Raw genomic sequence first — 114343 nt, 5'->3', positions numbered from 1 at the left:
TCCCGAACCCGGAAGCTAAGCCCCACAGCGCCGATGGTACTGCAACCGGGAGGTTGTGGGAGAGTAGGACACCGCCGAACACACTATAGAAAGGATGTTGGTCCCGAAGCTCCCAACCCCCCCACAAGGGGTTCGGTCGCAGCATCGGGACCAACACCTGTATAAAACACAAACACAACACACATCGATCTTCGATTTCACAGTGTCGTGTGTCTTAACGGTAAGTGCGGCCCCTGCTTACAACAAGGCCGCACTTACCGTTTGCGCCGCGTCCTATATCAGCTGCAACGTAGATGATTCATTAGAACGGGAACTGGTCCGTTCCTTCCGAGACGCTGACCCAGTGATCGGTAGTGAACTCTTCGATGGCCCACTCGCCGTTGAAACGCCCAAGGCCCGAGTTCTTCTCCCCGCCAAACATCACGTGTGCTTCATCGTTGACGGTGATGTCATTGACGTGGGTCATACCGGCCTTCACTTCGCGGGCAAAACGCAGACCGCGACTCAGGTCTTGTGTGTACACAGCCGAAGAAAGGCCGAACTCGGTGTCGTTCGCGAGTTCGAGCGCGTGGGCCTCATCGTTGGCCTTGATGATCCCGACAACCGGGCCGAAGATTTCTTCACGGAACAGCTCCATCTCCGGGGTCACATCAGCGAATACGTGCGGAGCGATCAAACGCCCCTCAATAGGCCCAGCCAGAACCTCACGCGCGCCTTCTTCGCGAGCCTGTTCGATCTTGGCAGTCACAGACTTCAGCTGACTGTCGTTGATCACCGGGCCAACGATGGTGTTGTCATCCATCTGGTCGCCATAAGCGATGGATGCGGCGCGCTTAGCGTATGCATCAACGAAGTCGTCATAGAGCGGGGCCTGGACAATGATGCGGTTGACTGACATGCAGATCTGTCCCTGGTGAAGGAACTTACCCATGATCGCAGCGCCAACAGCCTTATCCAGGTCCGCATCGTCGAGGACAACGAACGGAGCGTTACCGCCCAGCTCGAGCGCGACCTTCTTGATATGTTCACCGCCAACCGCCGTACGGCCCACGCCCTTACCTACCGGGGTGGAACCCGTGAAAGAGATCAGACGCGGGGTAGGGTGCTCCACGAAGTAATCGCCAATCTCCGAACCAGCACCAACAACAACATTGAGCACGCCTGCTGGCAATCCAGCCGCCTCGAAAATCTTGGCCAGCAGGAGACCGCCGGTCAGCGGTGTGTCAGATGCCGGCTTGAGAACCACCGCGTTACCGCAACCCAATGCTGGCGCGACCGAACGCATCGACAGCGTGAACGGGAAGTTCCACGGGCTAATGACACCCACCACACCCAGCGGTTCACGGAAAACGTAGTTAGTTTTGCCAGGGGTGTTGGACGGCAGGATCTGCCCAGTGATGCGGGTCGGGAAAGTAGCGGCCTCGCGCAGCGAGCCGACAGCCAAGCCGGCCTCGACCGTCGCCTTGAGCGCACTCGAGCCGGACTCCGCGCGGATCAATTCGATGATCGCGCCCTGATTCTCCTCGATCCAATCCGCGGCCCTGTTGAGGACCGCGCCGCGTTCCTTGGGCGGGAGAGCGGCCCACTCGCGTTGGGCATCTGCCGCTGCCTCGTAGGCGGCATCGACGTCTTCTTGGGAAGCCTGACGGATGGTCGCGATCGGTTCGTCATTGAACGGGTTCACGGTAGTGGCAGAACCCTGGGATGTTCCAGCGCGCCAACCACCGATGTAGAGGTCTTCAGAGATCAGATCAGCGTATGAGGACTGAGCTGCAGACATGTCTATTCCTTTCGTTTGGAAGTACTAAGAGACTACTGGTCAGCGGTCGAGACCTTCAGGACAGCCTTGATGGTGCCGCCCTCATGGGCATCGGCGATCGCCTGGTCGAGCACGTCGAAACCATAGAAAGACACGAGCCGGTCGAACGGGAAGCGCCCTTGACGGTAGAGGTCGATCAGCGCAGGGATCAGCGTGCGGCTGTTGGACGAGCCGCCGAGCGTGCCCACCACTGTCTTACCGAACAAGGTGCGCATGTGGTCCATGGAGAACCGTGCCTCTGCAGGCGCACCGCCCACCAGGATGAACGTGCCCATCTGGCCCACCGCATCGGCGGCTTGTTCTATGACTTTGATGCTGCCGGTCAAAAGGACATGGGACACATGTGTTGAAACGGGCGGTATCAACAGACTATTTGGATAGAAAGAAAAGTGTGATTGGCGGGCTTTCCCTCGAAGTCGTCGCTAAAATGGTCAGAGGCGCTTGAGGCACGAGCGCGGCACAATCACAAAGAGGGAAACGTGGCAGACGAGCAGAAACGTCGCTCCCCACGCGGAGCAGGCCAAGAACATGGCAAGAACCACCACAACCGTGGCGGGCACAAACGTGGACACGGTGCCTCACCACGTGGAGAACGTAGTCGTGACGACTGGAAGCGCGGCGAGCGTGGTGGCCGCGACGAGCGTGGCGGGCGTCCTGACCGGCGACGCGGTGAGCGCCGTAACGATCGGCAGCGTAACGACCGCCAGCATAATGAGCGCAACCGCCCGCAGGGACGCCGTGGCGGCGACATTCGTGCGGCGAACCGTCCAGACCGCGAACGCTCACCAGAAATCGATCCGAGCGTAACCGGTAACGAACTCGATAAAGAAACGCTCCGCGAACTCCGTTTCCTCGACGAAAAGCACCGTCCATGGGTAGCGAAGCACCTCGTTATGGCCGGCGCACTGATCGATGTTGACCCTGAACTCGCCTTCGCGCACGCAGAAGCGGCATCGCGTCGTGGTGGCCGAGTTGCCCTCGTTCGCGAAGCTGTAGGGCTGACCGCGTATGCGGCCGGCAAGTACAGCGAAGCACTCCGTGAACTGCGTACCCACCGCCGCATTTCTGGCGTCCACGACCACATCGCCACGATTGCTGACTGCGAGCGTGCCGTAGGTCGCGTTGAGAAAGCCCTTGAAACGCTACGCTCCGAAGAAGCTAAGGCGCTCAAGGGCCAGCCGCGTGCCGAAGCAGCGATGGTCGAAGCTGGGATCCTCCTCGACGCCAACAAGAACGAAGAAGCCGTCAAGGCTCTGCAGATTCCAACGCTCGACAGGAACCGTGCGTTCATCTTCAGCCCACGCCTCTTTGAGCTGTACGCAGACGCACTCGAAGCCACCGGGCAAGCCGAAGAAGCGGCTACTTGGCGTGCGCGCATCCCCGTTGCGATGGAGGCGCTGGGACTCAACGATGTTGAACCAGAGATCGTAGACCTCGTGGAAGACGATGAAGACTCGGACGAGGACGAGGCCAAAGAGACCGAGGCCAAGGATGGCGCCACCAACGATGCGGAACCTAATCCATCGGGCGAAGGCGCAGCTGACGTCGAAACCAGCGGCGAGGCCAGCGCGGAATGACCGGCGCCACGCATCAGGACGCGTCCCTGCTAGACATGCATGACGCCTTGCTGTGCGACCTTGACGGGGTTGTATATGCAGGCCCGGACGCAGTTTCGCACGCGGTCGAAGCGCTGGTCGCGGCGCAGGAGGCCGGTGTTCGCGTTGCCTACTGCACCAATAACGCATCCCGCACCCCGGAAGAGGTCGCCGAACACATCAGCTCGCTGGGCATCCCGACCATGCCCGAGCAGGTCTTCGGTTCCTCGCGAGCCGCTGCGGAACATGCACGGCAGACCGCAGCGGATGCACAGCTTCAAGAGCCGACCGCTTACATCGTCGGGACCGAAGCTCTACGCCGCGAAGCCGAAAACGCGGGCTTCAAACTTGTTGATTCAGCCACCGAGCAACCCGACTTTGTGTTGCAGGGCTTCAACCCCGACGTCACGTGGCGGCACCTCGCGGAAGCCGGCTACGCGATCACCGCAGGCGCGCGATGGATCGCAACAAATACGGACACGACGATCCCTCGGGCGGAAGGTATCGCTCCGGGCAACGGGACGCTCGTCGCCGCGGTGGCGGCCGCGACCGGGCAGGAACCTCTCGTGACCGGTAAGCCCGCCCCGACGCTGATGCAGATGGCGGCGCGAGCCGTGGGAGCACAAAATCCGCTCGTGATCGGCGACAGGCTTGACACCGATGTTGCAGGCGGGAACGCTGCCGGCTTCGCTACCGCGCTAGTCCTGACCGGGGTCGATACGCTCGCATCCGCCCGCAAGGCGGAGCCTGGGCTGAAACCGCGTTACGTACTCAATGATTTACGCGACTTGCGGGCACCAGCCAACTCCTGTGTACTCGAAGACAGCGGAACTCAAGAGAGCCTGAATGACTAGCGAGAACTCACCAGAACACGACGCGGCAACGGAACAGCCGGCACAAGAGTTGCCTGGGCAGGAACAGCCTGCGCAGGAGCTGCCGGAAGTACTGCAGCCGCTAGCTGACCTCGATTCGCTACCGGTCAGCGAACATCCCGAACGGTTCAGCCGTGTTCTTGACGACCTCACCAATGTCCTGGAGAGCGATCTTCCGTGAGCGCCCCTCAACGCCTTGACGCCGCACTTGCCGACCTCGGCTATGCGCCGTCCCGCACCCGCGCAGCCGTACTGATCCACGAAGGCCGCGTCTTCGTCGAAGGCAAGCCAGCGACCAAGCCTTCGGTCAAGATTAAGCCGGGCGCGAGCATCGTGATCCAAGAGCATGCCGAGGACCGTTGGGTGGGGCGGGCCGCCGGTAAGTTGCACGCCGCGTTGGAACGCTTGAGCACGCACGGGATCAGGTTGCCGATCAACGGGGCAACCTGCATGGACGCCGGCGCTTCGACCGGCGGGTTCACCCAGGTTCTGTTGGATCATGGGGCCGAACGTGTCTATGCGGTCGATGTGGGCCACGGGCAGCTGCACCCAAGCCTCGCTTCAGATGCCCGCGTTGTGAACCGTGAAGGCGTCAATGTTCGTCACCTTGAACCGGGCTTCATCCCTGGTGGGGTTGATGTTGTCGTGGGGGATCTTTCGTTCATCTCGCTCACGCTCGTGCTCGAGCCGCTAGCTGCTCAGCTGAAAGAGGGCGGCCGGATGATGATGCTGGTCAAGCCTCAGTTCGAGGTGGGCCGTTCCGGGCTGAATAAGGCCGGGGTTGTGGTTCAGCCAGCCTTGCGGCGCCACGCCGTGACGAAGGTTGTGGACTTCGCTGAACAGGCCGGGCTGGGTTTGAAACCCGTGGCTGTGCTGCGCTCTGCAGTGCCGGGGCAAGACGGAAACGTCGAGTTCTTCGTGATGTGGATAAAAGAAAACACCACGGAGACGGATTCATCCACAAGAGAGCGCAACCTCACTGCTTTGCTGGACGCCGTTGACTATTCTTGAAGATCGGTAACAACAAGGAGCGTCAGTGCGTCGGATCTTGGTCATGACCCACACGGGTCGAGAAGAAGCTGTAGCGATCGCAATGCGAGCCGCGAGAGCTTTATCGGCCCACGGGCTTTCGCCTGTCATGATGCGTGATGAAGTCGATGTGATCGGCCAGATTCACGTTGACGGCGCGATGGTGGATGTGGACACCAAGGTCGAGGTCCTCGGCGAAGGTGTGGGGCTGGATGAGCTCGAACTCGTGATGGTGTTAGGTGGGGACGGCACGATGCTACGTTCTGCCGAGCTCGCGCGCGGCAGCAACGTTCCGCTGTTGGGCGTGAACTTGGGGCACGTCGGCTTCCTGGCCGAGAGTGAAAAATCAGATATCGATGCGGTGGTTGAGGCGATCGTCAACCGCGCTTACACCGTGGATGAACGCATGGCGATCGATGTGCAGGTGTGGCACGAAGGCCGCCGCGGTGCGCACACGTGGGCGCTGAATGAGGCCGCCGTTGAGAAATCGAACCGTGAACGCATGCTTGAGGTAGCACTCGATGTTGATGGTTCCCCGATCTCCACATTCGGTTGCGACGGCGTAGTGTTTGCGACTCCTACGGGCTCGACCGCGTATGCGTTCTCTGCTGGCGGGCCGGTCGTGTGGCCTGAGGTTGAGGCCCTGGTGGTCGCCCCGATCTCCGCGCACGCACTGTTCGCTAAGCCGCTGGTGATCGCGCCCTCCTCCACAACCGCTGCTGAAGTGCTGACCCGCACGGACGCCACGGGTGTCTTATGGTGCGATGGGCGCCGCATGGTTGAACTGGCTCCGGGCTCCCGTGTTGAGGTGACCCGCTCCAAGACCCCGGTGCGGCTCGTGCGACTCACGAACACCCCGTTCGCTGAGCGGCTTGTGGCTAAATTCAAGCTCCCCACCATCGGGTGGCGCGGGCCTGTTGAAGACCCGGGTGTGCACCCTAAGACCTCCGAACTGCCCGCGGTGCGCCGCATCAGCGTGGTGGAACCTCCACATAATTCCGAACGCCTGCCACCGCATCGGGCAACAGAGCTTTATCACGGAGAACCTTCGGCAACCCTGTTTGAAGAGCATCCGCGGCGAGGTGAGCCACGATGATCGAGTCAGTCAACATCCGCGGCTTAGGCGTTATCGAAGAGGCCTCGCTACCATTCGGTCCGGGCTTGACGGTGGTCACAGGTGAAACCGGCGCGGGTAAAACCATGGTTGTGACCGCGCTCGGCCTGATCTCTGGGGCGCGAGCCGATTCCGGTGTGGTTCGGCGCGGCGAAGACTCAGCAGTGGTTGAAGCCACCGTGGTTGGGTCCCAGCAGGATGCCGCGTTCCAGATCGCCGCTGAGGCCGGCGCTGAAACTGATACCGAAGACGGCGCGGACGAGGCTGTTCTCTATCTTTCTCGCACGATCGCGGCGAAAGGCCGCAGCCGTGCCCATGCAGGCGGGCGGGCCGTCCCTGTAGCGGTGCTCGGCCGCATCGGTGAATCCCTTCTGACGGTTCACGGGCAGACAGACCAACTGCGGCTTCGCGGAGCTGCCGAACAGCGAGCCGCACTCGATGCCTTCGCAGGGGCCGAGCTCGAGGCTGCCCTGGTGCAGTACAAGGCTGTCTACCAGGACCTGAAGGCCGCCCGTGAAGAGCTCGCTGACGTTGAGCAGAACCGCTACGAACGTCAGATGGAAGAACAAACCCTGCAAGCCGCGCTCGAAGAGATCGATGCGGTAGACCCGCAAAAAGGCGAAGCGCAAGAACTCGATGCGCGCGCCGACAGACTCAGTCATATCGAGGAGCTACGCGAGGCCGCGGTGAGCGCGCACTCCGCGCTGGTATCGGAAGAGATCGGCGAAGCCGTGGACGTGGTCTCCCTCTTGGATGCCGCCCAGCGTGCCTTGGAAGCAGTCGATAGCCAGGACCCGGCTTTGGCTGAGCAGACTCAGCGTCTGCGCGAGGTCGGGTATGTGATCTCCGATATCGCAACCGAGCTTGCAAGCTATCAGCAAGGCCTTGACGCGGACGGGCCAGCGGAGCTTGCCGCAGTCGAGGAGCGGCGGGCAGTGCTGAACTCCTTGACACGTAAATATGCTCCCGATGTGGACGCGGTCATCGACTGGGCCGCCCAGGCTCGCGTCCGTCACCTCGAGCTATCAGATGATCCGGCGCGCGTTGAAGAGCTCGCAGAAAAGGTCGAAGCACTTACCTCCCAACTCGCCGAGCACGCCGAGCGCGTTCATACCCTACGCGCAGATGCTGCCCAACGGTTGTCCGAACGCGTGGATGAGGAACTTGCGGCCCTCGCGATGCCGAACGCCCACCTTGCGATCGAGGTCACCGAAGCCGAACCAGGCCCGCACGGCGCTGATGAGATCGCTTTCCTCCTAGCGCCGCACTCCGGCGCTGACCCGCGCCCACTCGGTAAGGGAGCATCCGGCGGTGAACTCTCACGCGTCATGCTCGCCCTCGAAGTTGTGCTCGCGGCCACTGACCCGGTCCCGACGTTCATCTTCGACGAAGTCGACGCCGGAGTCGGCGGGGAAGCGGCCGTGGAAATCGGCCGCCGCCTGGCCCGGCTGGCCCGCCACGTCCAGGTGATCGTGGTGACCCACCTGCCGCAGGTTGCAGCGTTCGGTGACCAGCACCTCACCATCAACAAGACCAGCCACAGCGAAGGCGCTGACGGGTTCACCGCATCGGACATCAAGGCACTCGAAGCGGATGAACGCGTCAAAGAACTCGCCCGGATGCTCGCGGGCCAATCGGAATCCGAAGCGGCCCGAGCCCACGCGCAAGAACTACTCACAGACGCATCCCGCGAACGCAACGAAGCCACCTGAAACTCAACGTCAGCGACTCAAGAACGGTCACGAGGAGCCCATGTCCACGCATCAGTCAGAACACCAGCCCAACACCGGGGCACACGAACTCGGTGACATCCAGGTTCCTGCTGCCGTGACTGACGCGCAAACCGTGTTCAGCGGGGCGATCTTCGACATCACGCGTGAAACGTTCACAATGCCCGGGGGTGATAAGCCCATCACGCGCGAGTTCATGACCCACCCCGGCGCAGTGGGGATCCTCGCACTCGATCGAGACAACCGGGTCCTGCTGCAAAAACAGCGCCGCCAACCCGTGCGGGCTGAACTGTGGGAAGTCCCGGCAGGTCTACTGGATCTGGAAGGCGAGGCAGCATTGGATGCCGCGCGGCGCGAACTCGCAGAAGAAGCTGACCTGCGCGCAGACACCTGGCATGTTCTGGCAGACCACTACATGTCTCCGGGTTGCTCCTCGGAAGCGATGCGTATCTACCTCGCACAAGATCTGCACGAGATCCCTGAAGGTCAACGCCACGAACGCACCGAAGAAGAAGCGTTCCTGGAACCCCAATGGGTCCCACTCGAAGAAGCTATCACCGCGGTATTAGAGGGCAGGATCGGCAACCCGACCACGGTCGTCGGAATCCTCGCGCTCGCCGCCCACAACATGCACGGGAACCGGACCCTACGGCCAGCCGATGCGCCATGGACGGCACGCCCGCAACATGCCTGAGGCAGCACTGAGCGCGCTTGAGAGCAGCGCGGATGTCTATCTGCAACACCTGGTTGTTGAACGGGGTCTTTCCGCCAACACCGTGGCCGCATACCGCCGCGACCTGCGGCGCTACACCGACTACCTCGCCAGCCAAGGCATCACGCACCCCGGCGATGTCACCCCGCAGAACATCAGCGCGTTCCAACAGTCACTCAGGGACGGCGCGGATGGGAAGAAGCCGCTCGCGGCGCGTTCAGCTGCGCGCACGGTTGTTGCGGTGCGCGGGATGCACTCATTCTGGGCGCTTGAAGGGATCACCGCCGACAACGCGGCAGCAGACATCCACCCCAACGCGGTGCCGCAACAGCTACCTAAAGCCTTGAGCGTTCCCGAGGTCGCTCGCCTCATCGAAGCGCCTGACACCTCGACACCGGCGGGACTACGGGACCGTGCCCTCATCGAGTTCCTGTACGCGACCGGGGCTCGCGCATCAGAAGCGGTGAGCCTCGATGTGGACGACCTGAGCCTAGCGCTAGACACAACCGAGGCTGGAACGGACCGCGACGCGGAAGGTCAGAAGCTACCCTCGGTGGTCCGGGTCCGGGGTAAAGGCGATAAGGAACGATACGTCCCGCTGGGCAGCTACGCAGTCGAAGCGCTCAACGCATACCTCGTACGGGGACGGCCCGCCCTGGCTGTCAAAGGGAAAGGTAGCCCGGCGCTGTTCCTCAACCAGCGAGGCGGCAGGCTCTCACGCCAGTCGGTCTTCAATAGCGTTACGGCCGCCGGGCATAAAGCGAACCTCACTCAAGAGATCAGCCCGCACACGCTACGGCACTCGTTCGCAACGCACCTCATCAGCGGCGGGGCGGATGTCCGTGTGGTTCAAGAGCTGTTGGGGCACGCATCGGTGACCACAACGCAGGTCTACACGATGGTTACCGCTGACACGCTGCGTGAAGTCTTCGCGACATCGCACCCGCGTGCCCGCTGAGCCGAACGGCTTAAATACCAAGAATCGCAGACGCGATGCCGAAGTAAATGAGCAGGCCGGTCGCGTCGCAGAACGTGGAGATAAACGGGTTGGAAAATACTGCCGGGTCCGCGCCGACCTTCTTGGCAATGATCGGCATCATGCCGCCCACCACGGCCGCCTGAACACACACCGCAAGCAGAGTCAGGCCTATCACGGCGCCGAACGTGAAGCCGTAGATGAACCCAGTGATCACAAATGCGAGCGAACCCAGGATCAAACCGAGCACGAAACCGACCCGCAGCTCACGCCAAATCACTTTAGGCAAGTCACGAATACGCACTTCGCCCACGGCGAGCGCGCGCGTGACGGTGGTTGCGGCTTGGTTGCCGGTGTTACCGCCGGTACCGGTCAGTAGCGGGATGAAGAGCGCGAGGATCACGACTGTGGAGAGTTTGTCTTCGAAGAGGTCGAGGACTTTGACGGTCAGCGCGGCTGAGAGCGCGAGCATCACGAGCCATACGACGCGGGAACGGACGATCCGCATGATCGAGGAGGAGAGGTAGGACTTCTCGAGCGGTTCGGAACCGCCGGAGCGTGCGGCGTCTTCGGCGTCCTCTTCGCTGATGATGTCGACTGCGTCGTCGTAGGTGAGGACACCGAGTAGTCGGTGTTCGGCGTCCACGATCGGCATGGCGAGTAGTTTGCCTCCGAGGAAGCGGCGGGCGGTTTCTTCACGGGGGTCGGTTGCGTGCGCCGATTCGGCTTCGCGCATGATCTCGCGGACGCTCAGCTCATCGTTGGAGGACAGCAGGCGGCGTAGCCCGGTCACGCCGAGGAGGATGCGGGAATCGTCCAGGACCGGGAGCATGTAAATAGTTTCGGGTTCGTCGATGTGCGCTTTGACGTGGTCGATGGCCTGCTTGACGCTCCAGTCGGGGCGTAGCCACAGCACTTCCGGGGACATGTAGCGCCCGATCGCGTCTTCCGGATAGCCAAGCACCGTGGTGGTCATGGCGCGCTGCTCTGAGTCCAGCCCGGACATGAGACGGTCAGCGACCTTGGCGGGCAGCTCGTCGAAGAGGGACGCGCGGTCATCGGGGTCGAGCTCGTTGAAGATCTCTGAAATTTCGCCGTGCCGCAGCTCAGCGATCAGTTCCGCCTGAGTTGCGGGGGTGAGGCTTTCAAACACCGCGAGTGCCGTGTCTTTATCCAGAACCCGGTACACGATCGCCGCCTGTTCGGTCGGCAGCGTTTTCATGAGGTAGGCCATGTCGTGGATGGGGACCTTGCGGGCAAGATGGCCCAGCTTGATGAGGTCTGCCTCTTTTCGAGGGTGTTCCCTCAGCGAATCAATCAGGTGATCCATCGTCATAGTGACTCCTCAACCCGGGGCGGGGAACGTTGTAATATGCTGTGGCCGCTCTTACATTACCCGGCAGGCGCTTCAATCAGCTGCGAAATGAACGATGCGGGCCGCGACTCGCGCTTGCCCGGCAGGTCGCGTGCGCTTGTCTGGTGGCTCGCGTTCGGCTGAAGGCAGGTCACTTGCCAAAGTTTCGAGTTTCACTTGAGGGTCAAGGCTCGCCGATACAGAGGCGAAAATCCGGATAAACAGCTAATTCACCACTAGCCTTAAAGCACAGCACACAATTGATGCGGTGCACGGTGAAACTCAAAACAGAGTAGAACTCAGCACGGAGTACAACTCGGTACAGAGCGGAACTCGGTACAGAGTGGAACTCAGCACAGAAGGGCGGTCTGCACACGTGAGCGATCCAAACTCCTTTGGCCGAGTACCTGCGCCTGGTGGTATGCAGGAGCTCAACGCTCTAGGACGCCCCTTGACTCAACTGCCTGAACCGCCGGTTCTCACCGAACATGGACCAGCCCGCATCATTGCGATGGTCAACCAGAAAGGTGGGGTCGGGAAGACGACCTCATCGATCAACCTCGCCGCGTCCCTGGCCGAACTTGGCCGCCGCGTACTCATCGTCGACTTCGACCCACAAGGTGCAGCCTCCGCAGGCTTCGGGGTCAACCCGCACGAACTCGACCTGACCGTCTACAACGTGCTCATGGAACGCCACGTCGACATCCGCGACGCGATCCTGCACACCGACGTAGACAACATCGACCTGCTGCCAGCCAACATCGACCTCTCCGCGGCAGAAGTGCAGCTTGTCAACGAAGTCGCCCGCGAACAAGTCCTCGCCTCACAGCTACGCAACGTCTCCGATGACTACGACGTCATCATCATCGACTGCCAGCCATCCCTCGGCCTGCTAACGGTCAACGCGCTCGCCGCATCCCACGGCGTCATCATCCCGCTCACCGCCGAGTTCTTCGCGCTACGCGCCGTAGCGCTACTGATCGACACCATCGAGAAAGTGCAGGACCGCATCAACCCAGACCTACAGATCGACGGCGTGCTCGCGACCATGTACGACCAACGAACCCTGCACTCGCGTGAAGTCCTCGGCCGGCTCGACGAAGCATTCGGGGACAAACTGTTCGAAACCGTGATCCGCCGCACCGTGAAATTCCCGGACGCCACGGTCGCGATGGAACCGATCACCGAGTTCGCGCCATCCCACGCCGGAGCGCAAGGCTACCGCCGGCTGGCTAAAGAACTCATCGCACGCGGCGGAGCTCCGTGACACTCAACCCCGCCACGGGGACACAACAGTCAGCGCCGGCAATACACACGCCCGCCGCTGAGGCTCAGCCACCAGGCGCCGGGCACGAGAGCACCGCCCCTAAAGCCCCCGGTCCGGCCGCGAGCGCGAACTTCCAAGTAACGCTTGAGAACTTCAACGGCCCCTTCGAAGTTCTGGTCGAAATGCTCAGCCGACGCGACCTCGACATCACCGAAGTCGCGCTCGCCGAAGTCACGGATGAGTTTGTGGCTTATCTGCGAACACTGGCTGACGAGGTCGGAGCGACTGTCCTGGACGAGACAACAGAGTTCCTGGTTGTCGCCTCAACGCTGTTAGATATGAAGGCCGCGCGCCTGCTCCCACAAGGTGAGGTCGAAGACGCCGAGGATATTGAACGCCTCGAAGCACGCGACCTTCTGTTCGCCCGGCTGCTGCAGTACAAGGCGTATAAAGAGGCCGCGAACGTCCTGGAACACTTACTGGAGGCCGGAAGCCGTTTTGTTCCACGGCAAGTCAGGGCCGATGATCCCGATGTTCGCGAGCACCTCCCGGAACTCGAATGGACACACACCCCGCAACAGTTCGCACAGATCGCCGCGAAAGCACTGAGCCGTAAACACACCACCGAACCGGAGGCGGTCGGTACCGACCACATCCACAACGCACCTGTCTCAGTCGCGGAACAGGCCCAACACATCGCCGCCAGGCTACGGGCCGCGAAAGCGCTCACCTTCAGCGAGCTCACCGCCGATGCCGAAGCCTCGCTGGTTGTGGTCGCCCGATTCCTGGCCCTATTGGAGATGTATAGGGACCGCGCAGTGGAGCTTGATCAAGAGTCCCCGTTGACCGAGATCATGGTCGAATGGATCGCTACCGGAGCCGGAGAGTTCCGCGTCGCTGAATACGATGGCGACGAGGAAAACGCTAACGACGTCAGCATCAACGACGCCAGCGACGGCAACGACGCAGGAGGAACACCATGAGTCCAGAGACGGACACCACCGGTGACGCGGAAGTTCGTGAAGGGCTTGAAGCTGTTCTGATGGTCGCTGACCGGCCGCTCACCGAGGACGAACTTTCCCAGCTGCTTGAGGTCGATGCGGCATTCGTGAGCCGCGTACTGCACGGGTTGGCCGCCGAATACGATGGCGAACCGGACCCAGCAGCCGCCGGCTTCGGTGCCCGCCGTGGCTTCCAGCTCCGACGGGTGGGTGGCGGCTGGCGTATTGGGGCGCGGCAGGAGCATCGTGAGCTTGTTTCTCGTTTTGTTCTTGAGGGGCAAACAGCCAAGCTGTCTGCGGCAGCGATGGAAACGCTGGCGATCATCGCCTATCGGCAGCCGGTGTCCCGCGCCCGCATCGCGAGCATCCGCGGCGTGAACGCCGATGGCGTGGTGCGTACGTTGATGACGCGCGGTTTGATCGAGCAAGTCGATACCGATGAGGTCACGGGTGCGGGTCTCTTTGGGACCACGCCGGTACTTCTGGAAAGATTAGGCGTAGACAGTCTTGATGAACTTCCTGATCTGTCGCCACTTTTGCCAGGTGTTGAAAACTTGGATGATGTACTGCCCTCGTTGTGATAATGACGGCGAAGGCGGATTAGTCATTCGCTAATCATAAGGACGTTGAGACGTATGACTCGCCAGACTGGATCGAATCCGCGTGGGGGTTCGTACCGCCGCGGGCACGGTAAGCCGAAACAGCAGCCGAAGGGGCATCAGGCGGGGCAGGTTCGTCGTGGCCGCGCTCCCAAACAGGACGAGGTTGAGCAGCACCTGGGCGGCCAAAAGACACAGCGCGGTAGTCAGAAAGGCGGCGGACACAAAGGCGGCGCGAACGGGCGTGACCAGAAGCCGCGTGGTCCGCGGGCTTTCGCTCAAGAGCGGTTCAATGATCTAGGTCCGGTGCGTCGGCGCCGTCGCGGCCCGTCGACCCCGGTGAATGCGGGGCCGCGGAAGGAACACAGCGAAGGCGAGCGTCTGCAGAAGGTCATGGCGAACGCGGGTGTCGCATCGCGCCGTGCAAGTGAGGAGATCATCCTCGCGGGCCGTGTTGAGGTCAACCATCAGATTGTGACTGAGCTGGGTACGCGTGTGGATCCTGAGGTGGACGTGATCCACGTGGATGGGATCCGTCTTCAACTGGACACGGAGAAGACCTACCTGGTGTTCAATAAGCCGGCAGGTGTCGTGACCTCGATGAACGACCCGGAGGGCAGGAAAGACATTTCAGATTTCTTGCGTGAAGGTCAGGCTGAGCGCTTGTATCACGTGGGCCGTCTGGATTATGAGACGGAAGGGCTGCTGTTGTTGACCAACGATGGCGAGCTGGCCCACCGTTTGACGCATCCGTCTTTCGAGGTGGCTAAGACGTATCTGGTTCAGATCCGTGGCCCGTTGCCTGAGGGCGTGGGCGCGCAGATGCGTGAGGGGATCGAGCTTGAGGACGGTTTGGCGAAGGTTGATTCGTTCCGTCTGGTTGATGGCGCGGGTAAGGACCTGGTGGCCGAGGTGGTTTTGCACGAGGGTCGCAACCGGATTGTGCGTCGCCTTTTTGATGCGGTGGGTTTCCCGGTACGTCGCTTGGTGCGTACCCAGATTGGCCCAATCACGTTGGGGCAGCAGCGGCAAGGTTCGGTGCGTCGCCTGAATAAGACTGAGGTGGGGCATTTATTGGCGGAAGTGGGTTTATAGGCTGTGGCTGAGGGGTACCTTCAGGGGCCCGTTCTGGTGATTGGGACGGGGCTTTTGGGAACGTCGGCGGCTTTGGGTCTGCGTTCTGCAGGCCTTGAGGTTGGTTTGCGGGATGCGTCTCCGACCGCGCAGCGTATTGCCGTGGATATGGGGGCCGGGTTTGTGGCGCCGCGGGGCACGGATTTCGCGCCGGCTTTGGTGGTTGTTGCCACGCCGCCGGATGTGACTCCGGGTATTGTGGCTGAGGCTTTGGCGGAGTTCCCTGAAGCTGTTGTGATCGACCTTGCCTCGGTTAAGGGCTCGGTCATTGACGTGTTGAAGGCCAACGACGATGTGGCTGAGGCTGATCTGGCTCGTTACGTTGGCTGCCACCCGATGGCTGGGCGTGAGAAATCTGGGCCTGCCGCTGCCCGGGGTGCGTTGTTTACGGCCTCGCCGTGGGTTGTTGTCCCGCATGAGGGATCCACCTCGCATGCGGTGAAGACGGCGAAATCGGTGGGTTTGGATTTGGGTGCCTCGATCACGGTGATGGATGCGAAGACCCATGATGCCGCGGTCGCGTTGGTTTCGCATTTCCCGCAGATCGCGTCTTCACTTTTGGCTTCGAGGCTTTTGAACGCTTCGGCGTCCTCGTTGGCGTTGGCGGGTAATGGTTTGCGGGATACAACCCGGATTGCGGCGAGTGACCCGAAGTTGTGGATTCAGATTCTGGCGCATAACGCTACCGAGTTGATTCCGATTTTGGAGGGTTTGCAGTCGGATTTGGATCGGTTGTTGGCCACGTTGCGTGACCCTTTCGCATCTGGTGCTGCGTTGGATCTTGCGGAGTTGATGACGGAAGGTAATCAGGGGCAGGCGCGTATTCCTGGTAAGCACGGCGCGCCGCCGCAGTCTTTCGCTACGGTTTCTGTGATTGTGAATGATGAGCCTGGCCAGGTGGCCCAGTTGTTGACTGATATGGGTGAGGCCGGCATCAATATGGAGGACCTGCGGATGGAGCATTCGGCGGGTTATGAGGTTGGTTTGGTTGAGATCCAGGTTTTGCCTGGGCGTCGCGATGAGCTCGTGTCTGTTTTGACGGGCTTGGATTGGAAGGTTGTGCAGTGAGTATGGATGCGCAGGATGCTTTTGGTTCTCTGATTGTTGCTATTGATGGCCCGGCGGGTTCGGGGAAGTCGTCGGTGTCTAAAGAGGTGGCCCGGACGTTGGGTTTGGGCTACCTGGATACTGGCGCGATGTATCGTGCGGTGACGTTCGCGGCGTTGGAGTCCGGTATTGATCTCTCGGATCAGGATGCTGTTGCCCAGGCTGTGATCGAGGCTGATATCCAGTTGTCTACTGACCCTGATGATCAGCGGGTTGTTGTCAACGGCCGGGATGTGACTAAGGAGATTCGTGAGCCGCGGATCTCTGAGCGGGTTTCTGATGTTTCCACGAATCTGAAGGTGCGCGAGAACCTTGTGGAGCGGCAGCGTAACGCGATTGAGGACGCGGGCCGGATTGTTGCTGAGGGCCGCGATATTACGACGGTGGTGGCGCCTTTCGCTGATGCGCGCGTCTTGCTCACGGCCTCTGAGGAGGTGCGGATGAAGCGCCGTGGCTTGCAGTTGAATAACACGCAGTCCGCGCAAGCCTTGGCGCAGCAGGTGGGGGAGCGCGATAAGAAGGACTCCTCGGTTGTGAACTTCATGGAGGCTGCTGAGGGCGTGACGCTGGTGGACACGTCCGAGTTGAATTTTGAACAGTCTGTTGAGGCGGTTTTGACGGTTGTTGAGCATGAGGTCAGCAAGCAGGCCAGCGCGATTGTCGATGGTGATGATGAATCGGATGAGCAGCGGGCTGAGGCGTTGCTGGCTGGCTTGCAGGACTATGAGCTCGATGACGAGGATGCCGCGCTTCTAGCTGGTGAGGGTTGGGAAGCCGATGAGGCTGGTGAGAACCCTCCGGTGGTCGCGATTGTGGGCCGCCCGAATGTGGGCAAGTCCACGCTGGTGAACCGTATTCTGGGGCGCCGTGAGGCGGTTGTTGAGGACCTTCCGGGGGTCACTCGTGACCGTGTGACCTATGACGCGGAGTGGAACCTGAAGCGTTTCCGTGTTGTGGATACGGGCGGTTGGGAAGCTGATGCGAAGGGCATGGACCGCTTGGTCGCTGAGCAGGCTGAGCGTGCCGTGGACGTGGCTGACGTTGTGGTTCTTGTGGTCGATGCGGTGGTGGGCGCTACCGCGGCCGATGAAGCGATCGTGAAGATGCTACGCCGCAAGGGCCGACCGGTCTTGTTGGTTGCGAATAAGGTTGATGGCCCCTCACTTGAGGCTGATGCGATGGCACTGTGGAACCTTGGTTTCGGTGAGCCACATCCGGTCTCGTCTTTGCATGGCCGTGGCACCGCGGACGTTTTGGACGAGCTGATCAAGATGCTGCCGGAGGAATCAGCTTTCGGCGAGGCCGAGCCGGAAGGCGGGCCGCGCCGCGTGGCGCTGCTAGGCCGGCCGAACGTGGGTAAGTCTTCGCTTCTGAATAAGCTGGCAGGCCATGAGCGTGCAGTGGTTTCCGATGAGTCCGGCACTACACGTGACCCGATCGATGAGTTCGTGGAACTGGATGGCCGGATCTGGAAGTTCGTTGACACGGCGGGCTTGCGCCGCAAGCAACACATGGCATCGGGTGCTGACTATTACGCATCCCTACGCACGGCCTCGGCTCTAGACAAGGCTGAGGCGGTCGTCGTGCTGTTGGCTGTGGATGAGGAGTTGGCCGAGCAGGACCAGCGGATCCTGCAGCAAGTGATTGACGCGGGCCGTTGCCTGGTTTTGGCGTTCAATAAGTGGGACACACTTGATGATGAGCGCCGCTACTATCTGGAGCGGGAGATCGAGCAAGACCTCAAGCATGTCTCGTGGGCTCCACGGGTCAACATCTCGGCGAAGACCGGCTGGCATAAAGACAAGCTCGCCCCGGCCCTGGATGTTGCCCTGGAGTCTTGGGACCGCCGTATCCCTACAGGCAAGCTCAACTCTTTCTTAGGTGAGCTGGTCGCTGAGCATCCGCACCCGCTGCGCGGCGGTAAGCAGCCTCGTATTCTGTTCGCGACGCAGGCGAGCGCGCGGCCACCTAAGTTCGTGCTGTTCACCACAGGCTTCCTGGACCCGGGCTACCGGCGCTTTATCGAACGCCGCCTGCGTGAGACGTTCGACTTCCGCGGGACCCCGATCGATATTCAGATGCGGGTGCGTGAGCGCCGCGGAAATAAGCGCAAAAAGTAACACTGGGTGCGCGGTTTCTCACGTTGAGACCGTGGATGCCGCACGAGTGCGCGGGCGCATGATGGTGCGCCCGCTGGAACTGTGACGCCTAGGATGCGGAAGTGACGTCTCGGATTCGGGGGCGTAAATTGTCCAACGTTAGAATGGCGAATATGTCTAAGGTTCTTTCCAATCTGCCCGTCGGCGAGCGAGTCGGCATTGCTTTCTCAGGTGGCCTCGATACGTCTGTGGCTGTCGCGTGGATGCGTGAAAATGGCGCGATCCCGTGCACCTATACCGCGCACATCGGTCAGCCTGATGAACCGGACATCGAGGGAGTGCCTGGCCGCGCGAAAGAGTACGGCGCTGAGATCGCACGCCTGGTTGATGTTCAGGACATGCTGATTCAGGAAGGTATCGCCGCGCTACAGACGGGTGCTTTCCATATTCGTTCTGGCGGTAAGACGTACTTCAACACCACGCCTATCGGGCGCGCAGTGACCGGCATGATGCTGGTGCGCGCCATGAAGGAAGACGGCGTGAACATCTGGGGTGACGGCTCTACATACAAGGGCAACGACATCGAGCGTTTCTACCGTTACGGCCTCATGGCTAACCCGAACCTGAAGATTTACAAGCCGTGGCTTGATTCGAAGTTCGTTGACGAGCTAGGTGGCCGCCAGGAGATGTCTGAATGGCTCACCGAACGTGGCTTCCCATACCGTGATTCCGCCGAGAAGGCGTACTCGACGGATGCGAATATTTGGGGTGCAACGCACGAGGCGAAGGATCTCGAGTTCCTCAACAACGGCGTGAACTTGGTTGAGCCGATTATGGGTGTGGCTCCGTGGGATGAATCGGTTGAGATCAAGACCGAGGACGTCACGGTGACTTTCCATGAGGGCATGCCGGTTGCGATCAACGGCGTCGAATATGAAGACAAGGTCGAGCTGGTTAAGGAAGCCAACCGTATTGGTGGCCGCCACGGCTTGGGCATCTCTGACCAGATCGAGAACCGCATCATCGAGGCTAAGTCCCGCGGTATCTATGAGGCCCCGGGAATGGCGCTTCTGCACATCACGTATGAGCGCCTGGTCAACGCGATCCACAACGAAGACACGATCGCGACCTACCACAACGAGGGCCGCCGCCTGGGCCGGCTCATGTATGAAGGCCGCTGGCTGGATCCGCAGGCACTCATGCAGCGCGAAGCCCTGATCCGTTGGGTTGCGTCCGCTGTGACCGGTTCGGTGACGCTGCGTCTGCGCCGCGGTGATGATTACTCAATCATGAACACCGAAGGCCCGAACTTGTCGTACCATCCAGAGAAGCTTTCGATGGAGCGCGTGGGTAACGCCGCGTTCGGCCCGGATGAGCGGATCGGCCAGCTCACAATGCGTAACCTGGATATCGCTGACTCGCGTTCCCGCCTGGAGCAGTACGCGACCCAGGGCATTGTTGGTGGCGTGACCGCCCAGCTTGTAGGTGAGCTTGAGGCTGGTGGCGCTGACGCGATTGTTGCCGGCGCCGAGCAGGCTGATGAAGAGCTTGATGAGGCATCGAACCGTGCAGCATTCGACATGGGCACCGACTAACCCAGGGGTATCTCACTCAGCAATACAGCGCACGGCGTGCTGAGTCTCTCACTAACTCAATACATAGCGATGGGGCTGCGGTTCAGACGTTCAGACTGAACCGCAGCCCCATCGCTGTTTTGGATCGTAGTTCTAAAGGTTTTTACTCCTTGTTCGGTTCTGGGCTTACTTCCTGGCGTGGATCGTATTCGCCGGGTTGCAAGCCGGAGACATCGATCTGATCGAGTGGGATGAGGCGGCCTTGTTTGGTGATGAGGGCGTGGATGCCCCAGATCGCGAGGAAGATCGGCAGGCCGATGTATGAGGAGAGCACGGCTATGAGGTTCCCGTTTTGGATGGCTTCGAAGTTTTGGCCGATGATGACCACGAAGATCACGCTCAAGCCGACGATGGGCCCGAACGGGTAGAGCGGGGCCTTATACGGAAGCTCGGAGAGGCTGTGGCCTTGTTTGACGAAGGCTCTACGGAAGCGCAGGTGGCTCCAGGAGATGCCCGCCCAGACCGTGAAACCGCACAGCGCGGAGATGTTGAGTAGCCATGTGTAGGCCTGGCCTTCGCCCATGAGATGGGTAGTGAACGCGAACCCGCCGATCGCGGCAGTGGTGAGTAGCGCTGGGACAGGGACGCGCCGCTTGGACAGCCACGTGAAGATCTTGGGTGCACGGCCGGATTCGGCGAGTGCGTAGAGCATGCGGGTTGAGGAGTACAGGCCCGAGTTACCTGCGGAGAGGATCGCGGTGAGGATCACGGCGTTCATCACGCCTGCGGCGAGTGCGATGCCGGCGCGGTCGAACACGAGAGTGAACGGGGATGCGGTGATGTCTTCGTCGTTGGCGGCCGCGAGCAGGCTCGGGTCCGTGTAGGGGAGCAGGAAGCCGATCACGGCGATCGCTGCGATGTAGAAGATCATGATGCGCCAGAACACGCCGCGGATGGCTTTCGGCATGTCGCGGCGCGGGTTCTTCGATTCTCCTGCCGCGACGCCTACGAGTTCGGTGCCTTGGAAAGAGAAACCAGCAACCATGAACACGGCGATGGTGGACCAGGGGCCGCCCACGAACGGGGCTTCGCCTGTGGTCCAGTTGTGGAAGCCGGGGGATGGGCCGCCGATGATGCCGATGATCATGAGCACGCCGAGCACGAGGAAGACTAGGACCGTCACGACTTTGATGAGGGCGAACCAGAACTCGGATTCGCCGAAAGCGCGGGCTGAAAGTGCGTTGATAGTAGTTAGGAGAATGAGGAAGACGGCCGCCCAAACCCATCCGGGTACGTCGGGGAACCAGAAACGCATCACAAGCCCTGCTGCTACGAGTTCCGCGGCGAGGGTGATGGCCCAGTTGAACCAGTAGTTCCAGCCGGTCGCGAACCCGAATGAGGGGGATACATAGCGGGAGGCGTAGACCTCGAAGGAGCCTGCCACGGGTAGGTGGGTGGACATCTCACCCAGTGACTGCATAACCATGAGCACTACGAAGCCGATGAGTGCATAGGCCAGTAGCGCGCCGCCCGGGCCTGCTTGGGAGATGGTTGCACCAGATGCGAGGAATAGTCCGGTGCCGATCGCGCCTCCGATCGCGATCATGCGCATGTGGCGTGCGTGCAGGCTTCGGTTGAGCCTGTCTGCCGCATCGTTATGTGTGTGAGACGTGTGTTTGGTTGTGCCCATGGGGTGCCCTTCGCTTGTGTAGAGAACGCGTGAGGAGCTCACATCATGAGCGAAGACCTTACTCCTTTCTGGCCGCTTATGGGGGATAAAGTCACGAAGTGACGCAAGCAGGAACAGGCGGCAATAGCTTCTGCTGTGTTTACTGGTCTACGTAGGTGCAGAGGGCGCGGCCGGGTTTGACGTTGTCTTGGTGTTCAGCCACGACTTCACCGTTGATGAGGATGGTGCATTTTGCTGCCAGGTGCGCGGCTTGTGGCACGTCGAAGCTCACGCGCACGTCGGAGAGGTCGTTGCTTTCACGTTTCACAACGATCGGTTCGGTGGTTGCGGTGTCGAGTGTGCCGTGTTCACCGCCGATTGCTGGGCCGAGCTTCCAATCCATTGAGGTGAGGTCGGCCGGGTTGGTTGTGGTGGTTTGGGGTTGGGTTCCGGTTTCCACGGCGATGACGCGGAACTCGACTTCCACGGTTTCGGCGCCACAACCGGTGAGGCCCGCCCCGATCAACGTTGTAGCAAGACCGGCCCCGAGCATCTTGGGCAAGCGATGAGCAGGTGTTGAGGCGTGGCGGGTGAACATACGGGCCTTTCAGTGTTTTGCGATCCATAATCGAAGCGTCAGTGATCTGTGATTGATCCGCGATTGTTCTGAGTTGTTGATCGTCATCATTGTCTCATCTGCTGATGAGCCGCGCGGGACTGCCATCGATTGGTCGCGTCATCGCGGCATAGTGTACGGTTGATCCGAGTCCGTCCCACCTTGTTTGGGTAGAGCCTATACAGTGCTGGATGGGTTGCGGGCTATGGCGCAGCTTGGTAGCGCGCTTGTCTGGGGGACAAGAGGTCGTCGGTTCAAATCCGGCTAGCCCGACCACGTTATATCGCTGGCGGGGTCACAACAGTTGTTGTTGTGACCCCGCCAGTGTTCTATCTAGGTTTTATCTAGCTGTGCGTCCTAGAACTGGTAGTCGGTGGCGTCGCTCGCGGGCCTCGGATTTAGCGTCTTTGATGGCCGCAAGAACAAGGGTGGCCAGGCGAATCATCATGCGCTGAGACTACGGGTCAATGCTTCTCTCGCGTACTCGCTTGTTGACATTCCGCGTCGTTTTGCCTCGGTCTCAACAAGCTTCCAAAGCTGTGCTGGGACGCGCACGCTGTGAACTTCCATCGGGTCAGTGCGAATCCAAGCGGGAGTTTCTTTAGTCAGGGTCGAGTCAGGGAATCCGGCTTCGGCTTCGTCCGCCCAGCGCTGCACGTCTGCGTCGGTAAATGCGACGCCGTTGACATCGGTGTATTTCGTCATCAGTCGTTCTGGCGTCAACCACCTCGTATCGACCTACGTGACGGGGTGGTGAAGTTGAAGCTATGAAATATATGCCCTGTGAAGTAATTCTGTGAGATCTATACAGATCCCCAGATATTCGGCGCGAAATCGGCGAAAAGTACTCGAAACAAATCAACAATCAAGGCGTAACAGGTACTTGATGGTAGTCACATATAGATTCGGCGCATGCATGATCATCAAACTTCCTGTATTCTGTAAGGTTGTAAGCGGTAACAAGACTAGCCACCACTCGCGTGAGCCGCTTGTTGCGCTTAGTCCATGAAGTTCATGCAGTCTTTCTTAGCAGTTGAGCAAACCGCTAAAGCTCGGTCTAAGGAAGGCGTTCACCTCAGGAAGGAAAATTGCATGAAAACAAAGAAAAGTAGGCTAGGTGGCCTGCTTTTGGCGATGCTCCTGGGTGCGGCATCCCTGGTTGGAATCACCCCAGCCCAGGCAGCACCTGATTTCACTTACCCAGGCGCCATGTCCGACGTCAACGTGACGTTCAAGGATAAAGATGGCGGCCAGGCACGTGTCGATGACGAAGTAAAGGTCACGGCAAAGTGGAACGTTCCAAACGGAGCACAGGCTGGCGAAACCTTCGGCATGACCCTGCCGAAGGAATTCTCTAACTACGGTAACGGTGAGTTTTCGGTTCCAGATAAGGAAACAGGCGAAACCGTTGCTAACTGTAAGGTTACGAACGAGCCAGCGCCAACTGTCACCTGCACCCTGACTGACTTCGTCAACGGCAAGGAAGACGTAGGCGGCGAACTGTGGTTCCTCGCAACCCTCGACGAGCAGAGCGACAACAACACCGCTGATTTCATCATCGACGGCAAGACCGTCCCTGTTCCAATCCCAGGTGACGGCGGCATCGGCCCTGTAGGCCCAGGCCACGCAGCTGATGACCCATACAAGTACAGCGCACGCACCAAGCATGGTGCCGACGTGATCGCTTGGGGTATCCAGTTCCCTAACACCGTCGCCGAAGACGGTACTGTGACCGTTACTGACGCGATCGTTGATAACACCGAGTTCGAGCGTCACAAGGCCAACAACTTCGATATTGAGGTCGAATACCGCAACGTTGCCGAGGACGGCACCTTCGTTGAAGGTGAAGACTGGGCACCTGTTGACCCAGCTGACTTCGAGACCAACATTGCTGAAGGCAGCACCAACTTCACTGTCACGGTGAGGAACGTTCCAACCGATAAGCGCGTTCAGTACCGCATCCTTTACTGGACCAAGATGGACGGCAAGGCCTTCGAAGGCGACGTTTTCAAGAACACCGCAAAGGTCAACGGCAAGGACGCTGAGGCGACTTTCACCTACACCGCAATCGGTGGCGGTACTGGTTCCGGTAAGGAATACACCCGCTTCTCCATCGCCAAGGCAGTTGAAGGTAACGGTGCAGACCAGGTTCCAGCAGGCACCAAGTACACCGTGAAGTACACCGCTGCAGGTGAAGAGGACACCCTCGAACTCGAAGCCGGTGAAGAGAACCGCGTGAACTCCAAGCGCTACAAGATCGGCACCGAGTTCAAGATCACCGAAGTCAACCTTCCAGAGGTTGACGGTATCGAGTGGGGCGACTACGAGATCACCGGTGACGGCGTAACCAAGAACGAAGACGGTTCGTTCAGCGTTACCCCAGCAACCAACGAGCCAGCCAAGCTGACCTTGGTCAACAAGGCTGAGAAGAAGGTCCAGAACGGCAACCTGTCCGTTACCAAGGCGGTAACCGGCGACGGTGCTGACCTCGTTCCTGCAGACACCGAGTACAACGTCAAGTACTCCTACGAGCTCGATGGCGAAGAGAAGTCTGGCACTCTCACCGTCAAGAACGGCGAGACCGTGTCCCTTCCTGAGGACGTTCCTGCAGGCACCAAGGTCCGCCTGACCGAAGAGAAGCCAGCTGACTTCGAAACCGAAGACGGCAAGAAGGTCATCTACGGTGAGCCGAAGTTCTTCATCGGCGATGAACTGTGCGACGACATCCTCGTAACGGTTGAGGGCGATAAGACCAAGGAGATCAAGCTCGAAAACCCAACCACGGTTGAAGAGCCAGAGCCAGAGCCATCTGATGAGCCAACCCCGGAACCTTCTGAGGAGCCAGAGCCATCTGATGAGCCAACCCCGGAACCTTCTGAGGAGCCAGAGCCATCTGATGAGCCAACCCCGGAACCTTCTGAGGAGCCAGAGCCATCTGATGAGCCAACCCCGGAGCCATCTGAGGAGCCAACCCCAGAACCTTCTGAGGAGCCAACCCCGGAGCCATCTGAGGAGCCAACCCCAGAACCTTCTGAGGAGCCAACCCCAGAACCTTCTGAGGAGCCAACCCCAGAACCTTCTGAGGAGCCAACCCCAGAGCCTTCTGAGGAGCCAACCCCAGAACCTTCTGAGGAGCCAACCCCAGAGCCATCTGAGTCTGAGACTCCAGCTCCAGAGCCAACCGAAACCGATACTCCGGAAGAGCCAGGCAAGAAGCCAGGTCTCGCATCAACCGGTGTCGAGAATGTCGCTGTAGGCCTCGGCGTAGCACTTCTGCTCGCTGCTGGTGGCGCAACGCTTCTCGTAGTACGTAAGCGGAAGAACGGCTAATGATGCTGTAACTGCTTGAGCATAATGTTCAAGCACAGCGAAGTGCCCTCGCAGGTCAAACCGACCGGCGGGGGCACTTCCTCTTAACGTGTCCCACTTCACTGGGGTGAAAGGATAGGCTCGGAGTAGGAAGTACAGAATGTGTTCAACCTGATCCAAGGAAGGTGATGACATGGAGATTGGTCGCTTTATCGAAGGGCAACCATGCTGGCTCGAACTCCGGACATCTGTTAGGCGCGAAGCCCTCGACTTCTACACGGGCCTACTCGAATGGCAATACGAAGACCGTGAGGGACTCACCACCGCGTTGATCCGCGGCCGCGCCGTCGCCTCAATCGTCGACAAAGTGGATGAGTCCCGTCCGGACGAATGGATCACCTACATCGCTGTAGCCTCCGTCGATGACGCAATCGAACGCGTCAAAGAAGCCGGCGGCGTCGTCCTCGAAGAAGCCCAGAACCGTCCAGGCCTCGGCCGGGTCGCACTGGTGGCTGACAGCCCAGGTGAGCTCGCCGCAGTCATGGGCCTCTTGGAGATCGGCGAGCACCAAGGCTACGAGGTCTACTACAAGGCAGGCGCCCCGTACTGGCACGAACTCTACTCACGGAACTTCCCAGGCACCGTCAAATTCTTCCAAGACGTCTATAGCTGGAAAGTCCAAAACGTATCTGATGTCGTCGGCCACGAATACGTGACCCTGCAGGGCGAAGAGTCAGGCCCGGTAGCCGGCATCATGAACGCCTCGAAAGTCCTCAAAGACAACATCCCGGCAACCTGGCGTATCTACTGGGGTGTCGCTAACGCTGCAGCACAAATCGATGTAGTCGCCCACCTCGGCGGACGCGCCGCAAGCTTCCCAACCGAAACGAACATCGGCGCAGTCGCATCCGTGATCGACCCAGGCGGTGCACGCTTCCTGATCGGCTCCGGATACCCCGTGCTCTAGACAGACTGGAGACAAGCGGTTGTTGGTGCACACCCTCGTTGAGGATGTGCACCAACTGTTTTAACAGCACAGCCAGCAGGGCCTGCGCAGTGACGCCGTGTTTGCTGTAGCTGGTGGGTGTCTGCGCAGATTTAGCGGCCTGTGAGGCCCACGCTTTCCATCTGCAGCAGATGCTTCTTAGCTTGCTCGCCACCTAGGTATGCGCCGAGACGACCATCTGATCGGACCACACGATGACAAGGCAACAGTATCGGCAACGGATTGCTGGCACACGCGGTACCCGCGGCGCGTACCGCAGAGGCGTTACCGGCCGCCTCAGCTAGCTGCGCATACGTGAGCGTAGACCCGTAAGGAATCTGGGAGAGCGCCCGCTGGGCTCTAACCCGGAACCCATCGCCGTGCGGTCCATCCAGCGGGACATCGAACCCCTCCCGTTTGAGCATGAAATACTCATCGAGCTGCTTCACAGCCTCATCCGCCCACGCTTGAGCCTGCTCACGGTGCCCAGGCTCGGCCTCTAAAAGTAGGCTTTCTATCCCATCTTCTGCACACGAGGTAACGCGGTGCTTGAACTCGAGGCGAGCAATCCCTAAAGGCGTCGCTGAGACCACGAGCGTCCCGATGGCAGATGGAAGTTCAGCTACCGCGGCCACACCAAGCAACGGTTGAGACATGTTCATACTCCCGGGCTTTGTGATGCAGATGACGCCGTGCGTCGTCACATCAAGGACCAAATAAGTGTGTGGTTTTAGAATAGTTCGTCAGGTGAACCGCCATATGGCTTCACACAACATACGGAGGGCACTCAAAATGACTACAGAAACGCAACGAACTATCCGCACCGGCATCGTCGGCTACGGCAACCTCGGCCGCAGTGTTGAAAAGCTTATCCAGCAGCAACCCGACATGGAATTGGTCGGCATTTTCTCCCGCCGTGATTCCCTCGAAACCGAAACTCCAGTCTTCCCGGCAGCGCAAGCCTCCGAATACTCGGACCAGATCGATGTCCTGTTCTTGTGCCTCGGCTCCGCAACTGACATCCCGGAGCAAGCGCCCGGATTCGCCGAGAACTTCACCACGGTTGATACCTACGACAACCACACGTTGATCCCACAGCACCGCAAAGCCATGGATGAAGCCGCCAAGAAGGGCGGCAACGTCGCATTGATCAGCACAGGATGGGATCCGGGAATGTTCTCCCTCAACCGTACGATGGGGGAGGCATTCTTCCCGAAAGCCCAGCAGAACAGCTTCTGGGGAACCGGTTTATCGCAGGGGCACTCGGATGCGGTCCGCCGTGTAGAAGGCGTGAAGTATGGCGTCCAGTACACCGTTCCAGCAACGGACGCGATCGAAGCCGCCCGTGCAGGCGAAGGCGAGAACATCAACAAGTATGAGGCGCATGAGCGCCGCTGCTACATCGTCGCGGAGGAATCCGAGCATGAGCGGATCCGCGAGACCATCGTGACCATGCCGGATTACTTCGAGCCATACAAGACCGAAGTGAACTTCATCTCTGAAGAAGAGTTCCTACGTGACCACCAAGGAATGCCGCACGGCGGCCGCGTGATCACAACCGGTGACCTCGAAGGTAGCCGAGCCACCATCGAATATTCACTGGACCTGGAAGCCAATCCGGATTTCACCGCAGCAGTACAGGTCGCTTACGGCCGCGCGGCGGCACGCTTGGCTGCTGAAGGTCGCAAAGGAGCGGTCACGGTTCTTGAAGTTCCGCCATATCTGCTTTCGCCGACCTCCCTCGATGAGCTCGTAGAGCGAGACATCTAATGCCGCATCAACCTGAATCCGGCGGGGTGGACGTCACCACGCCGGAGACCCTGAACCGTGTTGCCCGCTCCCTGCCCGTGTGGGATCCACTACCGCCGGATAGCGCGTATGTTGAGTTGACCCACCCGGACGGTGCCCGCGTCCGTATCACAGCTGACGCGCTCATCGGCCGGCAACCCGGGGAGCACGCCGGGGAAGAAGGCGTGATCGGTGTGCCAGTTCAAGACCCGCACAAAAGTGTCTCCCGCGTGCACGCGAAGCTGTGGGTGACACCGTCCGCCCCGCCTTCAGTGAGCGATGCCGGGTCAGGAAACGGTACCCTTGTTCAACGCGGCGAGGACTATATTTCTGTTGAAGAGAACCCCGAACCGCTTGAAGATGGCGACATCATCTGGTTAGGTGACGTTGGATTGCGGACAACACTCCAGCATTAAACCTGCACGGTAGGAGCGGCACGGTAGAGAAACTCTACGGTAGAAAAACTATGGACCAGTACGAAACTGCCCACGGCGCCCGGCTCTGTGCCCACTACTTGCAGCGCGCCGTATCCGCGTGGCTCGCAGAGCCAGCTCCACACCAATGGATGGGGTTGCTTTCGGAGTTCTACGGGGCCTATGTGGCCGTGCCGGTCAACGAGTTCGGGCAACCGGTGACCTATGTTCATGAGGGTCAGCTCGCGGTTCCGGCGCACACCAGGCGCGAGGCAGTACCTGCGTGGTGTGCCAGAATCGGGTTGCAAGAAATCCCGGGTGTGAACATCATGCTCGGGGATGAACTACTGGAATACCTTGCTGCGCGGCATCCTGATCATTGCGTTGTATTAGACCCGCAAGAAGCGGGTATCGCTATCTACCCTGTTGATGAATACGTGGCAGGATATTCGCGTTTCGGCCGTCTCAAAGCGGCGCTACGTCGGGGCGAGGAAGGCTATCAACACCCGGCGGGGGAAGTGATCCAGGAGCTTCTCAAGCCTGGCGCCGAGATCGTGTATATGCTCAGTCCCGGCAGCGGGCTTCGGCCGGGGGAGCAGCCGTATCCGCAGTTGGTTAACAAACCAGCTGATGGCGTCGGTGTGGGCAACGGTGCCTCGGCGGGTGATGCCGCCGTGGCAGGCTATGCCGGCGCGCCACCCGGCGGTGTTGTGGCTTGCCCCTTGTTCACATCAGCGCTTGAAGTGTTCCGTTTTCAGCCGCAAGCTGGAGCCGCTCAAACCAGTGTTGAATGGTTCCGCCGATACCTGCCAGCAGGCCTAGCGATCTGTATTGATCCGGCCGCTGACGGTAAGGTTATAGAACTTAGCGCCCAAGAATTGAACACAGCTGGTTTCTGGTTGTGACGCTGTGAAAGATAGTTGGGTCAAAGCAAACGCTCAGCATGCGATAAGGTTGTGACAGTTGTTAACACGAGTGAAGGAGTGGTCATGACTCAGGGCCAAGCGGATGGCCGCGGATATGGCGTGGAACCCTCCACCCAGACAACCTCAGTCGCCCTGCCACCAGTCAGCGACGAGGTCATTGCAAAATACCGTTTGTCTGAAGAAGAACGCCGTGCAGTAACGGCTCTTCCACAGGATTCAGCGCTACTGCTCTCCAACGAGGGTGAAGTCAAAGGCGCACGCTTCCTGCTGGATAAGGACGTGACCACGGTAGGACGCCGTCCGGATTCAGACATTTTCCTCGACGATGTCACCGTGTCCCGCAAGCACGCCGAATTCCGCCGGGAAGGCCGCGTGTTCCGTGTGGTTGACTCCTCGAGCCTCAACGGCACCTACGTCAACGGCGACCGCGTTGACGAAGTAGAGCTGCGTTCCGGTAGCGAGGTGCGCATCGGTAAGTATGTCTTGAAGTTCTACCAGCCACTTCCAGAGCAGTGACAAGACACAGAAGCCTTGACGTAGTTTTGGGTCGAAGCTCGGCTGCCGCGGCAGCGGCGCCGGCTACCGGCCCGAGCCGAGAACCTGCGTGCGCACCGCGTAAAGGCGTCAAGAACATCGGCGATGTCCTAGCCATCCTGCAAGATGATTTCCCGGCAGTGACGGCCTCGAAGATTCGCTTCCTCGAAGAAAAAGGCCTCATCACCCCGGCCCGCACCGCAGCCGGGTACCGCAAGTACACCTCCTCGGATGTTGAACGTCTGCGGTTTATCCTCGCGCTACAGAGGGATCAGTACCTTCCGTTGAAGGTCATCAAAGAACACCTCGATGCGGTCGATGCGGGGGAGAACCCGCAAGCTCTGCCTGGCGGAACTACGATCGCTCCACGCGTACTTGATGAGGTGGAAGCCGAACAGATCGCAGGCCACGTGCGCCCGCTCACGCGCGCCGAGTTGGCTGGCCGTGCAGGAGCATCGGTCGCTTTCGTCGATGAGCTGGTTGAGCTTGGCATGATCGCCGCCGGTGAGGATGAACTCTTCGGCTCGAACGCCTTACAGAGCGTCATTGCCGCGTTGCGTCTAGCCGAGTACGGTGTTCAGCCGCGCCACCTGCGCCTGGTCCGTACCGCCGCGGAACGAGAAGCCGCACTCATCGAATCAGTCGTGACTTCATCGCATCCGCGCCGCGACTCGACCTCCTCCGCGCGCGCCGCTGACCAAGCCGAGACGATGGCCGAGGCGCTATCAGTGCTTCACCGCGCGATGCTGCACAGCCGCATCGACCATTTCGACCGCTAGAGAACGCCCAACCAGGGAGTGTTTCTGTGACGTTAGAAGGTTATCGAGCCGTTTCTGTAGAGAACGCGTTGATCGAGTTGCCTTCGCAGCAACCCGTTGTGGTGATGCATGAAATCACTGGGGACCGGGTGTTTCCGTTGTGGATCGGCTCAGCTGAATTCGCGGTGATCTCCAACTTATTGGATGGAAGCCCCGCCAAACGCCCCCTCACGCACGACCTCCTGCTGGACATAGTCGATGCCCTGGATGCCAACATCTTGCGTGTGCGGATAGTGGACGTGGACGACATGACCTTCCACGCCCGGATCGACCTCGACAACGGCCGTGAAGTGGACTCCCGCGCATCCGACGCCGTGATACTAGGGTTGCAGCTGGACGTGCCGATCCTGATCACGAGCGAGCTTCTGGATCATGTAGGCGTAGTGCGCCCTGTGGACGAAGACCCCGGCGCAACTGAGGCTCAAGTTGAGGAATTCAAAGAATTCTTGGAAGGCCTCGACCCTTCGGATTTCAAGGATTGACCCGTCAGCTTTTAGAGATTGAACGCGACACGCCTTCAAGTTAAACATGAAGGTCTTTGACCACGGGGCTTATTCGGCCTAGTTTCTTAACTAGAAGAGTCTCCTCTTTACGACCTTGTTGTCTCACATCACTCGCATCCGAGAACTGCAAGGTTTAGAGCCGACCCAGTTCTCGAAGATTTGAACGCAAGGAGAGCGTACGTGACTCGCGACGTAGACCACCCGGATGTAGGCCATGTGGCGCCCGGAAGCCAGGGAATGCTGTTCGATGACGACCTCCCTGTGTTAGATGAAGCTGCGGGGTACCGCGGACCTACCGCATGCAAAGCTGCTGGAATCACGTACCGCCAGCTGGACTATTGGGCTCGCACCGGGCTTGTTGAACCAACCGTGCAGACCGCCGCAGGATCCGGCTCGCAACGGCTCTACAGCTTCCGCGATGTGCTCGTTCTCAAGGTTGTGAAGCGCCTGCTGGATACCGGCGTGTCCCTCCAACAGATCCGCACTGCAGTCGCGACCCTGCGTGAACGCGGGGTAGACGACCTCGCGCAGATCACCCTTATGTCCGATGGCGCATCGGTTTATGAATGCACCTCGGCTGACGAAGTGATCGACTTGGTCCAGGGCGGCCAAGGCGTCTTCGGTATCGCTGTGGGGCGAGTGTGGCGCGAAGTTGAATCCTCGATCTCCGAGCTACCGGTTGATTATGCGCGCAACGAAGACAACCCAACACCCGTTGCACACCCAGAGGACGAACTCGCACGCCACCGGGCACGCAAGTCTGCCTCCTGAACAGATACCCCAGCGGACTAGCCACGTAGCCTAACTGGCCTACCCTGCCACAGGTAAGGCAGAAACAGAACTTAAACGGATGTGGGGCTGAGACGAATTGTCGTCTCAGCCCCACAGCCGTTTAATGCACGTTTCTAAGTCAAGAGATCCTATGTGCGGGAGAGAACCCTCCAGCGGAGAAGGTGTTGGCGGAAGCTATGTGGCGGGAACTGTATGGCAGGAGTGATAAGGGTGGCAGCCGCGCGGCCGAGTATCTTAGCGGCGGCTGCGGCGTCCACTACCGCGGCGGCTAGCGTTCCTTTTCTTCTTCTCTTCCTTCAGCTGCGGCAAATCCGGTGCGATAGTGCGCAACGCTTCCTCGAAGGCCCCGGCCGTGTCACGTGCAGCACTTCCCGGCCAATGATGAACCGCATAAGCGGCCCCCTGAATCTGCTGCCAGTTCGGGGTCTCCGGGATCGGAGGCTGAACCAAGCCTTCGCCGAACATCACGGAAAGCTCGTTCAAGCGGAACGCATGCTCCGAGGAGTCACGACGGTAACGGTTCGCGATCACGCCGTAGGTGTCGATCGTGGTATGGAACTCGTCACGGAACAGCTTCAGTGCACGTAGTGCGCGCTCGGTGCCCGCAACAGAGAACAGCGCCGGTTCGGCCACCAAGAGCACACCATCGGAGGTGTACCACGCCATCCGGGTCAACCCGGACAGTGAAGGTGGGCAGTCAATCAACACGAGGTCATAATGCTTTTCCGCGCCCTCGAGTACACGCTGAAGACGCTTCAGATCGCGCGTGCGGATGTCTGGGCGGTCATAGTAGCCGGTCATCGCAGACCCTGGCAGAACATCCAAAACCGCGTTCGGGTTGCCGTTGGCTTGCTCGCGCGCGGTCCACGCGGAAGGTGCGGGATCCGAATCGATCGAAGCCTTCCTCGGGGACTTCAACAGCTCACCGATCGGTTCCGTCGCGTTGGGCGAAACACCCAAACCAGTCGATGCGTCCGCGTGAGGATCAAGATCAACAACCAGGGTACGAACTCCAGCGGCGAGAGCGGCAGAAGCCAAACCCAAGGTGACGGAGGTCTTACCGACGCCTCCCTTCAGCGAAGACACGCTGATGATCTGCACAAGCAAACACATCCTTGATGAGACGGAACCATGAAGCACGCAGTTATGTTGCGCTCACTAGGCTACCGCCACGATGTATTCGAGCCGGGCAACCGCAGGGAAACCCTGCAGATCCACGCCAGCCTGTATGCGCAACACACTGTTCACATCATATCTAATAGGGTTCTAAGCCTCGGGTTGATTCCCGCTGTGTTCCGGAAGGTTTTTTCGATCCGTTGTGTTCGGTGGCGAAGCTCGTTGCATCGCCGGTGTCCGCACCCCGTGGCAGGGCCCGGGATAAGGCACGGGGTAGGGCCCCGGGATAGGGCACGGAACCGAGGCTGGCCCCGTAACATCGAGCGCTTATGTGAACCCGAGCCAGGATATTTCAGGAATCTATATAAGATGTTGCCATCTGGATATATGTCCACGGACGCTACCTCTCCAGCAGAGATACGTTTTCTTCGAGCAAGACGGCTGCACCAGTGTGGCCTAGATACAAGGAGGCTTGGCTGTGAAGCAGAAAAGCAAAGTGTTGGTCGCTAATCGTGGTGAGATCGCGATCCGCGCGTTCCGAGCCGTCGTTGAACTAGGGATGGACACCGTAGCCGTATATCCGTGGGAAGACCGTAAATCCATTCACCGGCAGAAAGCCGATGAGGCCTACCGCATCGGCGAAGAAGGCCGCCCGTTGCGTGCCTACCTCGATGTTGAAGAGATCATCCGAGTAGCGAAGTCCTCCGGAGCGGACTTTATTTACCCAGGTTACGGGTTCTTGTCCGAGAACCCGGACCTTGCTCGCCGCGCTGCCGAAGAAGGTTTGACCTTCGTAGGGCCGCCAGCCGAAGTTCTTGAACTTGCCGGCAACAAAGTCGCTGCGATCAACGCCGCCAAGCAAGCCGGCATCCCAACGCTCGCCTCGACCGACCCGTCAGAAGACATCGACCACCTACTCAGCCAGGCCGAGACAATCGGCTTCCCGATCTTCGTCAAAGCCGTCGCGGGCGGCGGTGGCCGCGGCATGCGTCGCGTTGAGAAAATCGAAGACCTCCGTGACGCCCTCGAAGCCGCATCGAACGAAGCCGCAACCGCGTTTGGTGACGGCAACGTCTACCTCGAACAGGCTGTGCTGAAGCCCCGCCACATCGAAGTCCAAATCCTTGCCGACGGTGAAGGCAACACGATTCACCTCTACGAACGTGACTGCTCGGTTCAGCGCCGCCACCAAAAGGTTGTTGAAGTAGCTCCGGCGCGAGACCTCGACCCAAAGGTGCGCGAATCGATCCTCAAAGACGCCGTGAAGTTCGCGAAGGCCGTGGGCTACCGCAACGCGGGAACCGTCGAATTCCTGCTCGACACCGAAGGCGAACGCGCCAACGAATACGTGTTCATCGAGATGAACCCACGCATCCAGGTTGAACACACCATCACCGAAGAAATCACCGACGTCGACCTCGTCGCAGCTCAGCTGCGCATCGCGATGGGTCAGACCCTCGCCGACCTCGGCCTGAGCCAAGACACGATCCAGCCGCGGGGAGCCGCGGTGCAGTGCCGCATCACCACCGAAGACCCAGCCCAAGGCTTCCGCCCCGACGTAGGAACCATCGCCGCATACCGTTCCGCAGGCGGCACCGGTGTACGCCTCGATGGCGGCACCATCTATGCGGGCGCCGAAATCTCGCCACACTTCGACTCACTGCTCGTGAAACTATCGACCCGCGGGGCGACCTACGACATCGCGATCCGTCGCGCCCTCCGCGCACTCGACGAATTCCGCATCCGCGGCGTGGCGACCAACATCCCGTTCATCAAAAACGTGCTGAGCCACCCCGAATTCCAGGCCGGGCCTGTCGCAACCGACTTCCTCGACAGCCACCCAGACCTGACCGACATTCAGCCAAGCCGCGACCGCGGAACCAAAGCACTGGCCTACCTCGCAGACGTCACCGTGAACCAGCCCCACGGTCCACGCCCCGACATCATCAACCCCGCACTCAAACTACCCGCCTACCCGGGCCACACCCTCAACGACCCGGAAGCATCCCCATTCGACACCGCCAGCGGTCCAGCACCAGCCGACGGTTGGAAACAAGTGCTCGATGAGCAAGGCCCTGAAGGTTTCGCTCAGGCCCTACGCGCGCGCACAGGCCTAGCCGTAACAGACACGACCTTCCGCGACGCACACCAATCGCTGTTGGCAACCCGCGTACGCACCCGCGACCTGCTCGCCGCAGCACCCGCGGTAGCCCACACCCTCCCACAACTACTCTCGATCGAAGCGTGGGGCGGGGCAACCTACGACGTCGCGTTGCGCTTCCTGGGTGAAGATCCCTGGAAACGCCTCGAACTCCTCCGCGCCGCAGTACCGAACATTCCAATCCAGATGCTGCTGCGCGGCCGCAACACGGTCGGCTACACCCCATACCCGCAAGAAGTCACTGAAGCGTTCGTCGAACAAGCCGCGAAAGCCGGCGTGGACATCTTCCGTATCTTCGACGCCCTCAACGACATCGACCAAATCACCCCGGCCATCGCCGCTGTACGCAAAACCGGGACCGCCGTGGCAGAAGCCGCACTCTGCTACACCGGCAACCTGCTCGACCCTGAAGAGAAGCTCTACACGCTCGAGTACTACCTCGAACTCGCCCAAAAAATGGTCGACGCCGGCGCGCACATCCTCGCAATCAAAGACATGGCAGGCCTGCTGCGCCCAGCCGCAGCAACCCGACTCGTGACAGCACTACGGGAACGCTTCGACCTACCAGTCCACCTCCACACCCACGACACCGCAGGCGGCCAACTAGCAACCCTGCTCGCTGCCGCACAAGCTGGCGTCGACGCCGTGGACGTCGCATCCGCGGCGATGGCAGGCACCACATCCCAGCCATCCATGTCCGCGCTCATCGCCGCAACCGACAACACCGACCACGAAACCGGGCTGTCCATGACCGCGGCATCCGACCTTGAACCATACTGGGAGGCACTACGCCAGGTCTATGCACCATTCGAATCCGGACTCAGCTCACCAACCGGGCGAGTCTACCGCCACGAAATCCCCGGCGGACAACTCTCCAACCTCAGGCAACAAGCGATCTCACTGGGGCTGGCTGACCGGTTCGAAAAAATCGAAGAAGCCTACGCGGCAGTTGACAAGATCCTCGGCCACCTCATCAAGGTCACCCCATCCTCCAAGGTTGTGGGCGATCTCGCGCTCGCGCTCGTAGGCGCCAACGTCGACCCAGCCGATTTCGAGCAAGACCCAACACTGATCGACCTGCCAGCATCCGTGGTCGGATTCCTCTCCGGAGAACTCGGGACACCAGCAGGAGGCTGGCCAGAACCATTCCGCAGCAAAGCGCTCGCCGCGGGTGCGAAAGACGTCTCCGTGGTGCCGCTGGATGCTGAGGATGCCGAAGCCCTCAAAGGCGAGGATGAGACCGTTCGGGAGACCCTCAACCGTTTGCTCTTCCCCGCGCCAACCAAGGAATTCAAGCAGAAGCAAGAAGAGTTCGGCGACCTCTCCGTGCTCGAAACCCGCGACTGGCTCTATGGCCCGGAACGCGGCGAAGAATCACTCATCCCGCTTGAAGAAGGTGTGCGCCTGCTGGCAAGCATCGAAGCGATCTCGCCAGCCGATGAACACGGCATGCGGACCGTTCACTGCCGACTCAACGGCCAATCACGCAACATTCAAGTTCGTGACCGCTCGGTTGAGGCTCGGGCCGAACAAGCCGAAAAGGCCGACCCCGACAACCCGGCGCACGTGGCCGCACCATTCGCAGGTGCAGTCACCGTTCGCGTCAAACCAGGCGATACCGTGGACCGCGGCGGCCGCGTAGCAACCATCGAAGCAATGAAGATGGAAGCTGCGATCACCTCACCGACCGGTGGGGTAGTCCGCCGCGTACTGATCGACGGGACCGGGCAAGTCAACGGCGGCGACCTCATCGTCGAATTCGAACGCGACTAAACACCCAACGCTGTGGCGCAGCCTCGGCCCTAGGAAAGGGACCGAGGCTGCGCCACAGTAGCGGCCCGCATGCGAACATGACTGGCCCTCCATGCGAAGATGAAGGCATGACTCATTACGATTTGGTGATCGTCGGTTCCGGCTCAGGTAACTCGCTTGTGACCCCGTTCTGGGACAACAAGAAAGTTGCCATCATCGACGGCGGGGTCTTCGGGGGAACCTGCCTCAACAAAGGATGCATCCCCACGAAAATGTTCGTGGTGCCCTCAACACTGGCCGCCGAAACCGAACACCTCCGTAAGCTCGGCATCGACATGCACGTCGACGCCGTGCACTGGGCGAAAATCCGTGACCGGATCTTCGGCCGCATCGACCCGATCTCAGAAGCCGGTCGTAAATACCGTGCCGAAGAGCTTGAGAACGTGGACCTCTACGAGGAGAACGCTCGCCTCGTGAACCCGCACAAACTCGTGACCGATTCCGGCAAAAAGATCAGCGCAGACCACGTGGTGCTCGCCAACGGCTCCCGCCCCTCACTACCATCGGTGCGCGGCATGGACCTCAAAGGTGTACACACCTCGGATACGATCATGCGCATCGAACGCCTCCCACGCACCATGGTGATCGTCGGAGGCGGGGTCATTGCCGCGGAGTTCGCCGCGATCTTCCACGGGCTGGGCGTTGAAGTCACCCAAGTGGTGCGCGGCGAACAACTACTCAAACACTTCGATGACGAAATCGCCGATGCCTTCACACAGGCCGCCCTACGGCGCTGGGACATCCACCGCGGCTGGGACATCAAACGCATCGGCGTGGGCGGAGATGCCGAACTCGCCGCAGAATTCACCCGCGGCGATGAAAAACTCACCCTCAACGCAGACATCGTGCTCATGGCCACCGGCCGCGTCCCGAACTCTGACACGATTGACGCTCACGCCGCAGGACTCGACACCGATGAATCAGGGTTCATCCAAACCGACGAATACATGCGGGTGCTCTCTAACGGTAAACCGCTAGAAGGCGTGTGGGCGCTTGGCGACGTCACCAACCACGCCATGCTCAAACACGTCGCTAACCGCGAAGCCCGCGTGGTCTCCCACAACATGGAAAACCCGAAACAGCTGCGTGCAGTAGACCACAGCGTCATCGCCTCCGCAGTGTTTTCCAACCCGCAGGTTGCCTCCGCAGGTCTCACTGAGGCTCAAGCGATCCGTGCCGCGGAAGACCAAGGCCGCGACGCCAACGACGTCATCGCCTACACCCAGCGTTACGGGGACGTCGCCTACGGGTGGGCACTCGAAGATGAGGAAGGCCTCGTGAAACTCATCGCCGAGAAATCAACGGGCAAGATCCTCGGTGCTTTCATCATGGGGGAGCAGGCCCCAACACTGATCCAGCCGCTCATCCAAGCGATGACGCTGGGAACCGACGCATACACGATGGCGCGGGCACCCTATTGGATCCACCCGGCACTGACCGAAGTAGTCGAAAACGCGCTCCTAGGGTTGGAAACCCAGCCGCCAAAGAACCCGCCGCTATAAGACGCAGAGGCCTTAGTGGGGCCCTGCCCAGGCCTTCACTAAGGTTTGTAGAGTTTCTCGACCTCATCCTGGAAGTCCTTCAACACAATCTGCCGGCGGATCTTCAGGCTCGGCGTCAAATGCCCTGTCTCTTCGGTCAGGTCAGTCGTCAAAACCCGGAACTTACGGATCGACTCAGCACGCGAAACCGTGTCGTTCGCCGAATCGATACCTTCCTGGATGTCCGCGAGAAGATCCTTATTCTCTACAAGGTCCTCAATCTTGGTGTCGGCAGGGAGGTTATGGCGTTCGAGCCAGCCTGGCAGCGCTTCCTCATCAACCGTGACTAGCGCGCCAACATACGGGCGGCCCTCACCAACCACAACACACTGCGAAACGATCGGCACACTACGGACGCGGTCCTCCATGAGGCCCGGAGCTACGTTCTTACCGGAGGCCGTCACCAGGATCTCTTTCTTACGGCCCGTGATGGTGAGGAAGCCGTCCTCATCGATCGTGCCCAGGTCACCCGTGGCGTACCAACCATCAACGAAAGCGTCCTCCGTAAGGTCTTCACGGTTGTAGTAGCCCTTGAAAACACACACGCCCTTGACGAGGATCTCGCCGTCCTCGCCGAGTTTGATCTCATTGCCCGGGACCGGGCGGCCGACAGTGCCGATCTTGATCTTCTCGGGAGTGTTCACCGTGACAGGCGCCGCCGTCTCAGTAGCTCCGAAGCCCTCCAGCACGGTGAGGCCAATACCGTTGAAGAAGTGGCCCAAACGTTCACCCAGTGCACTACCGCCAGAGACCGCATGAGTCACCTTGCCGCCCATCGCGGCACGCAGCTTCTTATAGACCAGCACATCGAAAATCTTGTGCTTCACGCGGGTGCTCAGCGAAACCTTACCCTCAAGGGACTGACGCGAATACTCTTCAGCGACTTTCGCGGCACGCGCGAAAATTTTGCCCTTGCCGCCATCTTCAGCCTTTTGTTGCGCCCCGTTGAAAACTTTCTCAAACACGCGAGGAACAACAAGCAAGAACGTCGGCTTGAACGAATCCAGCGCCGGCAGAAGGTTCTTCAAATCCGAGGTATGGCCGGTGCGTGCGCCACCGCCGACCGCCATCAACGCGATGAAGCGGGCGAAAACGTGTGCCAACGGCAAGAACAGGATCGTGGACGCGTCCGGGGCGATAACGCCGGGAACCGCTGCCGCCGCGTTGTCTGAAAGGTCCACAAAGTTCGCGTGCGTGAGTTCGCAACCCTTCGGTTTCCCCGTTGTGCCCGAGGTGTAGATGATCGTGGCGATGTCCGTCTTCTTCCGCGGAGCTTCCTGCTGAGCGCGCTGCTCCTCTGAGACGTTCTCGCCGGCAGCGCGCAGCTTATCCAACCCGTCCTCGTCGATCACCAACGTCTCTGAGATCTCAGAAAGCGACTCGGAATCCTTAGCGCGCTTAACAGCCTGGGCATGCCTGGAATTCTCAACGATAACGATCCGCGAGCCAGAATCCTTCAAAATCCAGGCGACCTGGCTAGGGGAGGAGGTCTCATAGATAGGAACCGAAATACCGCCGGCATACGCGATAGCGAAATCGACCAGGCTCCACTCATAACGCGTTGCTGACATCAACGCGACCCGGTCTCCAGGCTTCACACCGTAATGCATCAGTCCGCGTGCGATGAGCTTGGCATCCGCAGCGAAATCTCTAGCGGAAACATCAACCCAACCGTCGCTACCGTCCGGTTTAGAGAACAATGCAATATCGCCATTCTTCTCTAAATGACGGTCGACCAGGTGAACCAACGTAGCGTTTTCTGGGTTCACAACCTCGGCCGGAACAGAAACGGTTTCCACAAGCAAACTCCTGACTATCGCGTGCGGGACGAGCCACACCACCTCAAATGTGATGTGCATCACTTTGGCTACCTACTACTTTATGCCATTGCCCCTACCGATGCGTAACCAGGTGTCTCTTAGATCGCTAAACACGCGCCCCGTCATCCCATGGATCACGAGGATGCCGCGGTAACGTCCAGCCCAAATACAACAAGGCACCCAGCTCACCGGCGATGAAAACCCACCACATGAAAGGCGCGATACTCACCTTGAACATGACCAGCAGGAGTATTACAAGCGGCAAGGCCACCACAACGGACCACGCCAAAACCCTGTCTGGACGTCCAGAGAAAATCGACGGCGGATCTTCAGGAACATAATCAGTGTCCTCACCCCACCCAGCGGCATCCTCTATCGGAGACCAATCCCGCGGACCTGCAAGGTGAGCACCGGAGCCGGCAGAATGAACAGCGGAGCTAGGTTCGGAGGGAGGCTCAGCCGTGGAATCAGTGTCAGCCTTTGTGGTGGGATAGAACGGCTGAGAGGCGAAGAATTCCTCGAGCTCCTCGGCTTTCCGCTGTGCCTGCGCTTCAGCATCTGTTACGCCCGGGTCCATGGCCTCGAGGCGAGCTACAAGATCAGCCCACTCCGCATCGTCATCACGGCGTTCCTTCACCGCAACTCACACACCCTTCGCGGTGTTCGTTACTGCATCATGCTTGCCGCCAGAATTGTGCTTGCCGCCAGAAGCACGCAAACGCTGAGCGATCTCATCAACCTCATCTCGGGACGTCGAGAAGATCAGCGGGGCATCCTCATCCAACGTAGCTACGTGATAGCTGCTGCGGAGTTCAACGTAACGCACCTGATCACGCACACGAGACTGAAGGGCACGGTAGAAAACCCTCACCGACGAATCCGGAATAATATGATCCACGGTGGAACGGAACAACGTGATCGGGGCATCCACCCCAGGCAACATGCGACGGGTGCGGGCCACTAAACGCGTCATCTGATCCACCGCGGTAACAGGCACCCGTTCATAAGCGGTCTCAGAAACGCCCTCTTTGCGGACGTCACCCCCGATTGAGCCAACCGTAGGCAAAAACCTCTTCATGACGCCCGCAAACGAAGCCATAGGTGGATATGTGAACGCAGGGTTCACAAAAAACAAGTGATCCGGGCGGCGCACCGCACCCAGATAAGCCGTCAACGTCCCACCCATCGACAAGCCGCCCACCGCAACGGAATCGCACTCAGCGGCCAAAGCATCGTAAGCGTTCTCCACCGCCTGGCACCAATCATCCACGGTCACCGACTCAAGATCCTGCCAGCGCGTACCGTGGCCGGGAAGGAGGGGCATAGAAACAGTGTGCCCAGCATCATGAAGGGTCTTGCCCCAATCGCCCAAGCATGCCGGATTAGACGTGAACCCATGAATCAACAGAACACCCACACCGCTCGTACCGGCAACGAACTGCCCCCGCGCAACGCCGTTGTGCCCCTGCGCAACGCCGCGGCTCTGGGTGGCATCGTGACCGTGGACAGCGCCGTGGTCGTGCGTGGCATCGTGACCCTGGACAGCGCCGTGATTCTGAGTCCCCATCAATGGCCCTTTCTGGAAAATGCATCGGACATGAGTGGCTAGTGGACACACTACCGGCGTGCCCTAGGCGTTGACTGTATTACGCCTAGAACGCAAGACTTTATGCCCGCACCACTCGGCTCCGTAGACTAGAGAAATGCAGACAAACGCCACATTCCCTGACGCTGGATCCCAAACAGGCCCGGCCGCTAACCCGGCCCTGGACCGGTGGCGTTCGCTACCGATCAAACAGCAACCAGACTGGGCGGGCACCGAAACCCACGCACGTGCCGTTGCTGAACTCGGAAATAAGCCGCCGCTGGTCTTCGCAGGCGAAGTCGATGCGCTACGCGACCAACTGGCGCGAGCAACCCGCGGCGAAATGTTCGTGTTGCAAGGCGGGGACTGTGCCGAAACATTCGCCGGCGCAACCGCAGACAAAATCCAAGCCCGCGTCAAAACCATCCTGCAGATGGCCGTGGTCCTCACCTATGGTGCGCAAATGCCGGTACTGAAGATGGGGCGCATGGCAGGCCAATTCGCTAAACCACGCTCATCTTCGACCGAAACCCGCGACGGGGTGACCCTGCCAACCTTTCGGGGCGAGATCGTCAACGGTTTCGAATTCACTGAAGAAGCACGCAAACCAGACCCGATGCGCATGGTGACGGCCTACAACACTGCAGCCGCTACCCTCAACCTGATCCGCGCGTTCACACAAGGCGGTTTCGCTGACCTACGTTCAGTGCATTCCTGGAACCGTGGCTTCATGACCAACCCCGCCTACCAGGAATACGAAGAACTCGCCGCAGAAATCGACCGTGCCGTGCGTTTCATGGATGCATGCGGAGCCGATTTCGAAGCGCTACGGCGCACAGACTTCTACGCGGCACACGAAGCGCTCCTACTGGACTACGAACGCGCGCTGACCCGCACCGATTCCCGTACCGGCAACCCATACGCGACCAGCGCCCACTTCCTGTGGATCGGTGAACGCACCCGCGAGATCGACGGCGCGCACGTCGATTTCCTCTCACACGTTGAAAACCCGCTCGGGATCAAACTTGGCCCCACCTCCACAGGGGAGGACGCGCTACGTTTGATCGAGAAACTCAACCCCAAGCGCATCCCAGGCCGCTTGACGTTCATCACCCGCATGGGGGCCACCAACATCCGCGAAAAGCTCCCACCCATCGTGGAAGCGGTCAAGAACGCTGGCGAAGACGTTTTGTGGATCACCGACCCGATGCACGGCAACACCGTGACCAGCTCCAACGGCTACAAGACCCGCCGCGTGGAAGACGTTATGGACGAAGTCAAGGGTTTCTTCGAAGTGCACCAGTCGCTCGGGACCGTGCCAGGCGGTCTCCACATCGAAATGACTGGCGATGACGTAGCTGAATGCCTCGGCGGGGCAGACCCGATCCGGGAAGACCAGTTCGATGACCTCTACGAAACCGTATGTGATCCACGCTTGAACCATTCGCAATCCCTTGAACTAGCGTTCCAGGTAGCCAATGGCCTAGCGCACCGTTAACCCGTAGCCGTAGAACCGAACAACACGAGCCGAACACGCAAGCTGGGCTCACAAGAGGGGCAGAGGAAGGGAACCATGAGCGAGAAGAACACCGAGACCGGTCTCACAACCGGCCCGTACGCCCTGTTTGATCGCGATGAGGACCGTAACGACCTCATCAGCGGGTTCTGGCGGGCTGACTACGCCCCCAACACGCTACCGGAGAGACTCGTGCTTGCTTTCCTGGGGCCCACCGTGGACGAGTTCGCGCACGAACGCGGCTGGGAATGCCGGGTTGAGCTGGATTCGATCACCCGCGACTACCCGTACTGGGTCACCGAACACAACGGGGTAGAAGTCGGCGTAGTGTTAGCTCCGCTGGGGGCATCCGCGGCAACACAGAACCTCGAATTCGGTGTAGCGCTAGGCGCTAACAAAATCATTGCAGTGGGTAGCTGCGGGGCGCTCGACACTCAAGAAGAGAACGTGTTCTTCATCCCGGAGCGTGCGCTGCGCGACGAGGGAACGAGCTTCAAATACTTGCCAGCTGAAGACTGGATTGAGCTCGATGCCGCCGGCATTGAAGCTGTTGAGGCAGCACTTGCGGCTCAGAACCGTGCCGGGGAACGGGTCACCGTATGGACCACCGACGGGTTCCTGCGTGAAACTCCGGCGATCATCGAACGCCGCCGAGCAGCCGGATGCGACGTCGTGGACATGGAATGCTCAGCGCTCGCGGCAGTATCCCGCTTCCGCGGCGCAACCTACGGGCAACTTCTCTACACGGCTGACTCGCTCGCCGACCTCGACCAGCACGACCCACGCGGCTGGGGGAAAGCCTCCCGCGGCATCGCACTCGACCTCGCCATCGAGGCCGCAACCCGGCTGTAAGTCAGTAGCCGGCGCCGGTCTTCAACGGCTGAGGGGCAAGACAGCTGAGGACAAAACGGCTGAGGAGAGCTACACGGCGTGAGGGCTAGACGACGCCGATCACAACGGTTGAGCCGCGCTTGAGCATCTCACCGGCCCGCGGACGTTGTTGCACCACGTTATCGAGGACTGTACCGAAGGAACCTTCCTCAACGGACACTTCGAATCCGGCGTCTTCGAGGATCTGCCGGGCTTCGTCCGTGCTCTTGAACCTCACATTCGGGACCTCTACCAGGTCAGGGCCCTTCGAGACGACCATCTCGATTTCGCTACCACGTTCCACTTTCTCGCCACCATTAGGGGAGGTGCGGATTACCGCACCTTCCTCGTAGGTGTCAGAGAACTCCGCTTCACCGACCACCACAGTGAAACCTGCGGCTTCGAGGAGATCTTTCGCATCGGACTCGTTGCGGCCCTGCACACGCGGGATCTCGACAGGGGCAGGGCCGGACGACACCACCACATCGATCTTTGAGGCTTCCGCGATGCTTGAGCCGAACTCCTCAGATTGTTCAATGATCTTGCCGGCTTTGGCTTCGTTGTGGCGTTCGGTCACCTTACCGAGCTTGAGATTGGCTTCCTCCAGCTGAGCTTGTGCAGCTTTACGGTCCAGACCGTTGAGGTTCGGGACGCTCACCATCCTCGGTCCGCGCGAAATCACCAGGTTCACTCCCTGGTACCGGCGGACCGACTCACCGGCTTTTGGGTCAGTAGCTATGACCTTGCCTTTCGCGACCGTGGCCGAGTAGTCCTCGCTCGTGTTCGCGTGGGTCCCGACTTCGTCAAGCTGGGATACCGCACTGGCTTCCGTCTGGTTCCTCAGATCAGGCACCACTACTTCAGCGCCCGGTCCGGAACCGAACCACCACGCACCCAGGCCGGCACCCAAGACCAAAATGAAGACGATGAGCGCGATGAACCAAGCCTTCCGTTTGGTTCCCGGCCGGGACACGGATTCAGATGGTTTGCGTGCCGCGCGCCCCGTGCGTGGTCCCGTCTTAACCGCGGAAGCACCCGCACCTGCTACGGAACCGGATTCGTTACTTTCGAAGGAACCCGGCCTGATCTCGTGCGATTGGGTGTCATCAGGCAAACTCAGCTGATGATGCGGGATCCCGCCCTCCGGAACCACAGTCGTATCCGAATCTGGCGGAGGTGGCGTGACAACCGATGTTCCTTCATCGTGCGGAAGCGGAACGTAGGTTGTCGGCGCATCGTTATCCGCCGCATCGTCGTCACTGCTCTGCGCTTGGTGACTGTTCTGCGCTAGGTGCTTAGCTCCAGCGGCGTCCCCGGCGTCAGTCAGTTCGTCTTCGCTCGGGCGGGTGCGGGCCAACAGGTTCTGTGTAGCGACCACCAGATCATGCAGGGTGACCGGTTCATCACCTAAGTCGAGGTCCTCTTCTGAAAGGTGACGCTCCACGTGGCGCAACGCGTTGAGGAAATCCCCGGCGTGGGTCGGGCGTTTATCTGGTTGCTGCTCGGTGGCCCACGCAACCAGATAATCGAAGTCCTCGTTCAGTTCCGGCACTGTGACCGATGGCGCGGGAACCGTCTCGTTGACGTGGCGCATCGCTACATCCCACGCCGTCTCCCCGGTGTAGGGTTGCCGTCCCGTCAAAAGCTCATACAGCAGAATGCCGCACGCATAAATGTCGGTGCGTTCATCTGCGCCGCGCCCGGTCACCAACTCGGGGGAGACATAAGCGACAGTGCCGACCAGCCCGCCGGTAGCGGTGTGTTCGCTTGCGGCCCGGGAAAGACCGAAATCTGCGAGTTTGATGCGGCCATCCGCTGAGATAAGAACGTTCTCAGGCTTGATGTCACGGTGCACCATGTTCGCTTCATGCGCGGCAGCGAGGCCGGAGAGGATCGCTTCCATGACTTCAAGCGCTGCTCGCGGAGCCATCGCGCCCTGGGTCCGCATGACATCACGCAACGTCACGCCCGGAACATACTCCATGACGAGGTAGGCTTCGGAACCGTCAACCCCTTGGTCATAGACATTGACAACGTTGGGGTCACTCAACCGCGCTGCCGAGATCGCTTCCGCCTCGAAGCGTTCAACGGATTCCTTGGTTTCGGCAAGGTGCGGATGCAAAACCTTCAACGCGACCTGGCGGCGCAGCTTCAAATCCGTACCCAAATACACCGTGGACATGCCTCCGCGCGCAACTCGGCGCTCGATGCGATAACGATCATCGAGCACTTCGCCAACTAATACGTCGCGGCGTCCTGGCATAGTCACACCTCGATCTTAGGGGAAAGCAGAGCAGAAACCATTCAAGCGCACCCTCATGGGGAGTCACACCTCGAACTATACGAGCCGTATTACCCCGGGGTATACGACCAAGGGATGAGCCGCGCAGAGATAGTCGCAACTCTTGATTGGTTGCGGCGCTGGGCTGGAAGCGGTGGGCGGGATGCGCTGGGCTGGATGCGGTGGCGGGTTTGAAGTTGGGGTGCTTGAAATTGCGATGCGTTAAACATGAGGGCGTCCGGTGTTTAGTCCGGACGCCCACATGGGTATGAATATTGAGTGTTTAGGATGCGCGGCGGGCGCGTGCGGCGCGGCGCTTCATTGCGCGGCGTTCGTCTTCGCTGAGCCCGCCCCACACACCGGCGTCCTGGCCGGTCTCCATTGCCCACGAGAGGCATTGTTCGATGACCGAGCAGGTGCGGCACACGCTCTTCGCTTCTTCGATCTGCAGGAGTGCAGGACCTGTGTTGCCGACTGGGAAAAAGAGGTCAGGGTCTTTTTCCAGGCAAGCGGCTTTATCGCGCCAACTCATGCGGTGAATGCTCCTTGGTTGCTGTGGCGACAGCCCACGATGCTCCGTGGGATCGCCGTGTTGTTGCGTCAGTGTCGCAACATGTTCGTTGTGCCTGCGGTCTTCATATCGGTAGTGCAGGCTGTTCGTTTTGTTTACATCGATGCTGGAGAAACAAGACGGCCCACATGACGTGGGCCGGTGCGTCTACAACATCAGGTACTGACATCAATTTTCCCACGGGGTTGGTAGCTAGACAAGGGTGAATGCTACTTGAAAGTCACTAATTGGTATGGCGTTGATCACCGTTTGTGCACTAAGAGCTGAGATTCTGTTGGCCTTCGTTATCCATCCGTACACGTTCGAAATGTATATGTGGAAGACGGTTTCCCGTGCGAGGTTCGATGGGTGCACGTTCTCAGACCTAGAATGTTGGGCATGATGACTCAGCCTTCCCAGCCCGCCAAACGCTCCAAGCAGGCAGATTCTTCTCAGCAGGCGCACTCTTCCAACCAGGCGGAGCCTCGTGAGGTTCGCATGGTTGCTCCTGCATCTGTCAAAGTGACTGTGGCGATGCTTGGGTTGGAGGTCTTGGGGGTCGCGGCCGCTTTGATCATGTCGATCGTCAACCTCAATCAGCCGGGCCCGTTGAATATGCCGGGTCGCATCTTCATGTTGGTTCTGATTGCCGCGGCCGGTGCGGGTTTGTTAGTGACAGCGGTTCAGCATTACTTAGGTAAAGCGTTCACCCGCGCGATCATCGTGGTGTGGCAGCTGTTCCAGATCATCATTGGTGCCCAAGCGCTCGCCGGTGGCGGAGCGATGTTCGGCGGCGGTATCTGGTTGGGGCTTGCGATGGTGGTCACGGCCGCGGTTGCGTTGGTCATGGTTTTCTCCCCGGCCACGCGTTTGTACCTTTCGATCGACGACGTCCCACGCTGAAACCTGCGAACACGGTTGGTGGGCGTCCGCTGTGTTCTAGCTGGTTCCTGCTCATCTTTTACGGCACAGGTGAGCCCGTTACGGCACGTGTGAGGCGATGGCCCTGTAGGTTGCTTGATTGATGTTGACCAGCACGTGGCCGGGCTGCGTTGTGCTGGCCAGGGGTGGATTCCACCCGAGAGGCTCGTAGTCGCTGCCGTTCAACGGTGGGATAGCGATGGTGTGGGTACCTAGTGCTGTGTTGCGCCACCAGGGCATGAGGTAGGGCAAACGTGCGGGGGCGCTAGCGCCGAAGATGATGGGTTTGCCGTCCTTGATGCGGCGTTGGCATAGCGAGATGAGGCTGGGGCTGAGCGCTTCAGCGTTGTCGATGACCCAGATTGTTTTTTCTTCCTGATCTTCTTCGGGCTCGTGAGAGGTTGCTTCAGGGTCGATGCGCTCGACCGTATAGCCGCTGCACCATGCATTGATGAGCGTGTTGCGTGCACGGTCATCAGCGCCGATCACTAGCCCGGCTGGTCTGGCTTGCACGAGCACGGGAGTCTGCGAGGGAATTAGGGTGATATGCAGCGATGGGGCTGATCTTTCTAGGGTGGGCTGGGTAAGACCGCCGAGCGTGACGGTGTGCGGGGTGCGGTTCTCATCCCAGCGGTGGGGGTTATCCGCCAGTTGTGGTTCTGTGTCAGCGGTTGGTAGTTGAATTGCCAGCCCGTCGGCCGGCAGCGAGGCAGAACTGAGCACTCCGCGGCCTGGTAAGGAGGGGACGGGTCGGATGCGGGGCCATATGTGGCGGGCTTCAGCGGGGACTGCGAACGGCAGGTAGATCCGGTGGGTGAGCGTGGTGAAGATCCGTGAGGTCGCGAGATCTCGCCCGCCGTTGATGATGATCCCGATTTCGCCTTTGAGCGCGAGCTCCCGTACCGCGTGCTCCCTGTAGTTTGCTGCGCGCTCGGATGGGTCTGACCACCAGCTGTGTGGCGAGATGATCCAAAGCGTTGGTGGGACACCCGCGTGAGCATCGGCGGTTGCGTTCGGGAAGCGGCCGTTTTTCAGTTCTCGGAGCACCTCTGTTGCGAGGCTGGTCTGGTCGGGACCGACGTAACAGCCCCACGCGTGCTTGGTTGAGCGCAGTAGTCCGAGGCCGTCGAGCACGATGACCGAAGAGGCAGAAGGGCCGCGCCCATTGGTGTTGCCATCAAGAGCAGCGTTAGTAGCAAGGTCAGTCTTGGCAGCAAGATCAGCGTTGGTAGCAAGATCAGTTGCGTTGCCTCCAAGAATGTGGGCGAGGCCTCGGATGACGGTGGCGTCTTCATTGCCATCGGCTCCGCACATCCCGATCGAATACGGCATCGGCGGCGCGAACTCCGTGATTCTCACCTGGGGCGTGTTCATGAGCCCCAGCGGAAGCTCTGCATCCGGCGAGGATCTGGCTGTGAAGAGCTCGTGCGGGCAGACTGTCTCAGGTAAAGGTGGCGGAATGAGGGCGTCGGACAGTTGCTGCGGTGCCCGGGCAAGGATCCGTTCCAGGCGTTGAGCAAGCGTAGGTATCCCTCCGCCGCACACCTCGCGAGCTGAAATATCAGTGACCCGCGGGCCAAGGACGCCGACCCGTAGCGTGGGTGGCGCGTCGCTGGTGGGCTCCACGAGCCCATGAATCAACGGGCTACCGGAGGAAGAAATAATGACGCTTCCAGGCTCCGAAGCCGGTATCTGCGCGGCGGCGGGAGAATTGATGAGTGACATCGAATCAGCGGCGTCCACAAGCCTGAGGCACATCACGAGCGAAATGTTCGCCTTGATCTCAGGAGTCACGATTCCCTGCGGCCGCTGGGTGGCCAAGACTAAATGCAGACCTAATGCACGCCCGAGCGTGGCTAGACGCATGATGTCGGTCAAGATGCTCGGGTGGTCTTGGGCGAGAATCCTGAACTCGTCAATCATCAGGATCAGCCGGGGCGGGGCATGCTCAAGCTCGGAAATGTCTGCGACTGAGGCCTCGTTCAACAGTTCTTCACGGCGGGTCAGCTCGACCCGCAGAGCCTCCACGATCCGGTAGATCTCACTTCCGTCAAGGTCAGTGACGCACGTTTCGATGTGCGGCAGCGCTTCAAGATCGCTGAAGGTTGCTCCACCTTTGAAGTCGACGAGCGCAAGCCGTAGCTCTTCGGGGGAGTAACGGTCAGCCAGCCCGAGCACCCACGAACGTAGAAGTTCTGACTTGCCCGAGCCCGTGGTTCCTGCGATGAGGGCATGCGGCCCGTCCTTGACGATATCAATAACGAGCGGCGCACCGGCTGAGGTCACCCCCAAATCGGTGGCCACACCGTACCTGGCATCAGCGGTTTCGACGGGTGCGTCGGTACTGTGAGGCTCATCGGTACTGTGAGGCTCGCCGCTGCTGTGGGGTGACCCACCGATATCAGGCGTGCCGCCCAGCTGTGCAGCATCACCCTGCTGTGAAGCATCGCTCTGCTGCGAACCACTGTTGTGTTGATAGGTCAGTGCCGCGTGGTCAAGCGCATCAAAGCTGATGGTGTCAGGGCAGAAATCCTGCCGTGTCCCCTCGCTCAGCACCACAGCTTGTGGCCCAGCCGCACTGGACTCAGCGCACGAAATAACCCAATCACCAGGCAACGCGACACCCTCAGAGGCCAGAGAGCTACGCGTTTCAAGCTTCACCGTAACCGCCGACTGCACCGCGCCTGAACCCTGCGCTGCCCCTGAAGGCTGCGCTGCGCTAGGAGAGTGCGTTGCGCTAGGAGAATGCGTGGCGGATGAGGGGAACGCACTGCCTGGCGGGATGAGCAGGCATTCATAAGAGTTCACTGCGCTATCGAAGCGCACGCCATTTATACCCAGTAGACGGGCAGGTAAACGCGAAGAAGCCGGCAACACCATGCCCCACCCCGCAGGTATTCCACGCTCCAAGAAAGACACAACGACCGCGCTCAACACCCCAAGGCAACGCGCAGGCGGCCCGCAGATCGTCACCGTCGCGCCGGGTTGTACATGCACAACCGCCGGCCACACAACAGGCTTGCGCCGCAACCTAGAGGACAGCGCAACACTGCTTGGCTCACCGTTGACCGTCAGCCGAATACGTCGCTCGCGCACACTCCCGATACGTAGGCTAAGTGTCTGCGCGCTCGCCGAAGCCCCTCCGCTCCACGCTGCCGCACCCCTCGCGCCCTGCTGTTGTGAACCGAGATGAGAAGACCTCTGATGCCACGACGCGACAATTCGTGCGGGAGTAGGCGCGTGACGGCGCAGAGTCTCGATGTGCTGCCAGGCTCGCTGCCGTAGCGTGCGGCGATAGCGCCGCCGGTCCGCGATGTTCTGCCCGACCATAAATGATCCGGTCAAAACCCCCAAAGCACCGAAAACCATCATGAACCACGATCCCAACGCGACCCAAAGAACAATCCCAATCCCCAAAGGCGCGATAGCCATCACCAAACCCAGCCACGGGAACCGCGGCGGAGCCTGCATCGAAACATCAAGCCCCTGCGGCAACGGCCCAGAACCACGCTGCCGCCGCACAGCAACCACCAGCCGCAACGTCGTGTCACCAACCGTCACCGTATCCGCATCAGTAACACCGCGAGCACTGCTACCTGAGGAAACGCGCTCGCCGTTGATGGTGACCTCGCCATCGAGTGCTGTGACGGTGATGCCGGTCGGGTCCACTCGTAGCAGTGCGTGTTCGCGGGAGGTAGTGGGGTCGTTGAGCTGGATTCTTCCTGGTCCTCGGCCGATGAGGGATTCGCCGCGGGGTAGTGGGAACACGGTTCCGCTGTCGGGGCCTGAGTCCACGATGAGGTGGAGTGTGTCTCGGTGCCGGTGTGAGGCATTCTTGCTGCGCCCGGTGGTGGTGTTTGTGTCTTCTAGGAGCAAATGTTTCAGATATTGCGCGGCGTCTTTCCGAAGACCCGGAAGCTGAAATACGCGTGGGTTTCGTGGATCGAGCAGCAACATGGTGGGGAACTCCTGGGTGAAATCATTGAATTTCCGTGGTTGAAGACAACGTACTGAAGAACCGGCTGTGGGCTCCCTGTGAGTTGCTCTGGTGTGGATAAGCTCCGTTATCCACATCTTTCTATTTAGTGCTTGCAACCGGTGCGTGTGTGCTTTTAGGGTCAAGATCAAACACTGAGAAAAATTCGCCACAAGAATTCGCTATGAAACTCAGCGAGACAGGATTCGCTGAAAAGAATTCCCTGATTCACATCACATGAGACAACACGCGTGAGGGGTGGAACATGAGTGAGATCGCTTCGATGATCGAACGTGATGTTCGCCAGCAGATGCGCCGGGATGGGGTAGACCCGGTGACTGCTCCAGCACACGTGCGCGCGCTGGTGGCGCAGGCACTTGAAGACTATGACCTGCGCACGCTCACGGAATCGCTGACCCCGTTGAAGCGTCGTGATGATGTTGAGCGCCGCATCGTTGATTCGCTCATCGGGCTTGGCCCGTTGCAAGTGTTTATGGACGATCCTGAGGTTGAGGAGATCTGGCTTAACGGCCCGGATAGGGTGTTCGTTGCCCGTTCCGGGGTTGCGTCGCTGACCCCGGTCAGGATGACCCAGGACGAGCTACGTTCGCTGGTGGACCGCATGCTGGCTGGAACCAACCGCCGCGTCGATTTGTCCTCCCCGTTCGTTGACGCCGCATTGCCGGACGGCTCCCGGCTTCACATCGCGATCCCTGACATCACGCGTTCAGCATGGATGGTCAACATCCGTAAATTCGTGGCTCAGGCCCATCGTTTGAGCGACATGGTGCGGCTCGGCTCGCTCAGCAACAGCGCGGCAGCGTTTCTGGACGCGTGCGTGCAAGCCGGGCTCAACATCGTGGTGTCCGGGGCAACCGGCGCGGGAAAGACCACGATGCTGAACGCGCTGTCCGCCTCGATCGGGGCGCGGGAACGCGTCATCACTGTAGAGGAAGTCTTCGAACTCAAGGTCCCGTTGCGTGACGTGGTCGGAATGCAGTGCCGCCCAGCCAACCTCGATGGAGTCGGAGAGATCACGCTACGGCGGCTCGTAAAGGAAGCGTTGCGGATGCGGCCAGACCGGATCATGGTCGGGGAAGTGCGAGAGGCTGAGAGTTTCGACTTATTGCTTGCCCTCAATGCAGGCCTGCCTGGGATGGCTACGATCCACGCGAACTCGGCGCGAGAAGCAATCAGCAAAATGTGTTCCCTGCCTTTGCTTGCCGGTGCAAATATCTCCCAAGAGTTCGTGGTTCCGACCGTGGCATCGACAATGCACGTGGTGGTGCACTGCTACCGCACCCCAGCCGGCGAGCGCGGGGTCGAGGAGATCGTGATGCTCAAAGGTTCGGACGGGCAGGGAGTTATCGAGACTTCCACGATTTTCAAGCGTTCCCGCGGTGAGCTGCTTCCCAACCGTGATGCTGACCCGGCGCACGCTCGTTTCGCGGCCCGCGGGGTCGATCCACGCATGTTTTTGGTGGAGCGGCTATGAGCGCGATTCTTGGGTTGACGCTTGGGCTGGGCCTGTTGCTGATTTGGCAGTCCGGTTTTCCAACGCGTGGTGGGAAGAAGTCCTTAACCTCGGTGAGTAGGTTGCGCCGGACTATGGACCGGGCCGGGTTGCAGCAAGTGACCACGGTGACGTTTCTGCTCATTAGTAGTTGCATCGTGGTGGTAGCCACGGGCATCTATCTGTTGGTGACCTCAACTCTCACGGTGTCGCTGGTGCTCGCGGGGATCACCGCGGTCTTGCCTTCGTGGTGGTTGCGGCACAAAGCCGATCAACGCAGTAAGGCTTTGCGGGAGACATGGCCTGATGTCGTGGACCATCTGCGTTCGGCGGTGCGTGCCGGGTTACCGTTGAATGAAGCGCTGGCACAATTGAGTTTCGAGGGGCCGAAAGAGCTTCAGCCAGCGTTTAGGGCCTATGCGGCGGACCTCAAGGTCACCGCCAACATGGAAGAAACGCTCGACCGGCTCGCGCAGCGACTAGCTGACCCTGTGGCTGACCGCATCATCAGCGCAGTCAAACTCACCCGCGAGGTGGGTGGGGCCGATGTCAGCGTCATGCTCACCACGCTATCGGGTTTCTTGCGCACTGATGCGCGCACGCGAGGGGAACTCGAAGCTCGGCAGTCGTGGACAGTCAACGCTGCACGGCTGGCGATCTGCGCGCCGTGGGTCATCCTGTTGGTTCTCTGCCTCGAACCACGCGTAGCGCAGGCGTACTCGACACCAGTCGGGCTCATGGTTCTGCTTGGCGGAGCGCTCGTGGCTGTGGTGAGCTACCGCATTATGATGCGGATTGCGCGCCTACCTGAACCTCAGCGGGTGATCGCTTGAACCTGTTCATTGCTTGCGCCCTGCTCACACTCACCGGCCTAGCCGGCATCGGATTCATCATCGATTTCATATTGCGAGGTAGAACCCTTCCGATCAGCGACAGGATCGCGGCCCAGTTCGGCGCCCGTACGCCCCGGCCATGGAGCTGGGGCGTGCTCAACCCACTGAGATACCTCTCGTCATCAGCCGCACGGGCGGCCCGATACAACAGCGCAACCCGCAACAGCACGTACCCCGCTGGCCCACACATCGCGATGCGGGATCGGAAAATCGCGGCCATGCTCACCGCCGCCGGCCTCGACATCAGCGTGGCCGAACACAAACAACACAGGCTCATTGCCTCACTCGTCATGGCAGGGGCCGCCGGAACCATCTTCATAGCGCTCAGCACCCGGCAAAGCATCCAGCCCATCGCCGCGATCATTGCAGTCATCGCAAGCGCAATCGCCGGCGCCTGGATCGTAGACACCCGCGTCAACCAACGCATCAAACAACGCCGACGAGCCGCGATCGAGCAATGGCCAGAGTTCATTGAACTCGTAGCGCTCGCCGTTGCGGCAGGCGATGGCATGCGTTCAGCAATCGCCCGGGTAGGGAATCAGTTCCCTGGCGTATTGGGGGAGCGGATCCGCGACATGCTGATCCAGATGCGCGTGAACGGAAACGTTGGTGAAGCACTCGTTGAATTCGCGGCAGAACTTGAGAGCACCACGGTCCAACGGTGCGCATCCACCGTGAGTGTTGCGGCGGAGCGCGGAACCCCTCTGGCCGCGGTTTTACGGGATCAAGCCGCAGATGCCCGGGAATCAGCTCGGCGAGACCTTATGGAAACAGCGGGCAAACGTGAGCTCGGGATGCTGTTGCCCGTGGTGTTTGGTGTCTTGCCGCTCTCCGTGGTTTTCGCAGTGTTCCCGGGGCTGAGCCTGCTCACGATGTCTGTATAGAAACGTTGTATTCAGAAGTGAAAGGAATCAATCATGAACAACAAATTCGCTCGTTCACGGGTGGGTTCAGCCGTCACGGCCGCGTTGGTGAAGTTCTCGGCACTCATTGCCGGGGCAGCACCCGATGAGGACCGTGAACGCGGTGACGTTCCAGGCTGGGTTCTGGTGACTCTCATGTCGGCTCTGCTGGTTGCAGCGATCTACGCGGTCGCAGGCCCAGCTTTGATCAAGCTGTTCAACGATGCGATCGGTAAGGTCGGCGGCATGTGATGGTGATGTGTGAGAGCCAAGAGGCGGGCGCTGGAGGCGGCCAAGAGCATCCGGAGCGGGGTTCCTCTGTAGCAGAGACAGCGATGATCATGGGACTCGTCGCGCTCTTATTCGTCGGAATGATCCAGCTCGCGGTGTTCCTGCATTGGCGCAACATGGCGGCAGACGCAGCAACCCACGGGGCGCGCTTTGGCGCGTTCCCGGACCAATCAGCGGGCGCAGGAGCGCAACGAGCTCAAGAACTGCTGGACTCATCACTGCAGCCAGGTATGGGACAAGCCAATGCCGAACTCATCAGCCGAGACTACGGGCCAGCAGTCAAAGTCACCGTTACCGTTCGCGTACCGATCCTAGGGTTCCTGCCCGCGCCGTTCGAATACTCGACCAACGCGGTTGTAACCAAAGCGACGTTCTAATGCCCGCCACAACGCAGAACACAGCGCTTGAATGCAACGAACCCAACGAGACGGCGGCGGGGCAGGATCGGGGTAGCGCGATCATCGAATTCGTTGGTCTAGCGATCTTGCTTGCGATCCCGCTGATGTATCTGATGATCGCAGTCGCGATGGTTCAGGCGGGCAACCTCGCCGCGGTCGCGGCATCCGATCAAGCCGCCCGCATCATGACCAACAACGGTTCCACGCAGGACCAAGATGCTCCTGGGGCGCGTCCGCCTGGAACACGTGCCCAAGCCGAACACGCGATCGCGGATGTCATGCACGGCTACGGCATCAACCCGGACAATGCGCGGCTCACCCTTACATGCTCGGGGCAATGCCCCGGACCAGGCTCACTCATCACTGCACGCGTGGACGTTGACGTTCCGCTACCTTTCCTGCCCGAAGGCGTCCGGGGGATAGTGAAGGCACAGTCTGAGACCTCGATGCTGATAGGAGGAGCCGAATGACCGCCTCGAAAACAGAGGAGGAAGGTCGCATCACCGTCATGGTCGCGGGACTGCTCGGGCTCCTCATCGCGGTGCTCGCGGTGACCTCAGCTTTGAATCACGTCGCGATCTCTCAACGGAAACTCACCTCGATCGCTGACTCGGTCACAAGCTCCGCAGTCTTGAGCAAATCCCAAGCCAAAGCGATTCAAGAAACCGGGCACCCGGACGTTGCCGCCGCACGCGCCGACATCGAAGCGCAGCTACGGCGCATCCCACTGCCAGACCAACTGGATAACCTGCGGATCGACAACATCGAATTCAAAGGAGAATCGCTCACACTCCACGTGAACATGTCCGCAACCACCAGGATCCCGATTCTTGGCGGCCTGCTGCCCGGCACCACCCACGTACACACCCACTCCTTCAGCCGGGTGGAAATGCGTTAACTCAGCCACCGGGGCGATCCGAGGCCGGACGGGCCTGAACCCGATGCCGTGCCGGCCTGAACTTTAGGTGGGCATAGTTGCATGCCGGGTAGACTTGAAAACACTATGTCTTCAACTGATTTTGCCGCCGAGATCCGCGACCTCCGACATACTCTTCACGAGATTGAAGAGGTCTCGGACATAGAGCAGCTTCAAACCGAGATCGAGAGACTCGAAAAAGAAGCCGCTGCACCCGACTTGTGGGATAACCCCGAAGAAGCCCAGAAAGTGACTTCCGCTCTATCCCATAAGCAGGCTGAACTCGGCCGCATCACCGGCATGGGGTCCCGCATCGATGACTTCGAAACCCTCATCGAACTCGCGGAAGAAGAAGGCGAACCGGAGCTGTTAGAAGACGCAGACTCCGAGCTAGCCAAGATCAAAGAAAAACTCTCCGAACTGGAGATCATGACCCTGCTTAACGGGGACTACGATGCCCGCGAAGCAGTCGTCACAATCCGCGCTGGAGCAGGAGGCGTGGATGCGGCTGACTTCGCCGAGATGCTGTTGCGCATGTACCTACGGTATGCGGAACGCCGCGGGTGGAAAACCAAAGTCACCGACACCTCCTATGCTGAGGAAGCCGGCTTGAAATCCGCGACCTTCGAAGTCAACGAACCCTACGCGTTCGGAACCTTGTCAGTCGAAGCCGGAACCCACCGGCTCGTACGCATCTCACCATTCGATAACCAAGGCCGCCGCCAAACCTCGTTCGCGGCAGTCGAGGTGATCCCGCTCATCGAAACCACCGACCACATCGAAATCCCGGATAACGAACTCAAAATCGATGTGTTCCGTTCCTCCGGCCCGGGCGGACAGTCCGTCAACACGACCGACTCCGCAGTGCGCATGACCCACATCCCAACCGGGATTGTGGTCTCAATGCAGAACGAAAAATCCCAGATTCAGAACCGTGCCGCCGCACTACGGGTTATGCAATCCCGGTTGCTTCTGCTGAAACAGGAAGAAGAAGCCGCAGAGAAGAAAGCACTCGCGGGCGACGTCAAGGCATCCTGGGGCGACCAGATGCGTTCCTATGTTCTGCACCCGTACCAGATGGTCAAAGACTTACGCACCAACCACGAGGTCGGCAATACCGGTTCGGTTCTGGACGGCGACATCGATGGGTTCATCGACGCCGGCATCCGTTGGCGTGCAGGCCAACGCAACCAAGACGAGGACTAACCCAGACGACGACTAGCCCAGACGAGGACTAGCCCCGACGGAGGCTGTGCCCGCTACGCGAACTGGGCTTGGCCGACTGTGATCTGCGAGGTTTCCTTGGTGTGCTCGGTGATCCGACCATCGACCAGGGTCACCATTTCATCGAAGCGGTGGGCGTGCTGTAGGTCGTGGGTCACCAGGAGAGTGGTGACATCGAGTTGCTTGGTCATGCGGATCAACAGGTTGATGATGGTCGCACCTGAACGTGAATCCAGCGCGGAGGTCGGTTCGTCCACGAGCAGCACCGACGGATTGGATACCAGCGCGCGGGCGATGTTGACGCGTTGACGCTGCCCACCGGAGAGCTGGGATGGCCGTAGGTTCGCTTGCTCGCTGAGCCCTACTGCTTCGAGTAGCTCACCGGCACGGATACGCGCGGCACGTTTCTGTACTCGCGTTCCCGCGAGCTCAACCACCGCGCGCACCTGTTCGTGCGCGGTTAGTGACGGCAGAAGATTGGACTGCTGGAACACGATCCCGATTTTCTCGCGACGCAGACGCGCGGCTTGTGCCGCGCTTAAGCGGCTGGCCTCAACATCGTCGATCATGACGGACCCCGAATCCGGTTGTGTCAGTGTCGCCGCGACCGTGAGCAGCGAGGACTTACCTGACCCGGATGGCCCCGTGATTCCGACGAGCGTGCCAGGTTCAGGACTCAGCGTCACGTTATCGAGCGCGGTCACGGTGTCGTTGCCGTCCGGGTAGGTCAGGGTCAGGTTGGTGAGGGAAAGCATGATGAACCTTTCAGAAGGATAGCGGCGGTGCGAGAAGCAGAACGGGATGGATGCGTAAGTGCGGGCTCGCGGTTTAGCTGAGGGCTTGCATCGGATCAGCTTTGGTCACTGAACGGAGGGCGAACGCTGCACCGATGAGCCCCAAGAGCGTCATGAGTAGTCCAGGGACGAGCGTTGTGAGCCAGTTGCTGACGAACGGTACGTTCGCAGAGACCGCTGGCCCAGCCAGCATGATGATCCCGATTCCCGCACCAACACCAACCGCTAGAACGAGCAAGGATTGGCCGATCGCGTCGCGCAGAAGGGCGCTCACGGGGGAGCCGAGTGCGCGCATCACGGCGATGTCCCGGGTGCGTTGCAGCGTCCACACGGTGAAGAACGCTCCGACAACGAGCGCGGAGATCGCCATGAGCATCCCGATCATGAGCCCGAGCGAGCCGACCTCGGAACGGAAAGAACCAACGGCCAAGAGCTGATCGAACCCGGCAGGGGAGACCGTGTTCGCGGCCTTGTTGATGGCTTGGGCGTCGTCATCGGAAACATCTGCATGCACTAACAAAGCGTTCGGTTGGCCGCTGCCTCCGGTGCGTTCGGAGAGTTCTTGCCACGCGGTCCACGACATCCCTACGACGGGCACGTGAGAATAGTGACCGGTTCCAGTGACCTCAGAGACCGTGAACTCGTGGCCTGCGACCGTGATCGTGGAACCAGCCTGAACACCGAGTTCTTCCGCGGCGTCTTCACTCACTGTGACGTCGCTGCCGGTCGGTGCTGCCGCGTCGTCGGCCTGGTTCGGGCCTGTGCCGGCGCCAAGGTCAGCGCCAGGGCCGTGCGCCATGATCGCAACGCCGGTGGTGTTCTCCTCGTGGCTTGCCGAGATTTGTGTGACGCCGATGGCGGTCACGTTGGTCTGGCCAATGTGCTCTTCCCACTCGCGCTGGGCTTCAGGGGAGATGGACGAGGTGGACATACTTGCGCTCTGAGCGCCGGTGGGGGCCGACATCACGAGGCGGTCTGCCTTCCAAGACCGCACGGTGTCGACGTTGGCGCCGGCGAGCCCGCCGGTCAAGCCGGTCAGAAACCCCACGAGCAAAGTCATGAGCATCACTACCACCGTGATGATCGCGAAGCGTCCCTTCGCGTGTAACACATCACGCCAAGCCAGGAACATTTCAACCTCTTTCGTTCGTACTTGCCCCACGCTGCGATGCAACACTGCCTGCGGTGCAGCCTGGTTTTCGTTATCTCCATTCCATCGATTTCCGCCCATGAATAGATCCCGCGGAGGACTGATCTTGGTTGCCAACATGGTTGAGGCCGAGGATCAACCTTTCGGTTGATGTATGAGCGTCAAGGCGTGCGGTTGAGCGCAGTATTCTCATACATATGGTTGAGCTCACGCCTTCTTCTGCCCGTGCAGTGCCGGAGCCGGAGCATGTTGTTTCAGCGATGGCCCCGGCCTTCCGCATGTTGCGGGCTGGCCTGCACATTGTGATGCTCGTGTGCGCTGGTATTGCTTTCGCGGCCGGTGTGGGGCTGAGTAAGACGCCGGGGCAGACGCATCACGGTTGGCTAGGCATGGCAGGCGTTGTGCTCTTCGTTGCCGGGTGGGCCGGTGGCGCGATTCAGGTTGAGCGAGGCAAGGTTCACGAAAACACCGCGGCAACCGTGGCCGGGCTGAGCCTCATGGGGGCGGCGTGGATGCTGGCGGCGAGCCAGATCCTGGAAGCCTCGTATTTGGTGTTTCCGTTCTTTTTCGCGTTGCTGTTCCTCTTGGGGATGAAGCTCGGCACGGTCGCTGTTGCGGCCGCCACGGCCTGCGCTATTTTCTTTGTTTCCCTTCACATCGGGTTTTCTTTCGCGGTTGTGATCGGCCCTGTCCTGGGGGCATCGGTCAGCATCATGATTGGTTGGGCGTTGCGCGCGGTCGCGTATCAGGCGGCAATGCGTGAATCTCTGCTACAGAGACTCTTGGACACGGAGCGGGAACTGACCGTGAGTCAACGGGAGGCCGGGGTGCAGGCTGAACGTGCCCGCTTAGCTGGAGAGATTCACGATGGTGTCTCCCAGTCCTTGTCCTCGATCCAGATGCTGTTGCACGCCGCGGAACGTGGCCTGCCAACCGATGATGAGCATCGTAAGACGAAGGAATACATCGTCATGGCCCGTTCGGCAGCCGAAGACGCGCAGTCAGAGACGCGAGGGATGCTGCGCAGGATGGCACCGGCGGCGCTGTCTGATGAAACGCTCACCGGTGCCCTGGAGCGGCTCGCCGATGTGGGGGCAGGCCCGGCCGTGGTCGTGATGAGTGATGACCCACCGTTGACGATGAGCCAACAGTCTGCGCTGCTGCGGATCGCTCAAGGGGCGGTAGGTAATGCCCGCCAGCATTCCCAGGCCCACCGGGTTTTGGTTTCACTTGAGCACGATGACGCCACGGCGACACTCACGATCAGCGATGACGGGGTTGGTTTTAGTCCGTCGAAAGCGCCGGAAGGCACACCGGGCAGAGGCCACTTTGGTTTGGCTTTGATGCGTGAGCGGGCCCAACAGCTGGGCGGGGAACTCGTGGTGGATGCCCGGCCCGGTCAGGGCACAAGGATTTCTGTACGGATCCCGCTTGAAGCCGACGCGTCACAAGGCGGAGGCCAGAACGGAGCGGGGCAAGCTAGTAACACCGGCGAGGAGGAGCTATGAGCGAAGCACGTGATCGCATCCGCATTGTTGTGGTGGATGATCATCCCGTGGTCCGGGCTGGTTTGCGCGCCCTGCTGGAGATGGAAGATGACCTCACGGTAGTGGGGGAGGCAGGAAGCGAAGACGATGCTGTTGCCGAGGTTGAGCGGGAGCGCCCTGACCTGGTTTTGATGGACCTGCGGCTAGACCATGAAGGCTCCGGCGCGGTAGCTATTCAGCGTCTGCGTGCAGCGGGGCTCACGATGCCGGTTTTGGTTTTGACCAACCACGATACGGACGCCGATATTCTCGCGGCAGTCGAGGCCGGAGCCTCAGGCTACCTGCTCAAGGACGCCCCACCGGAAGAGCTGTTGCCGGCAGTGCGCGCGGCAGCCGCTGGCCAGTCAGCGCTCGCCCCGGCGATAGCGAGCCGTCTCATGGAACGGCTCGTCTCACCCTTGCCGAGCCTGACGCTGCGCGAGCTGGAAGTGTTGCAGTGCGTCTCAGACGGGCTCACGAACGCCGAGATCGCCCAGAAACTCTTTGTTTCGCAAGCAACAGTGAAGACCCACCTGGTTCACGTATTCGAAAAACTTGGGGTGACCTCCCGCACCCAGGCCGTCGCCGAAGCCCGAGAACGCGGACTGTTCTAGACCGCGCTGCTATGCCGCGCTTCTAGACAACACTGCTGTGCCTGCCGGAATCACCATGAAAAACGGCAGGCCCCGGACAACGGGTGTTGTCCGGGGCCTGAAACCGTAGTGGCTTGCTAACTACTAGATGTAAACGAGGATGTCCTCGCCTTTGATCTCGCATGCAAACCGCGGTAGCGGCGCATTCGCTGGACCGGAAATGACGGTGCCGTCCTCGGCTTTGAACCAGGACTCGTGGCATGGGCAGTGGAAACGGTTCTCTGAACCCGGGCTGACTTCACACCCTGCGTGAGTGCAGACCGCCGAAAACGCCAGCACCTCCTTCTCGGAGGGGCGGAACAATACGAGCTTGGTCTGCCCTGCCGCCGCGCTCGCCTGAGACCCCACAGCAAGATCGCTGACCTTCATAACCGCCTCAGGCTTACCCGTGGCTTCAGGGATTTCTGCGGGGCCGCTTGGTCCGCATGCGGCAAGCCCCAGGGCGGCGGCACCCATGACCGCGCCACCTAGGACAGCGCGACGCGAGGCACAACAACCCTGATGCGCCGCATCGTGCTCAGCTGGCGAGGCAACCTCTGCCGCCGCTGCGTTATTTACCGGAGTTTTGTTTTCCATACTGCCCATTGTGTCACTTCGTGGATGCCGGTAAGCTCCACGCGCCGAACGCTTCACCGTTGGCGCGGGTGCTCGCACCAGACTGGTCAAGGAACGGGGTGATGCCGCCGAGGTGCTGCGGCCAGCCGGCACCTAGGATCATGCACAAGTCGATGTCTTGCGGGCCAGCTACAACACCTTCATCGAGCATGATGCGGATTTCAGTTGCCAGCGCATCGAGCACCGTTGTGAGCAGTTGATCCTTGGTGATCGTGGCGTCCCCGCGTTCAAGCAAGGCCAGGTGCTCTTCCGGGATGAACTTCCGGCCCTTCTCGTCCTTCGACCAGATTGAGGTGATCTTGTTATCGATGAGCGTCTGTAGGTTCTTCGAAAGCGGGAAACGCTCAGGGAAGCTCGTGTTCAGCGTCTCAGCTACGTGCTGAGCAACCGGCAAACCGACCATCGCGAGCAGATCAAACGGGGACATCGGAAGGCCCAACGGATCCAACGCCGAATCCGCTTCGTGCGGGTCCATGCCCTGATCGAATGCGTCCATAACCAGACCGAGCAGCAACAACAGCAGACGGTTGACCACGAAAGCCGGTGCGTCCTTGACCAGCACTGCAGTCTTGCCGAGGCCCTTCGCGGCGGCGAACGCGGTAGCAAGAACCTGGTCCGAGGTCTCAGGCCCGCGCACAATCTCGATCAACGGCATCTGCGCTACAGGGTTGAAGAAATGGAAACCCACCAGACGTTCAGGATGCTCCAGGACCTCGGCCATCTCTTTGACCGAAAGCGAAGACGTGTTGGTTGCGAGGATCGCATCCGGGCGCACAATCTTCTCAACCTCACGGAAAACCTGCTGCTTGACGCCGATCTCCTCAAACACGGCCTCAATCACGAAATCAGCATCCGCGTAAACACCTTTATCGGTGCCAGCCGTGATGAGCTGCTGGATCGCGCGAGCGTCCTCTTCCTTCATCCGGCCACGTTCAACGTTCTTAGCGAGGTAACCGGCAACATGATCCAAGCCAGCCTGGGCGCGCTGCTCATCCATGTCCGTCATCACGACAGGCACCTGCAGCTTCTGAGCGAACACGAGTGCAAGCTGCGCGGCCATCAGCCCCGCACCGACCACGCCGACCTTCGAAATCTTCTGAGGCTCAACAGCCGGCACGCCAGCCGGACGCTTAGCGCGCGCCTGGAATAGCTCCAAGAACGAATAGATGGTGTTTTGGAATGCCGGAGTGAACATCAAGCGCGCAAGCGTATCCACCTCAAGCTCAGCAGATTGCTTCTGCGTCATCGAACGGTTCGCATCCAGCGCATCAAGCAGAGCGGTCGGCGCAGGCCGGGTTTCGGCGTGCGTAGCTTTCTCAACAAGACCGCGCGAATACTTCAGTGCTGCATCCCAACGGGCAGAAACCTCAGGATCAGAGGGATCCTCGAGTTCGCGCTGAGCCTCAGGCGCTGTGCCATCCAGAACGGATGCCGCCCAATCCAGGGAGTCCTGCAGGAAATTCTCCGGCCCAAAACCAACATGAGCCCCGCCCATCTCAACAAGTTCGTTACCGGTAAGGAAACGGTTGCCCTTCAGCGGGTTCTCGAGCATGACCTTCAGACCGTTTTCGATACCCACGATGCGCGGGAAGCGATAGACGCCACCCCAACCAGGAATCAAACCGAGGCCAGCCTCCGGAAGCCCCAGCGCGCGTGTGGCTGTGTTGACGGTGCGGTACTTGAAAGCCAGAGCGGTCTCGAAACCGCCGCCCAGGGACTGACCGTTGATGAACGCGAAACTTGGAACATCGGCATCAGCGATGACGTCGTAGGCCACGTGGCCGAGTTCTGCTAACCGGCGTCCGTCATCAGGATCCGAAAGGGTGCGGATGGTGCTGAGATCCGCGCCAGCAGCGAACGTGCGGCCAGTACCTGTGATAGCGATCGCGTCGATCTCACCGGCTTCGGCACGCTTGACTTGAGCTTCGGCCGCGCGGCCGATCTTCGCTAGGCCGGCAGGCCCCAAGGTTGCAGGATGTCCCTCTTTCTCTGCGACCATCGTCATGAGGGCGATGGTGTGGCCGCCAACCTCATGATCCTCAACCTCAACGTGGGTTACGATTTCGTTCGGGGCCGCCGAACGCAAGTCATCGAAACGTGCGAATCGGTCTGCGGTAGCTGAAGCGGAGTCGTTGGATGCAGCAGGGTTTTCGGTGGGGTTGACTGAATCGGTCACGTGAGTTCCTCCTAGGAAGCGGTTCAACCTCTCAACAGGAGGTTACCGCATAGTAGTGAGGTGGATCACATGCGGGGGAGGCTCGTGCTCAGCAGCGGGCCCGCTATGGAGTTTATGACGCGTCCGCAAGCGGTTCAGGTTCCAAGAACGCAACCGTGATCACGGCGGCTGTGCGGCGGATCTGCCATTCGCGGGCGTGCAGCTCACGCAATCGTTCGCTCACCGAATCAAGGGTGAGCTCCTCGGGCGGCTGCCACGAGATTTCTTTCAAAGTAGCGGGTGCCAGCAGGTTCTCGAGCGGCATCCCTAGCGCATCGGCGTCGCGTTCCAAACGCCAGCGCGCGGTCTGGTAGCGCTCGGCGGCATCAGGGAAGCGGTCATTCCAGGAGCGTGGGGGAGGCATCGTTGAGCGTCGCGCAGTCCGGGGAGGGAAACGGGTTGCGTTCCGAGCACGAGCAATAGCTGTGACCCAGCGGCGGGCTTCCTTTGAGGCTAGCCGGCCGCGGAAACCCTCAGTGCGCAACAGTGCCGGAACGGTCGCCGGGAGGTTCCGCGCCGCAGCGATAATCGCAGAATCCGGTAACAGACGGCCAGGCGCGCGGTCCTTATTTTGCGCAACCTTCTCGCGTTCTTCCCACAGTTCCTTAACCGCTAGGATCTGGTGCTTATCTTTCAGCTGATGCAAACCGTGGGTGCGCCGCCACGGGTCCTTCTTTGGTTGAGGCCCGGGTTTGAGACGTTCATACTCGAACTCCTCGAGCGCCATCTCCCACTTCTTTTGACCCCGAAGAAGCATTTCAAGCTGGTCCCGCAACTCGATCAAAACCTCAACATCGAGGGTTGCGTAATTCAGCCAATCTTGAGGCAAAGGCCGCACCGACCAGTCCGCCGCTGAATGCTCTTTAGCTAAACGCACACCCAGCATCGTCTCAGTGACATACGCCAGACCAACCCGAGGCAGGCCGGCCAAACGGGCCGCCAGCTCGGTATCGAATAACTTATTCGGCTGTAATTCAAGCTCACGCAAGCACGGCAGATCCTGATGTGCCGCATGCAAAATCCACTCGGCATCAGCCAGCGCTTCATTCACGTCCAGAAGATCATCGAACGCTTCAGGATCAATCAAAAACGTCCCGGCACCGACCCTACGCAACTGCACCAAGAATGCACGCTGACCGTAACGAAAACCGGACGCCCGCTCCGCATCGACCGCTACAGGGCCGTGCCCCTCACGTAAACTCGCTACCGCGTTATCTAATGCGGCGCGCGTGGAAATCACCGGCGGGATCCCGTCTGCAGGAGAATCAAGCAGGGGGAGAGTTGAAGGATCGCGCTCCGGGAACTGACCAGAGGCGAGAAGTGCTGCCGGCGGGGGATCAAGCTTCATGGTTCTTCTTATCATACTGGCCAGTGACCAGATGAGGCGTACTTTACCCGATGCTCACGCCGCCTCAGCAGGGAACTCGCTTAAGTGAGGCGGACGTTGGGAAGCGGTGTAATCCCATCTTCGAGAGGGGGGAGCCCCGCGAACGAACAGACCATGTCACACCAGGCTTCAAGCTGGTTTTGGACGTTGTAGTTGCCCGGGGTCCAGGAGGCCCGAAGCTCGATGTTGACAGAGTCCGGCCGCTGTTGAAGATCGCCGAAGTTCTCGCTTAAGGCACGTGTCGCTGTCCCGCCGGCGCGGCGGTAGGGTGCGCCGTGTTCCTCGAGGGCCTCAACCAGCCACGTCCACGCGACAGAAGCGGCGAGCTGATCGTTACCCATCTCGCCATCAACTTCGGCGCGGATATAGGTCACGATGCGCATGGTGCCGTCCCATACCGTGTTGCCTTGCGGATCAAACAGCAAAATGAACCTGCCCGTGGCAAGCTCCGAGCTAGAGTCCGTTTCAGCGCTTGGAACAGCGCTTGAACCCTTGATGGTTTTGTCTTTAACCTCACCTTGAACGGCTGCGACATTCGCTTTGAGCGCGACCGCGTATGGGGCTAGACGTTTAGGTGCGGGGATCTCTTCGAGCGTCATCTCAGGACGAACCAGGGCGCGCTTCAGACCGTCCAGCACCATCGAAAATTCGTGCGGAACACCGGTTGACCTCAACCGTGTCGTGTCTGCGCTAAAACCCACACCGCTAGCTTATGGAACACGAAAATCTTTTGGTGACGGCACGCCGATAACGCTCAACCCGGGTCATCTGCCAGCGACTGTGCGTAACGCTTCCTGGCGTAGGTTAGAATTCAGTTATAGCATTCTGTCGTTTGTAGAGAACTCAAGAGAATCCAAGCTGTCAGCTGGCGTGGACGTCGACCATGCTCCGACGTCGACCACGTTTTGTTGCGCCATCACGGCAGTCTTGAAAGGTAGCTTCATAAACCATGCTCGACCAGGACTCCATCCTCTTTTCAACTCGCGGCCTCCAAAAGCGCCACGGCTCCAAGGACGCGCTTGTCGATATCAACCTCGACATCGCACGCGGCGAGATCATCGGCCTGGTGGGCCAGAACGGTGCCGGAAAGTCAACGTTGCTCAACGTCATTGGCGGCGCCTACAAGGCTGACGAGGGCGAAATGATCCTCGCGGGGGAGCCTTACAACCCCGATTCACGTGAGGCAGCCTTGGCCGCTGGAGTCAGTGCAATCCCGCAAGATTTCACAGTCGACCCAGAGCTCACGGTGGCCGAGGAGATCTTCGCCACCTCGTTCCAAGCCAGCGCTCCGTATGAAGAAAAAGTCAAGCAGGCTCAAGAACTGCTCGAAGCCGACGGGATCAACATCGACCCTAACGCGCGTCTAGGCGACCTCGCACGCGCTGAACAGGTCTGCGTGCGGTTGCTCCGCCTCTCCTTCGAAGAGTCTCACCTGCTGCTTCTGGACGAGATCACCGCGGTCTCCAATGACCTCGAGATCTCTGTGTTGCACGCCATCACCAACCGCCTGACCAAACAAGGCCGTTCTGTCGTCTACATTTCCCACCGTCTGGATGAGGTGCAGTCCCTCAGCGACCGCATCGTCATCATTCGTGACGGAAGAATCTTCGGCGAACTTGAGCCAAGCGAATCCGGTGGCGCGCCCGGTATCGCCAACGCGATCTTCATGCGCGAGTTCGCCCCAGTTGAGCGGCCTACGGAGCTTGCAGATCCCGAGCCGCTGTTCGAGATCGAGGCGTTTGAAGCAAAGGGCGTCAACCCTGTCACGCTCACGGTCAACCGCGGCGAAGTTCTCGGCATCACGGGTATGCGCCGTTCCGGCCACATCGAACTCGGCGCGGCCATCGGCGGCCTCAACCCGTCGACCGGTGGAACGTTGCGACTCAACGGCAACGAGATCAGCATTCAGTCAACGGAGGATGCCACCAAGAACGGCATCGCCTACCTGCACGACGAAGACAACGCTCGCGGCATCACCAAGGATGACACGATGGCGAGCGCCACGATGCAGCCGATGGAAGGCACCTCTTTCGTTGAGGAAGCTAAGCGTTTCCGTGAAGTTGTGGCAACCATGCAGCGCCTCGACATCAGCGCGGTCGGCCCACACGAATCGATCGGTAACCTCTCCGGCGGTGACCAGCAGAAGGTAGCGCTGGCGAAGTGGCTGCAGGCTGACGCCGATGTTGTTGTGCTCAGCCACCCGACCCGCGGTGTTGACGTTGCCTCGCGTGAAGTGGTTTACGAAATGATTAGCGAAATCACCGGCCACGGTGGCGCTGTCATCCTGATCTCGAGCGACATGACCGAGGTGCTCGATAACTCGAACCGCGTAGCTGTCATGCGTGACGGCGACCTCATCGACGTGTACCCGAACGCGGGGCTCACGGAGGACATGCTGGTCATGATCGCTCTTGGCAGCCAGTGGAAGACGGGTGGCTCTGGCCGCCGTGCAGTATCGCCGAACGGCAACGATAGCTAGGTAGAACGATGGCTGGGTTCTTTAGCTGGTTCAAACGTGGCGGAGAATCGAGGGACGATGACCTCGACCTGCAACAACCGTACGCAGCTTCCGATGAACTCGACGAGACCGGTCTATCCTCTGGCGGTGCTGAAGGGACCTCCAACACATCAGCGTGGAGAGCACCCAAGCATCAGGACCGAAGCAGGGATGAGAAGCCACGGCGCAGGCCTGAACATGCAGCGTCCTCGCCAGATGAGGCTGATGCTTCATTCGACGATGTGCTGAAACACTCCGACGAGACGGAGCCAGGAGCACAACCACGGCCAACAAACCGGCAACGGCCAGTTGCGATGCCAAGGCCAGAGGTGAAGTCACGGCCGGCGCCCGCTTCACGGCCAGAGGCACGGGCTGAGTCAACGCCTGCAGATTCGAAGTCGGAACGGACGCCAGAACACAGGGCAACGCCTGAGCCGACTCACGAACCTGCAACGAGGCTAGTGCCGGTATCCGAAGCCGGCGCGAGGCGGAGGCCAGCACCTGGTTCCAAGCCAGCAGCGGCACCCAAACCAGCGCCGCAGCCGAACCGTGATTCCGCACGCGAATCAGCTGCGACGCCGAAGCCTGCGGCCCAGCAGGAACCGAAGCCAGCGACAACGCCGAAGCCAACGACAGAGTCGAAGCCTGCTCCAGAGCAGAGGCAGGAGCACTCACCGAGGCCGGAACGAAAACCGGATCCACAACCTAACGTAGAACCACAACCGAAACCGGAGTCGCGACCTAGCACAGAACCACGACCGAAACCGGAGCCGGTTCAAGAGGAATCGGTGGCTGCTGTCAATCCGCGGCCCCGTGACCGTTCGCGATACAACGCGCGTCATTCAGGTGGGTCATTTTTTGATAATTTACCTATCGGGGAGTCAGGCAGACGCCCCGAGTTGCGTGTCCTGGACGAAAATAAAGTAGAAAAAGACAAAAGTCCGACGAGCGAAGAAAACGCGTTCGCACCTGCTTTTGAAGACTCGACGGAGCCGACAGGCTCCGCCGTACGAAGCTCTGTTTCCGCGCAATCGGAAACGGAAACCGCGAGCACCGATGCAACTGACGGTGCCGCCCCAGGAAATGAAGGGAAGACGCCCATGGCACAACTTGACCAGACTGTAAACGAACTACTCTCCATTGACGGCGCAACTGGTGCCGCAATCGTTGACATCGACTCGGGCATGGCGCTCGCGTTCGGTGGCGCGCCAGGTTTCGACCTGAACGTTGCAGCCGCCGGTAACTCGAACGTGGTTCGTGCAAAGATGAACACCATGAACGACATTGGTCTCAACGGCCGGATCGAAGACATCATGATCACGTTGAACGACCAGTACCACCTGGTCAACATCCTCGCCACTGAGGGCACCGCAGGCCTGTTCCTGTACCTGACCCTTGACCGTGCGAAGGCTAACCTGGCATTGGCCCGCCACAAGCTCAAGCAGGTTGCTAAGCAGGTTTCGGTCTAATACACGTTGGTCTAGTACCATCCGGGCCCATCGACTGCCTCGCCCTTTCGGGCGAGGCAGTTTTGTTTTGCTTCGTTTTATGGATCATGAGACCGGCTTCTGAACCAAGCAGATCGAATTGATGCAGTACCGCTGATCCGTTGGGGTGTTGAAGCCTTCACCCTCAAAAACGTGCCCCAGATGCGAATCACACCTCGCGCACCGCACCTCAACGCGGCGCATCCCTAACGAATCATCCACCAGATAGCGGATAGCAGAAGAATCCTCCGGCGCATAGAACGCCGGCCAACCGCATCGGGCATCAAATTTCGTGTCCGAAGAAAACAGTTCAGCCCCGCAGCCGCGGCACGCATACACCGCCTCGGTGGCATCGTCCGTGTACGCGCCCGTACCTGGCCGTTCTGTGCCAGCCTGACGCAACACAACGTACTCTTCAGGACTCAGCTGCTCACGCCACGCGTCATCGCCGCGGCCCAACGGATCGTCAACAAAGGAATGCATAGAGTCAGTCTACGAGGCGCCACCAATAGGTGAGATGATGGGGTGCATGGGATCCGCAGCCAACAAGAAACTGCACAGAACCAACCACGCCGGCACGCCAAAATGGGCTGTCGCAGGGCTAGGAGCAGGAATCGTCGGGGCCGGCGTGATCACCGGTTTAGGGTCCCTCTTCGCCCGCGCAGTCGTGACTCCTTCACGAAACAACCCCGAACACGTGAAGATCCTCGACACAGGCGAGGACCACATCGGCCCATACATCGATCTGCAATCCCGCGGCCCAGAAATCACAGCCCCCGGCCGTTACTCCTTGTGGTTCAACAACTACACCGGGCACATGAAGATCGGGGACATCGTCCCGACGCCGTCACGCAACAGTGTGCGCCGCCGCATCATCAGCATCGACCACGGCGACATCAGCCAGGCAACCAGCGGCAGCATTGGCGGCAACTACTACATCAACCCAGCGGATGCTGGCGTGCAGGCAACGCAAGTGTACGTGCCACTCACAGCTGGCCCTGCGCCGGCGTGGCTCGTTGAGGGCACCACCCACCCGGAAACGTGGGCGATTCTGATCCACGGGCGCGGAGCATCCCGGCTTGAAACCCTGCGCGGGCTCAAACCATTGAGTGAACTTGGCCTCACGGTGCTTTCCATGAGCTACCGCAACGACGGCGAAGGCCCGGAAGTCAACAACGGCCGCTACGGCTTAGGCGCGACCGAATGGCACGATGTGGATGCGGCTATCAGGTACGCGCTCAGCCACGGCGCCCAAGACATCGTGCTTGTGGGCTGGTCGATGGGCGGAGCCATCTCGCTACGCACCCTCGAGCTGTCGCGTTACCGGCACCGCATCCGTGCGTTGGCACTGACCGGCCCTGCAGTCGACTGGTTCGAGATCCTGCGGTATCAAGCGAAGATCAACAACATCCCGTACCTCTCGGGACGGATCGGGGAGTGGCTACTAGGCCAGCGTATCGGGAAGAAGCTCACCGGCCTGACCTCACCCATCGACCTCAAGGCGCTGAACTGGGTTGAACGCGCCGACCAGATCACCACTCCTGTGCTGATCCAGCATTCCCGCGACGACCGGTTTGTGCCATACATTTCATCCGAACGGCTCGCGAAAAAGAACCCACGCTACGTCACGCTCGTACCATTCACACGCGCCGGGCATGTACGCGAATGGAACGTCGACCCACACAAATGGGAAACAACACTCAAAAACTGGCTCCAGAAAACTCTCCGGATATAAACGACAGCGCATATAAACGACAGCGCGCCCACCCGAAACGGGTGAGCGCGCTGTCACAGCATGAAGCACCGTGAAACACGGTCAAGTGTGCGCGAGTTCCTTCCGCACACGGTTCTTAATCCGCCCCAGCATCGCCGTCATCCCACGCAAACGCAACGGTGAAACAGCGCGCGATAAGCCGATAGTTGACGGGTAATCATCCGGGGTTGCAAGAACCTCCTCAGCCGGTAGCCCATGGAGGCCCTCAACCAACACGCCTGCGAAACCGCGCGTAGTAGGCGCCTCAGGCGGGGCCGTAATGAACACGCCCACCGTATGCTCGGCATCATCAGCGACCTCAACCGTCAAAAACACAGGGGACTGGCACTCAATCACCTGTTCAAGATCAGCATCTTGGTAACGCTCAGGAAGCTCGGGCAGGTTATCTGAAAACTCGAGCAGCAACTCAAGCCGCTGCGGTTCAGGTAGCGCGTTGAAATCCTCTGCGATCTCTGCCAAAGCAGCTGGCAAAGCCATCGAAGCTCCCTCCTAAGCGCCGCGGACGGTAGAGCCAGGCTTCACGGTACCCGGCTGCTCACCCACAACAATCGGGACGCCCACAACATTGCCCCACTCAGTCCACGAGCCGTCATAGTTACGGACATTCTCGAAGCCGAGCGCGTACTTCAAAATGAACCACGTCAGCGCCGAACGCTCGCCAATACGGCAATACGCAATCACGTCATCGCCTGGTTTCAAACCGGCCTGATCCATGTAGAGCGCCTCAAGCTCAGCGCGAGGCTTGATCACCGAACCCTCACCAACTGCGCTTGACCACGGAACTGAAGCCGCCGTCGGAATATGGCCGCCACGCAACGCACCTTCCTCCGGATAATCCGGCATGTGCGTGCGCTCGCCCGTGTACTCCTGAGGGGAACGGACATCGATCAACGGGGTAGAACCGAGCAGTGAAAGAACCTCGGGCAAGAAGACACGCAACTTCGAATCATCACGGTCAACCACCGGATAATCCGTCGCCTCACGCTCAGGCACCTCACGCGTCAGTTCACGGCCTTCCGCAACCCACTTATCGCGGCCGCCATCCATCAAGCGAACATCCGGGTGACCAAACAACTCCAAAACCCACAGCGCATACGCTGCCCACCAGTTGGACTTATCGCCATACACCACCACGGTGTCCTCACGACTGATGCCCTTACGGCTCAACAACGCCGCCATCGCCTCACCATCGAGGTAATCACGGGTCACCGCATCGTTAAGCTCGGTATGCCAATCCAGCTTGACCGCACCCTCGATGTGTCCGGTCTCATACAGCAGAACATCCTCATCGGACTCCACGATCACAACGCCGGGCTTATGCAGATGATCCGCGACCCACTGCGTGGATACCAGCTTCTCCGGGTGCGCATATTGCGCGTGGCGAGCTTCCTCCGTTAAAACCTCTGACATACCTGAACGATCTCCTTATATTTTGTTCACGTTCGGACCTAGCGACAGCATTACGCTGACGCGGAAATGCACCTATCTTGAACAACCAGAATGGGTGCGCAATGATTCCCTTCCAGCCTAGTGACAAATAAAACACAGCTTGGATGTGGCGCACACAAAAGGAAACAAACGCCAGATTGCGTAAGATCACAGGCAGAGACATCGTTGAGAAAGTGCCTCGAGGAGCGGTTGCGAACGCAGGCGTGCTTGCTGGCACATCAACTTGACGACGCATATGAGGCACTGCAACCTGAGGAAACGCATCTACGTGGCAACCATTCACAAGTTGACCGACATCACCCCCAACGTCGCCGCAGAGGCACTTCTAGACGGAATGCATCCGTCGTATCGGTTCGGGGAGGTCTCCTTCGACACCTACATCCCCGACCCATCCCAGCCGAGCCAAGCGGCCGCGGTGAAACGTCTGCAGGAGTTCGCAGAAACCGTCAACGCGGATGCCGCGCCCGCGAAGGGCCTCAAGAAGCTGTTCGGTAAAAAGAAGAAAGCGAAAGGTCCGGCAGGCATCTATCTTGACGGTGGTTTCGGTGTGGGTAAAACCCACCTTCTGGCTTCGCTGTGGCATGCGACGGAAGGCAAGCGTGCGTTCGGCACGTTCGTCGAGTACACCAACCTTGTGGGCGCGCTCACCTTCCCACGGGCGGTTGAGATCCTCAAGACCTATAACCTTGTGTGCATCGATGAGTTTGAGCTCGATGACCCGGGCGACACCGTCTTGATGTCCCGCTTGATGCGTGAACTGGCCGATGCCGGGGTCAAGCTGGCTGCGACATCGAACACGTTGCCTGGTGCGCTGGGGGAGGGACGCTTTGCCGCCCAGGACTTCCAGCGTGAGATCCAGGTTTTGGCGGATCAGTTCGAGATCATCCGCGTGGACGGTGAGGACTACCGCCATCGTGGCCTGCCGGACGCTCCGGAGCCAATGAATGACAGCGAGCTGTTGTCGTTTGCGGAGGAACGTTACCCGGATGCGCACATCGCCGAAGACGATTTCGGCGAGCTCGTAGAGCATCTATCGAAAGTCCATCCGTCGCGTTACCGCAAGCTTCTGAGCGATACCGATGTGCTGGTACTGCACAACGTCGAGACGATTACCAACCAGGCGATCGCTCTACGGTTTGTGGTTTTCGCTGACCGCCTCTATGACAAGGACGTGCCGATCGTTGCTTCCGGCGGCTCGTTCGATCACCTCTTTACGGAAGAAATGATGGCCGGTGGCTACATGAAGAAATACTTCCGCGCAGTTTCTCGTTTGACCGCGCTGGTTCGCGAAGGCCAGGGCGCTGAATCCTAAGCGAGCTTCCTAGCGTCTGGCGGGTTGCCGCCAGGCGCTAGGGGGCAGGCCGGTGCTAGACGGCAGGACGGTGCTGCGTGGTAGGGCGGTGCCGGGTGAGAGCTCTGCACCTTAACGCGTTAGGCCGGGAACATCTTTTGATGTTCCCGGCCTTCCGTCATGAGAGCGGACAACGGGATTCGAACCCGCGACCTCCACCTTGGCAAGGTGGCGCTCTAGCCAGCTGAGCTATGTCCGCAAATGACAGTCCAGTTCAGGACCGTATTTATAGAAACCGTGGTTCAAGTCTGAAGAACCGCGGTTCTCGTGCGCGATACTGGGTTCGAACCAGTGACCTCTTCCGTGTCAAGGAAGCGCGCTACCGCTGCGCCAATCGCGCCTATATAGGCTGCAAATCACTTAGTGGAGGTGGGGACGGGATTCGAACCCGCGTATACGGCTTTGCAGGCCGCTGCCTCGCCTCTCGGCCACCCCACCACATCCGTAGAACTACGGTGCCTATGACAGGCCAGCAAGTGGTTTGCGAGCGGACAACGGGATTCGAACCCGCGACCTCCACCTTGGCAAGGTGGCGCTCTAGCCAGCTGAGCTATGTCCGCACGTGGTGTCACCCGCAGTTAGTTTCCTGTTCGGAAACCGTTTCCGGTGTGATGCCAACGAGTGATTACTCTAGACCAGATTCTGCCTCGATGCCAAATCGGGGTCAGGCCGAGTGTCTCAAGACCTGCGATATGCGTTGCCCATCCGCAGAATGCCCCAGCTCACGAGTGAGCGCGCCGCCCGAGCAAAGCTGGCAACGCATCGTGCCGTTAGCTTCGAGGCACTGGCGGTCCAAGCCACAGCAACGTCACGAACAGCAACGCAACGAACGCAACCAACAGCACGGCCGCGAGCCACACATGACGTAAAACCCACGCCTGAACGTGCTCGATGAAACCTTTCGGTTCCTCACCTCCCGGCGCTAATCGCCATCCGCCCTTCAACAGGCCCCTGCGGTCTACGTAGAGGTCAAACGGCAGGGTTGCGAACGGCACGACTGCAAGCAGCACGCCCGTGAGGCCGATGCGGGCCGGCCACTTTTGGTTGACCCACACGAAAACGGTGGAGGTAGCATAGCTCAAGAACACGAACCCGTGGATGCCGCCGGCAATCGGCACGATGTTGGCGACATCGAGTGCGCGAAGGATCAGCGCGGTAATGAGCCCTGCCCATGTGAATATTTCTGCGATGGCGAAGGTGCGGAACAGCAGGCGAGGGCTGACAGGCTTGCTTGGTGATGTAGTAGTCATCGAATGGTCGCTCCGTTGGTGGAAGATGCAGCAACAATTTTAGGTGTGACTGCGCGGCGCACAGCCACAACAAAGACGATGAGGCCGGCCGAAATGGCGATGTGTCCCAAGCCTGCGATGCCGGAGATCATGGCCGAAGAGTCCCGGCCAAGTACGGTGAGGCTGCCGTGCCAGGTGAGCATCGCTGACGTCACAACGAGACCGGCGTTGTAGAGCCAGAAGAACCAAGCGAACAGTTTGGGGCTGTCAGAAATCGAGAAAACCTTCTCGACCACGAGAAATATGAGAAACCCCATGAAACCAAGTGCGAGCAAGTGTGTATGTACAACCCCAAGCTGCGTGAACTGGCCTTCTGGGAATTCGTTGATCTTGGTGAATTCACGGTAGAAAACGCCGGCGGTCAAGCCTGCGATCAAATAGATCAAGGATGCGTTCAGCAGCTTCTTCACGGTTCAGTTCCTTTCGGTTCCGGCGCTTCAGGTTCCGGCAGAGGCGCAACGGGTTCGGCCTTTATTGGGGTTCGGGAATGGGGTCCGGACTTTAACGTCATTCAACTTCTTTGAAGAGGCAGAAACATCGCGATCTGTGTTGAAAGTCAGCTCAACCTTTCGGTTGATGAGGTAGCGGTTTGCCGGTCCAGGTCGCGTGAACAAAGTGTCAGTGAGCAATGCCTCAGCGAGCAATGTGTCGGTGAGCAATGTGTCAGGGGTAGGTGACAAACTTGGGAGCATGACACAGCCATTGCTCGCGCACCAGACCTCCCTCGGGCGTATGTATTCACGCACCGTGGGCGGGCTCCCCGAAGTTCCCTCGATCACCACCGTGATTTCCCGCCACGCGGTGGATATGACGGGCTGGGCTGGGCATATGGCCGCGACCGCGGTCATCAATGACGAGCGTTTACCAACGTCAGTGGGCAATAAGATCCAGCTCAAGCAGATTGCACGGCAGGCCTCTTCCGCGGCGGAGAAATACCGTGACGAGGCAGCGGCCCGTGGAGACCGGGTCCACAACTATGCCGAACACAAGGCTCTGCGTGAGCTTGGCCGCCCGCACGAGGCCGCACAGATGCGTGAAATCCTCAAAGAACACGGGGAAGGCGCCTATGCGGATCGTTTCGATGAATGGTGGGATCTCTTTGGTGTTCGGCCTATCGAACCGGAAGTCACTATCTGGAACCACACTGTCGGCTACGCCGGCACACTCGATCTGGTTGCCGAGATCGGGGGAGCGACCTGCCTGATCGACTATAAGACGCGCGGCACCACCCGGGATGGCCGTGTTAAAGCGCCAGACCCTAAGGTTGTCATGCAACTCGCCGCCGGCGCGCAAGCCGAGGAATATCTGAGCGACCCAGAAAAAGGGACGTGGGAGCCGTGGCCGTTCCCTAAAAACAGTGTTCTGCTCGCCGTGGCTCTCGGTGAAACTGAGGTGCTACCGATGCGGGCACAACCTCACAGCCTCGAAAACGCGTGGAAAAGGTTCTGGGCTCTACGCCAAGTATGGGAAACCGAATCCGTGGCCTTCAGTGCAGCCGCAGAACTTCAGCCCGTCCCGCCACCAGCCACTCGGTAGTCACAACACGTACTGGGCGTAACACGTGAGCGGTCAGACCGGGCTGTCGCCCGCCAATCTCACGGTTTTCTCACATACGATGGAAAGCAAACAGCGGAGGGTAAGCACCGCTTCCGCGCCGCATTCGTTGAGCGACAAACATTCATTGAGCAACGCACGTTTTTGAGCGAAGAACATTTCAGAAAGAGGGGAAGCGTGACAGTTCACGCGATTCGTACAGTAGGGGACCCGGTCCTACGGACAGCGGCGGAGCCCGTGACCGTTTTCGATTCATCTCTAGCCACGCTGGCCCGAGACATGCACGAGACCATGAGCAAGGTCAACGGTGTGGGGCTAGCAGGACCACAGATCGGCATCAGCAAACGCATCTTCACCTACAACATCGACGGACACCAAGGCACAGTGTGCAATCCGGTCCTTGAGATCCTGGACGAAGAAACCATCGAAGACGATCGCACGATCGAAGGTTGCCTATCGGTACCCGGAATCCAGATGCCGCTGGCACGCCCTAAGAAAGTCCGACTCACCGGCGTCGATGTCACTGGCGAGGAATTAGAGATCATCGCCGAGGGCCTGCTCGCGCGTTGTTTCCAACACGAAACCGACCACCTCAACGGCAGACTCTTCATCGATCGGCTCACCGGAGACGACCGCCGTCGCGCACAACAACAGCTGCGCCACAAAACCTTCCAAAGCAACGTCGATCACGTGCAAGACCAACGCGCCACCACCATCGGCAGCGCCTTCTCAAACAAAACCGGCAACTCATTCCTCAGGAGCTGATGCGCACATGGCACGAATCCTCTACGCCGGAACCCCTGATGTTGCTGTCGCACCGCTAGCGCAGCTCATCAACGACGGCCACGAGATCGCAGCAGTATTGACACGAACTGACGCGCCCATCGGCCGTAAACGGGTCATGACACCGTCCCCGGTAGCGGCCTACGCCGAAGATCACGGGCTGCCCGTCATCAAAGCGGACAAGATCACGGACGAAGCCCATGATGCGATCGCCGCATTAGAGATCGATGTCGCCGCGGTTGTCGCCTACGGCGCGATGGTTCCACGACGCACACTCGACCTCCCAGAATTCGGGTGGGTCAACCTTCACTTCTCGCTCCTGCCAGATCTACGCGGGGCTGCTCCTGTTCAGCACGCGCTCATCCGGTGCCACGACATCACAGGCGCCACAGCTTTCGTGCTCGATGAAGGTATGGACACCGGGCCGGTGCTCGGGGTCATGACGGAAGCCGTGCAGCCAAGCGACACCGCGGGCGACCTCCTCGAACGCCTCTCCACAGAAGGCGCGGTGCTGTTGAGCCAAGCGATCACCGGCTACGTTTCCGGGGCGGTGGTTCCACAACCGCAAAAGGGAGAGGCAACGCTCGCGCCGAAACTCGAACGCAACGACGGCCGCGTCGACTGGGCAACCTCCGCGGAAGCCGTACGGGGACGCATCGCCGGCACCACACCAGAACCCGGCGCCTTCACACACTTCAATGGGGCCAGCATCAAACTCGAGCGGGTACGTGTCACAACCCCTGATGAGCTCGATGCCCACGAGAAAAACCTTGGCCCTGGCCAGCTGAGCTTCCGCAGCCGGAAGCCGGCCCGCGTCGTCGTCGGCACCGGGTCTTCACCGGTTGAGCTGACGCGTGTGCAGCCTGCGGGTAAAAAGATGATGGCTGCCGCTGACTGGGCTCGCGGAGCCCTCAGCAACGGGGAAGGACACTTCGAATGAGTCGAGATTCACGCTCGAATGACCGCGCCCCACGCTCCGGCCGAGGGGACGGGAACGATCGCCCACGCCGGGGCAGTCACCAGGGATACGACAATAAGCAAGGACACGGTCAAAGGCAGGGTAGAACCGACGGTTCCCGCCGCAACGCTAAAGGCCGTGAACGCAACCGCGGCGGCCGCCAGCCCCGCCAGTTCAGCGCCGCAGCTCCATCGCAGCGCAGCCGCAGCGCTGACCCCGCACGCAAAGTAGCGTTCGACGTTCTGCAGGCCGTCGCCGTTGACAACGCGTATGCCAACCTAGCGCTACCGCACCACATTCGCCGTTCCCGCCTCGATCAGCGCGATGCCGGTTTCGCAACCGAGCTCACCTATGGTTCGTTACGCGAACTGGCAAGCCTGGATGCGGTGCTTGCTGAATGCTCTGATCGCCCACTCAAAAACATTGACCCACCGGTCTTGGACGTTCTGCGGATCGGTACCTACCAGCTTCTGCACATGCGCGTCCCGCAGCACGCCGCGGTCGATGAAACCGTGGCGCTCGCCCGCGACTGCGTAGGCGCTGGCGCGGGAGGCTTCGTTAACGCGGTTCTGCGCCGGGTTACGGAACGCTCGCGTGAAGAATGGGCTGAAACGCTCGAAGCGGCCATCACCGACCCGATGGCGCGCCTCGCCCTGCGGTACTCCCACCCCGAATGGGTGGTTCGTGCGCTACGGTCCTCGCTCGTTGTGCACGGGCGTTCAGCCGATGAGCTCGAGGCTTTGCTCGAAGCCGATAACGTGGCGCCGGCGGTGCACCTGGCCGCGCTTCCGGGGATCGCAACCGAGCAAGAACTCAAACGTCTCAAAGCCACCCCATCAACCTGGGTTCCCGAAGCATACTCAGTCAACTCTGGTGGCGATCCGTTGCGCTGGCCAGGTGTTGCCGAAGGCCATATTCGCGTGCAGGACCACGGCTCGCAGCTCACCGCCCGCGTCCTCGCAGAAGCCGATGTTGCAGGCGCCGATGCCGGCCGTTGGCTTGATATGTCCGCAGGCCCGGGCGGTAAAGCCGCGCTGCTGGCCGCGATCGCCGCTCAACGCGGCGCGCATCTGACCGCGAATGAGGTTCAGGAGCACCGCTCTAACCTTGTGAAGCAAGCGCTGCGGGCAGTTGATGAGAAAGCCTGGACCTCGGTGACCGGCGACGGCCGGGACATCGGTAAGGCACAGCCGAACCACTACGACCGCATCCTGCTGGACGCCCCATGCTCGGGGCTCGGCGCGCTACGCCGCCGCCCGGAGAGCCGCTGGCGCAAACAGCCCTCCGACATCCCAGCGCTCACCCGCCTACAAGGTGAGCTTCTGAACTCGGCACTCGACGCGTTGCGCCCAGGCGGGGTGCTCGCCTACGTGACGTGTTCACCGCACCCGGCTGAAACGCTCGCGATCCTCGAAGACGCGTTCCACCGCCGCAAAGACATCGAACTGCTCGACACCGGAGCAGTCCTCGACTCCGTAACGCTCACCGGCGAAGGTGACGCGGCCCGCCCAGCCGACCCCGTCGTCGGAACCAACAGCGGTTCCACAGCCCAACTTTTCCCGCACTCCCACGGAACCGACGCCATGTTCATGGCACTCATCACGAAGAAGGAACAAGCATGAGCCGCCACACGTGCGCAATTCACCCCTCGATCCTCTCCGCTGACTTCCTCCGGCTAGGGGAGGAGCTACAAGCGATCAAAACCGCAGATGCCGTGCACGTCGATGTCATGGATCAGCATTTTGTGCCGAACCTGACGTTCGGCCCGCCTGTGGTCAAGAGGATTCAGGACGAGTCCCCGTTACCGCTCGATATTCACCTCATGATCGAAGACCCCGACCGTTGGGCCCCTGAATACGCGGACATGGGAGCATACTCGGTGACCTTCCACGCAGAAGCCGCGACCGCCCCGATCCGTTTGGCTCGCGAGCTGCGCGCACGCGGTTCGAAAGCCTCGATGGCTCTGCGTCCAGCGACGGGCCTGAACTCCTACATGGACATGCTCCCTGAACTCGACATGCTGTTGCTCATGACGGTCGAGCCGGGCTTTGGCGGGCAGGCTTTCCTCGACGTTGTTGTCCCGAAGATCCGCGCGGCACGTCAAGCGATCGACGGTTCTGGAGCGCAAGTCGCGCTACAGGTCGATGGCGGCGTGACAACCGAGACGATCCGCATCGCCGCTGAAGCCGGTGCGGACACGTTCGTTGCAGGCTCCAGCGTCTATGGTGCCGAAGACGTAGCGGAAGCGATTCAGAACTTGCGCGACGAAGCCCACGCTGCCATCGGAGGTTGAACTGAGCCGCACTGACAACGGCAACCGTTGATGGGGCGGGCAATAGAAACTGACCTCAAGCGGGGGCAGTGAGCAAGTCGGCTCAACATTGTGTCACCGTCGCGCGGGGCCCGTGTGGACATGGGTTACAGTTATGTTCACGTGCTCCGGGGTCGGTGAAAGTCCGAACCGGCGGTGATAGTCCGCGACCCGTTGCCTCAGCTTGAGTAAATGCTCTTGAAGGGGGACGGCTGAACTGGTGAAAATCCAGTACCGACAGTAAAAGTCTGGATGGGAGAAGCACGGTTTACGCTGAGACAGTGTTCTTCACGTAGCCGCTGGCTGGTATCACGCAGCCACTGATTGCGGGGAAGTTCAGCCGCGTCACCGCGTGCCGAGCAGCCGAATGGGCGAGTCCATACGACGAGTCCAAGACGCCGCCGCATCGCAAGTGAACGAAAGCGCTGGGCGAAGAAGCCACTCACGTATTCCTCAACCCGGGGCCGCCGTAGAGCGAGAAAGGGTTAGGAATGGATTTTCTGCGGTGGCTTGTCGAAACCTTCAACGGGACTATTGACCTGCCTGGAGGGCAGGTTTTGGTGGTCCGTGAGGTTGTTGGCAATGTTTTTGGTTTAGCTTCGGCTCTTGGCGGTATGCGCCGTAAAGTGTGGGCCTGGCCTATCGGTATCGCCGGTAACTTGTTGTTGCTCACGGTGTTCTTGGGTTCTTTGGTTGACCCGAACGCGACTATGCCTCACCTGTTGGGTCAGGCGGGCCGTCAGATCATGTTCATCGTGGTGTCCATCTACGGGTGGATCCGTTGGAACGAAAGCCGCAAGCAACGTAGCGGTGATGATTCTCAAGCGATCACCCCACGATGGGGTGGCTGGGGTGTTCGGATCGGGATGGTGTTGGTCATGGTCATCGGCACGATCGCTCTGACCCCACTGTTTGCCGCGTTGGGTTCGTATGACCCGGTGTGGGCTGATGCATGGACGTTCATTGGTTCGCTGGTAGCTACTTACGGTATGGCGAAGGGTTGGACTGAGTTCTGGCTCGCGTGGGTTGCCGTGGATATCGTGGGTGTCCCGCTGTTGTTCTCGGCAGGATACTTCGCTTCCGCGTTCATGTACCTGTTCTACGGGGTGTTCACGTTGATCGGGTTCTTCGTGTGGGCTCGTGCCCAGAAGAACGAGAAACCATCGATTGCTCGGATGGAGACACTCGACCCAACCGTGGATTGAGTGTGTTCCCACCAATTGAGTCTCAGTGCAGGAACTGAGTCTCAGCCTAGGTTGGGGGTGAATGTTCGCTGGCGTCGGGCCGAGGGTAACCTCGGGCCGGCGCCGGTTGCTTTGTGTGGTCTTTGTGTCGTCACGTTCTGCTGATGCTGGGTGGGTTTGATTAGGCTGAGTGGTGTGAAAAGCTTCGAGGAACTCTTTGCTGAACTGCAAACCAAAGCTGTCGAGCGCCCTGAGGGGTCCGGCACTGTCCAAGAGTTGGATGCGGGTATCCATGCGATCGGTAAGAAGATCGTTGAGGAGGCCGCTGAGGTGTGGATGGCCGCTGAATATGAGTCGGATGATGAGGCTGCTGAGGAGATTTCGCAGCTTCTGTATCACGTGCAGGTGATGATGATCGCTAAGGGGTTGTCTCTGCAGGACGTGTATAAGCATCTGTGAGTTATGTGGCGTAGGCGTTGTTGTGGCGTGAGTTTGTGAAGGGTTGAGTTGTTGTGTCGACTTTGCGTGTAGCTGTTCCGAATAAGGGTTCGTTGTCTTCCGCTGTGACGGAGATGTTGTCTGAGGCGGGGTATCGGCAGCGTCGTGATTCGCGCGAGCTGGCGTTGACGGACCCTGAGAACGATGTTGAGTTCTTTTATCTGCGGCCGCGGGATATCGCGGTGTATGTGGGCCGTGGTGTTTTGGATTTGGGGATCACGGGCCGGGATTTGATGATGGACGCGGATGTTGATGATGCGGTTGAGGAGCTGATGCCGTTGGGTATTGGCGCCTCGACGTTCCGTATCGCTGGCCCGCGCGGTGTGTTCTCTGATTTTTCTCAGTTGAACGGTAAGCGGATCGCTACGAGTTACCGGGTTTTGGTTGATCATTATCTTCAAGAGCACGGTATTGACGCGGAGACGGTGCGTCTGGATGGCGCGATTGAGACCTCGATCCGTTTGGGTGTCGCTGACGCGGTGGCCGATGTGGTGGAGACCGGCTCGACGATGCGTGCTGCCGGTTTGGAGCCGTTTGGTCCTGAGTTGATGAAGTCTGAGGCTGTTTTGATTGGCCGGAAGAATCATCACCCGAAGGCTGAAGGCACGCTCGTGCGTCGTTTGCGTGGTGTGATTGTGGCTCGCCAGTACGCGATGTTGGATTATGACATCCCGAAGACGTTGGTTGATGAGGCGATGCGTTTGACCCCTGGTTTGGAGTCCCCAACGATTTCCCCGTTGGCTGACCCTGATTGGGTTGCGGTGCGGGCCATGGTTAAGGAAAACCAGGTCAACCGTGTCATGGATGAGCTCTATGACGTGGGGGCGCGCGCGATTTTGGTGACCCCGATTAACGCTTGCCGTTTATAGGAAGGGGCAGGTTGTGTCTGTTGCTGTTCGTGTGATTCCGTGCCTCGATGTGGACGCTGGCCGTGTGGTTAAAGGCGTGAACTTTGAGGGTTTGCGTGATGCGGGAGATCCGGTTGAGCTTGCGGAGCGCTATGGCCGTGTGGGTGCCGATGAGTTGACGTTCTTGGATGTCACAGCTTCTTCTGACGAGCGTGACACGGTGTATGACATTGTTAGTCGTACCGCTGCTGAGGTTTTCATCCCGTTGACGGTCGGTGGCGGTATCCGTTCGGTCACGGATGTCTCTAAGCTGCTGAACGCGGGCGCGGATAAGGTTTCTGTGGCTACTGCCGCAGTGGAGAACCCGGATCTGATCAATCAGATCAGTGAGGCTTTTGGTTCCCAGGTTTTGACGTTGTCTCTGGATGCTAAGCGTAGCGATAACCCGGATCTAGCTTCCGGTTATGAGGTCATGGTGCGTGGCGGCCGGGTGGGTACTGGTCAGGACGCGCTGGAGTGGGCGGCTGAGGCTCAGAAACGCGGCGTGGGTGAGGTTTTGTTAAACTCGATCGACGCTGATGGGACGCAAGAGGGTTTCGATACGCAGATGCTGCGCGATGTCCGGCGCGTTATTTCGGTTCCGTTGATCGCATCAGGTGGGGCTGGTAAGCCCGAGCATTTCCCACCGGCGGTGGAGGCAGGGGCCGATGCGGTGCTTGCGGCATCGCTGTTTCATTTTGGGCCTGATCACATGATGGCTGAAGTGAAGGCCGCGATGCGGGCGGCAGGCATCACGGTCCGTTAAGAACCGCGTCCGTTGAGTGCCGCGTCTGTTATGCACCGCTAGGTGCAGCGTTCAGCGTTTTTCGCTGTTGAGGCCTCGAGTGCCTTCTTGGCCTCGGGGCTTCCTTCGTAGAGCACCAGCGCGTGTTCGGTTCGGCCGAATGCATGCATGATGAGTTCGCTCACGGACCCGTAGATCGCGACCGAGTCGGTGCCTTTCTTGGCATGGTAGCGGGTCCCGTCAGGGCGGACGAGGATGATCCCGACCGGTGAGTTCCGGTAGAGCAGTTTGGCACCGTTCTTGAACCGCTGCCATAGCCGTTCTGTATATGCCGCATCCAGGGATCGTGGTACCCAGCGTTCGCGGGCGCGGCGGATGTCTTCGAGGTGCACAAAGTATTCGAGCAGGTTCGCTGCGGCGTCCACACGTTTGAGGTTGAACGGGGAGAACTTCTGTGGCCCTTGCGCGAATTGTTTGATGAGGCGCGCATACCCGCCGGGGTGTTGGCCTTGGGAAGCGAGGATCTCGAGTTTGCGTTCCATGCCTTGCCGTAAACCAGGGGCACCTGTGATGCCGGCGGCCCAAACGGAGCGTTCACGAAGCACCAGGTGTGCCGCTAAATGCCGTGTTTCCCAGCCATCGCACAGCGTGGGGGCGTGCGGACCTGCGGCGAGGAGCGCATCGGCGAGCGCTTGACGGGACACAGAGACAAAGCGAGGCACGCTCACAAACGTAGCACGTTCAGCTGACACGTCACGCTATGACACTGTAAGGAGTGCGCAACGTAGCATGGGAGCGTGTCTGGTTCTTCTGAAACTCCCGCTGAAATCCGTGCCGATCGCGACCAAGCAGTTGACTCGTCGCCTTCGGTGTTCGATGTTTCTGCGCTGAAATTTAACGCCGATGGGCTGATCCCTGCTGTTGTGCAGGACGTTGATTCGTTGCAGGTTTTGATGCTCGGCTGGATGGATGCCGAGGCCATCAGGCGTAGCGCTACCACCGGGCGGGCAACCTATTGGTCACGTTCCCGGCAAGAGTACTGGCGTAAAGGTGACACATCTGGTCACATTCAAGAAGTTGTCGCGATGAACTATGACTGTGACGCGGACACGATACTGCTCACTGTGGCCCAGACGGGGGCCGCATGCCATACCGGTAGCCGCTCGTGTTTTGATGACCGCTCCATCCCGGTAGCCACGCCGTCGCGGCAAGCAAACACGGCCGCCGCCGAAACGAGCCGAGCATACGTAACTGAAGCAGGGGAGAAGTAATGAGCGCTCCGAGGATCAATCCGAACATCACCCGCGAGGAATTCGTAGCAGCCGCAGCCTCACCCGATGGCCCGCGAGTGATCCCGGTGACAGCACGGATGCTCGCCGACGGCCTAACACCCTTAGGTGTGTACCGCCGCCTGGCTGATGAACGCCCCGGCACGTTCCTGCTCGAATCCGCGACCGCCGGGCAGTGGGCCCGCTACTCCTTCATCGGTGCGGCAAGTGCCGCGATGCTCACCGAACACGACGGCCAAGCCGTCTGGGAAGGAAACCCGCCTGTCGGGATCCCATCTGAAGGCAACGTCATGGAGGTTCTGCGGGAATCTCTGCAGTTCCTCAACCGCGGCCAACAAAACCTAGCCCGCCCATCGTTCCCCTTCGTCTCCGGACTCATGGGCTACATCGGCTGGGACGCAGTCCGCTACTGGGAAACCCTCGGTCAAGGTCCAGCAGATGACATGCATGTGCCGATGCTCGCGCTGCAACTGGTCACCGACATGGCCGTCTATGACCACCTCGACGGATCACTCACCCTGGTCGCCAACGCCTACAACAAGAACGGGCTCGACACCGGAGCCGAAGGCGCATACGAGGAAGCGGTAACACGCCTACAGAACATGGCGCACCAACTCGGTGAACCCTCCACCGGCGAAGCGCCAGTCCCCATGCCATCAGCCGACGTATCGCGCGAAGAAATGTTCGCAACCGTCAAAGAAACCTGGGCAGAACCAGAATTCATGCACGCGATCGAGACCATCAAAGACGCGATCGTGGACGGCGAAGTGTTCCAAGCAGTCGTAGGGCGCCGCTTCGAACTACCAACCCAAGCGAACGCGCTCGACGTCTACCGCATCCTGCGCGCCACCAACCCCAGCCCCTACATGTATGTCGCGACCTACCACAACGCAGATGCCCAACCATTCTCCGTCGTCGGCTCCTCACCAGAAGCGCTCGTGACCGTGAAATCCGGAAACGTCGTGACCCACCCCATCGCAGGCTCCCGCCCCCGCGGAACAACACCAGCCGAAGACGAAAAACTGGCCAAAGAACTACTAGCAGACCCCAAAGAACGCTCCGAACACCTCATGCTCGTAGACCTCTCCCGCAACGACCTCTCCAAAGTCTGCACCCCAGGCACCGTGGACGTCACCCAATTCATGGAGATAGTCCACTACAGCCACATCATGCACATGGAATCCACCGTCACAGGCCAAGCCGAACCCCACACCAACGCCTACGACGTCCTCCGCGCCGTATTCCCCGCCGGAACCCTCTCCGGGGCACCCAAACCACGTGCACTACAACTACTCGACGAACTAGAACCAGTAGGGCGCGGCATCTACGGGGGAGTAGTCGGCTACTTCGACTCCGCCGGAGACATGGACATGGCCATCGCCATCCGCACCGCAGTCCTCAAAGACTGCACCGCATACGTATCCGCCGGCGCCGGAATCGTCGCCGACTCCCAACCCGAATCAGAAGCCCTCGAAACCGTCAACAAATCCTTCGCACCGCTACGCGCCGTATGGCTCGCCGACCAACTCAGGGCAACCGAAGACCACGACGTCGACCAGGCCGAGGGAGCAACACCCGGAGACGCCGATGCCTGACACCGAAACCCCACAGAACGGCGAAACCACACTGGGCGGCGAAACCACACCACGCCGCCACCGCTTCGGCCAACGCAAACACATCGTCCTCGCAGGCCTCACCCTCTCCATCGCCGCACTCATCCTCATAACCCAAACCTGGATCACCGTCGGCGCCCCAGACACCGGGGTAGCAGTAGAAAGCCTCAACGTCGCCGGCGGAACCGCAACACCAGCAGCACCCGCGCTCGCCGTGGTGATGCTCGCGGCCACGATCGCGCTCACCATCGCAGGGCCCGTGACGCGCTGGATCATCACCGTAGTCCAAGCCCTCGCCGGTGCTGGCGTTGCAGGGGTGAGTATCTGGGCGGCACTCTCGCCTGAGGATGCGGCATCGGCCAAGGTCGGAGAAACATTCGGCCTCGGGGTGGTCAGCAGTGTTTATGAGGTCACGATCTTTCCGATCATCACAGCGGTTGCGGGGATTCTCATGGTGCTGGTTGCGGTATGGGGCGTTTTTGTGTCGGCACCCGCCGCATCGACATCAAGCAAATATGATCGCGCGAGCTCCAAGACCGGTAGCGCAACCTCAAAGCCGGGCAACAGGCCAGCAGGTCAAAGCGCCGGAGACGATGGAGCCCAAGACGGTACAGCCGAGTCCATGGATGAGATCGACCAATGGGACGCCCTGACCCAGGGCGAGGATCCGACTGATCCTGACGGCCCACGCGCCGGGCGCGCACGCTTCTACTAGGTCGCCGCCTGTTAGTCCACCGCCTGTTAGGCGGCCCGCGGTCTCTTCATCTGAGACGCCCTTCAACCGGTGCGCAGACGCGATCGAAATGACTCGCCGCACGTAGCGATTGAGCGGTCAACGCCTAGAAGTGGCAGAATAGCTATGAGCGTGTGTTCATGCTGACGCTTCACTCGCGCACACCTGGACACATATCCACCCGTGACCTCACGGTCGCGGATGCCCCACAGAGGGCAGAGCATCACTGACCTGAGGTTTCAACTCGAAGGAGATAGGGATATGCCTCTCGATCGCCAGACCATTGCTCATGACCCAATCCATGAGCAGCACCTGGGCCACGGCAACACGGTTGCTTCGTGGGCAATGTTCACCATCATGTTTGTTGGCTTCCTGCTGTCCTGCGTCGCCTTCACCATCCCTAACTGGGTTCTTTTCTGGGCCGGCGGCGTGATCTTCGTTGTCGGTATCATCGCCGGCCTCGTTCTGAAAGCCGCCGGTTTCGGCGTGGGTGGCTCCCGCACCAAGCACGACTAACGTTGTGAGCGCTCAGCCCCGCGAAACATTCGCGGGGCTTCGTTCTATACGGGGTTATACACGGTTCTATACAGGGCATACATAAGGTCCGGTACCGTCCGAACGTAGCGGACAGAAGGGATAGGCAAGGCACATGGCTGAGGCCACTGTTTTGGATCAGATCATTGAAGGTGTTAAGGAAGATCTGGCCGAACGCAAGCAACTCGTGCCGCTTGAAGAGATCAAGCGCCGCGCCGCTGAAGCCCCACCAGCCCGCGATGCGCTGGCCGCCCTCACCCCGAACACGGATTCCGCCTTCGCCGTGATTTCTGAGGTTAAGCGCCGTTCGCCATCGAAGGGTGCGCTCGCGGACATTCCTGAACCTGCTGACCTCGCCGCCGAATATGAGGCTGGCGGCGCCGCGGCGATCTCGGTTCTGACAGAGCAGCGCCGCTTTGGCGGTTCACTCGCGGATTTCGATGCCGTCCGCGCGCGCGTCAACATCCCGCTTCTGCGCAAAGACTTCACGGTAGACGAATACCAAATCTATGAGGCCCGTGCCCACGGTGCGGATCTGGTTCTGCTCATCGTTGCGGCTTTGAGCGATCAAGAGCTCAGCTACTTCCTTGCGCTCACACACCAGCTGGGCATGAACGCGCTCGTTGAAACACACACCCCGGAAGAGATCGAACGAGCCACAAAGGTTGGCGCGAAGATCGTGGGAGTCAACGTACGTAACCTCAAAACCCTCGAGGTCGACACCGGCCACTATGCTGAACTGGCCAAGCACCTACCTGAGACGGTCGTGACGGTCGCCGAATCAGGTGTCGAGGACATCGAACAGGTCATGACCTACGCCCACGCTGGCGCCGACGCCGTGCTTGTAGGAGAAGCACTCGTCAAGCACGCCCAACCGCGTCAAACCGTCGCCGAGTTCACTGAGGCAGGCCACACCATCCGGTCCTCAGCCCGCTAGTCACCGGCATCTCCGCTAGCCACCATCATCATCTAGGAACGCAATGACCCACACACCAGACTCCGGCGAACAGAACCCTGCCGATCAGAACCCCGGCGAACAGAGCACCGAAGCGCGCGACACTGATGGGCGCGGTTCTGAAGGCAATAACACCGCGATGGCAGATACTTTCATGTCCGGATCGCTACGTAACGCACCCGGCCCATACTTCGGTGACTACGGTGGCCGGTGGATGCCAGAGTCTTTGGTTCGCGCCCTCGATGAGCTTGCAGAGACGTTCAACGCGGCAAAGCAAGACCCAGAGTTTGTGGCTGAGTTCCAGGACCTGCTAGCCAACTATGCCAACCGCCCGTCACTTCTAACCGAGGCGCCACAGTTCGCTGAGCACGCAGGTGGGGTGCGTGTCTTCCTTAAACGTGAAGACCTCAACCACACCGGCTCCCACAAGATCAACAACGTGCTCGGCCAGGCGCTACTTGCCAAGCGGATGGGGAAGAACCGCCTCATCGCTGAAACCGGTGCGGGCCAACACGGCGTAGCTACGGCAACAGCGGCAGCCCTGTTCGGGATGGAATGCGTCGTCTACATGGGCGAGGAAGACACCGAGCGTCAAGCCCTCAACGTGGCCCGCATGAAACTGCTCGGCGCCACCGTTATACCGGTCGCTGTTGGCTCCCGCACGCTCAAAGACGCGATCAACGAAGCATTGCGTGACTGGGTCGCGAACCTCGAACACACCCACTACCTGCTCGGAACCGCGGCCGGCCCATACCCATTCCCGAGCATGGTGCGCTTCTTCCACGAATGCATCGGTAACGAGACCCGCGAACAGATCATCGAACAAGCAGGGCGTCTCCCGGATGCGATCTGCGCGTGCGTGGGCGGCGGATCTAACGCGATCGGAAGCTTCCACGCTTTCCTCGACGATAAAGACGTCGAACTGCACGGCCTGGAAGCCGGAGGCGACGGCATCGACACGCCACGCCACGCGGCAACCATCACCCTCGGCAGGGCAGGCGTCCTACACGGGGCGAAGACCTACCTCATGCAGGATGAAGACGGCCAAACCATCGAATCCCACTCGGTCTCAGCTGGCCTGGACTATCCAGCGGTAGGCCCAGAACACGCCTACCTCGCCGACATCCACCGAGTCCAGTACACCGCCATCACTGACAGCGAGGCGATGGAAGCATTCCGCCTGCTGTCGCAAACAGAAGGCATCCTCCCAGCGATCGAATCCAGCCACGCTCTGGCCGGCGCGATCAAAGTGGGCCAGCGCATGGCTGAAGAAGCGAAAGCTAACGGCCAAGACCCAACCGAGCACATCGTCGTCGTGACGTTGTCAGGCCGCGGCGATAAAGACGTGGCAACCGCAGCCCGCTGGTTCGGTCTGCTGGAGGAAAAAGACGAGCAGAACAACGGGGAAGAGGAAGGCAAGCAAGCGTGAGCCAGAGCGCACCACGAATCACATCCGCTGACGCGATCGCGCGGGCACACAAGGAAGGCCGCCCAGCGCTCATCGCCTACCTGCCAGCAGGCTACCCGGACGTGCAATCCACCATCGACGCGGCGATCGCGGCAGCTAAGAACGGTGCCGACATCATCGAGATCGGTTTGCCATACTCGGATCCCGTAATGGACGGGCCAGTCATCCAGGCCGCGACAACACAGTCCCTGGCGAACGGGTTCAAGGTACCGCAGGTTTTCGACATTATCCAGAAAGTCACCGCGGAGGCCGATGCTGCGGTGCTGATCATGACCTACTGGAACCTCGTGTTGCGGATGGGTGTCGATGAGTTCGCCCGCCGCCTGGCAGAAGCCGGCGGAGCGGGCCTGATCACCCCTGACCTGCTCCCGGAAGAGGCAGGCGACTGGATGGAAGCGTCTGAGAAATATGGCCTTGACCGAGTCTTTCTGACTGCGCCATCGAACACTCCGGAACGTGTCAAACAGACCGTGGATTCCTCCCGCGGGTTCGTCTACTGCGTATCCATCATGGGTGTGACAGGTGCCCGCGATAGCGTCTCTGATGCAGCGCAGGGTGTTGTGGAAGCGGTCCGTGCGGCAGGTGACCTCCCCGCGTGCGTTGGGCTCGGGGTGTCGCAGCGTTCTCACGTTGAAGAGATCGGCGAATATGCAGACGGGGTGATCGTCGGTACCGCGCTCGTGCGTGAGCTCGGTGAAAACGGTCCCGAAGGCGTAGGCCGGTTGACCGCGGAACTAGCAGGACGAGGCAGGTAGCCCATGATCACACAGACGATCACCACGGCAGTTTCAACCGCTATCCCGGCGTCACTCCCATCGCCGCCGCAAGAGTTCTCGTCGTTTTCGCTAGGGCCGTTGACCATCCACATGTATGCGATCTGCATCTTGTTGGGGATCATCGCCGCCCTGATCCTCACGCAGCGGCGTTGGGAAGCACGCGGCGGAAACCCCGAGCTCGTGTGGGATGTAGCGATCTGGGCGGTTCCGCTCGGCATCATCGGTGGTCGTCTGTACCACGTGTTCTCTTCCCCTGACCAGTATTTTGGGCCGAATTATGACGGCACCGGGGACCCCATCAAGATCCTGTATATCGCCAACGGTGGCCTCGGGATTTGGGGTGCGGTAGCCCTCGGTGCGGTTGGTGTGTGGATCGCTACGCGCCGCGCCGGTGTCAGGTTCTCTACCTTCGCTGACGCTGTCGCGCCAGGGGTTCTGCTGGCTCAAGCAATTGGCCGCTGGGGTAACTACTTCAACCAGGAGCTGTTCGGTAGCCCGACTGACCTGCCGTGGGGTCTCAAGATTGATGCTGACTCACCGACCTTCCCGGCTGGTATGCCAGCGGACACGCTGTTTCACCCGACGTTCCTGTATGAATCCATCTGGAACATCGTCGGTGTTGCGATCCTCTTGCTGCTTGACCGTTTGTTCCGTATGCGCCGCGGTGCGCTCTTGTGGCTCTACATTGTGATCTATACGGCAGGCCGCACATGGATCGAAGCATTGCGGATCGACGAAGCTCAGATGATCACGATCGCCGGTGTCACGCAGAGGCTCAACGTGTGGGTATCGATCCTCGTGTTCCTGGGCGCGCTCGTCGCGTTCGTCATCGCCTACCAGCGAGGCAAGAACGCACCTGAGCTCGATGTGGCTCTGCCAGGCCGCGAACCAAGCGCAGCGGCGGCCGCTGGTGCCGATAAGCCTGCTGAGGAAGAACGCGACGCCGCGGACAAGTCTGCTGAGACGGATAGACCTGCCGAGGCTGAGAAGCCTGGCGACGCGGAGGAGAAAGCTGCCGAGGTTGAGAAGCTAGAGGAGGCCGAGAAGCCTGCTGAGACCGAAGAAACCGCGGATGAAGAGAAATCCGCTCAGGTCGCTCAGGTCGCCGATGAGGAGAAGTCCTCTGAAGCCGATAAGCCCGAGCGCACGGAGACGACCGAGACCGCAGATGGTACGGACGATCGTGACGATACAGACGATGGCGACGATGCCGACAGTGCCGAGGCGTCAGAAGTAGTGTCTGAACCTGAGCAGACTGAAGCGTCAGATAAGGCTGAGGCCCTGGAAACGGCGACCGATACGGAACAGGCCGGTACAGCCGAAGCTGCGGACACCGCGGAAGAAACTGACGTCGTGGAAGAAGAGCCTGAACCTGCAGAACCTGAAGCGGAAGAGCCTGAACCGGAAGAGCCAGCCGAGACGGTCGAGCCGGCCGAGACAGCCGAGACGGAAACCGTAGCTGAACCGGACAAACCGGCGGAGACCGCCGAGTCTGCCGAGACGGAACCTGCTGAGACCGAACCGGACGAGACCGAGCCTGCTGACGCGGAGCTCGCCAGCGAAACTGCGGATACCGCGGATACAGCCGAATCGGATGCTGACACTGCACCTGTTGTTGAAGCAAAGACAGCAGACACTGCTGAGTCCGAGGCTGACAAGGCAGGCACTGTTGAAGCCGGCGCCGCGGACACCGGCGCTGAGGACCCCGAGACCAACGGAGCCTCCGATACCGACACAGCCGACTCCGACACCGGTACGGCTGGTACTGACGCCGACAACGCCAGTACCGACACGGAAGCGGATACTGACGCAACAGCTGATGACACCGGTGACGATAGCGTCGGCGATAAGAAAGACGAGAACTGAATCAAAAGGCCAACTGCAGCCCCGTGCCCGCCCCTTGAGCGGGCGCGGGGCTGTAGGCTTATAAACAGGCGAAACCTCAGCGCATGCGGGATGAGACGAACGCATGAGTGAACATGTCTGGGGCGCCGCGAAATACATCACGATGGGGCGTTGAAAAATGATTGTTGACAAGAGTGCAGCCAGCAAGAAGAACAAGCGCCAGGTGCGGAGAGCCAAGATTGTCGTGACGTTCGGTCCGGCGCTCAACACTAAGAAGATGGCTCGCAAGGCGCTCAAGGCCGGTATGAACGTGGCCCGCCTGAACATGAGCCACGGGGATCATGCGACCCACCAGAATAATCTCGATAATCTGCGTGAGGTATCCCGAGAGCTCAATAAGCCGCTCGGTGTGTTCGCTGACCTGCAGGGCCCTAAAATCCGCCTTGCACGTTTCGCGGATGGCCCGCATGAGCTTGCCGAAGGCGATACTTTCACGATCACTACCCGCGATGTCCCCGGTTCGAAGGCCGAGTGTGGCACGACGTTCGCTGGGCTTATCGAGAACGTCGATGTCGGTGACATTTTGTTAGTCAATGACGGCAAGGTGCGTCTGCGGGCGGTCGAAGTCACGGCTACCGATGTTGTGACCGAGGTTGAGGTCGGCGGTGAGGTTTCTGATAACAAGGGCATCAACCTCCCCGGGGTTGCTGTGAATGTACCGGCGCTTTCGCAGAAGGACGAAGAGGACCTGCGGTGGGCTCTGCGTGCCGGTGTGGACATGATCGCTTTGTCTTTTGTGCGTAACGCTTCCGATATCGATCCTGTGCACCGGATTATGCAGGAGGAAGGCCGGAAGGTTCCGGTCATCGCCAAGCTGGAGAAGCCGCAGGCTGTCGATAACATCGAGGAAATCATCGACGCGTTCGATGCGATCATGGTGGCTCGCGGCGATCTCGGGGTGGAGTTGCCGCTTGAGGATGTTCCTGTGGTTCAGAAGCACGCGGTCGAGCTGGCGCGCCGTTGGGCTAAGCCTGTGATTGTGGCAACGCAGGTTTTGGAGTCGATGATGGATTCGCCTACACCTACGCGCGCTGAAGCCTCTGACTGTGCGAACGCGGTTTTGGATGGTGCCGATGCGGTGATGCTTTCGGGGGAAACCTCGGTTGGTAAGTATCCGATCGAAACGATCGAGACCATGGCGCGGATCATCAAGTCGACCGAGGCTCACGGTTTGCAACGGATCCCGCCTCTCGCGGCGCGCCCCCGGACGCGTGGTGGCGCGGTGACAAGGGCGGCGGTTGAGGTTGCTGAAGAGGTCAATGCGTCTTATCTTGTGGCGTTCACGCAGACCGGTGACTCGGCGCGCCGTTTGGCGCGTATGCGTTCGGAGATCCCTGCTCTGGGATTCACTTCGAGTGAGCAGACGTTCCGCTACATGAATTTGTTCTGGGGTATCACCCCGGTTTTGGCGGGGTTTGTGGATCATTCGGACAAGATGTCTCAGCAGGCCGAGGAACACTTGCTGGGTAGCAACCTCGCTGAAGAGGATGAGCTCGCGGTGATCGTATCGGGTTCCCCTCCAGGTAAGGCTGGATCCACGAACTCGTTGCGTGTGCATCGTCTGGGCGACATCACGCATAGCGGTAAGGATGGCGAGCGGAACGAGGAACGCCATGAGGAGATCAAGCCGTGGCGTACGCGTGAGCAGGCCGCCGAGGACCTGGTTGTGCGGATGAATGAAGGCCAAGACGCACGTCTACCGGCCATTGACTTCTGATGGCTGCTATGGCTGTAGATGCTATAGATACCGGATCAGAGCTCGTACTCGCTGAACGTGCGGGGGCCTTGGGTGTTGTGACACTCAACCGCCGGGCCTCGGTGAATGCGTTGAACCTTGAGATGGTTCAGGCTATGCATCAGGCGCTGGATGTTTTTGCGGCAGACGATGCGGTGCGTGCCGTGCTGGTTCGTGGCGCGGGTGAGCGGGGTTTGTGCGCGGGCGGTGACGTGCGCGTGATCTATCGAGGCACCATCGAAGAGCCGGCGGTTGCGATGGAGTTCTTCGCGGCGGAGTATCGCTTGGATCACGCGATCGCGTGTTTCCCGAAACCCTATATTCCGTTCATGGATGGCCTGGTTTTGGGTGGGGGAGTCGGGATCTCGGTTCCTGGTTCGCACCGGATTGTGTGCGAATCGACCCGGTTGGGGATGCCGGAGACCGGTATCGGTTTCAGCCCGGATGTGGGTGGCGCGTATTTCTTGGCGCGTTCTCCTGGGGCGGTGGGCCGCTTCTTGTCTTTGACTGGGCTGCAGATTTGCGGCGCCGATGCGGTGTATGCGGGGCTTGCTGATGCGTTTGTTCCGGCTTCGCAGCAAGGTGCCTTGCGTGCGGAGCTTGAACAGGCCACATGCGCCGGTGATGTGGACGATGCGGTGGAGCGCTACTCGCTTTCCGTCCCGGACACGGACGGCCGGCAGCGCAGCGCAGGTGAAGGCACAGTAAGGGACACCGCAGAGGGCGCCGGTGCGGGACGTTTGGAGGCGGCCCGCGGCTGGATCGACGAGGCTTTCTCGCACGAAACTGTCGAGGACATCCTTGAGGCCTTGCAGGCGCGTGTTGAAGGCGCTGGTGAAGCTGCTGGGCAAGGCACGCTTAAGCGGGAAGCGTTGGATGCGATGCGCCGGAACAGCCCAACGGGCATGAAGACGGCACTGGAAGCGATCGAGCGTGCGCGCCAACTGAGCCTGGCGGATACGTATCGGCAAGACTATCGGTTGTGCGGGAACGCAGTCTTGGGCAACCGCCGCGGCGGCGCGCACGCGACTGAGGTAGAAACGCGCGAGCTAGTACGGCCTGGCCACGATATGCGTGAAGGGATCCGCGCTCAGATTATCGATAAGGACCGCAACCCACAGTGGAACCCAGCAACGCTGGAGGGTGTTACCGCCGAGCTCGTCGAGAGTTTCTTCGCCGCGGTACCAGGCTTCCCGGACCTTGAATTCCCCAAGTAGAAGCTAAAACGCGTAGAAGCTAAAACGAAAACCAAACGCGGGAGAGCAAGAAAACCAAACGTGGGGCGCAACCTTTGTTGCGCCCCACTTTGTATCTGTGCCCGAGGCGGGACTCGAACCCGCACGATTTTCATCGCTGCATTTTGAGTGCAGTGCGTCTACCAATTCCGCCACTCGGGCTGGTGTCTATGTGAGTACCGGGTCGAGTGTCCGTTCGAGGGATCTCTGACTCGTTTACTCGTGGTTTTCTCACCAGCGGGTTCTACTGTATACGCACTCGTGTGGAAAATGCACATCCAACCCGCACCGCTACGCGGGCGTGACTATTCACACAGTGCTTATTCCGCCTCGGGGTCACGCTTTCGGGCTTAAAGGTCTAGCATTGTCACGGGAGTGGAGTGAACTCTAGGTAAACAGATGTTCATGCCCGGTTTATGTGAGTGTTTTGAAGAGGAAGGCCCCGCATGGATCCGTTCTTACTCGTTGTCATTGTCATCGCTTTGGCGTTGTTCTTTGACTTCACGAACGGCTTTCACGACACCGCTAACGCGATGGCCACCCCGGTTGCGACGGGGGCGATCAAGCCGAAAGCTGCTGTGACGTTGGCCGCCATCTTGAACCTTGTTGGCGCGTTCCTGTCCACCGAGGTCGCGATGACGGTTTCTAAGGGGATCATCAACGAATCTTCCTCGGACGGTGGGATCCTCATCACTCCGTCGGTGATTTTGGCCGGCCTGATGGGCGCGATCGTCTGGAACCTCTTGACGTGGCTACTCGGCTTGCCGTCGTCTAGCTCTCACGCTTTGTTCGGTGGTCTCATCGGTGCCGCCATCGTGGGTGCGGGCCTCTCAGCGGTGAATTACGGAACGCTTTTTGAGAAGGTCCTGATCCCTGCGGTCGCTGCCCCGCTCATCGCAGGTGTTTCAGCTTTCTTCGCCACCCGGTTGGCGTACCGCATCACGCGTCGGAACAGTAAACACATCTCCCCGAATCGCGGCGGTTTCAAGATCGGTCAGATCTTCTCTTCCTCCCTTGTCGCGTTGGCTCACGGCACGAATGACGCTCAGAAGACGATGGGTATCATCACTCTGGTTCTGGTGTCCGCTAACATGCAGGAAGCCGGCACAGGCCCTCACCTGTGGGTTATCGCTAGCTGTGCTTTCGCGATCGCGTTAGGCACCTATACGGGCGGCTGGCGCATCATGCGTACGCTGGGAACGGGCTTGACTGAGGTCAAGCCGCCGCAGGGTTTCGCTGCCGAGGTTTCCACGGGTGCCGCGATCCTGGCGTCGTCACACTTAGGTTTCGCGTTGTCGACCACGCAGGTCGCGTCCGGTTCCGTGGTGGGTTCCGGTTTGGGCCGTAAAGGGGCAGGTGTCCGCTGGCGTACCGCTGGCAAGATCGCGACCGGTTGGCTCTTCACACTGCCTGCCGCTGCCATCATCGGTGGTCTGGCTGCGGCGTTGACTCACCTGGGTTCGGTAGGTGTGTGGATCGTTCTGATCACGGGCCTGGCCGCGATGCTCACGATTTTCTTGATTTCTCTACGTAACTCGGTCACTCACGAGAACGCTATGCGTGGCGTCGAGGTTTCCTCCGCCGCGGTTCACATACCAACTAAGAAGGAACGCCGTAGCGCTGCCCGTGCATTGCGCCGTGAGGCTCGCGAGGCGCACGAGCACGCTAAGGCCGCCGCCGCGAAGGCTAAGTCTGAGGCGCGGAAGGCTCGCCGTGCAGCTCGTGCCGCAACGCACGCCCACCGGGTTGCACGGAAGGCGGCGGCAGCCGAGTTGCGTGAGGTGCGTCGTGCGCAAGACCGTGAGGAATCAGCGCGGCTTAGCTTCATCGCGGCAGTCGATAGCCAAGCCGCAGCGGAAGAGTCCGATGTGGCGGCCCGTGAAGCCGAACGCGCCGCTAAGGAAGCCAGTAAGGGCCACGATGTTGCTGAAGCGAAGCAAGGTAAGTAGCGGAGAAGATCAATGACTGTTGAATTTATGCCGTTTCTGATGGTATTCGTCGCGACTGTGTTCTCAACGCTGTTCGTGGTGCTGATGTTCTCGACCGGGGTGCGGTTGCAGTCCCTGCATGACGCGGCAACGGAGGAAGGCCTCAGCAAAGCGAAACGTCTCAAGGCCGGCTATTTCGCGTGCTATGCGGTATCCGGGCTGATCGTTCTGCTCGGTATCGCGTTGATCGTCCCGCCGATCCATAAGGCGCTGGGGTTCTGAAACGTTAGGCTTCTGAAGCGCTGGGTTTCTGAAACGTTAGGCTTCTAGCCGCGCGCAAGCGTTGAGGGCGGGTCACCGTGCAAGGTGGCCCGCCCTCAACGCGTCTACACCCGACATGTCCACAACGAGCGCAGCTACGCATCTACACAGCCACGTAGCGTGCCGGCGTGTGGTTTGAGTGTCACCGTTTAGCGCAGGTCGATGAGCTGGTTGGTGATGCGTGCGGTCGCGACAAGTTTGTTGTTCTCGTCATAGATTTTGATGTCGTGGCTCGTGGTGGTTCGGCCGAGGTGGGCTGGTGTGCACACTCCGCGCACCCGCCCGGAAACACCGCCGCGGTGGTGGGTGATGTTGAGGTCCACGCCTACGGGGGATTTCCCCTGGAGCCCTGAGTCGACGATGTGCAAGGCTGCGGCGAAGGAGCCAAGGGTTTCAGCGAGTGCCGCGCTGGCTCCGCCGTGGAGGATTCCGGCTACCTGGGTGTTGCTTTCAACCGGCATGGTTGCGGTGAGTTCTTCGACCGTGAAGGTGTCGAAGATGATCCCGAGCTTGGTGACCAGTGCTCCGGGGCCATGGTGGCGTAGGTATTCCCACGCCGCGTGCGGGATGTTCGCTTCAGTGAGTTCGGTAGCGAACGGATGGTTCTCGTGGGCAGCTTGGGTGGTCTTGTTGGTGCCGCCCGTTTCGGGTTTTGAGCTTTTGTCAGTCATGGGCATTAGGCTTTCATGTGTGAGTGCCAACGCCAAGTCTTCTTCGTCTAAATCTTCGTCTTCGTCCGAATCCAAGCCGCGTTTGCTCGTTATCGATGGGCATTCGATGGCATTCCGCGCGTTTTTCGCTTTACCTGCAGAGAACTTCTCGACTGCTACGGGCCAATACACGAACGCGGTTCACGGTTTCGTTTCGATGCTGCTGAAAATGATTGAGCAGCGGGAACCGACCCATGTTGCGGTCGCTTTTGACCTTTCTGGGCCTACTATCCGTTCGCAACAGTATGAGGAATATAAGGGCGGCCGCGCCGAGACTCCGCCGGAGTTCGCGGGCCAGATCGAGTTGATCGATCAGGTCATGGCCGCTATGAACATCCCTACGTTGACGTATGAGGGCTATGAGGCTGATGACATTCTGGCGACGTTGTCGACCCGCGGCGCTGCGGATGGTTTCGATGTCCTGGTTGTCTCAGGTGATAGGGACACGTTCCAGTTGATCAACGATGACGTGCTGGTTTTGTATCCGATGCGCGGCATTTCGGATATCCCGCCGATGGACGCTGCCGCGGTGCAGGACCGTTACGGGGTTCTTCCGCAGAACTACCCGGATATGGCTGCGCTGGTGGGGGAGAAGGCCGATAATCTTCCGGGTGTTCCGAGGGTGGGCAATAAGACTGCGGCTAAGTGGATCAATCAGTATGGCTCGGTTGAGAAGATCCTTGAGCATGCTGATGAGATCAAGGGCAAGGTTGGACAGAGCCTGCGTGACCACGTGGATGATGTACGCCGTAACCGTGAGCTGAACGCTTTGGTTCGGGATTTGGATGTGGATCTCACGTGGGATGACATGCGTGTGCGTGAACCGGAGTGGGATCGCATTGAGGACTTGTTTGATTCGCTTGAGTTCAATACGTTGCGCCGCCGTTTGAACGACGTGATGGGTGGTTTGAGCGAGGAAGAGTCCCCGGCTGTTGAGTTGCCGAATGTTGTTTCATTCGCTGACGCTGAGCAGATTCGTGCATGGTTTGAAGCTGTTGCTGGCGCGGGTGCTGATGGTGCGTCTGTTGCCGCGGTGCGCGTTGAGCTGTCGGCTGAGCACGCGGTGGGTGAGGCATCGGATGTTCTGAGCCTTTCGGTTGCGGTGCTTCCTGAAGAGTCGGCGCAGGCTGAGGTGTTGCAAGTTGATCTTGCCCAGTTGGATGAGCAGGCCACCGATGCGGTGGCGGCCTGGCTTGCGGATGCTGAGCGGCCGAAGGTTGTGTATGACCTCAAGCCGATGCTGAAGGCACTGTGGGCGCGTGGTTTGCAGTTGTCGGGTGTGATCGATGATGTCGCGCTCTCGGCGTATCTGGTTCAGCCGGACCGCCGTGGTTATGCGCTTGAGGATCTCTCCCAGCAGCACCTGAAGCGCACGCTGGGTGAAGCAGCGGCACAGAACGCCGGCCAGCTTGATTTAGGCCTGGATGAGGACGGTGCGGCCGTGGATGGCCGCGAGGCGGAACGTGCAGATGTCACGTTGCGTCTGCATTCGGTGTTGCAGCCCATGCTTGTTGATCGTGAAGCTCAAGACCTGTTGACGCAGGTCGAGGTTCCTTTGGCGAGCGTTCTGGCGCGCATGGAGGCCACGGGTGTGGCCGTGGATCTGGAGTCGCTTGATGATTTGATCGATAGCTTCACCCAGAACATGAACCGCGCCCAACAACAGGCTTTCGACGCGATTGGGCACGAGGTGAATCTCAGTAGCCCTAAGCAGTTGCAGACTGTTCTGTTTGAGGAACTTGAGCTTCCTAAGACCAAGAAGATAAAGACCGGTTACACGACGGACGCGACCTCGTTGCAGGATTTGTTGGTCAAGACGGGACATCCGTTCCTCGAGGCACTGATGGCTCACCGGGACGTGGCTAAGCTGCGGCAGACTGTTGAAGGTTTGAAGAAGACTGTTGCCGCTGATGGGCGGATCCATACGACGTTCTCTCAGACCGCCGCGGCTACCGGCCGGTTGTCTTCCTTGAACCCAAACCTGCAGAACATTCCGGTGCGTACCGAAGAGGGCCGCCGTATTCGCGACATCTTCACATGCGGTGACAGCGCGGAGCTGCTCACGGCGGATTATTCGCAGATTGAGATGCGCATCATGGCGCATTTATCTGGGGATGAGGCGTTGATCCAGGCGTTCAAGGATGGCGAGGATCTGCACCGTTTTGTTGGCTCACATGTTTTCGATGTAGCGCCTGAGGATGTGTCTGCTGAGATGCGTTCGAAGGTCAAGGCGATGAGCTACGGCTTGGCGTACGGGTTGAGCCAGTTTGGCCTTTCGCAGCAGTTGGGTATTTCGGTTGATGAGGCCCGCACGCTGCGGAACGACTATTTCAAGCGTTTCGGTGCGGTACGTGATTATCTCGATGAGGTTGTCGCTCAAGCCCGTGTGGACGGCTACACCTCGACCCTGTTGGGGCGGCGCCGCTACCTGCCTGAGTTGCATAGCGATAACCGTCAGTTGCGGGAGATGGCTAAACGGGCCGCGTTGAACGCGCCGATCCAGGGCACAGCGGCGGATATCATCAAGCTTGCGATGCTTCGCATCCCTGCCGCGTTCAAGGACGCGGGCCTGGAATCGAAGATGCTGTTGCAGGTCCATGACGAACTGATTTTCGAGGTCGGGGACGGTGAGCAGGAGAAGGTGCGTTCACTCGTAGTCGAGATCATGTCCAGCGCGATGGAATTGTCTGTTCCTTTGGATGTGAACATCGGTAGCGGGCGCACATGGCACGCCGCAGCACACTAGCGGCCGCCTGGCAAAGATTGAGTCTTTCACGGAAGATAGTGATCCACAGATGTTGGTCTGGAGTTGGAAATGAGTAGTGGCGCGGTGAATCAAGAGCGGTTCAGGGTTGTTCGGCATCGCCCGGACGGACCCCTGGGTAGCCCGGATCCGGTGACTGAGGCGTTCATTGAGGCGATGGCCTTAGGGTTCTTGGATGGGCGCCGCACGCAAGAGGAGATGCAGGGCAAGGTTGACCGTTTCCGTCAGGACCGTTCTCTGTTGACGATGGTTCATGATGACAATCAGCCCTCGATCGCACTGGATGCGGATATTCCCGTTGCGACGTTCGCGGAGTTCCCTGGCCAGCTGTGTGTGCGTGAAGGTGTCCTCGTTGATACGCATATGGTCACTGAGGTGACGGTGCGGACCTCGCACCGTCGTCGTGGTTTGTTGACCAAGATGATGCATGCCTCTTTCGACCGGGCTAAAGAGGCCGGGCGTCCGTTGGCGGCACTCACGGCGACCGAGGGCGTGATTTATGGCCGCTTCGGTTTTGGCGTTGCAGCGCACACCGGTACGTGCCGGGTCAAGGTTCTGCATGGTTTGCGTTTGCGGGCTTCTGCGATCAAGGCGATCGAGGATTCGGGTGTGCGCGTTGTAGTGCCCTCCTGGGAAGAGATGCCGGCGGTTCACCGTGAGTCTTCTGAGGCCTATGTCAAACGGACACCTGGCCAGGTTGCGCCTGTTTCTTCGCAGCGGCGCCGCGCCGCCGGCATCAGTAACTATTTGGCAGAGCCAGGGGAGAGCCACGATTTGCGTCCGCTGGTTGCGCTCGGTCCGGACGGTACAGTGCGAGGGCACGCGATGGCAGAGTTCTCCGGCTGGGATTCCCGCCCGTTCACGTTGAAGGTTCATGAGCTGATGGCCGCGGATCCTGTCGCGGAGCTAGCTTTGTGGCAAGCGTTAGGTGCCACAGACCTGGTTGAAGAGCTTTCGGCCGATTCGGTGGTTGCTGATCACGCGCTGCGTGTCGCGTTGATCAATGGCCGCGATGTGGTTGACGGTGTTACGCGCGATGCCCTGTGGCTGCGGGTTCTCGATGTTCCAGAGGCTATGCGTGCCCGCGGACTCAGCAGTGAGGGCTCCGTGGTCCTGGACGTCTCTGACCCTCTGGGGTATGCCCAGGGGCAGTTCCTGATCGAGGCAGACGAACACGGAACGAGGGTTACCGAAGCGCCGGAAGCTACTGATGGTTCCGGCGCGGATGTGCCGCACTTGAGCCTGGATGCGGAAGCGTTGGCTGCTCTATACCTTGGTACGTGCCGTGTAGCTGATCTGGTGGCTAGCGGGCGCGCCCAGGCTGATGGGGCCGACCTTGAAGCGCTTCACTTGTTGTTTCACTCGAAGGTGCCTCCGATTAACACAACCCACTTCTGATGTTCCGGTTGCCTGGTCATGATGGGCAGGGTCTTGATGATGGGGTCTTGACATTGGGCAGAGCCCTGCCGCGTGGCAGCAGTAAAAGAAGCTCATACTTCATTGACTGAATTATCCCCATAGCATAGACTTGGTTGAGTTGTGCACTTTGCGTGCCATCACGCGTGCGCAATTCCATATTGTTCACTACTTCAGAGCAGCACACTTTGAGCGAAACATTCGCGGCTGTTCTGACCGATTTACTATCCGTAACGGAGCCCCTACTACATGACCACTACGAACCCGGATCAGACCGGACTCCCGCAGGTCGCAGTCAACGACATCGGTTCGGAAGAGGAATTCCTCGCCGCTATCGACGCAACCATCAAGTACTTCAACGATGGCGATCTCGTTGAAGGTGAAGTCGTCAAGGTTGATCATGACGAAGTTCTGCTGGATATCGGCTACAAGACCGAGGGTGTAATCCCGTCCCGCGAGCTGTCTATCAAGCACGATGTAGACCCTAGCGATGTCGTCGAGGTTGGCGACACGGTTGAGGCACTTGTCCTGACGAAGGAGGACAAGGAAGGCCGTCTGATCCTTTCCAAGAAGCGCGCACAGTACGAGCGTGCTTGGGGCGATATCGAGAAGGTCAAGGAAGAAGACGGCGTCGTTACCGGTACCGTCATCGAGGTTGTCAAGGGTGGTCTCATCCTCGACATCGGCCTGCGTGGCTTCCTGCCTGCTTCCTTGGTTGAGATGCGTCGCGTCCGCGACTTGGCTCCGTACATCGGCCAGCAGCTTGAAGCGAAGATCATCGAGCTCGACAAGCACCGCAACAACGTTGTTCTCTCCCGCCGCGCATGGCTCGAAGAGACCCAGTCCGCGGTCCGCACCGAGTTCCTCAACAAGCTCGAAAAGGGCCAGGTTCGCGAGGGCGTTGTCTCCTCCATCGTCAACTTCGGTGCATTCGTTGACCTGGGCGGTGTTGACGGCCTGGTTCACGTATCCGAGCTGTCCTGGAAGCACATCGACCACCCATCCGAGGTTGTCGAGGTTGGCCAGAAGGTTACCGTCGAGGTCCTCGAGGTAGACATGAGCCGCGAGCGTGTTTCCCTCTCGCTCAAGGCAACCCAGGAAGACCCATGGCAGACCTTCGCCCGCACCCACGCACTGGGTCAGGTTGTACCTGGTAAGGTCACCAAGCTCGTTCCGTTCGGCGCGTTCGTTCGCGTTGAGGACGGCATCGAGGGTCTGGTTCACATCTCCGAGCTCGCTGAGCGTCACGTTGACCTCGCGGAGCAGGTTGTTCAGGTGGGCCAGGAGATCTTCGTCAAGGTCATCGACATCGACCTCGAGCGTCGCCGAATCTCGCTGTCCCTCAAGCAGGCCAACGAGGGTGTTGACCCAGAGGGCACCGAGTTCGACCCTGCTCTGTACGGTATGGCCGCAGAGTACGACGAGGCCGGTAACTACAAGTACCCAGAGGGCTTCGACCCAGAGACCAACGAATGGCTCGAGGGCTACGAGACTCAGCGTGCAGAATGGGAGCAGCAGTACGCTGCAGCCCAGGCCCGCTGGGAGGCTCACAAGAAGCAGGTCGCAGAGGCAATCGAGAAGGACGCAGAGGCCGGCGCACAGCAGGCATCCGTTCCAGCTCCAGCTTCCTACTCCTCCGAGGACCAGAGCGACGCCGAAGACAGCGGCACGCTCGCATCCGATGAAGCCCTTGCTGCACTGCGTGAGAAGCTCACCGGCAACAAGTAAGCGAATCATCCGCCCCGTGAGCGCGGCACAGACACGCTAGCGGGGTAGATAAACCAAGAGGGCGGTTCCGAAAGGAACCGCCCTCTTGGCGTATCTGAACCCGTTTGACGTATCTCAACCGTCTTACAGCATCCAGTGGGCTATTACAGTATCCAGTGGGTTATTCAGTTATTCGGCGGACAGGGGCTAGTTGTTGCCTTCCTCGGCGTCGAGGGTGGCTACCTGGATGGTTTGTGGGCCTTCGTTCGGGCGGATCAGCATACCGCGGCCGGCAGGGAAGTGGCGCGGCCGGATGCGCCCGATGATCGGGCCTTCGCTGCTATCGCCGTCCATGAGCAGAGTCACGGCACCGGCTTCACGCAGTGATGCGAAGAACGGCTCATACATGGTGCGTGATGCGCCACGGACGCGACGGGTGAGTGCCACATGCAAGCCGATGTCGGTGCTCATCGCGAGGAATGGGGTGAACGCGTGAAGCGGTGAGGCCGCCCCTGCGGTGAGGACGTCGTAGTCGTCCACGAGCAACACAATCCGCGGCCCTTCGAAGCCAGCCTTCTGTTGGGCGAGCGGGTCGGCTTGCACACGGGACTGCACCTCTTTGACCACCGCAGCGGTGAGCTGTTCAGCATGCATCGAGGTAGCTGCGTATCCGCCGAGGTATTCCTCCGGGATCGCGTTCTGCAGGTCACGGCGCGGATCAAAGACCGCGAACACGAGCTCTTCTGAGCTGTATTGGCTCATGAGTTCGTGGGCGAGCAGACGCAACAGGCTCGTCTTGCCGGCTTCCTCATCCGCAAGTACCGCAAGGTGTGGTTCGCGGCCGATGAAGTCCAGATAGCGGATTGCCTGATTGCGTTCCATAACGCCAAAGCGCAAAAGCCCCGGAGTTGATGAAGGCGGCAGCTGGTCCACGTTGATGTGGGTCGGCAACAGGCGCACGGTGCGCGGGGTCTGTTCGCGATAGTGGAGTTTGACGTACTCGACCGCTTCCCTGAATGCCTTGGTGAGGCCGTCATCGCTTGGCTCGTCATCGATGCGTGGTAGCGCGATCTGGCCGATACGTCCGTCGATGTTGAAGCCACGGCCCGGCTTGTTCTTAGGCAGGTGCGCCGCGGTCTTGGAGCCGTGCATCGAGTCCGATGGTTCGGTCAGCCGCATCTCCAGGCGGGTCCCGAAGAAGGATTGCTGCGCCATCCGGACTTCGTTCCAGCGGGTGGCTGTAGCGATGATGTGGATCCCGTAGCCGCTACCGCGGGTCAAGAGAGAGTAGAGCGAATCCTGGAGGTCTTCGAACTCGTCGATCAAACCACCCCAACCGTCCACGAACACCACGACGTCGCGCACATCGAGTTCGGGGTGGCGGCCGGATGCGAACATTTCACGCATCGTGGAGACCGAGTCGATGTGGAGCGACTCGAACAGCGCTTCGCGTTCGGTCAACAGGTCAGTGACTTCCTCCAAGGTTCGCCGCAACGCTTCGCGGCGTGTGCGCACGGCGACGCCGGCAGTGTGGGGAAGGCCCTCGATTGCGAGCAGGCCTGAGCCGCGCAGGTCCAAACCGTAGAGGGTTATTTCGCGCGGTGAGTTCTCCAAGGCCAGCGAGAGCGCGATCGTGCGCAGGAGCGTGGACTTGCCGGTTGAAGGCCCACCGAGGATCGCGATGTGGCCGCCCGAGTGGGCTAGGTCGAGTTCCCAACGCCCTTGCCACTGGTGCGCTGGGTCATCCAAAATCCCGATCGGAACCGGGAGGCTGTGTGATGTCTCCCCGGCGAGCTGGCCAGAAATCGCGGCAGGTTCCGGCGGCATCGAGAGCGCTTGATCCAGGGTGACCTTATCCGGCAAAGGCGGAAGCCAGATGGGGTCGGTCACGGCGGGGTACTTGCTCATCATGGCAACGGATGCGCTCAAGACGGTGGGCCCTTCGGCATCCTCATCATCCGACTGGGTGGCGGGCTTCGTGGCTTCCGCTTCGTCCTCGGCCTCGTCATAATCCTGGGCCATGGTGATGAAGTTCTGTGAATAGTACTGATCGATCAGCACGACGGGTACGGTGGGTTCCTTGGTCACCTCATCTTCTGCGGTTTCGATCGCTAGCGGGCCAGAGACGTAACCGGCTTTGAACTGCTCATACACGGTCGTATCCACTTTGAGGTAGCCGTAGCCAGGCAGCGGCGGCAGGTGGAAGGCGTCCGTTGTTTCGAGCACGGTGCGGGATTCAGCTTCAGAAAGTGTGCGTAGACCGAGCCGATAGGACAGGTAGGTGTCGAGGCCGCGCAGCTTGCCGGCTTCGAGGCGTTGGGAACTGAGGAGCAGATGCACACCGATCGAGCGGCCAATACGACCGATCGACATGAACAAGTCGATGAAATCGGGTTGCGCGGTCAGTAGCTCACCGAACTCGTCAATCACGAGGAACAGGTGCGGCATGACCGGCAGATTGCGGTTGCGGCGACGTGCCCGCTGATAGTCGGTGATGGAGGCGATGTTGCCTGCGGCTTTCAACTGTTCCTGACGCCGTAGGATCTCACCTTCAAGGCTCGCATAGATGCGGTCCACGAGCGACACATCGTCAGCGAGGTTGGTGACGATACCGGAGACATGCGGGATGCCCTTGAACGGGGCGAAGGTCGCACCACCCTTATAGTCGACCAGAACCAGGTTGAGCTGTTCAGGGGAGTGGGTCAAAGCCAAACCGAGCACCAGTGTTCGCAGAAGCTCGGACTTACCCGAACCCGTTGCGCCTACGCACAGCCCGTGCGGGCCCATACCGTGCTGGGCGGCCTCCTTGATGTCCAGGCGAACAGGCTTGCCTTGCTGATCCAAACCGATAGGCACGGTAAGGAAGTCAGGGCCGAAGTTCGGCTCCCACGCCGCCTGCAAATGCGATTCGTTGAGCTCCTTGAGGCCCAGCAGTTGAGTGAACTTCATACCGGCTTGTTGCTCGGAGTGCTCAAGGGAATCGTGAGAGAGCCGCAGCGGGGCCAACACGCGGGAGATTGACTGGGCTAAGGCAACATCGGAATCATCCAAAACACCCTTGAGACGTTGTGCTACGGAACCATCAGAGTCCAGACGCTGAACCTCAACTTCCGCGGCGGCCTCAAGGTCCACCTCGCTGGCCGCGGCATCGTTCCTAAACCCGGCCCAATTACCCAGACCAGCCCAACTACCTATGCCAGTCTTACTACCCAGGCCCGCTCTGCGGCCTCGTCCACTTCCGTTATCTTGCCCAACATTGTTGTTGGGGACGGCCCTGTTGCTTTGTACGAGGCGTGCTGACACATCGCCGGGTTCTTCGAGCTGATTGCGTAGCGCGTGGATGACGGTGATGCCCATCATCTCTAGGTCCGTTGCGGTGCCTGCACTGAAGTTCTCTACCGGGCCACTATGCCGCAGATCGACGATGAGCAGACGCGGCTGGTTGAGGTTTACAACCGTGTAGTCCGCCGGTGTGCGCCGTAGCTCAGCGGTCGCCTGGTAGCGGCGCTGGATGTTGCTGCGCAGCAGAGATGCCAGCTCCGGCATCGTCTCGCAGATGCGTGGCACGGGGCCGAAAGCGGTTGGTTGGTCTTGGTCGAGAATGTGGGGGAGCCTACGCACCCACTCCCACTTATCGCGGTGAACCGTCGGCACGAGGAACGCGAGCTGGAGGTCTTCAGGGGAGTGAAGCGCAACCGCCTGCAGGACCAGGTTGCGGATCGCTTGATCGCAGAACTCGTTATCCCCGATGACTGAGACCGTGTGGTCGGCGCCCAGGTGAACCAGCAACGGCATGTCTGGGGTCGTGGAGAAACGGTCTTGGAGAACATCGAGTTGCTGTTCGAGGTGAGGGTCAGTGCTTTCTAACGACTGGTCCTCACCTTCAAGGCGGAACTCGACACCCGTGGCATCGCCGATGCCGCATCGAACATTGAGGTAGTCGCTGTGTTGGCGGCGCCGCTCCCACAGCCGCGATGGGGTGAAGATCAACTCGACGAGTGCGTTGGTGCGCGGGTCAGTTATTTGGGCTCGGGAACGCCGTTCGTCTTCTGCTGTACGCAACTCGTGGTGGCGTTCTTCGAGGTATTCAAGGTAGTTGTCGCGCAACTGTTTGCGGCGGCGGGTCTGTTTACCATTTTGCGAGGTCATCATGACGATCGCGCCGATCACGGTCACGATCATCATGAGCGCTCCAACCGCCGCGAAAGGGGAGCCCCGGAACAGCATCATGACCGTCATCGAGCCAGCCATACCCAAGAGCGGGATGAGGCCGAGGAACCCCATGTTGCCGGCTCCACCGTCTTCGATCAAGGGCGGGCGGCGGACCGTCTCAAGCTCGGGTTCCGCTGCGGGTGGCTCGGAGCGAGCCGGGCGGTGGAACAGTCCGTTGTCTTCCAGGGCAGTCAGGGATCGGCTGTGTGTGGTCATGATGTAGCTTTCGCGACGGAGAGCACGGTTGCCCCGAGCTGGGCCACTTGCAGGCGCTCCCGTTCTGAGAGCAGCTCCATATTCAAACGGCCACCGGTGGCGACGTGAGCGTCAAAGCTCAGTTCTGGCAGGTTGGTTTTACGGCTGATCGGCAAGTGGGAACGCAGGTTGGTGTGACGCACGGATTGTTTGGTGAGTCTGACTTGCCGCTTTGATGCGTGGATGCTGTCAACCATGACTGGCACGAGCGCTACGTGCGGGTAGCTATGGTGAATGTAGTTACAGAAGGACTCGGCAACATCGACCGCAGCCGGGTACATCGGGATCGGAACGATCAGCGCGTGCAAGCCCGGATAGAAGGCGTGCATCACGTGATCGCTCATCGGCAGGTCAAGAAGCGTAACCGCAGCAGTCTGGGACAAGAACTGGAAGGTGTTCTGCATTAGGGCTCTGTCATCGAGCCGCTCGTCGCTATCTCCCCACGGCAAGAAACGCAGGTGCCGGGAGATCTCATCAGAATATGTATGAAAGTGCTGGTGGACGGGAACATCCCTTTGGTTCATGAGTTCAGAGAGCCGCTCAAGCCCTTTGTCCTCACTCACCTTTCGCGGGTTGCGTGGCCCGAGCCTACGCAGGGTGGCGCCGTCACGGTTGAGCACATCCACCACAAGCGTGGGTTCTTTGCGGCTATCCGCTAACTGATGCCCCAACAGAGCCACAGTTGAGCTCGCACCGGAGCCTCCCAGGGGGCTCGTGATGCCGATTCGGCGGCCCGTGAGCACCGAGGTCTGGCAGCCTTTGAGTGCCCGCTGGTAGGCCTCCGGGAACGGGTCTGACACCACCAGGTTCACGACCGAGCGCGTCGCGCGAACCCACCAGGAATCTCCAGGCGTGGTTGTGGTGTACCTAGGCACCGCGGCTTTCTTCTCGGGGCGGGCCGGGTTCCTCTTTCTCAAGGGATTGGCTGGCATCGTGGACTTAGAGTACATTCTCGGGCCTTTCACCTTTCCTGCGGGCTACTGACCGGTAAAGGACTCGATCAGGCGCGCATACAGTCCGAACGCGCCCACCAGGACAGGGAAAATAGACAAGGTCAGCAAGGTTTCGAAACGGCGGGCCGTTAGACGCAGGCCCGCGGCCACATGCTCTGGCATACGCCATAGCGGCTGTGTCAGGATCACGACGATCAGCAGGGCGAGCGTCAACGGCATGATCCACGCCGGTATCGAAACGGAGGACAAGCTCACCCAGAACACACCGCCGACGATCGCGGAACCCAGCATGCAGGTTCTCTCTGCAACTAACGGCATGTGGCGGGAACGCAAGGACACTAACGCGATCGTGATCAGAACGAGCGCAGTGACCCAGGGATCGTTCCCGGAAGGCCCTAGCAGGAAGACTGCTGTGAGCATCGTGAAGCACATGAGCCATATCAAGATGGCCATGCCGGCGTGTGCGCGCCTCACGCGTGAGGCTACGTCGCTGCGGTAGGGGCGTTTGCCGTCGGCGAGGTCATCATCCACACGTGTGAGGCCGGACAAGATGAGGGCGATGCGGGGAATGATGCCAACCAGGATGCCGCTGATAGTGAGCATCCAGAGCCCTAGATGCATGTCGCCAAGGTTGAGGATGAAACCTAGATACCACACGCCCACTGTCATGAGCGAGGCAATACCTGTAATGAGTGCTGTTTGCCACGCCCTGTGGTTGATCCCAAGGGCTAGAAGTGTGGCTGCGATCCACGCGTTGACGATCATCCACCCGAGGAACGGCTCGGGTTCGGCGAAGAACACTGTGAGGGTCAGAAGGGCTGCCGAGACAGTGGTGAGTTCGATGTCGGTGCGCCACCAGCGGTGATCGATAGCCGTCATCGCGATGAGAGGAAGGACCGCCGCTGTGAGTCCCCAGGTAAGGAATGTTGCGCTACCAGGGTCCGGTAGAAGGCTGAGCGCTAGCGGCACCGCGAGCAATACGACGAGTGCTGTGCTGAGCAGCCGCGATTTTGAGAAGCTCACCGTGGCAGATTGCCCCGCCGTGAGTTCGGCGCTGGTGTCTGCGAGGTCATAGACAACCGGGGAGCGGACGACCTCGTCGCGGCGATCTAGCCGGATGAGAGCGCCGTCAGTGATTTTCGCGTCAGCGAGGGTTTCGTGGAGGGCGAGGCTACCGCCACCCACCGGGGTGAGGGTCAGCTCTTGTGGGGCGGCTTTGTTGCCGGCGCAGGTGTGTCTGAGGATCTGCGGGATGAGCTCGCCAACGCTGACACCTGCCGGTAGGAGCATTTCTATATTGCGGTCTGTAGCTAAGACAGTGACTCTGCGGTATCCGGTGCTCACCATGGGGCAACCTCGCCGACGGTGCGCTCTATTGAAATGGGTGTCTCGGTGGGTGTCGAGGCGCGATTCATACGTTCGTTTTGTTCTTTAAACAGGTTGGAGATGAAGGAGAAGCCGACGCAGCCGGCGCAGATGAGGGCCGCGATGATCAGTCCGATCACAATGTGTTTGATTCCGGAGGTGAATGTGCGTCGGCGCCGGTCGTTGCCGTATAAGAGTGCGAGGCTGAGTCGCTGCCGACGAACAGCTACTGATTCGAGAATCTGCTCGTCATGGTTCTGCATGGTTCTCCTTTAGCGCATTCACAGAAGCAGAGGTGATCGCGCGGCCAATTATGCATGAGTCATGTTACAAGCAGCTTAAGGTCGGCCAAAAGTAGTATGACGCGAACTCCTGTGTGTCTCCGATGTGTCTCATGTGCTGCCCTGTTGTTTCAAGGGGTATCGCTGATTATTCGGATCTGTTGTTGCGAGTCGCGGCTGAGCTTAACGTTATTTCAAATTTCTAGAGTTTTTGGGTTTTTGGGGTGTTTTCTGGTGGTGGTGCGGGTTAGGGTGGCGTGCGTTGGCTCGGGTTTCGCGCCTTGTTTTGTGGGTGTGGGGTTTGGGTTGATGTGTTGGTTGTTTTGGTTTTGAAGGGAGTAGTTTTATGAAGTTTGATATGGGTTCGCAGACGTTGGCTACGTTGAATCAGAAGACGTCTGGGTCGAATGATGATTTGGGTGGTTTGGTTCGTCAGTTGGTGGCGGCTGTTGCTCCGTTG

At 59.9% G+C, this 114343-nt stretch carries 98 protein-coding genes, 6 tRNA genes, 1 rRNA gene and 1 riboswitch; of the genes, 69 read left to right on the top strand and 36 right to left on the bottom strand.

The features are described 5' to 3' along the window. Positions 1-80 (top strand): 5S ribosomal RNA (rrf, locus tag MHJ63_RS06035); the annotation flags it as partial. 221 nt (positions 81-301) lie between these two features. Here the strand turns inward: rrf and MHJ63_RS06030 are convergent. Both MHJ63_RS06030 and MHJ63_RS06025 read right to left on the bottom strand, forming a co-directional pair. After that, complete coding sequence (locus MHJ63_RS06030; RefSeq protein ID WP_239446488.1) at positions 302-1780, bottom strand: aldehyde dehydrogenase family protein; 1479 nt, start codon at positions 1778-1780, stop codon at positions 302-304. A 32-nt stretch (positions 1781-1812) separates the two neighbouring features. Continuing rightward, positions 1813-2160, bottom strand: a complete 348-nt coding sequence (locus MHJ63_RS06025) for an MDR/zinc-dependent alcohol dehydrogenase-like family protein (RefSeq protein ID WP_239446487.1) — start codon at positions 2158-2160, stop codon at positions 1813-1815. Between the two features lie 138 nt (positions 2161-2298). Here MHJ63_RS06025 and MHJ63_RS06020 point away from each other — a divergent pair, with 138 nt between their 5' ends. Genes MHJ63_RS06020 through MHJ63_RS05985 form a run of 8 tightly spaced genes read left to right on the top strand, consistent with a single transcriptional unit; the run spans position 2299 to position 9829 of the window. Then, on the top strand, positions 2299-3396 hold the full coding sequence (locus MHJ63_RS06020; protein WP_070490964.1) for a hypothetical protein: 1098 nt from the start codon (positions 2299-2301) through the stop codon (positions 3394-3396). Further along, positions 3393-4268 carry an HAD-IIA family hydrolase gene (locus MHJ63_RS06015; protein ID WP_052048652.1) on the top strand — a complete coding sequence of 292 codons (876 nt, stop codon included), beginning with the start codon at positions 3393-3395 and terminating at the stop codon, positions 4266-4268. The genes MHJ63_RS06020 and MHJ63_RS06015 overlap by 4 nt, the downstream gene beginning before the upstream one ends. Beyond that, complete coding sequence (locus MHJ63_RS06010; protein WP_035757502.1) at positions 4261-4467, top strand: hypothetical protein; 207 nt, start codon at positions 4261-4263, stop codon at positions 4465-4467. The genes MHJ63_RS06015 and MHJ63_RS06010 overlap by 8 nt, the downstream gene beginning before the upstream one ends. Beyond that, positions 4464-5297, top strand: a complete 834-nt coding sequence (locus MHJ63_RS06005; RefSeq protein WP_035757505.1) for a TlyA family RNA methyltransferase — start codon at positions 4464-4466, stop codon at positions 5295-5297. The genes MHJ63_RS06010 and MHJ63_RS06005 overlap by 4 nt, the downstream gene beginning before the upstream one ends. A 25-nt stretch (positions 5298-5322) precedes the next feature. Continuing rightward, complete coding sequence (locus MHJ63_RS06000; RefSeq protein WP_141742470.1) at positions 5323-6411, top strand: NAD kinase; 1089 nt, start codon at positions 5323-5325, stop codon at positions 6409-6411. After that, complete coding sequence (recN, locus tag MHJ63_RS05995; protein ID WP_239446486.1) at positions 6408-8141, top strand: DNA repair protein RecN; 1734 nt, start codon at positions 6408-6410, stop codon at positions 8139-8141. Before MHJ63_RS06000 ends, recN begins: the two co-directional genes overlap by 4 nt. 40 nt (positions 8142-8181) lie before the next feature. Further along, positions 8182-8853 (top strand): NUDIX domain-containing protein, encoded by a 672-nt coding sequence (locus MHJ63_RS05990; RefSeq protein WP_239446485.1) that lies wholly within the window; start codon positions 8182-8184, stop codon positions 8851-8853. Further along, positions 8846-9829 carry a site-specific tyrosine recombinase XerD gene (locus MHJ63_RS05985; RefSeq protein WP_070506557.1) on the top strand — a complete coding sequence of 328 codons (984 nt, stop codon included), beginning with the start codon at positions 8846-8848 and terminating at the stop codon, positions 9827-9829. The genes MHJ63_RS05990 and MHJ63_RS05985 overlap by 8 nt, the downstream gene beginning before the upstream one ends. A 10-nt stretch (positions 9830-9839) precedes the next feature. On the opposite strand, the gene mgtE is transcribed toward MHJ63_RS05985, so the two are convergent. After that, positions 9840-11183 carry a magnesium transporter gene (gene mgtE, locus MHJ63_RS05980; RefSeq protein WP_239446484.1) on the bottom strand — a complete coding sequence of 448 codons (1344 nt, stop codon included), beginning with the start codon at positions 11181-11183 and terminating at the stop codon, positions 9840-9842. 439 nt (positions 11184-11622) lie between these two features. Here mgtE and MHJ63_RS05975 point away from each other — a divergent pair, with 439 nt between their 5' ends. From MHJ63_RS05975 to argG, 7 genes are all read left to right on the top strand, one after another. Further along, positions 11623-12468: a ParA family protein gene (locus tag MHJ63_RS05975; protein ID WP_035757520.1), complete on the top strand. Its 846-nt coding sequence runs from the start codon at positions 11623-11625 to the stop codon at positions 12466-12468. Then, a complete protein-coding gene (locus MHJ63_RS05970; RefSeq protein WP_239446483.1) occupies positions 12465-13451 on the top strand; it encodes a segregation and condensation protein A in 987 nt (328 codons plus the stop codon). The genes MHJ63_RS05975 and MHJ63_RS05970 overlap by 4 nt, the downstream gene beginning before the upstream one ends. After that, positions 13448-14050, top strand: a complete 603-nt coding sequence (gene scpB, locus MHJ63_RS05965) for an SMC-Scp complex subunit ScpB (protein ID WP_035757522.1) — start codon at positions 13448-13450, stop codon at positions 14048-14050. The genes MHJ63_RS05970 and scpB overlap by 4 nt, the downstream gene beginning before the upstream one ends. Before the next feature lie 54 nt (positions 14051-14104). Continuing rightward, positions 14105-15163, top strand: a complete 1059-nt coding sequence (locus MHJ63_RS05960) for a pseudouridine synthase (protein WP_239446482.1) — start codon at positions 14105-14107, stop codon at positions 15161-15163. 3 nt (positions 15164-15166) lie between these two features. Beyond that, a complete protein-coding gene (locus MHJ63_RS05955; RefSeq protein WP_035757528.1) occupies positions 15167-16270 on the top strand; it encodes a prephenate dehydrogenase in 1104 nt (367 codons plus the stop codon). Between the two features lie 2 nt (positions 16271-16272). Further along, positions 16273-18429 carry a bifunctional cytidylate kinase/GTPase Der gene (der, locus tag MHJ63_RS05950; RefSeq protein ID WP_239446493.1) on the top strand — a complete coding sequence of 719 codons (2157 nt, stop codon included), beginning with the start codon at positions 16273-16275 and terminating at the stop codon, positions 18427-18429. Between the two features lie 152 nt (positions 18430-18581). Further along, positions 18582-20003 (top strand): argininosuccinate synthase, encoded by a 1422-nt coding sequence (argG, locus tag MHJ63_RS05945; protein ID WP_239446481.1) that lies wholly within the window; start codon positions 18582-18584, stop codon positions 20001-20003. A 142-nt stretch (positions 20004-20145) separates the two neighbouring features. On the opposite strand, the gene MHJ63_RS05940 is transcribed toward argG, so the two are convergent. Together MHJ63_RS05940 and MHJ63_RS05935 are read right to left on the bottom strand one after the other, a co-directional pair. Further along, the gene (locus MHJ63_RS05940) at positions 20146-21672 is read right to left on the bottom strand and encodes an amino acid permease (protein WP_052048653.1); all 1527 of its coding nucleotides are present in this window, start codon (positions 21670-21672) and stop codon (positions 20146-20148) included. Positions 21673-21811: 139 nt separating this feature from the next. Continuing rightward, on the bottom strand, positions 21812-22249 hold the full coding sequence (locus MHJ63_RS05935; protein ID WP_070490944.1) for a hypothetical protein: 438 nt from the start codon (positions 22247-22249) through the stop codon (positions 21812-21814). Positions 22250-22466: 217 nt separating this feature from the next. On the opposite strand from MHJ63_RS05935, the gene MHJ63_RS05930 reads away from it, so the two are divergent. After that, a tRNA-Pro gene (locus MHJ63_RS05930) sits at positions 22467-22543 on the top strand. 168 nt (positions 22544-22711) lie between these two features. Here MHJ63_RS05930 and MHJ63_RS05925 read toward each other — a convergent pair. Continuing rightward, on the bottom strand, positions 22712-22972 hold the full coding sequence (locus tag MHJ63_RS05925; RefSeq protein ID WP_035757539.1) for a ribbon-helix-helix protein, CopG family: 261 nt from the start codon (positions 22970-22972) through the stop codon (positions 22712-22714). Between the two features lie 387 nt (positions 22973-23359). On the opposite strand from MHJ63_RS05925, the gene MHJ63_RS05920 reads away from it, so the two are divergent. Next, on the top strand, positions 23360-25597 hold the full coding sequence (locus MHJ63_RS05920; RefSeq protein ID WP_239446480.1) for a DUF5979 domain-containing protein: 2238 nt from the start codon (positions 23360-23362) through the stop codon (positions 25595-25597). A gap of 172 nt (positions 25598-25769) precedes the next feature. Continuing rightward, on the top strand, positions 25770-26543 hold the full coding sequence (locus tag MHJ63_RS05915; protein WP_070490942.1) for a VOC family protein: 774 nt from the start codon (positions 25770-25772) through the stop codon (positions 26541-26543). Positions 26544-26674: 131 nt separating this feature from the next. On the opposite strand, the gene MHJ63_RS05910 is transcribed toward MHJ63_RS05915, so the two are convergent. After that, the gene (locus MHJ63_RS05910; RefSeq protein ID WP_070507219.1) at positions 26675-27217 is read right to left on the bottom strand and encodes a methylated-DNA--[protein]-cysteine S-methyltransferase; all 543 of its coding nucleotides are present in this window, start codon (positions 27215-27217) and stop codon (positions 26675-26677) included. A gap of 136 nt (positions 27218-27353) precedes the next feature. Here MHJ63_RS05910 and MHJ63_RS05905 point away from each other — a divergent pair, with 136 nt between their 5' ends. From MHJ63_RS05905 to MHJ63_RS05875, 7 genes are all read left to right on the top strand, one after another. Beyond that, on the top strand, positions 27354-28331 hold the full coding sequence (locus MHJ63_RS05905) for a diaminopimelate dehydrogenase (protein WP_239446479.1): 978 nt from the start codon (positions 27354-27356) through the stop codon (positions 28329-28331). Next, positions 28331-28765: an FHA domain-containing protein gene (locus tag MHJ63_RS05900; RefSeq protein WP_035757547.1), complete on the top strand. Its 435-nt coding sequence runs from the start codon at positions 28331-28333 to the stop codon at positions 28763-28765. Before MHJ63_RS05905 ends, MHJ63_RS05900 begins: the two co-directional genes overlap by 1 nt. Positions 28766-28815: 50 nt before the next feature. Further along, complete coding sequence (locus MHJ63_RS05895; RefSeq protein ID WP_070507217.1) at positions 28816-29667, top strand: hypothetical protein; 852 nt, start codon at positions 28816-28818, stop codon at positions 29665-29667. Between the two features lie 84 nt (positions 29668-29751). Next, complete coding sequence (locus MHJ63_RS05890) at positions 29752-30204, top strand: FHA domain-containing protein (RefSeq protein ID WP_070490934.1); 453 nt, start codon at positions 29752-29754, stop codon at positions 30202-30204. Continuing rightward, complete coding sequence (gene ftsR, locus MHJ63_RS05885) at positions 30201-31001, top strand: transcriptional regulator FtsR (protein ID WP_338110380.1); 801 nt, start codon at positions 30201-30203, stop codon at positions 30999-31001. Before MHJ63_RS05890 ends, ftsR begins: the two co-directional genes overlap by 4 nt. Positions 31002-31027: 26 nt before the next feature. Continuing rightward, the gene (locus MHJ63_RS05880) at positions 31028-31522 is read left to right on the top strand and encodes a bifunctional nuclease family protein (protein ID WP_052048660.1); all 495 of its coding nucleotides are present in this window, start codon (positions 31028-31030) and stop codon (positions 31520-31522) included. A 258-nt stretch (positions 31523-31780) separates the two neighbouring features. Then, positions 31781-32314, top strand: a complete 534-nt coding sequence (locus MHJ63_RS05875) for a MerR family transcriptional regulator (protein WP_083289412.1) — start codon at positions 31781-31783, stop codon at positions 32312-32314. 255 nt (positions 32315-32569) lie between these two features. Here MHJ63_RS05875 and MHJ63_RS05870 read toward each other — a convergent pair whose 3' ends face one another. Next, positions 32570-33436 carry a ParA family protein gene (locus MHJ63_RS05870; RefSeq protein ID WP_083285184.1) on the bottom strand — a complete coding sequence of 289 codons (867 nt, stop codon included), beginning with the start codon at positions 33434-33436 and terminating at the stop codon, positions 32570-32572. A 493-nt stretch (positions 33437-33929) separates the two neighbouring features. Between MHJ63_RS05870 and MHJ63_RS05865 the strand changes: the two genes are divergently transcribed. Together MHJ63_RS05865 and MHJ63_RS05860 are read left to right on the top strand one after the other, a co-directional pair. Continuing rightward, complete coding sequence (locus tag MHJ63_RS05865) at positions 33930-37385, top strand: pyruvate carboxylase (protein WP_239446478.1); 3456 nt, start codon at positions 33930-33932, stop codon at positions 37383-37385. 107 nt (positions 37386-37492) lie between these two features. Further along, positions 37493-38926, top strand: a complete 1434-nt coding sequence (locus MHJ63_RS05860; protein ID WP_239446477.1) for a mycothione reductase — start codon at positions 37493-37495, stop codon at positions 38924-38926. Positions 38927-38964: 38 nt separating this feature from the next. Here MHJ63_RS05860 and MHJ63_RS05855 read toward each other — a convergent pair whose 3' ends face one another. The 3 genes from MHJ63_RS05855 to MHJ63_RS05845 form a co-directional block, all read right to left on the bottom strand. Next, positions 38965-40824, bottom strand: coding sequence for an AMP-dependent synthetase/ligase (locus MHJ63_RS05855; RefSeq protein WP_239446476.1), 1860 nt, complete (start codon positions 40822-40824; stop codon positions 38965-38967). 67 nt (positions 40825-40891) lie between these two features. Continuing rightward, the gene (locus MHJ63_RS05850; protein ID WP_239446475.1) at positions 40892-41422 is read right to left on the bottom strand and encodes a hypothetical protein; all 531 of its coding nucleotides are present in this window, start codon (positions 41420-41422) and stop codon (positions 40892-40894) included. Positions 41423-41428: 6 nt separating this feature from the next. Next, positions 41429-42352 carry an alpha/beta hydrolase gene (locus MHJ63_RS05845; protein WP_239446474.1) on the bottom strand — a complete coding sequence of 308 codons (924 nt, stop codon included), beginning with the start codon at positions 42350-42352 and terminating at the stop codon, positions 41429-41431. A gap of 136 nt (positions 42353-42488) precedes the next feature. Here MHJ63_RS05845 and MHJ63_RS05840 point away from each other — a divergent pair, with 136 nt between their 5' ends. Both MHJ63_RS05840 and MHJ63_RS05835 read left to right on the top strand, forming a co-directional pair. Then, positions 42489-43868 (top strand): class II 3-deoxy-7-phosphoheptulonate synthase, encoded by a 1380-nt coding sequence (locus tag MHJ63_RS05840; protein ID WP_239446473.1) that lies wholly within the window; start codon positions 42489-42491, stop codon positions 43866-43868. 75 nt (positions 43869-43943) lie between these two features. Further along, positions 43944-44738 carry a nucleoside phosphorylase gene (locus tag MHJ63_RS05835; RefSeq protein ID WP_239446472.1) on the top strand — a complete coding sequence of 265 codons (795 nt, stop codon included), beginning with the start codon at positions 43944-43946 and terminating at the stop codon, positions 44736-44738. Positions 44739-44823: 85 nt separating this feature from the next. On the opposite strand, the gene MHJ63_RS05830 is transcribed toward MHJ63_RS05835, so the two are convergent. Both MHJ63_RS05830 and MHJ63_RS05825 read right to left on the bottom strand, forming a co-directional pair. Beyond that, entirely contained in the window at positions 44824-47019 is a 2196-nt protein-coding gene (locus tag MHJ63_RS05830; protein WP_070490920.1) for a Stk1 family PASTA domain-containing Ser/Thr kinase, read from the bottom strand. Positions 47020-47320: 301 nt separating this feature from the next. Next, the gene (locus MHJ63_RS05825; RefSeq protein ID WP_035757578.1) at positions 47321-47569 is read right to left on the bottom strand and encodes a WhiB family transcriptional regulator; all 249 of its coding nucleotides are present in this window, start codon (positions 47567-47569) and stop codon (positions 47321-47323) included. Between the two features lie 417 nt (positions 47570-47986). Here MHJ63_RS05825 and MHJ63_RS05820 point away from each other — a divergent pair, with 417 nt between their 5' ends. Beyond that, positions 47987-48490, top strand: coding sequence for a hypothetical protein (locus MHJ63_RS05820; RefSeq protein WP_035757581.1), 504 nt, complete (start codon positions 47987-47989; stop codon positions 48488-48490). A 78-nt stretch (positions 48491-48568) separates the two neighbouring features. Here MHJ63_RS05820 and MHJ63_RS05815 read toward each other — a convergent pair whose 3' ends face one another. Further along, the gene (locus tag MHJ63_RS05815; RefSeq protein WP_239446471.1) at positions 48569-52303 is read right to left on the bottom strand and encodes an FtsK/SpoIIIE domain-containing protein; all 3735 of its coding nucleotides are present in this window, start codon (positions 52301-52303) and stop codon (positions 48569-48571) included. A 446-nt stretch (positions 52304-52749) separates the two neighbouring features. Between MHJ63_RS05815 and MHJ63_RS05810 the strand changes: the two genes are divergently transcribed. The 8 genes from MHJ63_RS05810 to prfB all read left to right on the top strand — a co-directional run bounded on the left by MHJ63_RS05810 (position 52750) and on the right by prfB (position 58603). Next, positions 52750-53979: a TadA family conjugal transfer-associated ATPase gene (locus MHJ63_RS05810; RefSeq protein WP_070490916.1), complete on the top strand. Its 1230-nt coding sequence runs from the start codon at positions 52750-52752 to the stop codon at positions 53977-53979. Further along, the gene (locus tag MHJ63_RS05805; RefSeq protein WP_070490914.1) at positions 53976-54830 is read left to right on the top strand and encodes a type II secretion system F family protein; all 855 of its coding nucleotides are present in this window, start codon (positions 53976-53978) and stop codon (positions 54828-54830) included. Before MHJ63_RS05810 ends, MHJ63_RS05805 begins: the two co-directional genes overlap by 4 nt. Positions 54831-54982: 152 nt before the next feature. Further along, positions 54983-55774, top strand: a complete 792-nt coding sequence (locus MHJ63_RS05800; protein WP_141739757.1) for a type II secretion system F family protein — start codon at positions 54983-54985, stop codon at positions 55772-55774. A 33-nt stretch (positions 55775-55807) separates the two neighbouring features. Next, complete coding sequence (locus MHJ63_RS05795; protein WP_035757590.1) at positions 55808-56044, top strand: hypothetical protein; 237 nt, start codon at positions 55808-55810, stop codon at positions 56042-56044. Positions 56045-56049: 5 nt separating this feature from the next. Beyond that, positions 56050-56460, top strand: a complete 411-nt coding sequence (locus MHJ63_RS05790) for a TadE family protein (RefSeq protein WP_070490981.1) — start codon at positions 56050-56052, stop codon at positions 56458-56460. Further along, a complete protein-coding gene (locus MHJ63_RS05785) occupies positions 56460-56951 on the top strand; it encodes a hypothetical protein (protein WP_052048676.1) in 492 nt (163 codons plus the stop codon). Before MHJ63_RS05790 ends, MHJ63_RS05785 begins: the two co-directional genes overlap by 1 nt. Further along, positions 56948-57379 carry a hypothetical protein gene (locus MHJ63_RS05780; protein WP_239446470.1) on the top strand — a complete coding sequence of 144 codons (432 nt, stop codon included), beginning with the start codon at positions 56948-56950 and terminating at the stop codon, positions 57377-57379. Before MHJ63_RS05785 ends, MHJ63_RS05780 begins: the two co-directional genes overlap by 4 nt. Positions 57380-57484: 105 nt before the next feature. Next, the gene (gene prfB / locus MHJ63_RS05775; RefSeq protein ID WP_239446469.1) at positions 57485-58603 is read left to right on the top strand and encodes a peptide chain release factor 2; all 1119 of its coding nucleotides are present in this window, start codon (positions 57485-57487) and stop codon (positions 58601-58603) included. A gap of 53 nt (positions 58604-58656) precedes the next feature. On the opposite strand, the gene MHJ63_RS05770 is transcribed toward prfB, so the two are convergent. Together MHJ63_RS05770 and MHJ63_RS05765 are read right to left on the bottom strand one after the other, a co-directional pair. Beyond that, positions 58657-59376, bottom strand: coding sequence for an ABC transporter ATP-binding protein (locus MHJ63_RS05770; protein WP_239446468.1), 720 nt, complete (start codon positions 59374-59376; stop codon positions 58657-58659). Between the two features lie 73 nt (positions 59377-59449). Beyond that, positions 59450-60646, bottom strand: a complete 1197-nt coding sequence (locus MHJ63_RS05765; RefSeq protein ID WP_239446467.1) for an ABC transporter permease — start codon at positions 60644-60646, stop codon at positions 59450-59452. A gap of 116 nt (positions 60647-60762) precedes the next feature. Between MHJ63_RS05765 and MHJ63_RS05760 the strand changes: the two genes are divergently transcribed. Then, positions 60763-62073: an ATP-binding protein gene (locus MHJ63_RS05760; RefSeq protein WP_239446466.1), complete on the top strand. Its 1311-nt coding sequence runs from the start codon at positions 60763-60765 to the stop codon at positions 62071-62073. Then, complete coding sequence (locus tag MHJ63_RS05755; RefSeq protein WP_070490909.1) at positions 62070-62705, top strand: response regulator; 636 nt, start codon at positions 62070-62072, stop codon at positions 62703-62705. Before MHJ63_RS05760 ends, MHJ63_RS05755 begins: the two co-directional genes overlap by 4 nt. A gap of 123 nt (positions 62706-62828) precedes the next feature. Here MHJ63_RS05755 and MHJ63_RS05750 read toward each other — a convergent pair whose 3' ends face one another. The 4 genes from MHJ63_RS05750 to MHJ63_RS05735 all read right to left on the bottom strand — a co-directional run bounded on the left by MHJ63_RS05750 (position 62829) and on the right by MHJ63_RS05735 (position 67662). Continuing rightward, positions 62829-63320: a Rieske (2Fe-2S) protein gene (locus MHJ63_RS05750; protein ID WP_239446465.1), complete on the bottom strand. Its 492-nt coding sequence runs from the start codon at positions 63318-63320 to the stop codon at positions 62829-62831. Positions 63321-63333: 13 nt separating this feature from the next. Next, positions 63334-65445, bottom strand: a complete 2112-nt coding sequence (locus MHJ63_RS05745) for a 3-hydroxyacyl-CoA dehydrogenase NAD-binding domain-containing protein (protein WP_239446492.1) — start codon at positions 65443-65445, stop codon at positions 63334-63336. A 202-nt stretch (positions 65446-65647) separates the two neighbouring features. Further along, positions 65648-66922, bottom strand: coding sequence for an HRDC domain-containing protein (locus MHJ63_RS05740; RefSeq protein WP_239446464.1), 1275 nt, complete (start codon positions 66920-66922; stop codon positions 65648-65650). A gap of 80 nt (positions 66923-67002) precedes the next feature. Continuing rightward, the gene (locus MHJ63_RS05735) at positions 67003-67662 is read right to left on the bottom strand and encodes a DUF3000 domain-containing protein (protein ID WP_420876135.1); all 660 of its coding nucleotides are present in this window, start codon (positions 67660-67662) and stop codon (positions 67003-67005) included. Positions 67663-67910: 248 nt separating this feature from the next. Between MHJ63_RS05735 and MHJ63_RS05730 the strand changes: the two genes are divergently transcribed. Together MHJ63_RS05730 and MHJ63_RS05725 are read left to right on the top strand one after the other, a co-directional pair. Continuing rightward, positions 67911-69440: an ATP-binding cassette domain-containing protein gene (locus tag MHJ63_RS05730; protein WP_083289404.1), complete on the top strand. Its 1530-nt coding sequence runs from the start codon at positions 67911-67913 to the stop codon at positions 69438-69440. Between the two features lie 1118 nt (positions 69441-70558). Then, positions 70559-70927: a roadblock/LC7 domain-containing protein gene (locus MHJ63_RS05725; RefSeq protein ID WP_035757698.1), complete on the top strand. Its 369-nt coding sequence runs from the start codon at positions 70559-70561 to the stop codon at positions 70925-70927. Positions 70928-71011: 84 nt separating this feature from the next. On the opposite strand, the gene msrB is transcribed toward MHJ63_RS05725, so the two are convergent. Then, entirely contained in the window at positions 71012-71428 is a 417-nt protein-coding gene (gene msrB / locus MHJ63_RS05720) for a peptide-methionine (R)-S-oxide reductase MsrB (RefSeq protein WP_052048691.1), read from the bottom strand. A gap of 46 nt (positions 71429-71474) precedes the next feature. On the opposite strand from msrB, the gene MHJ63_RS05715 reads away from it, so the two are divergent. Beyond that, positions 71475-72680, top strand: a complete 1206-nt coding sequence (locus MHJ63_RS05715) for an alpha/beta hydrolase family protein (protein WP_052048693.1) — start codon at positions 71475-71477, stop codon at positions 72678-72680. Between the two features lie 81 nt (positions 72681-72761). On the opposite strand, the gene MHJ63_RS05710 is transcribed toward MHJ63_RS05715, so the two are convergent. Both MHJ63_RS05710 and MHJ63_RS05705 read right to left on the bottom strand, forming a co-directional pair. After that, on the bottom strand, positions 72762-73196 hold the full coding sequence (locus tag MHJ63_RS05710; protein WP_035757603.1) for a SufE family protein: 435 nt from the start codon (positions 73194-73196) through the stop codon (positions 72762-72764). 12 nt (positions 73197-73208) lie between these two features. After that, the gene (locus MHJ63_RS05705) at positions 73209-74129 is read right to left on the bottom strand and encodes a sulfurtransferase (protein ID WP_035757605.1); all 921 of its coding nucleotides are present in this window, start codon (positions 74127-74129) and stop codon (positions 73209-73211) included. Between the two features lie 307 nt (positions 74130-74436). On the opposite strand from MHJ63_RS05705, the gene zapE reads away from it, so the two are divergent. Beyond that, a complete protein-coding gene (zapE, locus tag MHJ63_RS05700) occupies positions 74437-75480 on the top strand; it encodes a cell division protein ZapE (protein ID WP_035757606.1) in 1044 nt (347 codons plus the stop codon). Positions 75481-75644: 164 nt separating this feature from the next. Here the strand turns inward: zapE and MHJ63_RS05695 are convergent. The 6 genes from MHJ63_RS05695 to MHJ63_RS05670 form a co-directional block, all read right to left on the bottom strand. After that, positions 75645-75718: transfer RNA gene (locus MHJ63_RS05695), tRNA-Gly, on the bottom strand. Positions 75719-75787: 69 nt separating this feature from the next. Continuing rightward, positions 75788-75859, bottom strand: a tRNA-Val gene (locus MHJ63_RS05690). A 24-nt stretch (positions 75860-75883) separates the two neighbouring features. Continuing rightward, positions 75884-75957, bottom strand: a tRNA-Cys gene (locus MHJ63_RS05685). Between the two features lie 48 nt (positions 75958-76005). Then, positions 76006-76079, bottom strand: a tRNA-Gly gene (locus MHJ63_RS05680). A 210-nt stretch (positions 76080-76289) separates the two neighbouring features. Further along, positions 76290-76769 (bottom strand): DUF3817 domain-containing protein, encoded by a 480-nt coding sequence (locus tag MHJ63_RS05675; RefSeq protein WP_035757607.1) that lies wholly within the window; start codon positions 76767-76769, stop codon positions 76290-76292. Beyond that, on the bottom strand, positions 76766-77218 hold the full coding sequence (locus MHJ63_RS05670; protein WP_035757608.1) for a DUF2871 domain-containing protein: 453 nt from the start codon (positions 77216-77218) through the stop codon (positions 76766-76768). The genes MHJ63_RS05675 and MHJ63_RS05670 overlap by 4 nt, the downstream gene beginning before the upstream one ends. Positions 77219-77498: 280 nt before the next feature. Between MHJ63_RS05670 and MHJ63_RS05665 the strand changes: the two genes are divergently transcribed. From MHJ63_RS05665 to hisF, 9 genes are all read left to right on the top strand, one after another. Next, a complete protein-coding gene (locus MHJ63_RS05665) occupies positions 77499-78344 on the top strand; it encodes a PD-(D/E)XK nuclease family protein (RefSeq protein ID WP_035757610.1) in 846 nt (281 codons plus the stop codon). A 195-nt stretch (positions 78345-78539) separates the two neighbouring features. Next, on the top strand, positions 78540-79127 hold the full coding sequence (gene def, locus MHJ63_RS05660; RefSeq protein WP_035757611.1) for a peptide deformylase: 588 nt from the start codon (positions 78540-78542) through the stop codon (positions 79125-79127). A 7-nt stretch (positions 79128-79134) separates the two neighbouring features. Beyond that, positions 79135-80085 (top strand): methionyl-tRNA formyltransferase, encoded by a 951-nt coding sequence (gene fmt / locus MHJ63_RS05655; protein ID WP_035757613.1) that lies wholly within the window; start codon positions 79135-79137, stop codon positions 80083-80085. Next, positions 80082-81725, top strand: a complete 1644-nt coding sequence (locus tag MHJ63_RS05650) for an RsmB/NOP family class I SAM-dependent RNA methyltransferase (protein ID WP_052048695.1) — start codon at positions 80082-80084, stop codon at positions 81723-81725. The genes fmt and MHJ63_RS05650 overlap by 4 nt, the downstream gene beginning before the upstream one ends. After that, the gene (gene rpe / locus MHJ63_RS05645; protein WP_035757615.1) at positions 81722-82396 is read left to right on the top strand and encodes a ribulose-phosphate 3-epimerase; all 675 of its coding nucleotides are present in this window, start codon (positions 81722-81724) and stop codon (positions 82394-82396) included. The genes MHJ63_RS05650 and rpe overlap by 4 nt, the downstream gene beginning before the upstream one ends. Before the next feature lie 138 nt (positions 82397-82534). Next, a riboswitch (FMN riboswitch) is annotated at positions 82535-82682 on the top strand. A 223-nt stretch (positions 82683-82905) separates the two neighbouring features. Then, entirely contained in the window at positions 82906-83619 is a 714-nt protein-coding gene (gene pnuC, locus MHJ63_RS05640) for a nicotinamide riboside transporter PnuC (protein WP_141742466.1), read from the top strand. Positions 83620-83793: 174 nt separating this feature from the next. Next, positions 83794-84057 (top strand): phosphoribosyl-ATP diphosphatase, encoded by a 264-nt coding sequence (locus MHJ63_RS05635; protein WP_035757616.1) that lies wholly within the window; start codon positions 83794-83796, stop codon positions 84055-84057. 62 nt (positions 84058-84119) lie between these two features. Further along, positions 84120-84965 carry an ATP phosphoribosyltransferase gene (gene hisG / locus MHJ63_RS05630; RefSeq protein ID WP_035757724.1) on the top strand — a complete coding sequence of 282 codons (846 nt, stop codon included), beginning with the start codon at positions 84120-84122 and terminating at the stop codon, positions 84963-84965. Between the two features lie 13 nt (positions 84966-84978). Beyond that, the gene (gene hisF, locus MHJ63_RS05625) at positions 84979-85749 is read left to right on the top strand and encodes an imidazole glycerol phosphate synthase subunit HisF (protein ID WP_035757618.1); all 771 of its coding nucleotides are present in this window, start codon (positions 84979-84981) and stop codon (positions 85747-85749) included. 38 nt (positions 85750-85787) lie between these two features. Here hisF and MHJ63_RS05620 read toward each other — a convergent pair whose 3' ends face one another. Beyond that, the gene (locus tag MHJ63_RS05620) at positions 85788-86480 is read right to left on the bottom strand and encodes a TIGR03085 family metal-binding protein (RefSeq protein ID WP_232219321.1); all 693 of its coding nucleotides are present in this window, start codon (positions 86478-86480) and stop codon (positions 85788-85790) included. 45 nt (positions 86481-86525) lie between these two features. Here MHJ63_RS05620 and hisI point away from each other — a divergent pair, with 45 nt between their 5' ends. From hisI to MHJ63_RS05570, 10 genes are all read left to right on the top strand, one after another. Beyond that, positions 86526-86999, top strand: a complete 474-nt coding sequence (gene hisI / locus MHJ63_RS05615) for a phosphoribosyl-AMP cyclohydrolase (RefSeq protein WP_415752573.1) — start codon at positions 86526-86528, stop codon at positions 86997-86999. After that, a complete protein-coding gene (gene trpE / locus MHJ63_RS05610) occupies positions 86999-88612 on the top strand; it encodes an anthranilate synthase component I (RefSeq protein ID WP_239446463.1) in 1614 nt (537 codons plus the stop codon). The genes hisI and trpE overlap by 1 nt, the downstream gene beginning before the upstream one ends. Further along, positions 88605-89345 (top strand): Trp biosynthesis-associated membrane protein, encoded by a 741-nt coding sequence (locus tag MHJ63_RS05605; protein ID WP_239446462.1) that lies wholly within the window; start codon positions 88605-88607, stop codon positions 89343-89345. The genes trpE and MHJ63_RS05605 overlap by 8 nt, the downstream gene beginning before the upstream one ends. 279 nt (positions 89346-89624) lie before the next feature. Further along, entirely contained in the window at positions 89625-89879 is a 255-nt protein-coding gene (locus MHJ63_RS05600; RefSeq protein ID WP_239446461.1) for an HGxxPAAW family protein, read from the top strand. A 133-nt stretch (positions 89880-90012) separates the two neighbouring features. Then, a complete protein-coding gene (gene trpC, locus MHJ63_RS05595) occupies positions 90013-90834 on the top strand; it encodes an indole-3-glycerol phosphate synthase TrpC (protein ID WP_239446460.1) in 822 nt (273 codons plus the stop codon). Between the two features lie 157 nt (positions 90835-90991). After that, on the top strand, positions 90992-92281 hold the full coding sequence (trpB, locus tag MHJ63_RS05590; RefSeq protein ID WP_239446490.1) for a tryptophan synthase subunit beta: 1290 nt from the start codon (positions 90992-90994) through the stop codon (positions 92279-92281). After that, the gene (trpA, locus tag MHJ63_RS05585) at positions 92278-93075 is read left to right on the top strand and encodes a tryptophan synthase subunit alpha (RefSeq protein WP_035757632.1); all 798 of its coding nucleotides are present in this window, start codon (positions 92278-92280) and stop codon (positions 93073-93075) included. The genes trpB and trpA overlap by 4 nt, the downstream gene beginning before the upstream one ends. A gap of 3 nt (positions 93076-93078) precedes the next feature. Next, positions 93079-94962 carry a prolipoprotein diacylglyceryl transferase gene (gene lgt / locus MHJ63_RS10050; protein WP_338110378.1) on the top strand — a complete coding sequence of 628 codons (1884 nt, stop codon included), beginning with the start codon at positions 93079-93081 and terminating at the stop codon, positions 94960-94962. Positions 94963-95164: 202 nt separating this feature from the next. Further along, positions 95165-96718: a pyruvate kinase gene (gene pyk, locus MHJ63_RS05575; RefSeq protein WP_070490970.1), complete on the top strand. Its 1554-nt coding sequence runs from the start codon at positions 95165-95167 to the stop codon at positions 96716-96718. An 8-nt stretch (positions 96719-96726) separates the two neighbouring features. Further along, positions 96727-97953, top strand: a complete 1227-nt coding sequence (locus MHJ63_RS05570; protein WP_239446459.1) for an enoyl-CoA hydratase/isomerase family protein — start codon at positions 96727-96729, stop codon at positions 97951-97953. 98 nt (positions 97954-98051) lie between these two features. On the opposite strand, the gene MHJ63_RS05565 is transcribed toward MHJ63_RS05570, so the two are convergent. Further along, a tRNA-Leu gene (locus MHJ63_RS05565) sits at positions 98052-98133 on the bottom strand. Positions 98134-98417: 284 nt separating this feature from the next. Between MHJ63_RS05565 and MHJ63_RS05560 the strand changes: the two genes are divergently transcribed. Beyond that, positions 98418-99920 carry an inorganic phosphate transporter gene (locus MHJ63_RS05560; RefSeq protein WP_083285206.1) on the top strand — a complete coding sequence of 501 codons (1503 nt, stop codon included), beginning with the start codon at positions 98418-98420 and terminating at the stop codon, positions 99918-99920. A gap of 12 nt (positions 99921-99932) precedes the next feature. Continuing rightward, positions 99933-100181, top strand: a complete 249-nt coding sequence (locus MHJ63_RS05555; RefSeq protein WP_035757634.1) for a hypothetical protein — start codon at positions 99933-99935, stop codon at positions 100179-100181. 188 nt (positions 100182-100369) lie between these two features. Here the strand turns inward: MHJ63_RS05555 and MHJ63_RS05550 are convergent, their stop codons facing one another. Then, entirely contained in the window at positions 100370-100891 is a 522-nt protein-coding gene (locus MHJ63_RS05550; RefSeq protein WP_239446458.1) for a hotdog fold thioesterase, read from the bottom strand. On the opposite strand from MHJ63_RS05550, the gene polA reads away from it, so the two are divergent. From polA to rpsA, 3 genes are all read left to right on the top strand, one after another. Beyond that, a complete protein-coding gene (polA, locus tag MHJ63_RS05545; RefSeq protein ID WP_275435999.1) occupies positions 100890-103676 on the top strand; it encodes a DNA polymerase I in 2787 nt (928 codons plus the stop codon). The two genes, MHJ63_RS05550 and polA, sit on opposite strands and share 2 nt — an antisense overlap. A gap of 150 nt (positions 103677-103826) precedes the next feature. Continuing rightward, positions 103827-105092: a GNAT family N-acetyltransferase gene (locus MHJ63_RS05540; protein WP_070506439.1), complete on the top strand. Its 1266-nt coding sequence runs from the start codon at positions 103827-103829 to the stop codon at positions 105090-105092. Between the two features lie 267 nt (positions 105093-105359). Further along, positions 105360-106838 carry a 30S ribosomal protein S1 gene (rpsA, locus tag MHJ63_RS05535; RefSeq protein WP_070506441.1) on the top strand — a complete coding sequence of 493 codons (1479 nt, stop codon included), beginning with the start codon at positions 105360-105362 and terminating at the stop codon, positions 106836-106838. A 186-nt stretch (positions 106839-107024) separates the two neighbouring features. Here rpsA and eccCa read toward each other — a convergent pair whose 3' ends face one another. The 4 genes from eccCa to MHJ63_RS05515 form a co-directional block, all read right to left on the bottom strand. Beyond that, positions 107025-111245 carry a type VII secretion protein EccCa gene (eccCa, locus tag MHJ63_RS05530; RefSeq protein WP_239446457.1) on the bottom strand — a complete coding sequence of 1407 codons (4221 nt, stop codon included), beginning with the start codon at positions 111243-111245 and terminating at the stop codon, positions 107025-107027. Continuing rightward, complete coding sequence (locus tag MHJ63_RS05525; RefSeq protein ID WP_141739759.1) at positions 111242-112159, bottom strand: hypothetical protein; 918 nt, start codon at positions 112157-112159, stop codon at positions 111242-111244. Before MHJ63_RS05525 ends, eccCa begins: the two co-directional genes overlap by 4 nt. A gap of 102 nt (positions 112160-112261) precedes the next feature. After that, positions 112262-113584 (bottom strand): EsaB/YukD family protein, encoded by a 1323-nt coding sequence (locus tag MHJ63_RS05520; RefSeq protein WP_239446456.1) that lies wholly within the window; start codon positions 113582-113584, stop codon positions 112262-112264. Then, positions 113578-113865, bottom strand: a complete 288-nt coding sequence (locus MHJ63_RS05515) for a hypothetical protein (RefSeq protein ID WP_070490869.1) — start codon at positions 113863-113865, stop codon at positions 113578-113580. The genes MHJ63_RS05520 and MHJ63_RS05515 overlap by 7 nt, the downstream gene beginning before the upstream one ends. Between the last annotated feature and the right edge of the window lie 478 nt (positions 113866-114343).

Source organism: Pseudoglutamicibacter albus (assembly GCF_022346425.1).
Classification (GTDB): domain Bacteria; phylum Actinomycetota; class Actinomycetes; order Actinomycetales; family Micrococcaceae; genus Pseudoglutamicibacter; species Pseudoglutamicibacter albus.
This window is presented reverse-complemented; position numbering and strand designations above follow the sequence as displayed.

Excerpts from the sequence above, each read along its gene's own strand:
- MHJ63_RS06030 (WP_239446488.1), bottom strand. The coding sequence starts at position 1,780 with ATGTCTGCAGCTCAGTCCTCATACGCTGATCTGATCTCTGAAGACCTC.
- MHJ63_RS06015 (WP_052048652.1), top strand. The coding sequence starts at position 3,393 with ATGACCGGCGCCACGCATCAGGACGCGTCCCTGCTAGACATGCATGAC.
- MHJ63_RS06010 (WP_035757502.1), top strand. The coding sequence starts at position 4,261 with ATGACTAGCGAGAACTCACCAGAACACGACGCGGCAACGGAACAGCCG.
- recN (WP_239446486.1), top strand. The coding sequence starts at position 6,408 with ATGATCGAGTCAGTCAACATCCGCGGCTTAGGCGTTATCGAAGAGGCC.
- MHJ63_RS05990 (WP_239446485.1), top strand. The coding sequence starts at position 8,182 with ATGTCCACGCATCAGTCAGAACACCAGCCCAACACCGGGGCACACGAA.
- MHJ63_RS05985 (WP_070506557.1), top strand. The coding sequence starts at position 8,846 with ATGCCTGAGGCAGCACTGAGCGCGCTTGAGAGCAGCGCGGATGTCTAT.
- mgtE (WP_239446484.1), bottom strand. The coding sequence starts at position 11,183 with ATGACGATGGATCACCTGATTGATTCGCTGAGGGAACACCCTCGAAAA.
- MHJ63_RS05975 (WP_035757520.1), top strand. The coding sequence starts at position 11,623 with ATGCAGGAGCTCAACGCTCTAGGACGCCCCTTGACTCAACTGCCTGAA.
- scpB (WP_035757522.1), top strand. The coding sequence starts at position 13,448 with ATGAGTCCAGAGACGGACACCACCGGTGACGCGGAAGTTCGTGAAGGG.
- MHJ63_RS05960 (WP_239446482.1), top strand. The coding sequence starts at position 14,105 with ATGACTCGCCAGACTGGATCGAATCCGCGTGGGGGTTCGTACCGCCGC.
- der (WP_239446493.1), top strand. The coding sequence starts at position 16,273 with ATGGATGCGCAGGATGCTTTTGGTTCTCTGATTGTTGCTATTGATGGC.
- argG (WP_239446481.1), top strand. The coding sequence starts at position 18,582 with ATGTCTAAGGTTCTTTCCAATCTGCCCGTCGGCGAGCGAGTCGGCATT.
- MHJ63_RS05940 (WP_052048653.1), bottom strand. The coding sequence starts at position 21,672 with ATGGGCACAACCAAACACACGTCTCACACACATAACGATGCGGCAGAC.
- MHJ63_RS05935 (WP_070490944.1), bottom strand. The coding sequence starts at position 22,249 with ATGTTCACCCGCCACGCCTCAACACCTGCTCATCGCTTGCCCAAGATG.
- MHJ63_RS05925 (WP_035757539.1), bottom strand. The coding sequence starts at position 22,972 with ATGACGAAATACACCGATGTCAACGGCGTCGCATTTACCGACGCAGAC.
- MHJ63_RS05920 (WP_239446480.1), top strand. The coding sequence starts at position 23,360 with ATGAAAACAAAGAAAAGTAGGCTAGGTGGCCTGCTTTTGGCGATGCTC.
- MHJ63_RS05915 (WP_070490942.1), top strand. The coding sequence starts at position 25,770 with ATGGAGATTGGTCGCTTTATCGAAGGGCAACCATGCTGGCTCGAACTC.
- MHJ63_RS05910 (WP_070507219.1), bottom strand. The coding sequence starts at position 27,217 with ATGTCTCAACCGTTGCTTGGTGTGGCCGCGGTAGCTGAACTTCCATCT.
- MHJ63_RS05905 (WP_239446479.1), top strand. The coding sequence starts at position 27,354 with ATGACTACAGAAACGCAACGAACTATCCGCACCGGCATCGTCGGCTAC.
- MHJ63_RS05900 (WP_035757547.1), top strand. The coding sequence starts at position 28,331 with ATGCCGCATCAACCTGAATCCGGCGGGGTGGACGTCACCACGCCGGAG.
- MHJ63_RS05895 (WP_070507217.1), top strand. The coding sequence starts at position 28,816 with ATGGACCAGTACGAAACTGCCCACGGCGCCCGGCTCTGTGCCCACTAC.
- MHJ63_RS05890 (WP_070490934.1), top strand. The coding sequence starts at position 29,752 with ATGACTCAGGGCCAAGCGGATGGCCGCGGATATGGCGTGGAACCCTCC.
- MHJ63_RS05875 (WP_083289412.1), top strand. The coding sequence starts at position 31,781 with ATGCTGTTCGATGACGACCTCCCTGTGTTAGATGAAGCTGCGGGGTAC.
- MHJ63_RS05860 (WP_239446477.1), top strand. The coding sequence starts at position 37,493 with ATGACTCATTACGATTTGGTGATCGTCGGTTCCGGCTCAGGTAACTCG.
- MHJ63_RS05855 (WP_239446476.1), bottom strand. The coding sequence starts at position 40,824 with ATGCACATCACATTTGAGGTGGTGTGGCTCGTCCCGCACGCGATAGTC.
- MHJ63_RS05845 (WP_239446474.1), bottom strand. The coding sequence starts at position 42,352 with ATGGGGACTCAGAATCACGGCGCTGTCCAGGGTCACGATGCCACGCAC.
- MHJ63_RS05840 (WP_239446473.1), top strand. The coding sequence starts at position 42,489 with ATGCAGACAAACGCCACATTCCCTGACGCTGGATCCCAAACAGGCCCG.
- MHJ63_RS05835 (WP_239446472.1), top strand. The coding sequence starts at position 43,944 with ATGAGCGAGAAGAACACCGAGACCGGTCTCACAACCGGCCCGTACGCC.
- MHJ63_RS05830 (WP_070490920.1), bottom strand. The coding sequence starts at position 47,019 with ATGCCAGGACGCCGCGACGTATTAGTTGGCGAAGTGCTCGATGATCGT.
- MHJ63_RS05825 (WP_035757578.1), bottom strand. The coding sequence starts at position 47,569 with ATGAGTTGGCGCGATAAAGCCGCTTGCCTGGAAAAAGACCCTGACCTC.
- MHJ63_RS05820 (WP_035757581.1), top strand. The coding sequence starts at position 47,987 with ATGATGACTCAGCCTTCCCAGCCCGCCAAACGCTCCAAGCAGGCAGAT.
- MHJ63_RS05810 (WP_070490916.1), top strand. The coding sequence starts at position 52,750 with ATGAGTGAGATCGCTTCGATGATCGAACGTGATGTTCGCCAGCAGATG.
- MHJ63_RS05805 (WP_070490914.1), top strand. The coding sequence starts at position 53,976 with ATGAGCGCGATTCTTGGGTTGACGCTTGGGCTGGGCCTGTTGCTGATT.
- MHJ63_RS05795 (WP_035757590.1), top strand. The coding sequence starts at position 55,808 with ATGAACAACAAATTCGCTCGTTCACGGGTGGGTTCAGCCGTCACGGCC.
- MHJ63_RS05790 (WP_070490981.1), top strand. The coding sequence starts at position 56,050 with ATGTGTGAGAGCCAAGAGGCGGGCGCTGGAGGCGGCCAAGAGCATCCG.
- MHJ63_RS05785 (WP_052048676.1), top strand. The coding sequence starts at position 56,460 with ATGCCCGCCACAACGCAGAACACAGCGCTTGAATGCAACGAACCCAAC.
- MHJ63_RS05780 (WP_239446470.1), top strand. The coding sequence starts at position 56,948 with ATGACCGCCTCGAAAACAGAGGAGGAAGGTCGCATCACCGTCATGGTC.
- prfB (WP_239446469.1), top strand. The coding sequence starts at position 57,485 with ATGTCTTCAACTGATTTTGCCGCCGAGATCCGCGACCTCCGACATACT.
- MHJ63_RS05770 (WP_239446468.1), bottom strand. The coding sequence starts at position 59,376 with ATGCTTTCCCTCACCAACCTGACCCTGACCTACCCGGACGGCAACGAC.
- MHJ63_RS05765 (WP_239446467.1), bottom strand. The coding sequence starts at position 60,646 with ATGGGCGGAAATCGATGGAATGGAGATAACGAAAACCAGGCTGCACCG.
- MHJ63_RS05760 (WP_239446466.1), top strand. The coding sequence starts at position 60,763 with ATGGTTGAGCTCACGCCTTCTTCTGCCCGTGCAGTGCCGGAGCCGGAG.
- MHJ63_RS05755 (WP_070490909.1), top strand. The coding sequence starts at position 62,070 with ATGAGCGAAGCACGTGATCGCATCCGCATTGTTGTGGTGGATGATCAT.
- MHJ63_RS05750 (WP_239446465.1), bottom strand. The coding sequence starts at position 63,320 with ATGGAAAACAAAACTCCGGTAAATAACGCAGCGGCGGCAGAGGTTGCC.
- MHJ63_RS05740 (WP_239446464.1), bottom strand. The coding sequence starts at position 66,922 with ATGAAGCTTGATCCCCCGCCGGCAGCACTTCTCGCCTCTGGTCAGTTC.
- MHJ63_RS05730 (WP_083289404.1), top strand. The coding sequence starts at position 67,911 with ATGCTCGACCAGGACTCCATCCTCTTTTCAACTCGCGGCCTCCAAAAG.
- MHJ63_RS05725 (WP_035757698.1), top strand. The coding sequence starts at position 70,559 with ATGGCACAACTTGACCAGACTGTAAACGAACTACTCTCCATTGACGGC.
- msrB (WP_052048691.1), bottom strand. The coding sequence starts at position 71,428 with ATGCATTCCTTTGTTGACGATCCGTTGGGCCGCGGCGATGACGCGTGG.
- MHJ63_RS05715 (WP_052048693.1), top strand. The coding sequence starts at position 71,475 with ATGGGATCCGCAGCCAACAAGAAACTGCACAGAACCAACCACGCCGGC.
- MHJ63_RS05710 (WP_035757603.1), bottom strand. The coding sequence starts at position 73,196 with ATGGCTTTGCCAGCTGCTTTGGCAGAGATCGCAGAGGATTTCAACGCG.
- MHJ63_RS05705 (WP_035757605.1), bottom strand. The coding sequence starts at position 74,129 with ATGTCAGAGGTTTTAACGGAGGAAGCTCGCCACGCGCAATATGCGCAC.
- MHJ63_RS05675 (WP_035757607.1), bottom strand. The coding sequence starts at position 76,769 with ATGACTACTACATCACCAAGCAAGCCTGTCAGCCCTCGCCTGCTGTTC.
- MHJ63_RS05665 (WP_035757610.1), top strand. The coding sequence starts at position 77,499 with ATGACACAGCCATTGCTCGCGCACCAGACCTCCCTCGGGCGTATGTAT.
- fmt (WP_035757613.1), top strand. The coding sequence starts at position 79,135 with ATGGCACGAATCCTCTACGCCGGAACCCCTGATGTTGCTGTCGCACCG.
- MHJ63_RS05650 (WP_052048695.1), top strand. The coding sequence starts at position 80,082 with ATGAGTCGAGATTCACGCTCGAATGACCGCGCCCCACGCTCCGGCCGA.
- rpe (WP_035757615.1), top strand. The coding sequence starts at position 81,722 with ATGAGCCGCCACACGTGCGCAATTCACCCCTCGATCCTCTCCGCTGAC.
- pnuC (WP_141742466.1), top strand. The coding sequence starts at position 82,906 with ATGGATTTTCTGCGGTGGCTTGTCGAAACCTTCAACGGGACTATTGAC.
- trpE (WP_239446463.1), top strand. The coding sequence starts at position 86,999 with ATGAGCGCTCCGAGGATCAATCCGAACATCACCCGCGAGGAATTCGTA.
- MHJ63_RS05605 (WP_239446462.1), top strand. The coding sequence starts at position 88,605 with ATGCCTGACACCGAAACCCCACAGAACGGCGAAACCACACTGGGCGGC.
- MHJ63_RS05600 (WP_239446461.1), top strand. The coding sequence starts at position 89,625 with ATGCCTCTCGATCGCCAGACCATTGCTCATGACCCAATCCATGAGCAG.
- trpC (WP_239446460.1), top strand. The coding sequence starts at position 90,013 with ATGGCTGAGGCCACTGTTTTGGATCAGATCATTGAAGGTGTTAAGGAA.
- trpB (WP_239446490.1), top strand. The coding sequence starts at position 90,992 with ATGGCAGATACTTTCATGTCCGGATCGCTACGTAACGCACCCGGCCCA.
- lgt (WP_338110378.1), top strand. The coding sequence starts at position 93,079 with ATGATCACACAGACGATCACCACGGCAGTTTCAACCGCTATCCCGGCG.
- MHJ63_RS05570 (WP_239446459.1), top strand. The coding sequence starts at position 96,727 with ATGGCTGTAGATGCTATAGATACCGGATCAGAGCTCGTACTCGCTGAA.
- MHJ63_RS05560 (WP_083285206.1), top strand. The coding sequence starts at position 98,418 with ATGGATCCGTTCTTACTCGTTGTCATTGTCATCGCTTTGGCGTTGTTC.
- MHJ63_RS05555 (WP_035757634.1), top strand. The coding sequence starts at position 99,933 with ATGACTGTTGAATTTATGCCGTTTCTGATGGTATTCGTCGCGACTGTG.
- polA (WP_275435999.1), top strand. The coding sequence starts at position 100,890 with ATGGGCATTAGGCTTTCATGTGTGAGTGCCAACGCCAAGTCTTCTTCG.
- MHJ63_RS05550 (WP_239446458.1), bottom strand. The coding sequence starts at position 100,891 with ATGACTGACAAAAGCTCAAAACCCGAAACGGGCGGCACCAACAAGACC.
- rpsA (WP_070506441.1), top strand. The coding sequence starts at position 105,360 with ATGACCACTACGAACCCGGATCAGACCGGACTCCCGCAGGTCGCAGTC.
- eccCa (WP_239446457.1), bottom strand. The coding sequence starts at position 111,245 with ATGACCACACACAGCCGATCCCTGACTGCCCTGGAAGACAACGGACTG.
- MHJ63_RS05520 (WP_239446456.1), bottom strand. The coding sequence starts at position 113,584 with ATGGTGAGCACCGGATACCGCAGAGTCACTGTCTTAGCTACAGACCGC.
- MHJ63_RS05515 (WP_070490869.1), bottom strand. The coding sequence starts at position 113,865 with ATGCAGAACCATGACGAGCAGATTCTCGAATCAGTAGCTGTTCGTCGG.